Origin of the sequence: Candidatus Pantoea deserta (assembly GCF_003813865.1) — a bacterium.
GTDB lineage: Bacteria > Pseudomonadota > Gammaproteobacteria > Enterobacterales > Enterobacteriaceae > Pantoea > Pantoea deserta.
Window position 1 is genome coordinate 1 of the sequence record NZ_RMVG01000001.1, and the last position, 115,343, is coordinate 115,343.

Here is a 115,343-nt window from a genome sequence, read left to right on the forward strand (position 1 = left end):
GAGCCTGCTGCTGCGAGGTGGCGTATATTACGCTTTCCTCTGTGTCAGTCAAGCGTTTATTTTCGCTTTAACCGACGGTGATTTTCATCACCTCAACACCGCATTCCGTAAGCCGTTGTGCCGTGTCGATGGAGGCGCATTATAGGGAGTCGTTCGGAGAGCGCAAGGCCCTTTTTTAAAGTTTTGTGTCGTTCGTCTGAATATTGTGCAAAACGCACGTTTTTAACGCTTTTTAATTGCCTGTGGCAGGTCGGCCAGGCTATCCAGCACCCAGTCAGCCGCCGCCTCCCCTTCTGCGGTTACCGGTTTGCCGCTGCGCACCAGCACTCTGGTGCCTACGCCTGCGGCGGCACCCGCCAGCATATCCTCGGTTTTATCCCCTACCATATAAGAGGCGGCCATATCGATATTAAGGTGCTTCTGCGCCGAGAGCAGCATGCCCGGCTGCGGCTTACGGCAATCGCACGCCTGGCGATAAGCCTCAACGGGCGCATCCGGCAGGTGCGGACAGAAATAGATGCCATCAAGATCGACATCACGATCCGCCAGCGACCAGTCCATCCATTCAGTGAGCTGCATAAACTGATCTTCAGTGAACATGCCGCGAGCGATGCCGGACTGATTGGTAATCAATACCAGCGCGTACCCCATTTTCTTCAGCTCCTGCAACGCCTCAATAGTGCCGTCGATAAACTGAAAATTGTCAATTTCATGGACATAGCCATGATCCACATTCAAGGTGCCATCACGATCGAGAAAGACAGCCGGGACTTTATTCGCCACTGAGAAACTCCTGCTACTGAAGATGCTACTAAAATTGCCGCCTAGTATTGCATGATTGCAATAAAACAGAGAATGGCAGATTAGATGACTTTGATTGATTTAGACGTCTGGATGCCTTACCATCCGCTCAGCTTTCACCCACTGGTTCAGCGTGAAAGGTTCCACACCACGGACAACGTAAGACGATAATAAATAACCTGATGATTAAACTCGAAAATATTACCAAAGTGTTCCAGCAGGGTTCACGTACTATTCAGGCGCTCTCTGACGTTAGCCTGCACGTACCGGCTGGACAGATTTATGGCGTTATCGGCTCCTCCGGCGCGGGTAAAAGTACCCTTATTCGCTGCGTTAATTTACTCGAACGCCCAACGTCTGGCCGCGTGCTGGTTGATGGTCATGACCTGACGGCGCTAAGCGAGCGCCAGCTGACCCAGGCGCGTCGCCAGATAGGCATGATTTTCCAGCACTTCAATTTAATGAACTCGCGCACCGTCTTCGGCAACGTGGCGCTCCCGCTTGAGCTGGGCAGCCTGACGCGTGACGAAATTAAAAAGCGCGTTACGGAACTGCTGGAGCTGGTTGGCCTGGGCGATAAACATGACGCCTGGCCGGCGAACCTTTCCGGTGGGCAGAAACAGCGCGTCGCCATTGCCCGCGCGCTGGCCAGCAACCCGAAAGTGCTGCTGTGCGATGAGGCCACCAGCGCCCTCGACCCCGCCACGACCCGCTCCATTCTGGAACTGCTGAAAGATATTAACCGCCGTCTTGGCCTGACCATTCTACTGATTACCCATGAAATGGATGTGGTGAAGCGCATTTGCGATCAGGTGGCGGTAATCAGCCACGGCGAATTAATTGAAAAAGACAGCGTCAGCGAAGTGTTCTCGCATCCTAAAACGCCGCTGGCGCAGCAGTTTATTCAGTCAACCCTGCATCTCGACATCCCCGACGACTATCAGCAGCGCATGTCGCCCCAGCCGGCGGCAGAGAAGGTGCCGCTGCTGCGTCTGGAGTTTACCGGCAAATCCGTGGACGCCCCGCTGCTCTCGGAGGCCGCGCGTCGTTTTAACGTGAACAACAACATTATCAGCGCGCAGATGGATTACGCTGGCGGCGTGAAGTTCGGCATTATGCTGGCCGAGATGGATGGCGCGGAGAGCGATACCCACGCGGCTATTGCGTGGCTACAGGAAAATCATGTGAAAGTAGAGGTACTGGGTTATGTCTGAGGCGATGATGGCTTTACTGGCGCGCGGCGTCTGGGAAACGCTGATGATGACCTTTGTCTCCGGCTTTTTTGGTTTTGTGCTGGGCCTGCCGGTCGGCGTTTTGCTCTATGTCACCCGTCCGGGACAGATTCGCGAAAACCGCAGCCTGTACCGCAGCCTGTCCGCGCTGGTGAATATTTTCCGCTCTATCCCTTTTATCATCCTGCTGGTATGGATGATCCCCTTTACTCGCGCCATTGTCGGCACCTCTATCGGTCTTCAGGCGGCTATCGTGCCGCTGACCGTGGGCGCCGCGCCCTTTATTGCGCGTATGGTCGAGAACGCGCTCCTTGAGCTGCCGACCGGGCTGATTGAAGCGTCGCGCGCGATGGGCGCCACGCCGCTGCAAATCGTCCGCAAAGTGCTGCTGCCGGAAGCGCTGCCGGGTCTGGTCAACGCTGCGACCATCACGCTGATTACACTGGTCGGCTATTCTGCTATGGGTGGCGCTGTGGGCGCGGGCGGGCTGGGCCAGATTGGTTATCAGTACGGTTATATTGGCTATAACGCCACGGTAATGAATACGGTTCTCGTGTTACTGGTTGTTCTGGTGTATTTAATTCAGTTTTGTGGCGACCGCATCGTGCGTGCCGTGTCCCATAAATAAGTCAGCAATACTATTACGTCTCCATTAAGGAAGAGATATGACTTCTACATTTAAAAAGATTGCCGCAGTAGGCGCATTGATTGGCGTGATTGCGCTGGCAGGATGCGATCAGAAAGCCAAAGATCCTAACCATATCAAAGTAGGCGTGATTGTCGGCGCAGAGCAGCAGGTAGCTGAAGCGGCGCAGAAGGTCGCGAAAGACAAATATGGTCTCGACGTGGAGCTGGTAACCTTTAACGATTACGTGCTGCCAAATGAAGCGCTGAGCAAAGGCGACATTGACGCCAATGCCTTCCAGCATAAGCCCTATCTGGATCAGCAGATCAAAGACCGCGGTTACAAGCTGGTGCCGGTTGGCAACTCATTCGTTTATCCGATCGCGGGCTACTCGAAAAAAATCAAATCACTGGAAGAACTGCAAAACGGCGCGCAGATCGCTATCCCTAATGATCCGACTAACCTCGGTCGCTCCCTGCTGCTGCTCCAGAAAGTGGGCCTGATCAAGCTGAAAGACGGCGTTGGTCTGCTGCCGACCTCGCTGGACATCGTTGAGAACCCGAAAAACCTGAAGATTGTTGAGCTGGAAGCGCCGCAGCTGCCGCGTTCGCTGGATGACCAGCAGATTGCGCTGGCGGTGATTAACACCACTTACGCCAGCCAGATCGGCCTGACGCCCGCCAAAGACGGTATCTTCGTGGAAGATAAAGATTCACCTTACGTGAACCTGATTGTCAGCCGAGAAGACAACAAAGACGCGGAGAACGTGAAGAAATTCGTTCAGGCTTACCAGTCTGATGAAGTCGCAGAAGCCGCGAATAAAATCTTTAACGGCGGCGCAGTGAAAGGCTGGTAACGCCTTTCCTGACACTTCTGACCAGGGCGGCGCATAGCCGCCCTTTCTTTTGCGCCGTTTCCGGCGCGACTTGTTATTTCGCCTGGTCCTTGTTTCAATAACGCCACTTTTTACAACCTTGAGGATGTTGCCATGCGTTTATTACCGCTCTGCTTGTTGGCATTGATGCTGACCGGGTGCGTTCACGAATATCACCCGATAAGCAGCGGACCCGCGAATCCGCAGCCCTCCCGCGAGCCGGCGCGCAAGCCGACGCCGCGCCCAGCGCCGGTAAAAGTCTATACCGATGCAGCCGATCTGGTCAGCAAACCCTTCCGCGATCTGGGCGAGGTCGCGGGCGACGACTGCCAGAGCAGCCGTCAGGATTCGCCGCCGAATATCGCCACCGCGCGCAAACGCCTGCAAATCAGAGCTTCTAACCTGAAAGCCAATGCCGTCCTGCTGCACAGGTGTGAAATCGTCAGCAGCACGCCAGGCTGCTATCGTCAGGCGATCTGTCAAGGCTCCGCGCTGAAAGTGAATCAATGAGTGCATTCGCCTTTGAGCAGATCGGCGTCATTCGTTCGCCGTGGAAAGAAAAATTCGCCGTGCCGCGTCAGCCGGGCCTGGTTCAGGACGGACACGGCGAACTGCACCTGATTGCCCCCTATAACCAGCCGGAAGCGGTACGCGGGCTGGAAAACTTCAGCCATCTGTGGGTGCTGTTTGTGTTTCATCAGACCCTGTCAGGCGGCTGGCGTCCCACGGTGCGTCCGCCACGTCTGGGCGGCAATGCGCGCATAGGGGTGTTCGCGACGCGCTCGACCTTTCGCCCCAACCCTGTCGGCATGTCGCTGGTCGAGCTTAAGGGCATCCGCTGCGAAAAAAATCAGGTGATCCTGCAACTGGGCAGCCTGGATTTAGTCGACGGTACGCCGGTAGTGGATATTAAGCCCTACCTTCCGTTTGCCGAAGCGCTGCCGCAGGCGCGGGCCGGTTTTGCGCAGGAGGCGCCCGCTGCGGATATGCCGGTACGCTTCTCGCCGCTGGCCGAGAGGCAGCTTCAGCAACAGCAACAGCAGTATCCGCACCTGGCGCGCTTTATTCGTGACGTGCTGGCGCAGGATCCGCGTCCCGCCTACCGGAAAGGCGAGGCGCAGGCGCGGGAATATGCCGTCTGGCTGCTCGATTTCAATGTGCGCTGGCGGGTCGATGAAACCGGCACCGAGGTAACAGGCATCGACCCGCGCTAAAACGCGCTTTGGAGCCTGTAAGCTCGCTGGTACACTAGCCGCCAACAAAAATTCTGTCAGTGACTTTCCGTTCAACTGGAATCTTAATCAATGCGTACTACTCAATATTTGCTCTCCACCCTGAAGGAGACGCCCTCCGATGCGGAAGTGATCAGCCACCAGCTGATGCTGCGCGCCGGCATGATCCGCAAACTGGCTTCAGGTCTCTATACCTGGCTGCCGACCGGCATACGCGTGCTGAAAAAAGTCGAAAACATCGTGCGCGACGAGATGAATAACGCGGGCGCGATTGAGATCTCAATGCCGGTGGTTCAGCCTGCCGACCTGTGGCAGGAGAGCGGACGCTGGGAACAGTATGGTCCGGAACTGCTGCGCATTGCCGATCGTCACGAGCGTCCGTTCGTGCTGGGTCCGACGCATGAAGAGGTCGTTACCGATCTGATTCGCAACGAGCTAAGCTCCTACAAGCAGCTGCCGCTGAATCTTTATCAGATCCAGACCAAATTCCGTGACGAAGTGCGCCCGCGCTTTGGCGTGATGCGTTCGCGTGAGTTCATTATGAAGGACGCCTACTCTTTCCATACCACGCAGGAGTCGCTTCAGGAAACCTACGACGCGATGTATCGCGCCTACAGCAACATCTTTAGCCGTATGGGTCTCGACTTCCGTGCGGTGCAGGCAGATACCGGCTCTATCGGCGGCAGCGCGTCGCACGAGTTTCAGGTGCTGGCGCAGAGCGGCGAAGATGATGTGATCTTCTCCAGCGACTCTGACTATGCCGCCAATATCGAGATGGCCGAAGCCATTGCTCCGGCTGGCGATCGCCCGCAGCCGACGCAGGCGCTGGCGCAGATCGATACGCCGAACGCCAAAACTATCGCCGAGCTGGTTGAGCAGTTCCAGCTGCCGATTGAGAAAACCGTCAAGACGCTGATGGTAAAAGGCAGCGAAGAGAGCGGCCATCCGCTGGTTGCGCTGCTGGTGCGCGGCGATCACGAACTCAACGAAATTAAGGCGGAGAAGCTCGACATCGTCGCATCGCCGCTAGTGTTTGCTACCGAAGAAGAGATCCGCGCCGCCGTCGGCGCAGGCCCTGGCTCGCTTGGTCCGGTGGGTCTGGCGATGCCGGTGATTGCCGATCGCACGGTCGACAAGATGAGCGACTTCAGCGCTGGCGCTAACGTAGACGGCAAGCACTATGTCGGCATCAACTGGGAGCGCGATCTGCCGCAGGCGGCCGTGGCCGATATTCGTAACGTGGTGGAAGGCGATCCCAGCCCGGACGGCAAAGGCACGTTGCAGATTAAACGCGGCATCGAAGTGGGCCATATTTTCCAGCTCGGCACCAAATACTCTGAGGCGATGAAAGCCGCTGTGCAGGGTGAAGATGGCCGTAACCAGGTGATGACGATGGGCTGCTACGGCATCGGCATCACCCGCGTGGTGGCGGCGGCGATTGAGCAGAACCATGACGATCGCGGCATTATCTGGCCCGCGGCGCTGGCGCCGTTCGAGGTGGCGATTCTGCCGATGAATATGCACAAATCTTTCCGCGTTAAAGAGCTGGCGGAACAGCTTTACGACACCCTGCGCGCGAAAGGCGTCGAGGTTATCCTCGACGATCGTAAAGAGCGTCCAGGCGTGATGTTCGCTGATATGGAGCTGATTGGCGTGCCGCACACCATCGTGATCGGCGACCGCAACCTCGATAATGAAGAAATCGAGTACAAAGCGCGTCGCGCCGGTGAGAAAGAGATGATTAAGCAAGGCGACATCGTCGATTTTCTGCTGAAAGCGCTCAATAAGTAATGCCCTTCTCGCCCCCGTTTCGGGGGCGTTTTTTTACAGCACCTTTCCCCGTAATGATTTTGTCGTGCTGCGTCGTGATTTTCCCTCCAGCCGTCGCTCTTTTGAAGCGCGCGTAGGTCGCGTGGCCCGTCGGGCTTTCTCCACGCGGGTCAGTTCCTGAATTAAACTCACCAGCCGCTGCACGGCCGCTTCGCGGTTCATCTCCTGGCTGCGGTACTCCTGCGCTTTGATCACCACCACGCCTTCTGGCGTAATCAGATGATGCTTTGCCGCCAGCAAGCGCTGTTTATAAAAGGGCGGCAGCGACGACGCGGCGACATCAAACCGCAGATGAATCGCCGTGCTGGTTTTATTGACGTGCTGGCCTCCTGCCCCCTGAGCGCGTATCGCGCTGAGTTCCACTTCGCTGTCGGGCAGCGCAACCGCACCGGAAATCTTAATCATGCGTCACCCAATAGGGCGTCGCCCTGTTTAGCCTGTTCATCAACTTAACCTTTTGTGCTTCCTGATAATGCTACTTAGCCAGCGGATTCTGTCACTTTAGCCTCTTTCGCCAACAGGATCCTGCTTTGCGCTGGCTGAAATCCAGCAAATGCCTGTGATATAGTCCCTCAGGCAACCAGAGTATTCTTGCTCTGCTGAGGAGGTGAACGTGCAAAAATATTGTGATTTGGTTCGCCAGAAGTATGCCGAGATCGGCAGCGGCGAACTGGGATATGTGCCCGACGCGATCGGATGCGTTTTGAAGGCACTCGATGATATTGCCGCAAATTCTGCGCTAAACTCTTCTGTCAGGGAACAGGCAGCCTATGCCGCTGCAAACTTATTGGTGAGCGACTATGTTGACGAATGAAGCCTATAGACCCATCAACTGTGATGATTACGACAACCTGGAACTCGCCTGCACCAGACACTGGACGCTTGAGCTGACCCTGAAAAATGGCGAAGCGCTGAAAGCGAAAGCGACAGACATGGTTTCACGTAAAAATGTGGAATACCTGTCTATCGATCTGTCTGGTGAAACGCGCGAGCTACGCCTCGATCACATCGCCAGCTTCAGCCACCCTGAGCTGGGCACCGTTGTCGTTAGCGAAGAGTAACGACAACGCTACGGGCGGGACCTTCCCGCCCCCTCTCTTTTACGGCTTCAGAGACGCATAGTACGCCGATAAATCCGCCATATCGCTCTCTCCTAATCCTGCTACAAACGCCTTCATCACCTCTGCCTGCCCGCCGCTGCGTTCGCCTTTTTTATAGGCCTGAAGCGCATGATTGAGATAGGCGGCGTTCTGTCCTGCCAGGTTTGGATAGAGCGGCACAGCGCTTTTTCCTTCAGCGCCGTGACAGGCGGCGCAGGCGGCCGACTTCTGCGCGCCCGCCGTGACATTGCCATCGGCCAGCGTCGGCAGCGAGGCCGCCAGTAACAGAATGGCCAGTAATTTCTTCATTTTTGCTCTCCAGCATGCATATTTTTTTGCCAGATCGCCTGCCAGCCTTGTTTATCAACGGCAGCGCCCTGCCGGGTAACGAACAGGCCCGGCGCGCAGACAAGCGTCTGATTGTAATAGATCAGCGGAATACGCTCGCGCTGCCACGGCGGGATCGCCAGCTCCTGCCACAGCTTCTTCATCTCGCGACCGCCGGCGCGTCCCACCAGATGAAAATAGCCCTGCGCATAAAAGCGCACGCTGACCTGCTCATCGGCCTCAGGCTGGCGCAGCAGCGGCTGCGCGGTCTGCGCAAAGAGCACGCCAGGCTGCTGCGGCTGCGCGATCTGCGCAAAGAGCACGCCAAGCTGTTGCGGCAATACCAGCGGCACGCGACGATCCGGCCAGAACAACTGCTGGTCGCGCAGCGAGGCATAGCGCGGCAGCCAGTAAAGGCGGTCGCGATAGCGGCGCACCTCTGCGTGACCAAAGCGTAAACGAGGCTGGGCGTCATCGCGGCTCAGCATCACCTCCTGACGCAGGCGCATCAGCGCGGCGCGCGACGGCATCGTTGCGCCCTGCTGCGCAATCCAGCGGCGCAGCAGGGCGCTGGCCCGCGCGTCGCTCATCTTCAACAGCGGGGCAAAAAAGAGACTGCCGTCAGGCTGCGTCAGTCCAGCCAGCTGTTCCGCCAGCAGCTCATCCAGCAGCTGCTCCTGCTCACCGCACAGGGCCGCGCTGCGCGCGCACGCCTCGGCAAAATGCGGCCAGCGCGCCTGGAGTTCGGGCAGCAACCGCTGCCGCAGAAAATTGCGATCGTAGCGCGTATCCTGATTGCTTTCGTCTTCTATCCAGCGCAGCTGATGCTGCTGCGCATAGGTCTCCAGCTGTTGACGCGTCTGGCCGAGCAGCGGACGCAGCAGCACCCGGCCATGGCGTTCCAGCCGCGCCGGCATCGCCGCCAGTCCGGCTGGTCCGCTGCCGCGCTTCAGCGCCAGCAGCAGCGTTTCGCACTGATCGTCGAGGTGTTGCGCGGTCAGCAGCACCTCGTCGGGCCGCATGGCCGCCGTTAATGCCTGATAGCGCGCCGCCCGCGCCGCGCCTTCAACGCCCTGCTCGCGCGCATCGATCCGCACGCGCAGCACGTCACACTCCAGCGCCCAGGCGTCGCAGAGCGCCAGACAGTGTGCGGCCCAGCTATCGGCACAGGGACTTAATCCGTGATGAACGTGCAGCGCGCGCAGGCGCAATTGCGGATGCGTCTGCCGCCAGCGAACCAGCTGATGCAGCAGTACGGTGGAGTCAAGCCCGCCGCTAAAGGCCACTACCAGCGCGGCCTCGGCGGGCAACAGCGAGTCGAGATGAGACAGAGACATAACGCGTTCCACACTCAGGGCCGCCGGATGCGGCCCTTAACGCGCGCCATTTTACGCCTGATAAAGCTCCAGCGGCAAACCATCCGGATCGGCAAAAAAGGTGCACTGTTTACCCGTCAGCTCGTCGATGCGAATCGGTTCACAGGTGACGCCTTTTTCCGCCAGCGCGGCGACGGCCGCCTCGACGTCCGGCACGGTAAAGGCGAGATGGCGCAAACCGCAGGCTTCAGGATGACTGACGCGCGCGGGCGGCGAGGGAAAAGAGAAAAGCTCAATGGTGTACTGGCCATTGAGCGCCAGATCGCCTTTCCACGAATCGCGCGCGTCGCGATAAACTTCGCCCATCAGGCTAAAGCCAAGAATGTCGCAGTAAAAGGCCTTACTGCGCGCGTAATCGGTGGCGATAATGGCGATATGGTGGATGGAAGATAACTGCAACATGTAAGGACTCCGTGACTGTTTTGCTTATCCTGAGACGTGCGGCAGCAGCTGGCAATGCGCAATTGTCTGAAGCTGCTGCCTTTTTTGCTATTTGAGCACGCGTACGCGGTAGTCGCCCTCTTCCGTCAGCGTTGCGCCGTGAATATCGGTTTCAAAGCCGGGATAGTGCCGCCCGATGGTGCAGAGCATCAGCAGAAAATCGAGCACCGCGCGGCTCTCTTCGGTGATCATCTCTCCTGGCATCACCAGCGGCACGCCTGGCGGATAAGGCAGGATCATATTGGCGGAAACGCGCCCGACCAGCTGTTTCAGATCTACAGTTTCCACCTTTCCCTGTACCTGCTGCTGAAACGCCTGATGCGGCGTCATCTTCATTTCCGGCAGCACGTCGAACGCCTTCAGCATCAGCCGCGGCAGATCGTGCTGGCGGATCAGCTGGTGGATCCCCTGCGCCAGCGTCTGGATACGCATATTGCGGTAAAAATCCGGATCTTCCGCATAGAGATCCGGCAGCATGTTTTTCACGCGCAGGTTGAGATCGTAGGCGCGCTTAAATTCGGTCAGCCCGCGCAGCACGCTCATCGCTCGGGTTTTATCGATCCCGATGCTGAAGAGAAACAGCAGATTGTAAGGGCCGGTTTTCTCTACCACGATGCCGCGCTCGTCGAGGAATTTCGCCACCAGCGCCGCCGGGATCCCCTCGTCCGCCATTTCGCCCAGCTCGCTCATGCCCGGCGTCAGAATGGTCACTTTGATCGGATCGAGATACATATGATCCGCATCCGCCTGAGTAAAACCGTGCCACTCCTCTTCGCCCGGCTGGATCGGCCAGCATTCAGCCTCATCCACATGTTCCGGCTGCCAGATGTCAAAGAACCAGCTGTCGGACTCTTCGCGCAACCGCTGGATTTCGCGGCGGAAATGTAGCGCGCGTTCGACCGATCGATTGATCAGCCGCTTACCGGGGTTGCCGCGCAGCATCGCCGCTGCCGTCTCGATCGACGAAACGATCGCATAGTTAGGCGATGTCGTGGTGTGCATCATATAGGCTTCATTAAAGGTGTGCTCATCGTAGTCGCCTTTAATGTGGATCAGCGAGGCCTGGGAGAAAGCCGCCAGCAGCTTATGGGTCGACTGGGTTTCATAGATGACCTTGCCGGGGATGCGCTCACCGCTCATGCCGCTTTTCCCGGCATAGATGGGATGAAAATTGGTATAAGGCACCCAGGCCGAGTCGAAATGGATCGACGGCACCTCCAGCGTCTGCTTGATGTACTGCGTGTTATAGAGCAGGCCATCGTAGGTGGAATTGGTGATAACCGCATGCACCGGCCAGCTGGCGCGCGGGGTCGCCGCCACCTTCTGCTCAATGCTGGCGCGGGTAAATTCCCGCTTCGGAATGCCGCCGAGGATCCCCAGCGCGTTGCGCGTCGGCTTCAGCCAGATCGGCACAATGTCGCTCATCATCAGCAGGTGCGTCAGCGATTTATGGCAGTTGCGGTCGATCAACACCGTGCTGCCCGACGGCGCGGCATACATGCCGACAATTTTGTTCGACGTTGAGGTGCCGTTGGTCACCATATAGCTCTGCTCGGCGCCAAAGGTGCGCGCAACGTACTCTTCGGCCTCCAGATGCGGGCCCGTGTGGTCGAGCAGCGAGCCCAGCTCGGTAACGGAAATTGAAATATCCGCCTTTAGCGTGTTGGCCCCGAAGAAGTCATAGAACAGGCTGCCAACCGGGCTTTTCTGAAAGGCGGTGCCGCCCATATGGCCGGGCGTGCAGAAGGTGTATTTTCCCTCTTTAACATAGGTAAAGAGCGCTCTGGTGAGCGGCGGCGTAATGTGGTCGATATAGTCGTCGGTGTACTGACGGATATGCAGCGCAATATCATCCGCGGCGCTCAGCGCGTATTCGAAGAAGTGCAGCGCCATGCGCATCTCGTTGATGCTGACGTCCATCTGCGAATGGGTGTTGATAAAGGCGTAGAGCGGCAGGTATTCATTGAGCTGGTTGATGTCGGCGCAGAGTTCCGGGCTGTTATGCGCGTCCCAGTCAAAAATCACGCCGCAAATTCGCGGGTTATGCTCAATCAGCTTCAGCAGGTCGTCGATGTTTTTAGGATAAATCAGCTGAAAGCCCTGTTGCGTCAGCGCCGTATCCAGTTCCCGCAGCGGTTCGTCTTTGTAGAACACGCCGTGAGAACCCATGATCGCCAGAATATTCAATCCGCACCTCCCTTTTTATGTGCACTGCTAATCATAGCGAAGGATAGCGGTCGACTGCTGTCGGAATGCTCCTTTCTGTTGTCGCCGCCTGGTTACAGGCATAAAAAAAGCGGACCGAAGTCCGCTCTGTAAAAGCGTTAACGCGATTACGCGTAGCCGTAGCTCATCAGACGCTGATAGCGGCGATTGAGCAGCTCTTCGGTGCTCAGCGCGTCCAGCTCGGCGAGATCGCTCAGCAGCTGGTTTTTCAGCGACAGCGCCATATCGACCGGCTGACGGTGCGCGCCGCCCAGCGGTTCCGGAATAATGGCGTCGATCAGATTCAGCTCTTTCAGGCGATTGGCCGTAATGCCCATCGCTTCTGCCGCCAGCGGGGCTTTGTCCGCGCTTTTCCACAGAATCGAGGCGCAGCCTTCTGGCGAAATAACCGAGTAGGTGCTGTATTGCAGCATGTTGACTTTATCGCCAACGCCAATCGCCAGCGCGCCGCCTGAACCGCCTTCGCCAATCACGGTGCAGATGACCGGAATTTTCAGACCTGACATTTCGCGCAGGTTGCGCGCAATCGCCTCTGACTGGCCGCGCTCTTCCGCGCCCACGCCCGGATAGGCGCCCGGCGTGTCGATAAAGGTGATCAGCGGCATCTTAAAGCGCTCGGCCATCTCCATCAGACGCAGCGCTTTACGGTAGCCTTCCGGTGCCGGCATGCCGAAGTTGCGGCGGATTTTCTCTTTGGTTTCACGACCTTTCTGATGACCAATGATCATCACCGGGCGACCGTCGAGACGGGCGATGCCGCCGACAATCGCTTTGTCGTCGGCGTAGGCGCGATCGCCTGCCAGCTCGTCAAAGTCGTCAAACGCGTTGCGAACATAATCCAGCGTATAAGGACGCAGCGGATGACGCGCCAGCTGCGCGACCTGCCATGCGCCTAAATCGGCGAAGATTTTACGGGTCAGCTCAACGCTTTTCTCGCGCAGACGCTGCACTTCTTCGTCCAGATTAATATGTTTATCATCCTGACGACCAATCGATGTAAGCGAATCGATCTTCGCCTCAAGTTCAGCGATTGGCTGTTCAAAATCCAGGTAATTAAGACTCATAATGTTCCTGTTTTAGTCAAACTCCAGTTCAACCTGCTCCGACCCTATCAACGAGCGCAGCTCGTTGAGCAGGCGATCGCTGGGCGAAATACGCCACGCCGCACCAAAGCGTAGCTTCGCCCGCGCGTCGGCTCTCTGATAGTAGAGATTCACCGGAATCGTCCCTGAGCGATGTGGCTCAAGGGACTGGCGGAGCCGGTTTAATAGCTGGTCATCAATTTGCCTGTCCGTCAGCGAGATAGCAAGTCCACGCGCGTATTTTTCGCGCGCTTCGTCAATGTCCATGACTTCGCGGGCGGTCATTTTAAGGCCGCCGCTGAAGTCATCAAAGCTGACCTGTCCGCTGACGATCAGGATACGGTCTTTCTCCAGCAGCTGCTGGTATTTATCTAACGCATCGGTAAATAACATCACTTCCAGACGGCCAGACCGATCGTCCAGAGTACAGATACCAATTCGGTTGCCGCGCTTGGTGACCATCACGCGCGCCGCTACCACCAGACCAGCGGCAACGGTAATTTTACCACGCTCGGTAGGATGCATGTCTTTCAGACGCATACCGCCTACATAACGCTCAATTTCTTTCAGATACTGATTGATCGGATGACCGGTAAGATAGAGTCCCAGCGTCTCACGCTCGCCGTCCAGCTGCACCTGCTCCGGCCACGGCGTCACGCTGGCGTAGGATTTCTCCACCTGCTCCGGCTCTTCCGCCAGCACGCCGAACATATCCGCCTGGCCAATCGCCTCCGCTTTAGCATGCTGGTCCGCCGCCTTGAGGGCGTCGCCGAGCGCGCTCATCAGCGCCGCACGGTGCGGACCGAGGCGATCGAAGGCGCCGGACATGATCAGTTTTTCCATCACGCGGCGGTTGATCTTCTTCGTGTCGGTACGCGCGCAGAGATCAAACAGCTCGCGGAAATAGCCATCCTGATTGCGCGCTTCGATAATGGCTTCGATCGGGCCTTCGCCGACGCCTTTAATCGCGCCGATGCCGTACACAATCTCACCGTCATCGTTGACGTGGAACTGATAGAGTCCAGAGTTGATGTCGGGCGGCAGCACTTTCAGGCCCATACGCCAGCACTCATCCACCAGGCCGACCACTTTCTCGGTGTTATCCATATCGGCGGTCATTACCGCCGCCATAAATTCGGCCGGATAGTGCGCCTTCAGCCACAGCGTCTGGTAAGAAACCAGCGCGTAGGCCGCCGAGTGCGATTTGTTGAAGCCGTAGCCGGCGAATTTTTCCACCAGGTCGAAGATTTTCATCGACAGCTCGCCGTCGATGCCCATGCTTTCCGCGCCGTCTTTAAACACCGAGCGCTGCTTGGCCATCTCTTCTGGTTTCTTTTTACCCATAGCGCGGCGCAGCATGTCCGCGCCGCCGAGGGTATAACCCGACAGCACCTGGGCGATCTGCATCACCTGTTCCTGATAGAGGATAATACCGTAGGTGGGTTCAAGCACCGGCTTCAGGCTTTCATGCTGCCACTGAATATCGGGGTAAGAGATAGCCTCGCGCCCGTGCTTACGGTCGATAAAGTTATCCACCATGCCCGACTGCAATGGACCTGGGCGGAACAGCGCCACCAGCGCGATCATATCTTCGAAGCAGTCCGGCTTCAGACGCTTGATCAGATCCTTCATGCCACGCGATTCAAGCTGGAATACCGCCGTGGTTTCCGCGCGCTGTAGCATATCGAAGCTTTTTTTATCATCCAGCGGAATGGCGGCAATATCGATCGGCGGCAGCCCCTGCTTTTCACGGCGCGGATTAATCATCTTCAGCGCCCAGTCGATAATGGTGAGCGTTCGCAGCCCCAGGAAGTCAAACTTCACCAGCCCGGCGTATTCCACGTCATTTTTATCGAACTGCGTAACGGGGTGGTTGCCGTTTTCGTCGCAGTAAAGCGGCGCAAAATCGGTGATCTTCGTCGGAGCGATAACCACGCCGCCGGCGTGCTTACCGGCGTTACGCGTGACGCCTTCCAGCTTGCGCGCCATATCGATCAGCGCTTTGACCTCTTCATCCGCATCATACATTTCCGGCAGCTGCGGCTCGACGGCAAAGGCTTTTTCCAGCGTCATGCCAGGATCGGGCGGGATCAGCTTGGAGATGCGATCGACGAAGCCATAGGGATGGCCCAGTACGCGCCCCACGTCGCGGATAACCGCTTTCGCCGCCATGGTGCCGAAGGTAATGATCTGGGATACCGCTTCGCGGCCATACATTTCGGCGACGTGATCGATAACCTGGTCGCGCTTCTCCATACAGAAGTCAACGTCGAAGTCGGGCATCGAAACACGTTCCGGGTTCAGGAAGCGTTCGAACAGCAGGTCAAATTCCAGCGGATCGAGATCGGTGATTTTTAGCGCATAGGCTACCAGCGACCCCGCGCCGGAACCGCGTCCCGGTCCTACCGGAATACCGTTATCTTTCGACCACTGGATAAACTCCATAACGATCAGGAAGTAGCCGGGGAAGCCCATCTGGTTGATAACGTTGAGTTCAACCTCCAGACGTTCGTCATACTCCGGCCGCTTCTGCGCGCGCACTTCGGCATCGGGAAACAGGAACTCAAGGCGCTCTTCCAGCCCTTCGCGCGACTTCATGACCAGGAAATCTTCTGTGGTCATGTCGCCGGTCGGGAACTGCGGCAGGAAGTATTCGCCGAGGCGCACCGTCACGTTGCAGCGCTTAGCAATTTCTACGCTGTTTTCCAGCGCTTCCGGGATGTCTGAAAACAGCTCACACATCTCCTCTTCGCTGCGCATATATTGCTGAGGACTGTAATTGCGGGGGCGCTTGGGATCGTCGAGCGTGTAGCCGTCGTGAATGGCCACGCGAATCTCATGGGCGTCAAAATCCTCTTCGTTGAGGAAGCAAACTTCATTGGTCGCCACCACCGGCACGCCTTCGGCAATCGCCAGCTCGACCGCCGCATGCAGATAGCTCTCTTCGTCGGCGCGACCGGTGCGTGTCAGCTCAAGATAGTAGCGATCGGGGAAGTGTTGCTGATAGAAACTCAGGCACTGCGCCACCAGCGCGCTGTTGCCGCGCAGCAGGCTGCGACCCACATCGCCGCAGCGTCCGCCGGAGAGCAGAATAAGCCCCTCGCCCAGCTCCGCCAGCCAGTCGCGATCGATAACCGGTCCGGCAATGCCGTAGCCGCGCTGGTAGGCGCGCGAAATCAGCAGCGTCAGATTCTGATAGCCCGTGTTATTCGCGGCCAGCACCGTCAGCTGCGTCAGCTCGTCGCCCATCAGCTCGCTGGCGACGTTAAAGTCCGCGCCGATAATCGGCTTGATCCCTGCCCCGTGCGCGCTGCCATAGAAGCGCACCAGCCCGCACAGGTTCATAAAGTCCGTGATAGCGATGGCTGGCATACCGAGCGCAGCCGCCTTCTTGACCAGCGGCCCGGTTTTCGCCAGGCCATCGACCATAGAGTAGTCACTGTGGACACGCAGATGTATAAAACGGGGTTCAGCCATATCAGTTTCCGGTTAAAACAGCGTCAGGCTATTACAGCGTAGCTGGCTGGCTTGCCGCCAGCACGTCAGCGTCAATCAGGGCGTTGCGCACCGGCGCAAAGCTGCGCCGGTGGTGCGGCGTCGCGCCGTGCTGCGTCAGTTTTTCCCTGTGCAGCGCGGTGGGATAGCCCTTATGCTGCGCAAAGCCATATTCAGGAAACAGCCGATCCAGCTCGGCCATTTCGCGGTCGCGCGTCACCTTGGCGATAATCGACGCGGCGCTAATCTCCGCGACCAGGCTATCGCCTTTTACCACCGCCTGCGACGGCATCGGCAGCGGCGGACAGCGGTTGCCATCGACCAGCACAAAATCCGGCGTCAGGCTCAGACCGGCCACGGCGCGCTGCATGGCCAGCATGGTGGCGTGCAGAATATTGAGCTGGTCAATTTCGGCCGGCTCAGCGCGGCCCAGACTCCACGCCAGCGCCTTCTCTTTGATTTCGTCAAAGAGTGCGAGACGGCGTTTTTCCGACAGTTTTTTTGAATCGGCCAGCCCCTTGATCGGCTGAGCCGGATCGAGGATGACCGCCGCCGTCACTACCGCGCCAACCAGCGGGCCGCGGCCCACTTCGTCAACGCCCGCAATCAGACGGGCGCTGGGATAGATAAAATCAGCCATTGGCGATCTCCAGTACGGCGTCTGCCGCCTGCTCATCGGCATTCCAGCGAATCTGCTGGTGCAGCTCGCAGAAGGTGTTCAGCAGCGCGTCGCGCTCCGGCCCGGCGTGCAGCAGCGGCTCCAGCGCCGCCGCCAGCGCCTGAGGTTCGCACTCTTGCTGCAACAGCTCTTTGACCAGCTCACGCCCCGCCAGCAGGTTCGGCAGAGAAACATAGGGCGTCTTTACCAGCCGCTTCGCCAGCCAGAAGGTTGAGGGCTTCATACGATAGCCGACCACCATCGGGCATTTTGCCAGCATGCACTCCAGCGCGGCGGTTCCGGATGCCAGGATTGCGGCGTCGCTCGCAATCATAGCCTCGCGGCCTTTGCCGTCCAGCAGATGCATCGGCAGCTCAGGGGCAATCTCGGCTTTGATCTGTTCAAACTGCGCGCGACGCTTTGCATTAACCAGCGGCACCACAATCTCCAGCGCCGGATAGCGCACGCGCAGCAGCTGCGCCGCACGCAAAAAGTCGGCGCTAAGCATCTCGACTTCCGCATGGCGGCTGCCGGGCAACAGCGCAAGACAGAGCGCCTCTTCGGCAATGCCCAGCGTGCGGCGCGCGGCCTGCTTGTCAGGCTGAAGCGGCATCGCATCGGCCATGGTGTGACCGATAAAACGGCACGGCACGTTGAAGCGATCGTAAAAGGCTTTTTCAAACGGCAAAAAGGCCAGCACCAGGTTAGTGTTGCGGCCGATTTTAAACACGCGTTTTTGCCGCCATGCCCAGACAGACGGGCTGACGTAATGAATGGTGCGAATGCCGTTGCGCTTTAGCCGTCCTTCCAGCGTGATGTTGAAGTCGGGCGCGTCGATACCGACAAAGACGTCCGGCTTCAGCTCGGTAAAGCGCTGCGTCAGATCGCGGCCGATTTTCATCAGGCGCGGCAGACGGCCGAGCACCTCTACAATGCCCATCACCGCCAGCTCTTCCATCTCATACCACACTTCGCAGCCTTCGGCCTGCATGCGCGGACCGGCTACGCCGACGAAGCGGGCGTCGGGATGACGCGCTTTAAGCGCGCGGATAAGACCTGCGCCAAGAATATCGCCGGAGGTTTCTCCGGCGACCAGGGCTATCGTAAGGGGACGCTCTGACATGAATTACCGAATCAACCCTCGCGTGGAGCGAGCAAAGAAGTCATAAAACGGCTGCACTTCGCTGTACTGCTTCGCCAGCGCTTCGATCTCCGGCTTGGCTTCTTCCAGCGTTTTGTTGCTGCGATACAGCACTTTATAGGCGTTGCGAATAGCATGCAGCGCCTCTTTGCTGAATCCGCGACGCTTCAGGCCTTCGATGTTGATACCGAACGGCGTTGCGTGGTTGCCCTGCGCAATCACGTACGGCGGCACATCCTGCGCCACGCCTGAACAACCACCGACCATCACATGCGCGCCGATTGTGCACCACTGATGCACCGCCGTCATGCCGCCGATAATCGCGAAGTCGTCCACGGTAACGTGGCCGCCCAGCGTGGCGTTGTTCGCGAAGATGCAGCGGTTGCCGATAACGCAGTCGTGCGCGATATGGGCATTGACCATCAGCAGGTTATCGCTACCGATAGTGGTGACGCCGCCGCCCTGCACGGTGCCACGGTGAATGGTCACGCTTTCGCGGATGCGGTTGCGATCGCCCACTTCAACGCGCGTGGGTTCACCCGCGTATTTAAGATCCTGGTTCACTTCGCCAATCGAGGCGAACTGATAGATCTGGTTATCTTTCCCGATGCGCGTGTGGCCATTAATGACCACATGTGACTTCAGGACGGTTCCCTCGCCGATTTCCACATGCGCGCCGATAAAGCAAAACGGGCCGATGTGAACATTGGGACCAATAATGGCCCCTTCTTCGATCACGGAACTGGGATGGATGGTGGCGGTTGGATCAATCACAGATTATGCCTCCCGGCTACGGGCACACATCATGGTCGCTTCACAGACAATCTTGCCGTCAACGGTAGCAACGCCTTTAAAGCGCGTCAAACCGCGGCGGGTTTTCTCGAAAGTCACTTCCATGATCATTTGATCGCCCGGTACGACCGGACGTTTGAAACGGGCTTCGTCGATGCCGGCGAAATAGTAAAGCTCGCCCGGCTCCAGTTTGCCCACGCTTTTAAACGCCAGGATACCGGTAGCCTGCGCCATCGCTTCGAGGATCAGAACGCCAGGGAAAATCGGTTTACCAGGGAAATGTCCCTGGAAAAACGGTTCGTTAACAGAGACGTTCTTAACCGCGCGCAGATATTTGTGCTCTTCGAATTCCAGCACGCGATCAACCAGCAAAAACGGGTAACGGTGCGGCAGCAGCTCTAAAATTTCTTCAATTTTCAGAGTATGAGTTTCAGTAGTCAAAATACTCTTCCTGTCCTAAAAATCTGATGACATCAATAACACGGCCTGCACGGATCGGTAGAATCCGTCGCAGGCCGAAATCGGTTCAATGGTGCCTGGCTTTCCTGCTTAGCAGTTATTATTAGCAAGCCGGTCGCATGTGGGATGGCGTTTAGTCGTCTTTGCCGACCTTGCGCTCGATGGCTTTTAAGCGTTTGCTCATGTCATCGATATTCATCACCAGCGCTGCGGTTTTGCGCCAGGTTTTATTGGGTTGTAGTGGAATGCCCGACGAGTATACCCCAGGCTCTGTGATAGGACGCATAACCATGCCCATGCCGGTAACCGTCACCTTGTCACAGATCTCCATATGGCCGTTAATGACGCTGGCGCCGCCAATCATACAGTAACGTCCAATTTTCAAACTACCCGCCATGATCACACCACCCGCCACCGCAGTATTGTCGCCAATAACTACGTTGTGTGCGATTTGACACTGGTTGTCTATGATAACACCATTGCCGATCAGAGTGTTATCCAGCGCACCACGATCGATGGTGGTGCAGGCACCGATTTCTACGCGATCGCCGATAATAACAGCGCCAAGCTGGGGAATTTTCACCCAATTCCCGCGATCGTTGGCGTAGCCGAAACCGTCAGCGCCGATAACGGTTCCTGACTGAATCAGACAATCCTGACCAATTTCAATTTCGTGATAAACGGTCACGTTGGCCCAGAGACGGCTGTTGTTGCCGATGCGCGTCTTTTTGCCGACGAAACAGCCCGCGCCGATAACGACGTTATCCCCCAGCACCACGTCGGATTCAATGACCGCGTTGGCTCCGACGGAAACGTTTTGTCCCAGCTTCGCGCTGGCGTCGATCACCGCGCTGGGCGCAATGTTCTGAGCGGGCTGCGGCGTCGTATCCAGTAGCTGAGCCATGCGCGCATAGGTCAGATAGGGATTTTTGACGACCAGGGCGGCCGAATGGCACCACGCCAGATCCGCTTCCGTCAGCACCACGGCCGATGCCTGGCACTGGCCGAGCTGCTCGCGGTAGCGGCTGTTGCTTAGAAATGTGATTTGGCCGGTTTGGGCGGATTGCATAGAAGCAATGCCGGAGATGGCGATATCGCCATCTCCGTGCAATTCTGCATCCAACTGCTGGGCTAAATCAGCCAGTCGAATTGATGACATCGATTATTTAACCTGTTTCAGCACGTCAGCAGTGATGTCTTTCGCGTTTGCCGCGTAAGCGACTGCGTTCGCGTCGATGACCACGTCATAACCTTCGTCGTTCGCCACTTTCTTCACGGCGTCCTGAATGCGGCTCAGCAGCTTGTTACGCTCTTCCATCTGACGACGGCGATTGTCCTGCTCAAAAGCCTGCGCTTTTGAAGAGAAGGCTTCGCGCTGAGACATCACGTCTTTCTCCATGCGGCTGCGCTCGCTGGCCTTCATGGTAGAACCGTCACGCTGCAGGCGCTGCATTTTGGTTTGCAGGTCGCGTTCCTGAGTCTGCAACTCGGTTGCACGGCCCTTGAACTCGTTTTCCAGCTGTTTAGCAACGGTCGCACGTTGCGGTAACTGCTGGAAAATGCTGGACACGTTTACCACTGCGATTTTGTCAGCAGCCTGAGCGCCTGCGGAAACAGCTAAAGCAAGACCCAGTCCTGCGGCACACAACAACTTTTTCACTATAAACTCCTTACCATCAACGTTTGTGTCAGCGACACAGTGTTTGCTACGAGCCGCAACGGTTGCCGCGGCTCGACAGCAAGACTTCTGCTTACGCTTCCTTGCTCAGAACCTTACCAGGTTTTACCAATGTTAAACTGGAACTGTTCTGATTTATCCCCTTCAATTTTCTTAACCGGCTGCGCATAGGAGAAGACCAGCGGACCCAGCGGAGACATCCACTGCAATGCAATACCGGATGAAACGCGGATATTGTTTGGATCGCTGTAGTCCGGGATGCCGGCGGCACGGGTCTCATCCGTATTCTGCCACTTGGTATCCCACACCGTACCCGCATCCACGAACAGCGACGTACGCACTGAGTTGGCATACTTCTCGCTCAGGAACGGCGTCGGCGTAATCAGCTCCAGGCTGGCCACCGCCATGGCGTTGCCGCCCACGGCGTCGCTCGACTTACAGACGCCGTTCGGATCGGACAGCGTACAGGTTGAAGAGCCATCATTCAGGTAAGCGGCTTTTGGACCAATGGTATTGGAACGGAAGCCGCGCACCGTGCTGGAGCCGCCCGCATAGAAGTTCTCATAGAACGGCATCTCTTTGCCGCCAAGCCCATCGCCGTAACCCACGCGGCCGCGTCCCAACAGCACCCAGGTGCGATCCTGATTAAGCGGCACGTACTGCTGCGTATCCAGCGTCGCTTTATAGAAGCTGTTGTCCGAACCCGGAATGGTCACTTTGCCGTTCAGGTTGGTACGGTTACCCGACGTCGGGAAGAAACCGCGGTCCAGCGTGTTATAGGTCCAGCCGTAGTTAAAGGTGAAGTCATCCGCAGAGAAGTCGCCTTTATCGTTTAGCTCCTGCGGCTTGCCGACGGAGTCGAGATAGCGCCACATGGCGATCTGCGGCTGCATGTTAGAGAGGTCGTTGTGCACATAGCCCAGACCCACACGCAGCGTGTTGTTCTCATTAACCGGGAAGCCCAGCGTGCCGTCTACGCCATAACTTTTGTTGGTGTAGTCCGACAGATCCGCATCATCCGCCTTAAAGTCGTTGTAGAACACACGACCGCCGAGGCTCACGCCGTCGACCGTAAAGTACGGATCGGTAAGCGAGAATTCCGCGTAGGTTTGATAGTCGTTCTTGGTGCCGCTGAGGCTTACGGTGTTACCGGTGCCCAGCCAGTTATCCTGGGTGACGCCGACCTGGAAGCTGACGCCGCTTTCGGTGCCGTAGCCGACGCCGAAGTTAAAGGTACCGGTGTTACGCTCTTTAACCTTGTAAACCACGTCGACCTGGTCCGGCGATCCCGGCACGCGCTGGGTATCGACATCGACAGTTTCAAAGTAGCCGGTGCGGTTCAGGCGCTCTTTACCCTGATCGACCAGGTCGCTGCCCAGCCATGCGCCTTCCATCTGACGCATCTCGCGGCGCAGCACGGAATCTTTCGAGGTATCGTTACCTTCAAAGCGCACTTTGCGCACGTAGTAGCGGTTGCCCGCATCCACGTTGATATGCAGCTTCACCGTTTTATCGGCGTCGTTGATTTCCGGCTGCGTCATTACGCGCGGATAGGCGTAGCCATAGCGGCCCAGCAGCTTTTTAATATCATCTTCCATCTGGGTGACTTTGGTGCCGTTGTACAGCTCGCCCGATGGAATTTGCGTCAGATGTTCGATCTCTGCCGAGTGGCCGGCCATGCTGCCGTTAACGATAACGCCGGCGATTTTGTACTGGTCGCCTTCGGTGATGTTAACGGTGATGTAGATCCCTTTTTTGTCCGGCGTCAGGCTGACCTGCGTCGAATCGATGTTGAAGCGCGCATAACCGCGATCGAGATAGAAGCTGCGCAGGGTTTCAAGGTCGCCAGCCAGTTTCTGCTTCTGATATTTACGGTCCCCTACCACGTTCCACCACGGCACTTCGTCACGCAGCTGGAAGCGCGAGATCAGCTCATCAGAGCTAAAGGCCTTGTTGCCGACGATGTTGATCTGCTGAATTTTGGCGGATACGCCTTCAGTAAACACCAGCTTCAGATCGACGCGGTTGCGCGGCAGCGGCGTGACCACAGCCTTCACGTTGGCGGTGTATTTGCCCACGCTGTAATAGAAGTCCTCCAGCCCTTTCTCGATCGAAGAGAGCGTGGTGCGGTCCAGCGCTTCGCCTACGCGCACGCCGGAGGCCTCAAGGTTCTGCTTGAGCTGCTCCTCTTTCACCGCTTTGTTGCCGGTAAAGGTAATGCTGGCAATGGTAGGACGTTCTTTAACCTGAACAATCAGCGTGGTTCCGTCGCGCAGGACCTGCACATCTTCAAAGTTGCCGGTGGCAAACAGTGAACGAATGGTGTTTTTGACGTCTTCGTCATTCACCGTATCGCCAACTCGTACCGGCATGCTCAGCAGAGCCGCGCCGACGGCGACTCGCTGTAGCCCTTCGAAATGAATATCCTTCACCACGAAATCGTCTGCACCGTAAACGGTGGCGCTGCTAAACAGCAGCGACGCTATGAGCAACTTTTTCATCGCCATCGTTATTATGCGTTTTCCTAACACATCCCGCGTCTGTCTGCGTTCCAGCGATTACAGACGTGAGAAATCATTGAAAAGTGCAAGCCCCATTAACAACACCAGCAGGATTGAGCCAATGCGATAACTGAAGTCCTGAACTCGCTCGGACACCGGTCCTCCTTTGATCTTTTCGATCGCCAGGAAGAGCAAATGCCCACCATCTAACACCGGCAGTGGGAAGAGGTTGATGATTCCGAGATTGACGCTAATCAACGCCAGAAACATCAGGTAGTAAATCAACCCGTATTCCGCCGATAACCCCGCACCCTGCGCAATCGAAATTGGCCCGCTCAGGTTATTCAGCTTCACATCTCCGGTAATTAACTTGCCCAGCATGGAGACCGTTAGCTTCATCAGTTGCCAGGTTTTCGCACTGGCCTCACCGATAGCGTCAAACGGCCCATACTGTTTTACCGTTTTATAGGCGTCTGGTAGTGGGATCACACGCGGAATTACCCCGGCGAACCCTTCTGCCTTCGCGCCTGGCCTGGCTTCCGGCGTTAAGTTCAGCTGTACTGACTGCCCGCCGCGTTCAATCTCCAGAGCCATACTTTTGCCAGGATTATCCCGCACCTGCGCAACAAAAGCCTGCCATTGCGTTAACGGCTGACCATCGACTTTAACGATCCTGTCGCCTGCTTGCAAACCGGCGACGCTCGCCGGGGAGTTTGCCTGAACCTCCGCCAGCGTGGTTTCGATTTGCGGGCCGCGCGGTCGAATGCCCAGCGCCACAACCGGATCTTCTTTGTCTGGCTCGAACTGCCAGTTGCGCAGATCCACCTGTTTCTGCTGCGTCGCCTCTTCGCCGAAGCGCGAGACGGTCAGCACCGCATGGGCGTCACCGATTTTGCCGATCAGCGCCATACGCACGGCATCCCAGTCAGGCGTTTCGATACCATCAACCGCTTTAAGTTCCATGCCGCTGGCAATTTGCGCTTCCGCCGCCACCGAACCGTCCACAATTTCGCCAACTACCGGGCGTACGCCAGGCACGCCGTGCATAAAAACGACCCAGTAGGCAAAGACGGCGAAAATGAAATTGGCGACAGGACCGGCGGCGATAATCGACGCGCGCTGCCAGATAGCCTTGTTGTTGAAGGCCTGATAACGAAGCTCCGCGGGCACGCTTTCTACCCGCTCATCGAGCATTTTGACGTAGCCGCCCAGGGGGATAAGCGCGATAACGTATTCGGTGCCCTGGCGGTCGCGACGCTGCCAGAGCGCTTTGCCGAAGCCAATAGAGAAGCGTTCAACCCGAACGCCGCAGCGGCGCGCCACCCAAAAATGACCGAACTCGTGTACGGTAATCAGCACGCCGAGAGCGATAATAAAGGCGACAAAACTCCACAGTATACTCAACATCTACGCCTGTCCTCAGAGAGTGCGGAACACCAGCAGCAGCAAGCAGGCGAAAACCGGCACCGCCGCCGTCAGGCTGTCGATGCGATCGAGAATACCGCCGTGGCCTGGGATCAGGTTGCCGCTGTCTTTGATGCCCGCTTCACGTTTGAACATGCTCTCTGTTAAATCGCCCAGCACGGAGGCGAGCGTCGCCAGCACGGCGCAGACGATCAGCGTACCGGCGGACACGCTCAGCGGCGCGAAACTGGCGAACAACCAGGCAAGCAGCGCAGACGAGAGCAGACCACCAAGAAAGCCTTCCCAGGTTTTGCCGGGCGATACTTTCGGCGCCAGCTTATGTTTGCCGAACAGCTTGCCGAACATGTAGGCGCCGGAATCCGCTCCCCATACCAGGAACATGACAAACAGCAGCCACCATGAACCGGCATAGTGGTCGCTGTCATAGTGATACTGACGCAGCGCCATCATGCCCCAGAAGAACGGGATCAGCGTAAGAATACCGAACAGCAGGCGCAAGGGACGCGAGTTGCGCCACAAAGCGGCCGATGCCGGATAGGAGAGAACCAGAAGCAGCGCCACGATCCACCAGGCGAGCGACGCCCACAGCGAGGTCGCTACCTGCGGCAAATGCACATCGCGCTGATAAGGAGGGAGAGTAAACAGCATGGCCGCCAGCAGCAGCCCGCACAGCACGGAGAGCCAGATGCGCTGTTGACGCGACGCCATACCCGCAAGCTGCCCCCATTCCCAGGCGGCGAGCATGCAGATGATAATGGTCGTAATCGCAAAACCAACAGGCGGTAACCAGAAAAGCGCAGCAATCACCAGCGGAATGAGAATAAGCGCGGTAATCAGACGAGACTTCAGCAAAGGTTACCCCCTGTTTGCTCAGGTGCCGCCTGGTGCAGCGCCGCCATAGCGACGCTCGCGCAGAGAGAATGCATTCAGTGCACCTTCAAAAACGTGTTCATCAAAATCAGGCCAGAGAACATCGGTAAAATAAAACTCAGCATAGGCGATTTGCCACAGCAGGAAGTTGCTAATCCGATGCTCTCCCCCGGTCCTTATCACTAAATCCACTGGAGCCAGCTCCTGCATGCACAGATGCGCAGACAGGTTCTCCTCGGTGATCTGGTCAGGACGCAGCAAACCTTCCTGAACCTGCTCCGCGAGTTTTTTAACTCCCTGGATAATATCCCAACGTCCGCCATAGTTCGCGGCAATATTGAGAGTCAGTCCAGTATTTTGCTGAGTCAGTTCCTCGGCGCGACGAATACGCTCCTGAATACGGTTACTGAAACGGCTCACGTCGCCAATGATACGCAGGCGAACGTTGTGTTTGTGCAGGCTCTTTACTTCACTGTCGAGCGCCCAGACAAACAGTTCCATCAGCGCCGTGACCTCCTGAGCCGGTCGGCTCCAGTTTTCACTGCTGAAAGCATAGAGCGTCAGCGCCTCAAGATTATTGCTGACGGCAAAGCTAACGGAACGGCGTACGGCTTTTACGCCCGCTTTATGGCCGGAAATACGCAACTTTCCCTGATTTTTAGCCCAACGGCCATTGCCATCCATAATAATAGCGACGTGACGTGGGCCTGTTCCCTGCTGGTCATCGGTGTTGTTGTGATGGTTGGACGACATAACGCGTAATTAATTCCTGTTGTCAGAAATGCTGTGGTTTCTGAATACATTGCGCCCGGTACTCTCCCGCCCAAAAGGGGCGAGGCGCATCTAAAGCGATGCCATACCCGGAAACGCGAGCCAGCGACTATACCATTATCGCCACAGGCGAACAAATAGCGGCGCGCGTTAACGCGAGGTCGCGAAACGCGGCAGCATCGCCGTGGCGCTGGCGCGTGCCGAGCGGTCGATCTCCAGCACCGCCTCTACGGTATCCGGCTCCGAAAACGCCTGCGCCGCCAGCACCTCGCTATTCAGCGCGGCGATGTCGGTAAAGCGAATCTGGTTGTCCAGAAAGGCCGCTACTGCGACCTCATTGGCCGCATTGAGCGTGGTGGTCGCCGCCTGTCCGGCTTCGCAGGCCTCTATCGCCAGCTTCAGGCAGGGATAGCGCGCAAAGTCGGGTTCAGCAAACGTCAGCGCAGCCATACGCGTGAAGTCCAGCGGCGTTACGCCAGCCGGAATACGCGCGGGCCAGGCCATGCAGTGTGCGATAGGGGTTCGCATATCCGGCGAACCGAGCTGAGCCAGCACGCTGCCGTCGCAATAGCGCACCATGGAGTGGATCATCGACTGCGGATGCAAGATCACCTCCATTTGCGCGGCGCTGGCGTTAAATAACCAGCGGGCTTCAATGTATTCGAGACCTTTATTCATCATGGTGGCCGAATCAACGGAGATTTTACGCCCCATCGACCAGTTCGGATGCGCGCAGGCCTGCTCTGGCGACATTGTCGTCAAATCAGCCAGCGGCGTGTCACGAAAAGGACCACCCGATCCCGTAAGGATAATGGACTCAATGCCATTTTCTCGCAGGTCAGCGTATCCTAACTGATGCTGGATGGAAGCGGGCAAACTCTGAAAAATCGCATTGTGCTCGCTGTCGACGGGCAACAGCTGGGCCTGATGGTGGCGCACCGCCTCCATAAACAAACGGCCGCAGGTGACAAGCGATTCTTTATTGGCAAGCAGCACGCTTTTTCCGGCGCGGATGGCCGCCAGCGTCGGCAGCAGACCCGATGCGCCGACAATCGCCGCCATAACCTGATCGACCTCATCGAGCGCGGCCAGCTCGCACGCGGCCTGAACGCCGGAGAGCACTTCGGTGGCGACATTGAGTGCTTTCAGTCGTTCACGCAGCGCCTGCGCAGAGACCTCATCCGCCATTGCCGCATAGCGCGGCTGGAAAGCCTGACACTGCTCTGCCATCAGCGCGACATTCTGTCCGGCAACCAGTGCGGTAATTTGGTAAAGCTCAGGATTGGCGCGTACCACTGCCAGCGTACTGGTGCCAATTGAACCGGTGGATCCCAGCAACGTTAATCGCTTCATTTAGCTGTCCCTGTGAAGGCGTCGAACCTGTTTGCTCAGATGGAAGGCATAATGTAAAACGCCGCCAGAGCGCATTCGCAATGAATCCTGCTCTGAACGGCGTTTTATACCCGACCACGCCGGGTATAGACGAAACTGACGGAATCAGAACTCCATCAGCTCCTTCTCTTTTTCAGCCAGTGCCGCATCAACGTTTTTGATGCGCGCATCGGTCATTTTCTGGATCTCGTCCTGGGTGCGACGCTCGTCGTCTTCGCTGATCTCTTTGTCTTTCAGCAAGGCTTTGATCTTGTCGTTGGCGTCACGGCGCACGTTGCGCACGGAGACACGACCCTGCTCGGCTTCGCCGCGCACAACCTTGATCAGATCTTTACGACGCTCTTCGGTCAGCGCAGGCAGCGGAACACGGATGTCGCTACCGGCTGAGTTCGGGTTGAGGCCGAGGTCAGAAGCCATGATGGCTTTTTCCACTGCCGGGCCCATTGAGCGGTCGAACACGTTGATTTTCAGCGTGCGTGAGTCTTCGACAGTAACAGAAGCCAGCTGACGCAGCGGCGTCGGCGTGCCGTAGTATTCGACCACGATACCGTCGAGCAGTGAAGGAGAAGCACGACCGGTGCGCACTTTGCTGATGGTGTTTTTGAACGCTTCGACGCATTTGTCCATGCGCGTTTCAGCATCTTTTTTGATGTCGTTAATCACGTTGAAACCCTTGGATTCGGTTTGACCTGGCCATTCCGGCGATGCCGGAAGCGGTATCGCTGTTAAGCGATCATCCTGATGGTGCGCGGTGGCGTTCACCGCGCCGACAGAATATACCTTATTTTATCTTGCGTCGGGTATTAATGCGTAATCAGGGTGCCTTCTTTTTCACCCATAACCACACGACGCAGCGCGCCAGGTTTGTTCATATTAAATACGCGGATCGGCAGCTGGTGGTCACGCGCCAGCGTGAAGGCCGCCAGATCCATTACTTTCAGCTCTTTTTCCAGCACTTCGGCGTAAGAGAGCTGATCGTACAGCGTCGCATCCGGGTTTTTCACCGGATCGGCTGAGTAGACGCCATCGACTTTGGTCGCTTTCAGCACCACGTCGGCTTCGATTTCGATGCCGCGCAGGCAGGCTGCCGAATCGGTGGTAAAGAACGGGTTGCCGGTGCCGGCAGAGAAAATCACAACGCGGTTGTTGCGCAGCAGGCTGATGGCTTCGGCCCAGCTGTAGTTGTCGCACACGCCGTTGAGCGGGATAGCCGACATCAGGCGCGCGTTCACATAGGCGCGGTGCAGCGCATCGCGCATCGCCAGACCGTTCATTACGGTGGCCAGCATGCCCATATGGTCGCCGACGACGCGGTTCATACCCGCCTGCGCCAGGCCTGCGCCACGGAACAGATTGCCGCCGCCAATAACTACACCCACCTGAATGCCCAGCTCGACCAGTTCTTTCACCTCTTGCGCCATGCGGTCAAGCACGCTCGCGTCGATACCAAAACCTTCGGCACCTTGCAGTGCTTCGCCACTCAGTTTCAGCAGGATACGTTGATATACAGGTTTTGCGTTGGTCGCCATGGTCGGTTCTTCCTGGAAGAGTTGAAAAGGAGAAATTAAATCTGATCGATCATCCGCTTAGCAGGTGCAAATTACTATTGGGATGAGACTGAAAAGTATCTGCTTTGCTTAGCAGACAAAAAAGAACCGCCTGCTGGCGGTTCTTTTTACAGCATTAAGACTGTTTGGACATTGCTGCTACTTCAGCAGCGAAGTCGCTTTCAACTTTCTCGATGCCTTCGCCCACTTCAAAGCGGATGAAGTTGATGACGTCAGCGCCTTTCTCTTTCAGCGCCTGGCCAACAGTTTTGCTCGGATCGATGACGAAAGCCTGACCGGTCAGAGAGACTTCGCCGGTGAATTTCTTCATGCGGCCTTCAACCATCTTCTCTGCGATCTCTTTCGGCTTGCCAGACTGCATCGCGATGTCCAGCTGTACCTGGTACTCTTTCTCTACGACTTCAGCAGAAACGTCTTCCGGCTTAACGAACTCCGGCTTGCTGGCGGCAACGTGCATAGCGATCTGCTTGATCAGCTCTTCGTCAGCGCCTTTCGCGGAGATCAGTACGCCGATACGCGCGCCGTGCAGGTAAGAACCCAGCTGCTCGCCTTCCAGTACAGAGATACGACGGATGTTGATGTTCTCGCCGATTTTCGCAACCAGCGCCACGCGCTCTTCTTCGAATTTCGCTTTCAGCGCTTCAACGTCGGTGATGCGCTCAGCGGTCGCCGCGTCCAGAACTTTGTCAGCGAACGCCTGGAAACCGGCATCTTTCGCAACGAAGTCGGTCTGGCAGTTAACTTCCAGGATCACGCCGTAGTTGCCGTCGATTTTGGTTTTGATCACGCCGTCAGCAGCCACGTTGCCTGCTTTTTTCGCCGCTTTGATCGCGCCGGACTTACGCATGTTCTCAATCGCCAGCTCGATGTCGCCGTTCGCTTCAGTCAGCGCTTTTTTGCAGTCCATCATGCCCGCGCCAGTACGCTCGCGCAGTTCTTTTACCAGTGCAGCGGTAATTTCAGCCATTCCAGAATCCTCGGTTCGTACCCCTGTGCTCACGCACCAGGGCACCTGTTGCGGAAAAATTACTCTGTCCCGCCCGCCTGAAAGGAGGCGTGACAGACGGAGATAAAATAAAGGGGCCAAGACTGGCCCCTTAACAGATTACATCTGATGTCTAAGGGCTCTTTAGCAGAGCGAACCTTATTAAGCGTTTTCTAAAGACGCTTCTTCAGCCTGCTCAGCCAGGTCCTGTGAACGGCCTTCGCGCACGGTAGTGGCGACAGCAGTCAGGTACAGGCTAACGGCACGGATTGCATCGTCGTTACCAGGGATAACGAAGTCAACGCCGTCTGGATCAGAGTTGGTATCAACGATAGCAAATACCGGAATACCCAGGTTGTTTGCTTCTTTGATTGCGATGTGCTCGTGATCGGCATCGATAACGAACAGCGCATCCGGCAGACCGCCCATGTCTTTGATACCGCCCAGGCTGTTTTCCAGCTTGGCCAGTTCGCGACCGCGCATCAGCGCTTCTTTCTTGGTCAGTTTGTCGAAGGTACCGTCCTGAGACTGAGTCTCAAGATCTTTCAGACGTTTGATAGACTGACGAACGGTTTTCCAGTTGGTCAGCATACCACCCAGCCAGCGGTGGTTTACGAAGAACTGGTCGCAGCTCAGTGCAGACTCTTTTACCGCTTCGCTGGCAGCGCGCTTGGTACCGACGAACAGGATCTTGCCTTTACGGGAAGAGATTTTGCTCAGCTCAGCCAGGGCTTCGTTGAACATCGGTACAGTCTTCTCAAGGTTGATGATGTGAACTTTGTTACGCGCACCGAAGATGAACGGCTTCATTTTCGGGTTCCAGTAACGGGTCTGGTGACCGAAGTGAACACCAGCCTTGAGCATGTCGCGCATGGAAACAGTTGCCATGATTACCTCTAAATGTAGATTGGGGTTGGGCCTCCATGTATCCCATGCAACCGACCTCTTTCGAGGCACCCCGGCGCATGTGTCGATACATGTGTGTTTTAGTACACAAAGTGAGATTAATGCGTTTCCTGTCGACCCTGACGGCCTGACAAGGAATCGTCGGCGCGCTTTATACCACAACCTGGCCGTTGAAGCCAGAATTTGTTCAGGACGAAGCCGCGCAGCGCGAACTGTTTGGCAGCCAATTTTTCGGCTGCTAACATGACAGCACATCGTTCATTATTGCCGAAATTTTCGGCAACTGCGGATTAATTTAATGGCAATTTCAATTAAGACCCCTGAAGAAATCGAAAAAATGCGCGTCGCTGGCCGACTGGCCGCCGAGGTGCTGGAGATGATCGCCCCGCACGTTAAACCTGGCGTGACTACCGGCGAACTGGATCGCCTCTGCCACGATTACATCACCAACGAGCAGCAGGCGATCTCCGCCTGTCTTGGCTACCACGGTTTCCCGAAATCGGTCTGCATCTCGGTCAACGAGGTGGTGTGTCACGGTATTCCCAGCGACGAGCGCGTGCTGAAGGATGGCGACATCATCAATATCGACGTCACCGTGATCAAAGATGAGTACCACGGCGATACGTCAAAAATGTTTATCGTGGGTAAGCCGACCATTCAGGGCGAGCGTCTGTGCCATATCACTCAGGAGAGCCTCTATCTGGCGCTGCGCCTGGTGAAACCCGGCATTCGCCTGCGCGAACTGGGCCGCGCCATTCAGAAATACGTGGAGTCTCATGACTTCTCCGTGGTGCGCGAATATTGCGGTCACGGCATCGGCAAAGGCTTCCATGAAGAGCCGCAGGTGCTGCACTATGACGCAGACGACGGCGGCGTAGTGCTGCAAGCGGGCATGACCTTTACCGTAGAGCCAATGGTCAACGCGGGCGACTACCGCATCCGCACCATGAAAGACGGCTGGACGGTAAAAACCAAAGATCGCAGCTTGTCCGCGCAGTACGAGCATACTATTGTGGTGACCGATAACGGCTGTGAAATTCTGACCCTGCGTAAAGACGACACCATCGATGCGGTGCTGGTCAACGAAGGGTAATCGTTCCCCACGCAAAAAAGCCGGCCCTGCGCCGGTTTTTTTATGGCTCAAGAAGAGAGAAGCGGTATGAGCGCTATCCTGACGGATGAGGTCATTGACGGCCTGAAAGACTCCCCGGCGCACTGGGATGACGCGCAGTTGACCCGTGATGTGCTGAAGCAGAAGCTGGAGACCTTTAACGCCTTTCTGTCGACGGCGTTTGACGCGGGCGAATCCGCCGCGGCGCTGATCGACGCCCGGACGCTGTTTATCGACCGCCTGCTGCGCCGCCTGTGGCGCTTTTACGGCTTTGACGACATGCCCGCTATGGCGCTGGTGGCGGTAGGCGGTTACGGCCGTGGCGAACTGCATCCGCTCTCTGACGTCGATATTCTTATCCTGAGCCGCGATCCGCTCGATGACGCCAGCGCGCAGCAGACCAGCGAACTGCTGACCCTGCTGTGGGATCTCAAACTGGAAGTGGGCCACAGCGTCCGCACGCTGGAGGAGTGTCTGCTGGAGGGGTTAGCCGATCTCACCGTCGCTACTAACCTTATCGAATCGCGCATGCTGACCGGCGACGTCGCCCTGTTTCTGGAGATGCAGAAAAACGTCTTCAGCGAAGGCTTCTGGCCGTCGGCAACGTTCTACGCCGCCAAGATCGAAGAGCAGCAAGCGCGCCATCAGCGCTACCACGGCACCAGCTATAACCTTGAGCCGGATATTAAAAGCAGCCCGGGCGGCCTGCGCGACATCCACACGCTGCAATGGGTCGCGCGTCGCCATTTCGGCGCGACCACGCTGGATGAAATGGTGGGGTTTGGTTTTCTTACCGAGGCCGAACGCAATGAACTCAACGAGTGTCAGGCGTTTCTCTGGCGCATCCGCTTCGCGCTGCATCTCACCTTAACCCGCTATGACAACCGGCTGCTGTTCGATCGACAGCTCAACGTGGCGCAGCGTCTCAACTATCAGGGCGAAGGCAACGAGCCGGTTGAACGCATGATGAAGGATTTCTTCCGCGTCACGCGCCGCATCGGCGAGCTAAACCAGATGCTGCTACAGCTGTTCGATGAGGCGATTCTGGCGCTCTCCACCACCGAAAAACCTCGTAAGCTGGACGATACGTTTCAGCTGCGCGGCAACCTGATCGACCTGCGCGACGAAACGCTGTTTGAGCGCGAGCCGCAGGCGATCTTGCGCATGTTCTATGTGATGGTGCGCAACGAGAATATTCGCGGCATCTACTCTACGACGCTGCGCCAGCTGCGCTATGCGCGGCGTCACCTCAAGCAGCCGCTGTGCCAAATCCCGGAAGCCCGGCAGATTTTTATGGCGATCCTGCGCCATCCGGGCGCGGTTAAGCGCGCCCTGCTGCCGATGCATCGTCACAGCGTGCTCTGGGCCTATACCCCGCTGTGGGGGCATATCGTCGGCCAGATGCAGTTCGATCTGTTCCATGCCTACACCGTGGATGAACACACCATCCGCGTGCTGCAAAAGCTGGAGAGCTTCGCCGATGAGGCCACGCGTCCGATGCATCCGCTGTGCGTAGAACTCTGGCCGCGCCTGCCGCAGCAGGAGCTGCTGCTGATGGCGGCGCTGCTGCATGACATCGCTAAGGGACGCAACGGCGATCACTCTATCCTGGGAGCGCAGGATGCGCTGGAGTTCGCCGAGCTGCACGGCTTAAATTCACGCGAGACGCAGCTGGTCGCCTGGCTGGTGCGTCATCACCTGCTGATGTCGGTAACGGCGCAGCGTCGCGACATTCAGGATCCCACCGTTATTCAGCAGTTCGCCGAGGTGATGCAAAACGAAAACCGGCTACGCTATCTGGTCTGCCTGACCGTGGCCGATATCTGCGCCACCAATGAAACCCTGTGGAACAGCTGGAAGCAGAGCCTGCTGCGCGAACTGTTTTTCGCCACCGAGAAGCAGCTGCGGCGCGGTATGGAGAACAGTCCGGATCTGCGCGAGCGCGTGCGGCATCACCGTTTGCAGGCGCTGGCGCTGCTGCGCATGGACAATATCGATGAAGAGCGGCTGCATCAAATCTGGAACCGCTGCCGCGCCGACTATTTCCTGCGCCATACCCCTAACCAGCTGGCCTGGCATGCGCGTCATTTAATGGAGCACGATCTGCGTCAGCCGCTGGTGCTGGTCAGCCCGCAGGCCACGCGCGGCGGCACCGAGATTTTTATCTGGAGTCCGGATCGCCCTTACCTCTTTGCCACCGTGGCGGGAGAACTGGATCGCCGCAACCTCAGCGTGCACGACGCGCAAATTTTCACCAGCCGCGACGGCATGGCGATGGATACCTTTATCGTTCTGGAGCCGGACGGCAGCCCGCTGGCTCCCGATCGCCACGCCATGATCCGCCAGGCGCTGGAGCAGGCTATCGCCCAGACCAGCTGGAACCCGCCGCGTACGCGGCGTCCGCCGGCCAGGCTGCGCCACTTCAGCGTCGAGACCGAAGTGAACTTTTTACCGACGCATACCGATCGCCGCAGCTACCTGGAGCTGGTGGCGCTCGATCAGCCCGGCCTGCTGGCGCGCGTGGGGGAAGTTTTCGCGGATATGGGCGTTTCGCTGCACGGGGCGCGCATCAGCACCATCGGTGAACGCGTCGAGGATTTGTTTATCCTCGCTAATAATGAGCGGCGCGCGCTTGATGGCGAAATGCGCAAAGCATTGCAACAACGGTTGACAGAAGCCCTTAATCCAAACGATAAAGTGTGACCGCAATCGATTCATCCATTTATTTAATGTCGGGTATGGCCCGACACGCACCAGACAGATCAGGAAAAAAATTATGCAACAGTTACAGAGCGTTATTGAAGCGGCCTTCGAGCGTCGCGCCGAGATTACCCCTACCAGCGTGGATACCGTTACCCGTGAAGCCATCAACGAGGTTATCGCGCAGCTGGACAGCGGCGCGCTGCGCGTATCAGAAAAAATCGACGGCCAGTGGGTAACGCATCAGTGGCTGAAAAAAGCGGTTCTGCTGTCGTTCCGCATTAATGACAACCAGGTCATCGACGGGGCGGAAACGCGCTTTTATGACAAAGTGCCGATGAAATTCGCCGGCTGGGACGACGCGCGTTTTAAAGCCGCGGGTTTCCGCGTGGTGCCGCCAGCGGCAGTCCGTCAGGGCGCGTTCATCGCGCGCAACACCGTTCTGATGCCGTCTTATGTGAACATCGGCGCTTATGTTGACGAAGGCACCATGGTTGATACCTGGGCGACCGTCGGCTCTTGCGCGCAGATCGGTAAAAACGTACACCTGTCCGGCGGCGTCGGCATCGGCGGCGTGCTGGAGCCGTTGCAGGCAAACCCAACCATCATCGAAGATAACTGCTTTATCGGCGCGCGCTCTGAAATCGTTGAGGGCGTGATCGTAGAAGAAGGAGCGGTCATCTCAATGGGCGTCTACATCGGCCAGAGCACCAAAATTTACGACCGCGAAACGGGCGAAGTGCACTACGGTCGCGTACCGGCAGGTTCCGTCGTGGTATCCGGCAACCTGCCGTCGAAAGATGGCAGCTACAGCCTCTACTGCGCCGTTATCGTGAAGAAAGTTGATGCGAAAACGCTAGGCAAAGTAGGCATTAACGAACTGCTGCGCACCATCGACTAATCTCTCCTGACGGGTCTCCCCGACCCGTCATCTTTTCTTTACACTTTTCACTTTCCCTACCTGATTCGCGAAACGAATTAACAGGTGCGTTTACTTTTCACCCAGGTCATAATCCGCGCCAGTTATCTCCCGTCGCGCAGTGTTCAATCCAGTTTTTGTCTACAGTTGTTTTTGTGCCATGAACACAGATGCGCGCCTCTTACTCTTTGGTGGAAAAATCGCTATGTATGACAATCTGAAAAGCTTAGGCATTAACAATCCGGATGACATTGACCGCTACAGTCTGCGTCAGGAAGCCAACAACGACATCCTGAAGATTTATTTTCGTAAAGACAAAGGCGAGTTTTTCGCTAAAAGCGTGAAGTTTAAATATCCCCGCCAGCGCAAAACCGTGGTGGCGGATAACCTCGGTCAGGGTTACAAAGAGGTGCAGGAGATCAGCCCGAACCTGCGCTATGTGATCGACGAACTGGATCAGATTTGCCAGCGCGATCAGGTGGAAGTGGATCTGAAACGCAAGATCCTGGCGGATCTGCGCCATCTGGAAAGCGTAGTGACCAATAAGATCGCTGAGATTGAGGGCGATCTGGACAAGCTGACGCGCAACAACCGCTAATCACAGCGGCCTTCAGATTGCCTTAAGCGGGCAGTCTGTGCCCACGCGGGCAATATGGATGGATCGCAAAGTCGCTCAAGGCATCCGTGCTCGCTCGTCCCGCGCGGACACGCACCTCATCCCTGAGGTGCGCCCGTTACCGGGCCAACGCGCTGCGTTGTTCAAAAACGCTCCCGGCGTTTTGTCCCTGGCGCGGGACGCTTTGCTCTTCCATCTATACTGCCCGCTTGTTCACGTCCTGAGTAGCTTATGGTCAGCCAACGCTGGCCTTTTTATCGTCTCAGCTCTGCTCATCCAGCTGCAACGCCACATAGAGCAGCAGCCGATCGTCAAACTGGCTAAGGTTCAGTCCGGTCAGCTCTGAAATGCGGTTAAGCCGATACTCCAGCGTATTACGGTGAATAAACAGCGCGCGCGCCGTGGCGCTCGGCTGCACATTATGGGTAAACCAGGCGATCAGCGTACGCCGCAGCAGCCCGTTATTATCCATGCTTTTCAGCTTCGCCAGCGGACGGGCCAGCTCATTGGCCTGCCAGCCGCCGCGCAGACTGTCGAGCAACACCGGCAATACCAGATCCTGATAAAAATAGCTGCGTAGCTCCGGCATACGCTGTTTGCCGACCATCATGGTGGTGCGCGCGGTGCGGTAAGAGCGCGCAATGCTGCCCGGACCGGTAAAAAAGTTGCCAAGGGCGATGCGCATTCTGACCTGCCCGCTCTCTTTCATACGCTGCAACAGCTGATCGACGCGTTTGCGGTGTTCGTCCTGATCGTAGCGTCCGTGCGCATTGAGCGCGGGTTTCAACACCACCATCTCAGTCAGCGACACAATGGCGATCAGGTTGTCGCGCTCCGGCGTGGTCAACAGGGTTTGTAGCTGTTGCAGCTCGGACATAGCGCTGTCAACGCCCAGCTGTCCGCTGTCCACCTCGACCACCGCCACCACGCGCGGCTGATTAAGATCGATACCCAGCCGCTGCGCCCATTCGGTGAGCTGCGGCGTCAGGGTTTCGCTGCGGATGAGGTTTAGTACCAGCTCCTCTCGCAGGCGGCTATCCTGCGCCAGCATATGCAGCAGCCTCGCCTGTTCCAGCATCATCTCCGCCGTCATGCACACCAGCTCGCCGTAATGGCGCAGCGCGGTGGGATCGCCCGTCAGGCCTATAACGCCAACGATATTGCCGTCAATACGCAGCGGCAGATTGATGCCTGGCCGCACGCCGTGCAGATGTTTCGCCACCGCCTCATCAATATCCACCACGCGGCCCTGCGACAGCACCAGCAGCGCGCCTTCGTGCAATTCGCCAATACGCTCGCGATCGCCGCTACCTATGATGCGCCCGCGCGCGTCCATCACGTTGACGTTGCTGTCAATAATCTTCATGGTGCGCGCTACGATGTCCTGCGCCAGACGCGCATCGAGATGATAAGTCGCCATCTGCTAATCCTGACAGAGAGTGGAGAGTACAGCATACGCAGGGTAGCGAGCGCAGGCATTGTGCAATTGCACAGAGCCAGAGCGAGTCGTGCGGGATTTGCGGCCACGGTCACACTCTGTGCCGCGCCCATAAAAAAGGCGGACCGAAGTCCGCCTGGCAGACAGATTGCGTTACTGCATCAGCAGATAGAGGTTGCTGTCGCCGCGCTTAACGTTAAGCGCCAGCACGGGCGGTTTGGTGTCGAGGATTTTACGCAGTTCGCCAAGATTGGCGATTTTCTGCTGGTTGACGCCGAGGATAACATCGCCTTTTTTCAGGCCGATGCGCGCAGCGGCGCTGCCCGGTTTCACGTTATCGACACGCACTCCTTTATCGCTGCCGCTGTCGTTGCTTAGATCAGCGCCTTCGATGCCGGTGTAGATGGTGGCTGACTGCACTTTATCCTGGGTGCTTTGCAGCAGCTCCACGGTCACGGTAAGCGGTTTGCCGTCGCGCAGCAGGCCAAGCTGCAATTTAGTGCCCACCGGCAGCGAGCCGACTTCGGCGCGCAGAGCGGCGAAGCTGCTCAGCGGCTTACCGTTCAGCGAGACCACCACATCGCCCGCTTTGACGCCTGCTTTCGCCGCTGCGGAGTTCGGCAATACCTGACTCACAAAGCCGCCGCGCTGCGCGTCCACCTTCATGGCTTTCGCCAGCTCGGAGTTTAGCTCCGCGCCCAGAATACCCAGCTCACCGCGTTTCACCTGACCGAACTCGACCATCTGGCCGGTGAGGTTTTTCACCATGTTGCTGGGAATGGCAAAACCGATACCGATATTGCCGCCGTCCGGCGCAAGGATAGCGGTGTTAATACCAATCAGCTCGCCGTTGAGGTTAACCAGCGCGCCGCCGGAGTTGCCGCGGTTGATCGCGGCGTCGGTCTGAATAAAGTTCTCATAATTTTCGACGTTGAGGCCGCTGCGGCCCAGCGCCGAGACGATACCGGAGGTTACGGTTTCACCCAGGCCGTAGGGGTTGCCGATAGCCACGGTATAGTCGCCCACGCGCAGGTTGTCAGAGTCGGCGATCTTAATTGCCGTCAGGTTCTTCGCATCGATCAGCTGTACCAGCGCGATGTCGGAACGCGGATCTTTACCAATGACCTTACCGTCGTAGCGGCGGCCGTCGCTGAGCTGCACCTGAATTTTGGTGGCGTTATCGACGACGTGATTGTTGGTAACGACATAGCCTTTATCCGCGTTGATAATGACGCCGGAACCCAGCGCGCGGAAGGTCTCTTTCTGCGGATTGCCGCCGCCAGCCCCGCCCTGCTGGCAAATGGGCGAATTGAGGAAAGGCGATCCCTCCTGGCAGAAAGGCGAATTATCGCCGAAGAACTGCTGAAACTGCTGCGGCAGACGCGGCGTTTTCACTGTGGTGCTGCCTTCAACGCTAATGCTGACCACCGACGGCATCACTTTTTCCAGCATTGGCGCCAGGCTCGGTAACTGCTGGCTGGTAGAGGATGCCGATTCAGCGGCGAAAACGGCGGCAGGGCTTAACGCCAGGCCAAGACTGAGCGCCAGCGCGCTTAACATTAAGGTGCTTTTTTTCATTCGTTTTGGTCTCATCCAAAGATTAACGTCAGACCCTTGCTGTGGTCAGATATGAGATTAATGTTTTAGCGCGAAGTTCCACTAAAAGTTTATGGTAAAGGTAAAAATTTATGCATGCCCTTTACAAAAGCCGCGTTATTCCACGGCCATCAGTCGTCGATACTCGTCCCACGCATAGAGATCGGTCATCCCGCTAATATAATCCTGAATCAGGCGGAAGCGATAATAACGTTCCCATAACAAACGTTGATATTTATGCTCTACGGTTAACGAACGCATTTTTTGCTGATAGGCTTTGCGATGCTTGCCTGACAGCTTATGAAACAGCCGGGTTTCGATAGGGTGCTGGCGGAGAAAGTCGTCATTAATCAGGGTGGTAAAGGATTCATAGGTTAAATCCATCAGCGGCTGATAAATCTCTAACAACCCTTTGATAACCCGGTAACCCTGTAATTCCAGCTGCTCAACCTCAGCATGGTTAAATACATGGCGACGCGCTACCGTTTTGAATATCTGTAATAAGCGCCCCTCTTCGCCGTCATCTTCTAAAAGCGCATGGTTAAAGTCGCCATTGAAAATAGCCGGTAAATTATCGACAAAGCGTTTTACAGCGTGGCTGACCAGCACGCTCTGAACGTTAACACGCAATGACATAAAGAACTGATCGCTGCGGCTACGACGCTTTTTGTTACAGGCGTCACGCCAGGCATCAACAACGGTTCGACTAAAGGCATCATTATTATTTACCGCGCCCCATGTTTTACATAAATAGTCATACAGGGCATCGATGTTAAATATATCCTTCTCGACGGCATCATCCAGGTCGGCAATGCAATAAGAAATATCGTCTGCGGCTTCCATAATATAGGTCAGCGGAAAACGATGATGCTCGGCCATATGGGTCGCTTCCCGCAGCTCGGCAATATAGTCCTGCTCGGAGAGATAGAAGCCGGGCTTTTTCATCAGGACGCTAAATTGCTCTGGCTTTTCCCCCTGCCACCAGGCCGGCGCCGTATACTTGAGGATGCAGGCCACCTGCGAGTAGCTCAGGTTAAGCTGCAACAGCGTATGCACCATGCGAATCGCCTGCGCATTGCCTTCGAAATGGCACAGGTCCTGGCGGATCATGGCGTTCAGCCGGTCAAAGTCGGCGCGCTGCTGGTCGCCTTCCACGCCAGCGACCAGCGGATCCACCAGTTCCAGCGGCAGGTACTCTTCAAACCAGTCGTTAATGGCGGCTTCGCCGAAGTGGCCAAAAGGCGGATTGCCAACGTCGTGCAGCAGGCAGGCCATTTCAACCAGGCTCTCAAACGCGCCCTCCATTTCGTCCAGTCCATACTGCGCCAGACCGCCCTGATTCTTCAGGGTTTGCAGGATTTCTTTGGCGATATAGCGCCCCGTCTGCTGCACCTCCAGCGAATGGGTCAGACGCGAACGCACCGCCGCATTACGCTCTAGCGGGAAAACCTGGGTTTTTTGCTGGAGTCGCCGGATAGCGGCCGAGTTGATGATTCGACCGCGATCGCTCTCAAAGTGGCGGGTAATATAATATTCCCCTTCCGGCTCTTTGCGCGTGTTATAAGGGCGGGTAAAACTTATCTTCTTCCTGAAATTGACCGTCGCCATCATTACCCCTTATTACTTCGTGAATCAATCCCCTGTCTGCCATGCTAGACTATGCCTCACTTTTTATGACCACTTCCACCACATTAGTGAGACTCTTCTATGAAAGCAGGCATTATTGGCGCGATGGAGCAGGAAGTTACCCTGCTGCGTGACAAAATCGAGAACCGTCAAACCCTGACGCTGGCCGGCTGCGAAATTTATACCGGCACGCTTAACGGCGTTGAGGTCGCCCTGCTGAAATCCGGTATTGGCAAAACCTCGGCGGCGCTGGGCACCACGCTGCTGCTCGAACTGTGCAAACCCGATCTGATTATCAACACCGGTTCAGCGGGCGGTCTCGCGCCGACGCTTTCCGTGGGCGATATTGTCGTCTCGGACGAAGTACGCTACCACGACGCTGACGTAACGGCCTTTGGCTACGAGCCAGGCCAGATGGCGGGTTGCCCGGCGGCCTTTACGGCCGATGCGCGACTGATTGCCGCCGCGGAAGCCTGCATCAGCGAGCTGAACCTTAACGCGGTGCGCGGTCTGGTCGTCAGCGGCGACGCCTTTATCAACGGCGCTGACCCGCTGGCGCGCATTCGCCGCACCTTCCCGCAGGCCATCGCCGTCGAGATGGAAGCCACCGCTATCGGTCATGTCTGCCATCAGTTTAAAGTCCCTTTTGTCGTGGTGCGCGCCATCTCCGACGTGGCCGATAAAGCCTCGCATCTGAGCTTTGACGAGTTTCTCAGCGTCGCGGCGCAGCAGTCGTCGCTGCTGGTAGAGAAGCTGCTGGCGCGCCTGGCGCGTGGCTAAACCCCTCTGGCTGTGCGGGCTGCTGCTGTTCTGCGGCAGCCTGTTCGCCGCCGCGCCGCGCGTCATCACTCTCGCCCCGCATCTTACCGAAATGGCCTTTGCCGCCGGCATTACCCCTGTCGCGGTCAGCGACTGGTCGGATTATCCGCCCGCCGCAAAGACGCTGGAGCAGGTGGCGAACTGGCAAGGCCTCAACGTCGAGCGCATCCTGGCGCTGAAGCCTGATGTGGTGCTGGCGTGGCGTGGCGGAAATCCACAGCGTCAGGTTGACCAGCTGCGGCAGCTCGGCGTTAACGTCGAATGGGTCGATCCCGCCACCCTGGATGGCATGGCGGATGCCGTCGCCGCATTGACCCGCTGGAGTCCGCAGCCGCAACAGGCGCTGGACGCTGCGCAGCAGCTAAAGCAGCAGGAAAAAGCGCTGCGCGCGCGCTACGCTGCGCTGCCTGCGACCCCTGTTTTTCTCCAGTTCGGCCAGCAGCCGCTGTTTACCGCCGCGCGCGATACCTTACAAAACGACATTATTACGCTGTGCGCCGGGAAAAATATTTTTGCCGACAGTCGCGTCAGCTGGCCGCAGGTCAGTCGCGAGCAGGTACTGATGCGCCATCCTCAGGCGATCGTCATCGGCGGCAGCGCCGCTCAGGCGCAGAACATTGCGCGCTTCTGGCAGCCGCAGCTGACGGTGCCGGTCATCGCCATCAATGATGACTGGCTTAGCCGCCCCGGTCCGCGTATGCTGCTGGCAGCAAAGCAGCTGTGCGCCGCCCTGCACCCGGCACAATAAACCAGCAATAAACGATTAAAGATTCAGCTGACTTTGCCGTTAATCAATACACAAGACGCTGACGCCACGTAAGCTCAGCGTCCTTTTATGTATGCGCCACGCGCATTTTTACGACACCAGGAATCACCCATGACCAGAGCGTTGCTGCTGGCCTTCGCGCTCGCGATCGTCGCGCCTTTAGCGGCTGCGTCGACCACGGGAACGATTGGCGTTCAGCTTACTATCTATTCGCGCTGTGAAATTAACAGCCAGCCGCAGCAGGCACGGCCGCAGATCGATTGCGGTCGCCGCGCCAGCGCGCAGCCGCGCGTAACGGAAAGCGTGTTGAAACAAGACGGGATTCGCAAGCAAACGGCGAAGCTGGTAACGATAGAGTGGTAAACAAAAGGCCGTCGCAAGACGGCCTTTTTATTCAGATACTGAAAGAGGAGCCGCAGCCGCAGGTGGTTTTGGCATTGGGGTTAGTCACGATAAAGCGTGAGCCTTCCAGACCCTCGGTGTAGTCCACGGAACCGCCAACCAGATACTGCAGGCTCATCGGATCGACAACCAGCGCCACGCCCTGTTTTTCAATGGTCATGTCGCCGTCATTCATTTTATCGTCAAAGGTAAAGCCGTACTGGAAGCCGCTGCAACCACCGCCGGTGATATAGACGCGCAGTTTCAGATCGGGATTTTCTTCGTCGGCAATCAGGTTTTTTACCTTGCTGGCCGCCGCATCGGTAAACTGTAACGGCAGTGCTGCAACATCATCACTCATTTCATACTCCGGTAAACGTCCAGGTCATAAAACGACCTCAATCGCCGTATTATCCGCCAGCGCGGAAGCGCAATCAAGTTTTGCCCTTCGCACTGTGTGCCTCCGGCCTTCAGCTAAGGTAAGTATAGCGCGCCGTTTCCGGCCTTTCGTCATGCCGTTGTCTTCCCGTAGAATGGCGCGAGATTTTTTATGAACCGCTGGAGCCGAATAAATGAGTAAGTCCGAAAACCTGTTTGCCGAAGCGCAACGCCTAATCCCCGGCGGCGTCAACTCGCCGGTGCGCGCGTTTACCGGCGTAGGCGGCACGCCGCTGTTCATCGAGCGCGCCGACGGCGCGTATCTGTATGACGCCGACGGCAAAGCCTATATTGATTATGTCGGTTCATGGGGACCGATGGTGCTGGGCCACAATAACGCGGAAATCCGCAACGCGGTAATTGAAGCCGCCACGCGCGGTCTGAGCTTTGGCGCGCCGACCGAAATGGAAGTGAAAATGGCGCAGCTGGTGTGCGAACTGGTGCCGAGCATGGATATGGTGCGTATGGTGAACTCCGGCACCGAAGCCACCATGAGCGCCATTCGCCTGGCGCGCGGCTTTACCGGCCGCGACAAGATCATCAAGTTCGAGGGCTGCTATCACGGCCACGCCGACTGCCTGCTGGTAAAAGCCGGCTCAGGCGCGCTGACGCTGGGTCAGCCCAACTCGCCTGGCGTACCGGCCGACTTTGCCCGCCATACCCTGACCTGCACCTATAACGATCTCGATTCGGTGCGCACCGCGTTTGAACAGTATCCCGAGGCGATCGCCTGTATCATCGTCGAGCCGGTAGCGGGCAACATGAACTGCATTCCGCCGCAGCCGGACTTTCTGCCGGGCCTGCGCGCGCTGTGTGACGAGTTTGGCGCGCTGCTGATTATTGATGAGGTGATGACCGGTTTCCGCGTGGCGCTGGGCGGCGCGCAGGAGTATTACAATGTGAAGCCGGATCTGACCTGCCTGGGCAAAATCATCGGCGGCGGAATGCCGGTCGGCGCCTTTGGCGGACGCCGCGAGGTAATGGAGGCGCTGGCCCCGACCGGTCCGGTGTACCAGGCGGGCACCCTTTCCGGCAACCCGATTGCTATGGCGGCGGGCTTCGCCTGCCTGACGCAGATTGCGCAGCCGGGCACGCACCAGACGCTGACCGAACGCACCACGCAGCTGGCTCAGGGTCTGCTGGCGGCGGCGCAGGCGGAGAATATTCCGCTGGTGATCAACCACGTCGGCGGTATGTTCGGTATTTTCTTCACCGAAGCTGACAGCGTGACCTGCTACGCCGACGTGACAAAGTGCGACGTTGAGCGCTTTAAGCGCTTCTTCCACCTGATGCTGGAAGAAGGCGTCTACCTCGCGCCTTCCGCCTTCGAGGCGGGCTTTATGTCGCTGGCGCACAGCGCCGAGGACATCGAGCGCACCGTCGACGCCGCGCGTCGCTGTTTTGCGAAGCTGTAAACCCGTGATTCACTCAGGCGGCTAACCCTGTCATCCGCGTGAGCGCGTCAGCAACAACGTCAGACCGGCATATTGCCGGTCTTTTTTTTACCGCGATCGTCTGAGCAGCCAGATAAAATAAGGCGCGCCGAGGAAGGTGGCCATCAGCCCCGCCGGCAGCTGATCGGGAAACGCCAGCATTCGCCCGCACCAGTCCGCCAGCAGCATCAGGCCGGCGCCAAGCAGCCCCGCCATCGTCAGCTGCGGCAGCGCACGGCGGAATCCCAGCATGCGCGCGATATGCGGCGCCATTAAGCCGACAAAGCTCAGCGGCCCGATGGTCAGCGTGGCGGCAGCGGTCAGTACCGCCGCCAGCAGCAGCAACGCCAGACGCGACGCGTTCAGCGCCATGCCCGCCGATCGCGCCGTGGCCGATCCCAGCGGCAGCAGCGTCAGCCAGCGGCTGGCGAGCGGAGCCAGCGCCGTCAGCAGCAGCGCCATCACCGCGCTCTGTATCGCCGCCTTTTCGCTGATGTTATAGGTAGAGCCGGAAATCCAGCTAAGCAGGCCGCCCATCCGCGGATCGCCGCTTGCCAGCAGCAGCATCAGCAGCGTCACAAAGGCGCTGTTCAGCGCCATGCCCGCCAGCAGCATTCGCTCCGGCGAAAAGCCGCCGCGGCTCGCCACCAGCATAATCACCAGCAGCGTGCCCGCCGCGCCCAGCGCCCCCGCCGGCAGCAAAAAAGCCAGCGCGTCGCCCGGCACGAAAAACAGCATCACCACCACGCCGAAGGCGGCGCCGGAGCTGATGCCGAGCACTTCCGGGCTGGCCATCGGATTGCCGGTCAGACGCTGGATCAGACAGCCCGCGACGCCGAGCATCAGCCCGACCGCCAGCGCCGCCAGCAGGCGCGGCGCTCGCCACGGCAGTAGCTGGCGCAGCATCTCGCCGCTCGCCCAGCTCCAGCTATGGGCATCGCGACCAAACGCCAGCGCGCATCCGGCCAGCAGCGCCAGCAGCAGCAGGCCGAGCAGCAGCCAGCGCCGCACGGCGCGACGCTCGCCTGGCACGTTATCGCCCATATCGAGCGCAGGCGGCACCGAACCGGTACGCAGGCGCGGCAGCAGCCACAGCAGCAGCGGCACGCCCGTCAGCGCCGTCACCGTGCCGGTGGAGACTTCACGCCAGTGCGCGGTCAGCCACAGCACGCAGGCATCCGCCAGCCATAGCAGCAGCGCGCCGATCAGCGGCGCCAGCAGCATACGGCTTAGCAGGCGACGCGCGCCCAGCAGCTTCGCCAGCAGCGGCGCAAACAGCCCAATAAAGCCGATAATACCCGCCACGCTGACCAGCTGGGCGCTGAGCAGGATCGCCAGCCCCAGCGTGCCAACACGCGCCAGCGCCAGCGCCATGCCGAGATTCTTCGCTACGCCGTCATCCAGTCCCATCAGCGTCAGCGGACGCAGCAGCGCCAGCGCCAGCGCAAAGGCCAGCAGCAGACGCGGCCACAGCAGACTTACGTTCTCCCAGCCCATCTGATTCAGCGTGCCGGTACTCCACAGAAACATATTCTGTAGCTGGTCATGATTAAAAATCGCGAAGATCTGGTTGACCGCGCCGCTGTAAAGACTCAGCACCAGACCGGAGAGGATCAGCGTCACCGGCGACAGCCGTTTACCCCAGGCGACGCCAAACACCACCGCACCGACCGCCAGCGCGCCGATCAGCGCGGCCAGCTGCATGGTCGCCGCGCCACCGGGCAGCTGCCATAGCGTCGCGACGGTAATGCCGAGCTGCGCGCCGGACGAAACGCCCAGCGTAGTCGGCTCGGCCAGCGGATTGCGCAGCGCCTGCTGAAACAGCAGCCCTGCCAGCCCCAGTCCGGCGCCGACCAGCAGCGCCAGTCCAAGTCGCGGCAGCAGGCTGTAATGAAACAGCATCTGATCGATATTGTTTACATCCGGCGATAACCATGCCTGCGACCACTGTTCCACGGGCAGCGCCGCGCGCAGACTGGTCAGGCTCAGCAGCAGCGCCAGTAAAAACAGCAGGCCCAGCAGCACAGCAGGAAAATAACGATGGCGCATCAGCGCGTCTCCAGCGCGCGTTCCAGCACGCGAACAAAATGCAGCGCCGACAAGGTTGCGCCGTAGTACCACACCGCCGGCACGCGCTGAAAGCGTCCGGCACGAACAAAGGGCAGCGCCTGCCACAGCGGGCTGCGGCTGAGCTGGGCCATATCGGCGTCGTTGTCATGGTCGAAGCAGATGGCTTCCACATCGCGCAGATGCGCCAGCCGCTCAATGCCAATGACTGCGCTGCCCCAGAAGTTGGTTTCGCCCTGCCAGGCATTCGTCAGGCCGAGGTGCTGCATCACTTCCAGAAACAGGCTGTTGCTGCCAAAGGCCAGCGCATGGCGGCTGTCCATCAGCGACATCAGCAGAATCGGACGCTGCGCGTAGGGCGCGAGACGCTGGCGCGCGGCGGCCAGCTCGCGATCCAGCATCTGCAAATGCGCTTCCGCTTCGGCCTCGCGTCCAATGCGCGTCGCCAGCGCGCGCAGCGAATCACGCGCGGCGGAGAGCGGTTTACCGTCGCCGCGGTTCAGGTCAAAGCCCATGATCGGCGCGATGCGCTGGAGTTTTTCCGGCGGCGGCCCGTAGCCGTTGGAGCAGAGGATTAACGACGGCCTGAGCTGCGTCATCAGTTCCAGATTAGGTTCGGTACGCAGCCCCACGTCGATGGTGTGCGGCGGCAGCGGCGGCTCGCCGACCCAGACGTTGTAGTTGCGCGTATCGGCAACCGCCAGCGGCATGACGCCAAGCGCCAGCAGCAGTTCGGTCGGCAGCCACTCCAGCGCAATAATACGCTGCTGCCCGGAGGCCAGGGCGGCGCGCTGCGGCCAGGCGCTCAGCAGCGGCGACAGCGCCAGCGCGGCCAGCAGGCGACGACGGGTAATATCCATATTTTGTCCCTAGCAGACAAAGCTGACGGGCGCGCCGCCCTGCGGATGCGGCAGGATGCCCATTGGAATGCCGTAAATCGCCTCCAGCACCTCGGCCTGCATAATGACGTCCGGCGCGCCTTCGGCGATCATCGCGCCGCCGCGCAGCGCGACCAGGCAGTCGCAGTAGCGCGCGGCCATATTGATGTCGTGCAGTACCGCGATCACCGTCAGACCGCGCTCGCGGCTGAGGCGCTGGATCAGCGCCAGCACCTCGACCTGATGCGCAATATCCAGCGCCGAGGTCGGCTCATCCAGCAGCAGGCAACGGCTGTTCTGCGCCACCAGCATCGCCAGCCAGGCGCGCTGACGTTCGCCGCCGGACAGACTGTCTACCAGCCGCGCGGCCAGCGGTTTCAGCCCAACCTGAACGATGGCCTCCTCCACCCGCACGCGATCTTCCTGACCAAAGCGGCCCAGCGCGCCGTGCCACGGATAGCGCCCGATAGCGACCAGCTCGCGCACCGTCATGCCTTCGGCGGCCGGTAGCTGCTGCGGCAGGTAGGCCACTTCACGCGCGAACGCCTTACTGTTCCACTCTTCAACCGGTTTGCTGTTAAGCAGCACGCGCCCTTCGCTGGCGGACTGATGACGCCCCAGCATCTTTAGCAGGGTGGATTTGCCGGAACCGTTATGGCCGATAAGCGCGGTCACCTTCCCCGGCGGGAAAGTCAGCGAGAGCGGGTGCAGTAGCGTGCGGCCAGGTACATGAAAGCTAACATTGTCCAGCGTGAAAGTGGCTGCGTCGTGCGGAGGCTGCATGATCATCCCAGGTTAAACGGGCGCCGCGGCGCCCGGCTGAATCAGAAACGGAAAGTGGCAGTACCGATGATTTGGCGATCTGCGCCCCAGTAACAGGCGTAGTCGCGGTAACAGCTGGCGACATACTCGCGGTTAAACAGGTTTTTCACGTTAACGCCCACTGACGAACCCGGCAGGCCAAAATTGCCAAGGTCGTATTTCAGCATCGCATCCACTGTGGTGTATCCGGCGACGTCGAAGTTCTGGTTAGTTTGCGACCCGGTGCTGTAAAGCCCTTTGCTTTCGCCGACGTAACGCACGCCCGCCCCGACGGTGACGCCGGAAAGCGCGGTTTCATGGAAGGTGTAGTCCGCCCACAGCGACGCCATATGCTTCGGCACTTCAACAGGCGTCCGGTCTTTCAGCAGGGTGTCGTGGGTATACTCCGCGTCGGTATAAGTATAAGCCGCCGTCAGGTTGATATTGGCGTTGACTGCCGCTTTAGCTTCCAGCTCGACGCCGCGCGAGCGGATTTCGCCGCTCTGCACGCTAAACAATATGTTAGACGGATCGGCGGTCAGGTTTTTGTTTTTCGTCAGCTGATACACTGCAGCAGTCATGGTGATCGGCCGATCTTTCGGCACGTATTTCACGCCCGCTTCATACTGCTTAGCACGCGATGGATCAAAAGGCTGTCCGCCTGCCGTCGTTCCCGTGTTCGGGATAAAGGATTCGCTGTAGCTGAAGTAAGGCGCAATGCCGTTATCGAAGACGTAGTTGAGTCCGCCTCGCCAGGTAAAGGCCTGGTCGTGATTTTTAACTTCAGTGTCGCCGTTGCGATTAAGCGCGGAGGTCATTGCATAGTCATAACGTCCGCCCAGCGTCAGCACCCAGCGGTTCCATTCCATCTGGTCCTGGGCGTAAAGGCCGGTTTGTTCCTGGCGATTAAGATACTGATAAGGGGATGGCGTTCCCACGCTGGCGTCATTGCCATATTGCGGGCTGACCGCGTTGAGGGGCGCGGCGCTGCCGAAAGCCGCATCAATATCATTACGGGTGCGCTGATAGTCCACGCCCAGCAGCAGCGTATGATCCAGCGCGCCGGTAGCGAATTTCGCCTGCGCCTGGGTATCCACCGCAAACTGATTCAGCTTCTCGTCCGAGACCGCCGAGCCGCGCGTGATCGACTGAGTCGCGGCGTCGAAGCCATTGCCGTAAATGCTGCGATAGTTGGTGCGCAGATCGGCATAGCGCAGGTTCTGGCGCACCGTCCAGGTGTCATTGAAACTGTGCTCGAAGCTGTAGCCGACCATTTTAGTGTCGCGCGAGATTTTGTTGCTCTGCTCGCCTTCGTCAAAGCTGGTCGGTAGCTTGTACTCACGGCCGTCGGCGCGCGTTATCGGCACCACGGTGCCTTCACGCGGCAGCCAGCCGTAATAGCCGGTTTGCGGTTCGTTCTGGAAATAGGTCAGCAGATCAAAGCGGGTGTTTTCGTCCGGACGCCAGCTAAAGGAGGGCGCAATGGTATAGCGCTTCTCTTTGTTGCGTTCCTGCTGCGCGTCGGCGCTGCTGGCAAGGCCGGTCAGGCGGTAGCTGTAAACGCCGTTGTCATCTATCGAGCCGCCAAAATCAAAACCGGTGGAAAACAGGTTATCGCTGCCCATCTGAAACTGCACTTCACGCAGGGTTTCCTGCGTCGGCCGTTTGCTTACCAGCGAGACCACGCCGCCAGGATTGCTCTTGCCGTAGAGCACCGACACCGGACCGCGCAGCAGCTCGGCGCGCTCAAGGAAGTACGGATCGATAGCAAATTCCGAATAGTTATCGCCCTGAAGCTTCAGGCCGTCAAGATACTGATTAGTGTTGGTTTCGCTGAAGCCGCGAATAGACAGCGCATCGATAACCTGCGAACTGCCACGGTTGCCGGTGAGTACGCCCGGCGTGTAGTTAAACGCCTCTTTAACCGAAGTGACCTGATGCGTTTCCATCTCTTCGCGCGTCACAACCGATACCGACTGCGGGTTTTTCTCTAATGGCGTATCGGTTTTGGTGCCGGTCGCGCTCTGTTTCGCGGCAATGGTCGGCGCGGGTCCCCAGGCGCTCTCCTGAGGCGCAGCCGACCCGGCGTCCGCCGACACAACCAGCGTCTCTTCAGCCAGCGCTGAGGCGCTCGCCGCTCCCAGAATAACGGCTATGCTCAGAGCCAGTGGACGGCGGGAAAAAGCGCCGCGCAGATTACAAGGAAAAGTCGTTCGCGCATTCATAGTAAGGATCTCATGAAAAAAGGTGTCGGCAGGCGAATGAAAACGAGAATGATTATTATACCGGATGGATTTTAGGCGAAACCCGTTGTTTTCCGCAAGGGATAATCCCGCGCAGAGCGCCGTCTGACGGGCATTTGCGCAGTTTTGATCGGGCACAAAAAAAGAGCGCCGTAGCGCTCTTTTTAACCGGTGGCTTAGTTGCCGCCGAACATATCTTTAATCCAGCCAGCGACGCCGTCGCTCTCTTTTTTCTCCTGCTGCTGCGGCGGCTGCTGCATCTGCTGCTGGTTTTGCTGCTGATTCTGCTGCTCCTGCAACTGCTGCTGTTGCTGCTGCTGGAACAGCTGTTGCTGCTGTTGGCAGAGCGCATCAGGATCCAGCGACCAGACCGGCAGCGAGCGCCAGGTGCTGCTGCCGGTGCCGCAGACAAAGTTGCCGGCGGAGTCGACATTCATCATCGAGACATCTTCCGGCGGCGTCAGCACCAGCGGCATCGGCGCCTGGTTATCCAGGTAGCGGCGATAGATCTGCATCGCGCCGCTGGCGCCGTACAGCTTGCTCGGCTGGTTATTGTCGCGGCCAACCCAGGTAATCGCGACTTCTTTGCCGTCAACGCCTGCAAACCAGCTGTCGACCAGATCGTTAGTGGTGCCTGTTTTGCCTGCCAGATGCGCCTTCGGATAGCGCGCGCCCAGCGCCCGCGCGGTGCCGTGGTCGGCCACCTGCTGCATGGTGTAAAGCGTCAGATAGGCGGCCTGCGCCGGCTCCACGCGCTGCGCCTGCGGGAAGCTCTGGTAAAGCACCGTGCCATCTTCCGCAATCACCGAACGCACCGCTGAGAGCGGCGCGCGGTTACCGCCGCTGGCGATCGACTGAAACGCCTGCGCCACCTCAATCGGCGTCAGGTTAAGCGCGCCGAGCAGCATCGACGGCACCGGATTAAGCTGATCTTTCGGCACGCCCAGCTTCGTCCAGGTATCCACCACCGCATCCAGCCCCAGCGTCATGCCAAGGTTCACCGTCGGCACGTTCATGGAGTTAGTCAGCGCATCCACCAGCATCACCTTGCCGCTGAAGCGACGATCGTCGTTCATCGGTTTCCAGACGGTGCCGTTCGGCTGTTTCAGCGCAATCGGCTCATCGGCGATCCAGCTGTTGAGACGATAGGAGTTTGGCTGGCTGAGCGCGGTGAGATAGGTAGCCGGCTTAGCCAGCGAGCCGATAGAGCGACGCGCCTGTAGCGCGCGGTTATAGCCGGCGAACTGCGGATCGGCGCCGCCGACCATCGCGCGCACTTCGCCGCTAAAGCGATCCACCACCACCATCGCGGTTTCCAGATCTTTCAGGCCGCGCTGCTTTTTCAGCGTCGGAACGCCGTCGATAACGGCTTTTTCCGCGGCGTCCTGCGACACCGGATCGAGCGTAGTAAAGATCTTCACGCCGGAGAGATCTTTTACCTTATCGCCCAGCTTCGCCTGTAGCTCGCCGCGCACCATCTGCATAAAGGCGGGCTGCGGGGTGATGACGCCGCCTTTCGGCTGTACGCCGAGCGGACGCGCCGAGAGCATGTCGTACAGCTCCTGATCAATCACCTTCTGCTGCTGTAACAGGCGCAGCACCAGATTACGACGCTCCAGCGCCAGGCGCGGATTGCGCCACGGGTTGTAGAGCGACGCGCCTTTTACCATACCTACCAGCATCGCCTGCTGATCGAGGCTCAACTCATCGACCGGACGGCCAAAATAGTAGAGGCTTGCCAGCGGGAAGCCGCGGATCTGGTCATTGCCCGCCTGCCCCAGATAGACCTCATTCAGGTAAAGCTCCAGGATACGGTCTTTGCTGTAGCGCGCATCCATGATGACGGCCATATAGGCTTCGCGCGCTTTACGCCACAGCGAACGCTCGTTGGTCAGGAACAGGTTTTTTACCAGCTGCTGCGTCAGCGTACTGCCGCCCTGCACCGCTTTACCGGCGGTAATATTGGCGAGGAATGCGCGACCAATCGAGTAAGGGCTAATGCCGTCATGCTCGTAAAAGTGACGGTCTTCGGTGGCAATCAGCGTGTCGACCAGCAGATCCGGGAAACCGGCGCGCGGCACGAACAGACGCTGCTCGCCGTTCGGCGACTGCAACATGGTAATCAGGCGCGGATCGAGACGGAAAAAGCCAAAATCGCGACCAGAGTCGAGGTTTTTGATTTCGCCCAGCTCATCGCCGTCAAACACCATTTGCGCATGCACCTGCCCCTCTTTGCTGTCCGGAAAATCAAACGGACGGCGCAGCAAATCGATGGTGTTGCCCTTTACCGAGAACTCGCCAGGGCGCGTAATGCGTGATACCTCGCGGTACTGCGTGCCCTCCAGCAGCGCAATCATCTCTTTTTTGCTGTAGGCCATGCCTGGCTCAAGGCTGACCATGCGGCCATAAACGGCGGCGGGCAGCTGCCACACTTTGCCGTCGATGCGGGCGCGGATCTCAGAGTCGAGATAGACGCCCCAGGCTGCCATGATCACGACAAAGACCAGAAACAGCTTGATAAACCAGCCTAACCAGCGGCGCTTGCCACGCGGCGGACGCTTCCCTTTACTTTTACGCGGCACAGGCGTTTTCTCCTCAACTTCATCGGCAAAATCATCATCATCAAAATCGTCTTCATCCCTGCGGCGACCCCGGCGCGTAGCGTTACGCGGCGGCTTGGGTTGTTTTCCTTTGCGCCCAATGGGTTCGCGATCGTTCCCAGACATTGGTTTCATTCTCCAGGTATTACGTTGGCAGCGCCGCTACTCTAGCGACTTTTACCCTTTCCGCATGGCGGAACCCTCTGAAATCGATCCAGCCGGGTCAACCTTGCGGGGAATATTTTTTAGTGCGCCTCGTGGGTAAGGCGCTGGCCGGGTCGTCAGGCCAGGGATGTTTGGGATAGCGCCCTTTCATCTCCTTTTGCACCTCTGGCCAGGCGCCGCGCCAGAACGCGGCCAAATCGCGGGTAATCTGCAACGGACGCTGCGCGGGCGACAACAGCTCCAGCACCAGCGGCACACGCCCTTCCGCCACGGCGGGATTGCTCGCCTCGCCAAACATCTCCTGAATACGCACCGCCAGCGCGGGCGGCTTATCGGCGTGGTAGCGAACAGGCAGTCGACTTCCGGTTGGCACAGTGTAATGAGTTGGCAGCGCACTATCCAGCCGCTGGCGTTGTGACCATGTGAGCAAATGTAATAGCGCCGTTACGAGGTTGACCGCCTGCAAGGACTTCAGGTCACGCACCGCCCCCATTTCCGGCAGCAGCCAGGTGTCAAGCGTCGCCAGCAGCGCCTCGTCATCCACTGCGGGCCACGCCTCGTCCGGCAGCCACTGCGCCGCACACTGGAGCCGCACGCGCAGCTGTTCCGCCTCCTGGCTCCAGCCCAGTACGCTCAGGCCTTTTACGGCGATCCAGCGCAGCATTGCCGCATGCAGCACATCGGGTTCCGGACGCGCCATCGGCTGCGCCTTCAGCACCAGTGCGCCGATCTGCTCGCGGCGCAGCGCGCGCAGCGTGCCTTTATCCTCATCCCATTCGACCTCGGCGCGCACCTCTACCAGCGAAGGCAGCGCCTGGCGCAGCGCGTCGATGTCCACCGGCAGCGCCAGCAGCATGCGCGCATCCGGCGTGGCGCTGCCCTGAAGTAAAGCGGGGGCGATAAGCCACTCATAGCGATTCAGCCCTTCCTCCCGATCGAGCATCGCGCCCAGACCGTTAGCGAGCTGATAGCGACCGCCGTTATCGCGGCGTCGCGCCAGCCGATCGCTGAAGCCCGCCGCCAGCAGCGCGACGACGCGATCTTCATCGACGCTGCCGCCGCTGACGCCGAGCCGGCTCTGCCACTGCTTCGCGCGACGCAGCCACTGCGGCTGCGGCCGGTGCAGCGCATCGCGCAGATCCGGGCTGCCGCTGCGCGGCGGATCTTCCAGAATCGCCACCAGCAGCGCGGCGCTGGCGGCCGCATCGGCATTCTGGCCGGCGGCGCAGAGTATGGCGCTGAGGCGGGGATCGCCGCCGAGCTGCGCCATACGGCGTCCCAGCGCGCTGAGCTTGCCGTTGTCATCCAGCGCGCCGAGGCGCGTGAGCAGCCGCTGCGCGGCGCGCAGATGGCTGGCTGGCGGCAGGTCAAGCCAGGTCAGCTGATCCGCCTGGTTGCAGCCCCACTGCAACAGCTCGATCCACAGCGCGGCAAGATCGCTGTGTAGAATTTCCGCCTCGCTTTGCGCGGCCGCGCGCGACGCCTGATCCTCAGCCAGCAGATGCAGACAGATACCGGGCATCAGGCGGCCCGCGCGACCGGCGCGCTGCGTCATAGAGGCCTGGCTGATGCGCTGGGTCAGCAGCCGCGTCACGCCGCTGCGCGCGTCAAACTGCGCTTTGCGCTCCAGCGCGCTGTCGACCACCAGCCGAATGCCTTCAATGGTCAGGCTGGTCTCTGCAATATTGGTGGCCAGCACCACTTTGCGGCGTCCGGGCGGCGCGGGCAAAATGGCGCGACGCTGCGCCGCCAGCGGCAGCGCGCCGTACAGCGGCGTCAGATCGACGTCGTCCGCGACGCGAGACGCCAGTTCGCGTTTAACACGCTCAATCTCTGCGACGCCGGGCAGAAACAGCAGCAGCGAGCCGCTCTCTTCGCGCAGCAGCTGAGCCGTTTCCCGCGCAACGGCCTCTTCAAAACGCAGCGTCGCGCTGAGCGAGGCAAAGCGGCGCGTCACGGGAAAGGCGCGGCCTTCGGATACGATCAGCGGCGCGTCGGGCAGCAGCGCCGACAGACGCGCATTGTCCAGCGTCGCTGACATCAGCAGGATTTTTAAATCGTCGCGCAGCCCTTGTTGCACGTCGAGCAGCAGCGCCAGCGCCAGATCGGCCTGAAGGCTGCGCTCGTGAAATTCATCGAGGATCACCAGCGAGACGCCGCTGAGTTCGGGATCGCGCTGCAACAGACGGGTCAGAATCCCCTCTGTCACCACCTCCAGCCGCGTGGCGGGTCCGACGCAATTCTCGCCGCGCATACGGTAGCCAACGGTTTCCCCCGGCTGCTCGCCCAGCTGTTCGGCCAGGCGCTGCGCCACGTTGCGCGCCGCCAGCCGACGCGGCTCCAGCATGATAATGCGGCCTGGCAGCTTCGCCTGCTGCAACAGCTGTAGTGGCAGCCAGGTGGATTTGCCCGCGCCGGTGGGCGCCGCCAGCAGGATCTGCGGCGCCGTGTCGAGCGCCTGAAGCAGGTCAGGCAATACGGCGCTGACCGGTAAATCACTCACGGCAAACTCCCGTTCAGCCTGTGTTAAGATGGCGCGCATTGTAGCACTCATCCGTAAGGATTGCCGGAGACCGCCATGGAGACTCAACGCCTGTTTTTTGGTATCGGGCTGCCTGACGCGCTGCAACAGCAGCTGGTGCGCTGGCGTGCCGATAACTTTGCCGACGACGCCGGTCGCCCTGTGGTGGCCGCCAATTTGCACCTGACGCTGGCTTTTCTCGGTGAAGTAAAAAGCGAAACCGCGCAGAAGCTGCAACAGCTGGCCGCGCGCATTCAACAGCCCGCTTTCGATATCGATCTGGACGATGCCGGACACTGGCCCCGTCCCCGCGTGGTGTGGCTCGGCTGTCAGCGGCCGCCGCGCGGCCTGTTGCAGCTCGCCGACCTGCTGCGCGCCCAGGCGGCGCGTCAGGGCTGCGCTCAGCACGCCCAGCCGTTTCATCCCCATGTCACGCTGCTGCGTGACGCGGCGTCGCGCATCGCTCTGCCGCCGCGCGGCTTTCACTGGCGCTTTCGCGTTGACCATTTTTCCCTGTTCGCGTCGCACTATGCGCGAGGCCGTACGCGCTACCATGCGCTGGCGAGCTGGCCGCTAAGCTGATTCTGGAGCCGTATGCTGTTCTCACCGCCGTTAAAATCCGCCCGCCTGATTACGCACTATAAGCGCTTTCTCGCCGATGTGATCACGCCGGAAGGCGACACCCTGACCATTCACTGCGCCAATACCGGCGCCATGACCGGCTGCGCCACGCCGGGCGATACCGTGTGGTACTCCACCTCTGACAGCCTGACGCGCAAATACCCGCACAGCTGGGAACTGACCGAAACCCGCCAGGGCCACTGGATCTGCGTCAATACGCTGCGCGCCAATCAGCTGGTGAAGGAGGCGCTGGTCAGCGACGCCATTCCGGAATTATCGGCCTATGACCGCTGCCAGGCTGAGGTGAAATACGGTGCGGAAAAGAGCCGAATCGACTTCCTGCTTCAGGCAGGCGGCAGGCGCAACTGCTATATTGAAGTCAAGTCCGTGACCCTTTTACATCAAGGAAAAGGCTATTTTCCGGATGCGGTGACGGTCCGCGGTCAGAAGCATCTGCGCGAGCTAAGCGCCGTTGCGACTGCCGGTCATCGGGCCGTTTTGCTGTTTGCGGTTCTGCACTCGGGGATTGAGGACGTCTCCCCGGCGCGCCATATTGACGCACGTTATGCAGACCAACTGGTTCAGGCGCAGCAGGATGGCGTAGAAATTCTGGCGTATCGCGCTGAGTTATCCCCGGCAGGCGTATTTCTGAAAAAGCCGGTTACCGTAACCTTGTAATTTCTTTTACAAATTGTTGTGGTAAGAATGTGCAGAGTGCGACGCCAAATACGCTGTTCCTCACAGGCTTGTCAAGGTGCGTTCATCAATAATTGCCAACCCTGACTGCTTCTGTTATTTATAGCGGCCTGTTTTTCCCCGTAGGGGGATCGATGTACCCGATTGTGGGCAACGCAGCGGATCTTGCCAGGCAAAATGGTCTGTACTGACTACACTCAACCGCCTGACACTGTTATCGCTGTCGCTGAACCATAAAAGGTATAGTGCGTGTTATCCAGGAGAAACAACATGCAAGAAGGGCAAAACCGTAAAACATCGTCCCTGAGTATTCTCGCCATCGCTGGGGTGGAGCCATACCAGGAGAAGCCGGGCGAAGAGTATATGAATGAAGCCCAGCTGCAACATTTTCGCAAGATTCTGGAAGCCTGGCGCAATCAGCTGCGTGATGAAGTTGACCGTACCGTCTCGCATATGCAGGACGAAGCGGCAAACTTCCCGGATCCGGTTGACCGCGCCGCGCAGGAAGAGGAATTCAGCCTTGAACTGCGTAACCGCGACCGCGAGCGTAAGCTGATCAAAAAGATCGAAAAGACGCTGAAGAAAGTTGAAGATGACGACTTCGGCTACTGCGAGTCATGCGGCGTAGAGATCGGCATCCGCCGTCTCGAAGCGCGTCCGACCGCCGATCTCTGCATTGACTGCAAGACGCTGGCTGAAATCCGCGAGAAACAGATGGCTGGCTAATGCCATGCCTGATATCACCGCACCGTGGAAGGCACGCTGTTGTTCCACTGTGCGGTGACCTTTAACGCCTATGTCGACGCTTCCCTGTATCGGGCGTTTCGCCCCCTCTCCTTCTGGTGATCTTCATTTCGGCTCGCTGATTGCCGCCGTTGGCAGCTATCTGAACGCGCGCGCGCAAAACGGCCGCTGGCTGGTGCGCATTGAGGACATCGACCCGCCGCGCGAAGTTGCCGGCGCCGCCACCCGTATTCTGCATCAGCTGGCGCACTACGGCCTGCACTGGGACGGCGAGGTGCTGTGGCAGTCACAGCGGCATGAGGCCTATCGCGAGGCGCTGGCGTGGCTGCGGGAACACCGTCAGAGCTATTTCTGTACCTGCACGCGTCGTCGCATCCAGCAGATCGGCGGTTTTTACGATGGCCACTGCCGCGATCGCCATCTGGGACCAGAAAACGCCGCGCTGCGTTTACGTCAGCATGCGCCGGTGTTCAGCTTTGACGACGCTCTGCGTGGGCGCTTATCCGTGGATGCGCGCCTGGCGCAGGAAGATTTTATTATTCATCGCCGCGATGGTTTATTTGCCTATAACCTCGCGGTGGTGGTCGACGATCATTTTCAGGGCGTTACCGAAATCGTGCGCGGCGCGGATTTAATCGAGCCGACGGTGCGGCAGATTGCGCTTTATCAGCAGTTCGGCTGGCCGGTGCCCGCCTGGCTGCATCTGCCGCTGGCCATCAATCCTGACGGCAACAAACTGTCGAAGCAAAATCATGCTCCTTCCCTGCCCGCCGGCGATCCGCGACCGCTGCTGGTGCAGGCGCTTCGCTTTCTGGGACAGCCTGTCGCAGAGGGCTGGCAGGACGAAACGCAGGAGAAACTGCTGGAAAGCGCCGTCTCGCAGTGGAATATCGCTTTGATACCCCGTCAAAACGCCCTGAAACCGGCAGAGCCGACAACACCATTCCTAAATGATTCGCAACAGGCTATGATTAGCCGCTGATTTTATTTACACCACTTTACGTCGCTGTCGAGGTGTCCCATTTTTACCCGAGTTGCTAATTTTTGCCGGAAAGTCCTCATGCGTGATGAGGAGTCGCCCGCCGAGGTTGAAGTTGAGCGTCATCAGATGACCGTTATCCCTCGTGAGAGCCATAACATCTCGCGCAAAGACATTAGCGAAAATGCCCTCAAAGTGCTCTATCGCCTGAATAAAGCAGGCTATGAAGCCTATCTGGTGGGCGGTGGCGTGCGTGACCTGCTGCTGGGTAAAAAGCCCAAGGACTTCGACGTCACCACCAACGCCACGCCAGAGCAGATGCGCAAGCTATTCCGCAACTGCCGTCTGGTAGGCCGCCGCTTCCGTCTGGCGCACGTGATGTTCGGTCCCGAAGTGATCGAAGTCGCGACGTTTCGCGGCCATCATCAGGCCGAAGAAGACGCTCAGGAAGATCGCAACCTGTCCCAGCGCGCGCAGAGCGGTATGCTGCTGCGCGATAATATCTTCGGCAGCATCGAAGATGACGCGCAGCGTCGCGATCTGACGATCAACAGCCTCTACTACAACGTCGCTGACTTTACGGTGCGCGACTACGTCGGCGGATTACAGGATCTCCAGCAGGGCGTCATTCGTCTGATTGGCGATCCTGAAACGCGCTATCGCGAAGATCCGGTGCGGATGCTGCGCGTGGTGCGCTTCGCCGCCAAACTGGAGATGTCGATCGCCGCCGAAACGGCTGAGCCGATCCCGCGTCTCGCCACGCTGCTGCGCGATATTCCGCCAGCGCGTCTTTTTGAAGAGGCGCTGAAGCTGCTTCAGGCCGGCTATGGCTACAGCACCTATATCAAACTGCGCGAGTTTCAGCTGTTCCAGCCGCTGTTCCCCACCATTACCCGTAACTTCACCGACGAAGGTGACAGTTTTATGGAGCGCATGGTGGCGCAGGTGCTGAAAAATACGGATAACCGCATCCATAACGATATGCGCGTTAATCCGGCTTTCCTGTTCGCCGCCATGTTCTGGTATCCGCAGCTGGAAGCCGCGCAGCGCATCGCGCAGGAGAGCGGCCTGACCTATTTCGACGCCTTTGCTATGGCGATGAACGATACGCTGGATGAAGCCTGCCGCGCGCTGGCGATTCCAAAACGCATTACCACGCTGATCCGTGACATCTGGCAGCTACAGCTGCGCATGTCGCGCCGCCACGGCAAACGCGCCTGGAAGCTGATGGAGCATCCGAAGTTTCGTGCCGCCTACGATCTGCTGGCGCTGCGCGCTGAGGTTGAGAACAACCCGGAACTGGTGCGTCTGAGTCACTGGTGGGGCGAATTTCAGGCCGCCGCGCCGACGCAGCAAAAAACCATGCTTAACACGCTGGGCGACGATCCGGCTCCGCGCCGCAAAACGCGTCGTCCGCGTCGCCGTCCGGCTACGCCGCGCCGCGACAGCCAGAACGCATCGTGACTCGCGTCTACCTTGCGCTTGGCAGCAATCTTGCCGATCCGCTGCATCAGGTCGATGCGGCGTTACAGGCGCTCGACGCGCTGCCTGACACCACGCGCGTCGCAACCTCTTCGTTTTACCGCACGCCACCCTACGGTCCGCCGGATCAGCCGGACTACCTGAACGCGGCGGTCGCGCTGGAAACCGCCCTCACGCCGGACGCCCTGCTGGACCATACTCAGCGCATTGAGCTTGAGCATGGCCGCGTGCGTAAAGCGGAGCGCTGGGGCGCGCGTACGCTCGACATCGACGTGATGCTGTTTGGCCAGCAATGCCTGAACACGCCGCGCCTCACCGTGCCGCACTACGATATGCACAACCGCGCCTTTATGCTGGTGCCGCTGCTGGAGATCGCGCCCGACGCGACGCTGCCTGACGGTCGCCCGCTGCGCGACATCCTGACCCGCCTCGACGCCAGCGCCATCCGTCGCTGGCACGGCTGACGCCGCACAGATTGATACGCGGGAGATTCCGCTCTTCCGCGCTATCCAGTAAACTGCGCCCATCTGAAATACCTGAGTTGAGAGCGCCATGAAACCCACCACTATTTCTCATCTGCGTCAGTGGAAAGCCAGCGGCCGTAAGTTCGCTACCCTGACCGCCTATGATTTCAGCTTCGCCCGCCTGTTCGCCGACGAGGGCATTCAGGTAATGCTGATCGGCGATTCGCTCGGCATGACCGTACAGGGCCATGAATCCACGCTGCCGGTAACGGTGGCCGACATCGCCTATCACACCGCCGCCGTACGACGCGGGGCGCCCCAGGCGCTGGTGATGGCCGATCTGCCCTTTATGAGCTATGCCACGCCGCAGCAAACCTTTGACAGCGCCGCGCAGCTGATGCGCGCAGGCGCCAATATGGTCAAGCTGGAGGGCGGTGAATGGCTGGCGGAAACGGTGCGCATGTTGACCGAGCGCGCGGTGCCGGTGTGCGGTCATCTTGGCCTGACGCCGCAGTCGGTCAATATCTTCGGCGGCTATAAGGTTCAGGGCCGTGACGAAGCGGCCGCCGACCGGCTGCTGGCCGACGCGCTGGCGCTGGAAGCCGCAGGCGCGCAGTTGATGGTGCTGGAGTGCGTGCCGGTCTCGCTGGCGCAGCGTATTACCCAGGCGTTAACGATCCCGGTGATTGGCATTGGCGCAGGCAACGTGACCGACGGCCAGATTCTGGTGATGCACGACGCCTTCGGCATTACCGGCGGCCATATTCCAAAGTTTGCTAAAAACTTTCTCGCCGAGGCGGGCGACATACGCGCCGCTATCCGTCACTATATCGCCGAAGTCGAAGCGGGAACCTACCCTGCGGCGGAACACAGTTTCCAGTAATTCAGGAGCTTTATCGTGCTGATCATTGAAACCTTGCCCATGCTGCGCCGTGAAATTCGTCGCTGGCGGCAACAGGGAAAACGCATCGCGCTGGTGCCTACCATGGGCAATCTGCATGACGGTCACTTAACGCTGGTGGATGAGGCGCGCGAGCGCGCCGATATTGTCGTGGTCTCGGTGTTCGTCAACCCGATGCAGTTCGATCGCGCCGACGATCTGGCGCGCTATCCCCGCACGTTGCAGGAAGATTGCGAGAAGCTTAATCGTCGCAGCGTTGACGTGGTGTTCGCGCCCGCGCCCGCGGAAGTCTACCCGCAGGGGCTGGCGAATCAGACCTTTGTCGAAGTGCCGGGGCTGTCATCGCTGCTGGAGGGCGCAAGCCGGCCGGGCCATTTTCGCGGCGTCGCCACCATCGTCAGCAAGCTGTTTAATCTGGTCCAGCCCGATATTGCCTGCTTCGGCGAGAAGGACTTTCAGCAGCTGGCGATTATCCGCAAAATGGTGGCGGATATGGGTTTCGATATTGAAATTGTCGGCGTCCCTACGGTGCGCGCCAGAGATGGGCTGGCGCTCAGCTCGCGTAACGGCTACCTCAGCGCCGACGAACGCAAGCTCGCGCCGGTGCTGGCGCAGGTGATGAACAGCATGGCGGCGCGTCTCGCCAACGGCGAACGTCACATTGAAGAGATTATCGAAACCGCCGAGACTGAACTGCGCGAAAAAGGATTACGTCCGGACGGCCTGGCTATCTGCGACGCTGAAACGCTGGAGCCGCTGACGGTTGAGAGCCAGCGCGCCGTGATCCTGATGGCCGCATGGCTGGGTAACGCGCGTCTGATTGATAACCAACAGGTCGACCTTACGCAGTAAGCGCAGGTCATTGTCAGTAAGAACAAGAAGGTCTTTTATGATTCGTACCGTTTTACAAGGCAAGCTGCACCGCGTGAAGGTGACTCAGGCGGATTTGAACTACGAAGGTTCCTGCGCCATCGATCAGGATTTTCTGGATGCCTCCGGCATTCTGCAATATGAAGCCATCGATATTTACAACGTCACCAATGGCCAGCGCTTCTCCACCTACGCCATTGCCGCCGAGCGCGGGTCAAAGATCATTTCGGTGAACGGCGCGGCGGCGCGCTGCGCCTGCGAAGGCGACATCCTGATTATCTGCTCTTACGTGCAGGTCGAGGATGCGGAAGCGCGCCAGTGGCAGCCTAAGGTCGCCTATTTTGAAGGCGAGAATGAGATGAAGCGCCTGGCGAAGGCATTACCGGTGCAGGTCGCCTGAGGGGGCAGTGCTGACGTGGGCGACGTGAACCGTTCGCAAAGACGCGAAAGACGGCTTCCCTGCCCGCTCGGTCCACGCCTTCCATGGCGTGGGACGCTTTGCTCTTCGGTTCACGTCGCCCACTTGTCAGGCTACTGAGCCGTCTGAAAAAAAAGCAGCCATCTGGCTGCTTTTTTTATCAGGTGCGCAGACCGCGTCCGCGCTGAATCAGCACGTAGACCAGAATGTAAAACACCAGGATAAAGGCAATCAGCACCGACAGCGTAAACACCAGCGGCACATCGTTGATGCCCAGAAAGCCGAAGCGGAAACCGCTGATCATATAGACGATAGGGTTAAGCTTCGACACCGCCTGCCAGAACGGCGGCAGTAGCGTAAGCGAGTAGAACACCCCGCCCAGGTAGGTCAGCGGCGTCAGCACAAAGGTCGGGATCAGGCTGATGTCGTCAAAGGTACGCGCAAACACGGCGTTGAGCAGGCCGGCCAGCGAAAACAGGATCGCCGTCAGCAGCAGCGTTACCCCGACCATCGACCAGGCGTGAACGTGAAACGGCACAAAGAACAGCGAAATCGCCGTTACCAGCACGCCGACGCACAGCCCGCGCGCCACCCCGCCGCCGACGTAACCGGCGATAATAATATGGGTTGGCACCGGCGCGACCAGCAGCTCTTCGATATTACGCTGAAACTTGGCGCTAAAGAACGACGAAGCGACGTTGGCGTAGGCGTTGGTGATCACCGCCATCATAATCAGCCCCGGCACGATAAACTGCATATAGCTAAAGCCGTGCATATCGCCGATACGTGAGCCAATCAGGTTGCCGAAGATAATAAAGTAGAGCGTCATGGTGATCACCGGCGGCACCAGCGTCTGGATCCAGATGCGTGCGAAACGGTTGATCTCTTTAGCCCAGATGCTTTTTAGCGCCACCCAGTACAAATGTGTCATGCTTTCACTCCTTTGCCCTGCACCAGGCTGACAAACAGCTCTTCCAGACGGTTCGCTTTATTACGCATACTCAATACCTGCACGCCCTGCGCGCTCAGCTGATTAAACACGCTATTCAGACCCTGCTCGCGCATGACCTCCACTTCCAGCGTTGAGGTATCCACCAGGCGGTACTGAAACCCTTCCAGCCTGGGCAGCGGACTGCGCGGCGCAAGGTCGAGAATAAAGGTTTCTGACTGTAGCTTAGCCAGCAGCCCTTTCATTGAGGTGTTTTCCACCAGCTCGCCGCTCTGGATAATGCCGATATTGCGGCACAGCATTTCCGCCTCTTCCAGATAGTGCGTGGTAAGAATAATGGTGGTGCCTTTGGCGTTGAGATCCTTCAGGAAGGTCCACATAGAGCGGCGTAGTTCGATATCCACGCCCGCCGTCGGCTCGTCGAGGATCAGCAGTTTTGGCTCATGCATCAGGGCGCGGGCGATCATCAGACGGCGCTTCATCCCGCCGGAGAGCATCCGCGCGCGCTCGTTGCGTTTGCCCCACAGATCGAGCTGGGTCAGATACTTTTCCGCGCGCTGCTGCGCCTCACGGCGCTCGACGCCGTAGTAGCCCGCCTGGTTGACCACGATTTGCAGCACGGTCTCAAACGGATTGAAGTTAAACTCCTGCGGCACCAGTCCCAGTTGGCGTTTGGCGTTGACCATCTCTTTTTCGAGGTCGTATCCGAACACGCGCACGCTGCCGCCTGATTTGTTGACCAGCGAACTGATAATACCGATGGTGGTGGACTTGCCTGCGCCGTTTGGTCCCAGCAGCGCATAAAAATCACCGGCTTCAACGTTAAGATCTATTCCTTTCAGCGCCTGTACGCCGCCGGAATAGGTCTTCGTCAGCCGGGAAAGTTCCAGTGCATAAGTCATTCCGAATCCATATCCTGTTTTAATGTCGGGGTGTCGCGATGGACATAGGGAGCCGCTGGCTGGCGCGATGTCGCCGCAACGTTGCTACTTATGATGAGCCACCCGGAGCGTAAAATCTTCCCGGATGGGCATTTTTTTGCGGAGGTGTCAGGCTGATGCCCGAACCGGAGCACAGCCTACACCAGGCCGACGCCGTCGGCCTTGGAAGATTGTGCGGTCAGACTCAGGATTCGAGCGGCACCACTTTGCCGATATAGGGCAGATGACGATAGCGCTGGGCATAGTCGATACCGAAGCCGACCACAAACTCGTCAGGGATCGAGAAACCGACATACTCCACCTTGACGTCTACTTCGCGACGTTCAGGTTTATCCAGCAGCGTACAGATGGCGAGCGATTTCGGCTCGCGCAGGCGCAGGATCTCGCGCACCTTGCTCAGCGTGTTGCCGGAGTCGATGATGTCTTCCACGATCAGCACGTCTTTGCCGCGAATGTCTTCGTCGAGATCCTTGAGGATTTTTACATCGCGCGAGCTGGACATGCCGCTGCCGTAGCTGGAGGCGGTCATAAAATCGACTTCATGCGGCACCTCAACGGCGCGGCAAAGATCCGCCATAAACATAAAGGAGCCGCGCAGCAGTCCGACCAGCACCATTTCGCTGCCGCTGTCGCGATAGCGCTCAGAAATCTCTTTACCCAGTTCAGCAATACGCGTTGCAATCGCCTCGCTGGAAATCATCACTTCAACAGTATGTTTCAAAACCTGTACTTCTCGTTGATTTTAATGGATTTGCCCATCCTCAGCAGCGGATGAACAGGGAGAATCCGCTCAGACCTGAGCGAATAGCGACTGGCAGGAGAGTATCACAGCTTGCCAGATGCGGCGAGATGCCGCAGGGTTTCTCTGCAACCAGATGATATTTACTTAGAACTTCCCGGACTTTAACAGAACAATTCTCTACGTGTTAGCCTGTGCTCAACATATCGTTACCTTACCGCTGCCCTGAGCAGGAGATCCCATGTCACAACACGCAAGTAAAAAAACCCATATTGGCGATCGTAAGCTGCACCCTGAAACCCAGATGCTGAATTATGGCTACGATCCGCGCCTGTCGGAAGGCGCGGTGAAACCGCCGGTGTTTCTGACCTCGACCTTTGTGTTTAACAGCGCCGAAGAGGGACGCGACTTCTTTGATTATGTTGCCGGACGCCGCGAGCCGCCGGAAGGCAAAAGCGGCGGTTTGATCTATTCGCGCTTTAACCATCCCAACAGCGAAATCGTTGAAGACAGGCTGGCCGTTTATGAAGAGGCCGAGAGCTGCGCCCTGTTCTCATCGGGCATGTCGGCCATCTCCACCACCCTGCTCACCTTTGCGCGCCCCGGCGATGTAATCCTGCACTCGCAGCCGCTGTACGGCGGCACCGAAACGCTGCTCAGCAAGACCCTGCACAATCTCAATATTGAGCCGGTCGGCTTTAGCGACGGCACCGATGAAGAAAAAGTTCGCGCCGCCGCGCAGAAAGCGCTGGGGCTGGGCCGCGTCGCGCTGATCCTGATTGAAACGCCCGCGAACCCCACGAATAGCCTGGTCGATATTGCGCTGATTGCGCGCATCGCTGACGAGATCGCTCAGCAGCAGGGATCGCGTCCGGTCGTTGCCTGCGACAATACGCTGCTTGGCCCGCTGTTTCAGCGCCCCCTCAACTTCGGCGCCGATCTGTCGCTCTACTCCCTGACCAAATACGTCGGCGGCCATTCCGATCTTATTGCCGGCGCAGTGATGGGCAGTAAAGCGCTGGTTACGCAGATACGCTCGCTGCGCAGCGCTATCGGCACCCAGCTCGATCCGCACTCCAGCTGGATGATTGGACGTTCGCTGGAGACGCTGTCGCTGCGTATGGAGAAGGCCAGCCAGAACGCCGAAGCGGTGGCGACCTTTTTGCGCGACCATGAAAAGGTCGCGAAGCTACAGTGGCTGCCCTGGCTCGATGAAAATAGCGCAGAGGGCCGCACCTGGCGTCAGCAATGTAGCGGCGCAGGCTCGACCTTCTCGTTTGATATTGTCGGCGGGCAGCCAGCCGCGTTCCGGTTCCTCAACGCACTGGCGCTGTTTAAACAGGCGGTCAGTCTGGGCGGCACCGAATCGCTCGCCAGCCATCCCGGCAGCACTACCCATTCCGGCGTGCCGGAAGCGGTGCGTCAGCGCATCGGTATCAGCGAGGCGACCGTTCGCCTCTCTATCGGCATCGAGAACGCAGGCGATCTGATAGAAGATATTCGCCTGGCGCTGGAAAAAGCCTGATTAGCTGACGGTGAAGCCCAGCATCATGCCGGTGTCTTCATGTTCCAGCAGATGACAATGCGCCATATAGGCGTGTTCGGCGGCGGCGCGGTGATCGAAGCGCACCAGAACTTCGCTGCGCCAGCCGTCGACATTGACCATATCTTTCCAGCCCTGGCGATGCGGCGCAGGCGGCTTGCCGTTTTCTGACAGAATACGGAACTGGGTGCCGTGAATATGAAACGGGTGCAGCATCTTGTCGCCTTCACCGGAAATGGTCCATTTCTCCAGCTGGCCGGGCGCAACGTTAAACATCGGCTTCGTCATACTAAACGCCTGACCGTTGATCTTGTTGCCGCTGTGGAAGTCGTAGCCTGAGGCTGCGCCGTGCGCGTCATGCATCGACATATCATGGTCGCCCATCGCCATATCGTGGCCGCTCATCGCCGTGGCAGCGCCGCCTGAAGACATGGCATGATGATCGCCCGCGTTGCCCATCGCTTTGTCGCCGTAGCGTCGCATCAGCGCCGCCATGCCCTGCTGGTCGAGCTGCGGATCCATCATCAGCTGTAGCCAGCGCGTGTTAAGGCCTTCCGCTGAAGGCACCGCCGGCAGCTGTACCAGCTGGTCCGGCAGCGTCGCGCTCGCCATCACGCGCAGCGGCAGGATTTGCACCAGCGGCAGCGGCTGGTCGAACGGAGCCAGCGTCATGCCCATCTGCTCCACCGGCAAGGTAACGAGATCGAAGGCTTTGCCGTCAGAGGTATCCACCATCACTTCAAAACGTTCGCCCGGCAGCAGCGGCAGCGACGCCACCTTCACCGGTTCGGCCAGCAGTCCGCCATCGCTGCCGATCACATAGAGCGGCCGGTTATCGCTGGCGGCGATATGCAGCGAGCGCGCATTGCAGCCGTTCAGCAAACGCAGGCGCAGCCAGCCGCGCGGCACCGCCTGCTGCGGATACTGCACGCCATTGGTCAGCATCATATCGCCGAACCAGCCCACCGCAGCGCTCATGATGTCGAGCTGATAGTCGATGCGGCTGCCGTCCTGCGTGAGCCGCTTGTCCTGAAAAATAAGCGGTACATCGTCTGAACCCCACTGCGTCGGCAGGCGCAGCTTGTCGGTTTCATCATCCTGCAACAGGATCAACCCCGCCAGCCCTTGCGCCACCTGATGCCCGGTTTTGCCGTGCAGATGCGGGTGAAACCAGCAGGTTGCGGCAGGCTGATCCGGCGTAAAGCTCACCTGACGCGTCGTGCCGGGTTCGATGCGCGCCATCGGACCGCCGTCAACGTCGCCAGGGATGGCCAGCCCGTGCCAGTGCAGCGTCGTCGCTTCAGGCAGCTGGTTACGGATATTGACCGAGACCGTTTTGCCGCGGCGCAGCACAACGGCGGGACCGAGTAAACTGCCGTTATAGCCCCAGGTCGGCACATCCTTGCCCTGCCACTGGCTGGTGCCCGTCATCGCGGTAAGCTGGATCTGGCCGCGCGGATCCGGCTCCAGCCGTGAAGGAACCGGCAGCAGCGGGCGGCTGGCCGCCATCAGGGAACGACTCCAGAGCGGCAGCGCCCCGGCCGCGCTCAGGGCGGCGGTCAGTTTAAGGAAGTGGCGACGATGCATAGCTTATTCATCCGTGTGATAAGAGATGCCCCAGCCTAAACCCTTACCCTGCGGGAGGGTCAAGCCTTGATAGCGGAAACGCCTGAAAAAAGCAGCAGTAGCGGCATCTGCGGCAAAATAATCGGAATCCTGCCACTCTCTGTGCTATCGTCACAGAACGATTAATGAAAGAGAATTACTATGAAGAAAAGCATCAGGATCCTGTTACTGGCAGGACTCTTTGGCTTCTCCTCCACCAGTTTTGCCCTGAGCGAATCCGAAGCAGAAGATCTGGCCGATCTCACCGCTGTCTTTGTCTATCTGAAAAATGATTGTGGCTATCAGGATCTGCCCGATGCGCAAATCCGCAAGGCTCTGGTGTTTTTCGCCCAGCAGAACCGCTGGGATTTGAGCAATTACGCCAGCTACAACATGAAAGCGCTGGGTGAAGCGAGCTATAAAGATTTAAGCGGCATAGCCATCACCAATGACAAGAAATGCAAGTCGCTGGCACGCGATTCGCTGAGCCTGCTCGCCTACGTCAAATAACCCGCATCCCGCTCCCCTGCTGAACATTTGACCGTGCATGCACGGTCAGTTCTGGTTATGATGTGCCGCTCTTTTTCATGGCAACGTCATCAGAGAGGAGCCTACCATGGCGCAAAAAGAGATGTGGTATGAAACCCTTCATACCGGTTTCGGACAATATTTCACGGTCGACAAAGAGTTGTACCGCGAAAAGACAGCGCATCAGGATTTGATCATCTTCGAAAACGCACAGCTGGGCCGCGTAATGGCGCTGGACGGCGTGGTGCAGACCACCGAACGCGACGAATTTATCTATCATGAAATGATGACGCATGTGCCGCTGCTGGCGCACGGCGCGGCGAAGCGCGTGCTGATTATCGGCGGCGGCGACGGCGCGATGCTGCGCGAAGTCACGCGTCATCAGCAGCTGGAAAGCATCACAATGGTGGAGATCGACGCAGGCGTCGTCACCTTCTGTCAGCAGTATCTGCCCAATCACAGCCAGGGCGCCTATAACGATCCGCGTCTCAATCTGGTGATTGACGACGGCGTAAACTTCGTCAGTCAGACCCGCGAAAAATTTGATGTGATTATCTCCGACTGCACCGACCCTGTGGGTCCGGGCGAGAGTCTGTTCACCTCTGAATTTTACGCTGGCTGTAAAAACGCGCTTAATCCCGGCGGCATTTTCGTGGCGCAAAACGGCGTCTGCTTTCTGCAACAGGAAGAAGCCGTTACCAGCCACCGCAAGCTCAGCCACTACTTCAGGGACGTCAGCTTTTATCAGGCGGCCATCCCGACCTACTACGGCGGCATTATGACCTTTGCCTGGGCGAGCGATAATCCGGCGCTGCGTCAGCTTGACCTGGCAACGTTGCAGGCGCGTTTCGATAAGGCAGGCCTGGCGTGCCGCTACTACAATCCGGCAATTCACAGCGGCAGTTTCGCGTTACCGCAATATCTGCTGAATGCGCTGTCTGCTGAATAACCTTTATAAGGAGGTGAACCAAATTGCAAAAGCTTAAACTGCATGGCTTCAACAACCTGACCAAAAGCCTGAGTTTTTGTATTTACGACATCTGTTATGCGAATACTGAAGCCGAGCGCGATGGCTATATCGCCTACATCGACGAGCAGTACAATGCGAATCGTCTGACGGAAATCCTGACAGAGACCTGTTCGATTATCGGCGCAAATGTGCTGAATATCGCGCGTCAGGACTACGAGCCGCAGGGCGCCAGCGTGACCATTCTGGTCAGCGAAGAGCCGATCGATCCAAAGGATATTGATAATTCGGAACATCCCGGTCCGCTGCCTGACTCTATTGTGGCGCACCTGGATAAAAGTCATATCTGCGTGCACACCTATCCGGAAAGCCACCCTGAAGGCGGCCTGTGCACCTTCCGCGCCGATATTGAGGTTTCCACCTGCGGCGTGATTTCACCGCTGAAGGCGCTGAACTATCTGATTCACCAGCTGGAGTCAGACATCGTCACCGTCGACTATCGCGTACGCGGCTTTACCCGCGACGTGAATGGCGTAAAACATTTTATCGATCATGAAATTAATTCGATTCAGAACTTTATGTCGGAAGATATGAAGGCGATGTATGACATGGTGGATGTGAATGTTTATCAGGAGAATATCTTTCACACCAAGATGCTGCTGAAAGAGTTCGAACTGAAACACTATTTGTTTAATACCCGTCCTGAAGATCTCAGCCCGGAAGAGCATAAGCGCATTACCGATCTGCTGTGGAAAGAGATGCGCGAGATTTACTATGGCCGCAATATTCCTGCGGTTGGACTGAAAACCTTGTAATAATTTCGTGCGGCGCTGCGCTGTTAAGCAGGCCGCGCGCTTTACTGCTGGTTTTATTGCCGGTAGGTTCTGAGAAACAGCGCCGAAATTGCCCGATCGCAAACAATAAACGCCTTGTTTGAGAATAATATTTTCAGCGCTGATTTATCTTCTCTTACTCCTACAGGCAGAAAAAATGGCAATTATAAATGTAATAGATTTCGATGCCGTCCCGGACGCCACCTCTCTTTCGACTCAGGCCATACAGCGTGCTATCGACAGCGCCTCTGCTGGCGACACCCTGTTGCTCCCCGCAGGACGCTTTCTTACCGGCTCGCTGTTTTTAAAAAGTCATCTGACGCTGGAGCTGGCGGAAAATGCCGTGCTGCTCGGCAGTCCGCACCTGGAAGATTACCCCTTCATTGAAACGCGCGTGGCGGGCATTGATATGCGCTGGCCAGCAGCCATCCTGAACGTTAATCACTGTCATAATGTCACCATCACCGGAAGCGGCACCATTGATGGCCAGGGGGCCATCTGGTGGCGCAAGTTCTGGGGCGACGATGAAAACGGCGGAATGCTGGCTGACTACAGCCAGCGCGGCCTGCGCTGGGTCGTGGATTACGACTGCGAGCGCCCGCGCAATCTGGTGGTGTATCAGAGCGAGTCAGTGATGCTGGACGGCTTTCAATCGCGTGAGTCCGGCTTCTGGAACATCCATATTTGTTATTCAAAACAGGTCAGTCTGCAAGGGCTGAACGTACAGAACTCAGCGGGTCCCAGCACGGACGGGATTGATATTGACTCCAGCCAGCAGGTGCGCGTTGAGAACTGTACGGTTTCCTGCAATGACGACAATATCTGTGTTAAAGCCGGACGCGGCGCAGAGGCGCAGCAGCTTGCAAGAACCGCACGCGAGATTACTATCCGCCGCTGCACCCTGCTGAAAGGTTCAGGCATCACGCTGGGCAGCGAGACATCCGGCGGTATTGAAGAGGTCATTATTGAACATAATCATTTTTCAGGCACCGGCGTGGGATTTCGCATCAAGTCAGCCCGCAATCGCGGCGGCTGGATCAAAAATATTATCGTTCGTCATATGACGCTGGAAGATGTTTGCTATCCCTTTATGCTCCAGCTGAACTGGTTCCCGCAGTACAGCTACAGCGAGCAGTCTGGCGAAACGGCTCAGCCGCCGCACTGGCAAAAGCTCGCGGCGGGCGTAGAAGGTGAAGCCGGTTTAACGCGTGTGGAAAATATTACCATCAGCCATATCAGCAGCCAGCTGACTCAACCCACCGTTTTTTCGCGGGCGTTCTTTATTGAAGGGGCGGCGGAGAGACCGATTGAAGGGCTTTGTTTCAGTGATGTCGCCTTGCAGGCGCAGGAATTTGGCAAAATCGCCGGGGTAAATAAGCTGGTTTTCGAGCGGGTAACGGTTGACGCTCCGGCAGTAACGCAGCTGGAGAACGATGCCTATCATCGCTGATGGCCGGTTGAGGAACAGATTGTTCAGGCCTGTCGCTGACGGGCCTGAGTTGAGTGCTGGTTTGGGTTTGTTTTTCTGGGTGGTTTTGTTGGGGGGTTTTGGGCTGTTTGTACGGCAGTGAACCTTCGCCTGCCATCGCGGAAATAAAAGCCTGTTTTCTAAGCTGCCTGTACGGCAGTGCACTCCACCCGCCACGCTGGACGCCTTACTGGATCCTTCTAAGCTGCCTGTACGGCAGTGCACCGTTACTCTAACAAACTAACCCACTCATCTGCCAACCAAAAAAGCCCAAACGCCCGCTCTACCCTTTTTTCACTCTCTCCCTGTCCATCCTTATTTTTCAAAGGATTACAGCAGCAGGCAAAAAAAAGGGTTCATTCACACAGAAACAACAGGCAGGCATCCTACAGGCGAGGCAAAAACATCTTTTGGCATACTACACAGAAGAAAATCAGGCTCTGTCACCTGGCATTCCGGCAAAAATGAAACACGCGCCGCCTGTATACCGCAATCCATATCGCTTCTTCTTACGGCACCATATCAACCGTCAAACGAAACGGCGCGCGTCATCGTGAGCGCTAATCTCAGTTCGTCAGCGACAAGGCTATGCCACGCTCGCGCAGTGTGCGGCACACGTCCTCATCCAGCCGGCTATCGGTGACTACATCGGTTAGCTCATCTACCGGCGCGGCGCAAAACAGCGACCAGGAACCGTATTTGCTGCTGTCCGCCAGCAAAATACGGCGGCGCGCATTGGCTAACAGATCCCGCTTCAGCCCGGCCTTCTCCTCTGTTGGCGTAGTAATGCCGCGCTCAAGACTCCATGAATTACAGCTGACGAACGCTATATCGGGATTAATGCTGCGCAACAGGCGACGCCCGTGCTCGCCAATACAGGACTGGCTGGAATCGTCGATACGGCCGCCGATAATAGTGACTTCAATCTGTTTAAATTCGGACAGGAACAGCGCGATATGCAGATCGGCGGTAATGACGCGCAGCGGCAAGTGCGTCAGCTGGCGCGCCAGCTCCAGCATGGTGGTGCCTGCGTCAAGCACCACCGCGTCCCCCGACTGGACAAAAGTGGCGGCGTGGTGAGCAATAGCCTGCTTCTCCGCCAGATTACGCTGCATCTTCTCCAGCGTGGTCGGCTGAGCAGGGATAAAACGGTTCAGCGTGACGCCGCCGTGACTGCGGCTAATCACGCCTTCTTTATCCAGCTTAATCAAATCACGTCGAATGGTTGCTGGCGAGGCGGAGATCGCGCTCACCAGCTGATCAACAGTCACCAGATTATGGCTTTTCAGATAATCCATAATCTGGTCAAGGCGACTTTGTCCCTTCATATTTCCCTATGCTAGCTGCATCGCGAGTTTAATGGAGATCGCCATGCTCTCAGACTTCGCTTTACCTGTCCACGCGATATCAAAAGCGGTGCCGTGGTCGGCGGACGTGCGTATAAACGGCAGACCGGCAGTGATGTTAACGCCGTCATAAAAACCCAGAAGTTTCAGCGGTATATGCCCCTGATCGTGGTACATCGCCACGACGATGTCGTACTGCCCTTCCTGGCATTGCAGGAAAACCGTATCCGGCGGACAAGGCCCGTAAACCTCTATGCCCTGCTCTTTCATCGCTTTCACCGCAGGCGCGACGGTAGTGATCTCCTCATCGCCAAAGAGACCGTTTTCTCCGGCGTGCGGGTTAACGCCTGCAACGGCAATGCGCGGCTTTTCAAAGCCAACGCGCCGCAAAAACGTGTCCGCCATGCCGATCACCGTTTTAATACGCGTCTGGTTTAAAGTGTCGAGGAACTTACGCAGTGCGATATGCGTGGTGACATGAATCACCTTCAGCTTATCGGTGTAGAGCACCATGGCGTAATCTTTGGTGTCGGTCAGATGCGCCAGCAGCTCGGTGTGACCCGGATAGAGATGGCCCGCCGAATGCAGCGCTTCTTTGTTCAGCGGTGCGGTGGCGATAGCGTGAACCTCGCCCGCCAGCGCCAGCTCGGTGGCGCGCTTCACGCAGCGCCATGCCAGGTCGCCCGCCTGTTTCTGCACCACGCCCGGCTGTAGCGCGTCAGGATCGGCCAGCGGCTCGTCGATAACGTTAATGATGCCCGGCGCAAAATGCGCTTCGCTCACCTTGTCCAGCACGCGCAGCTCAATCTGCGGCGTAATATTCAGGGCAAGAATGCGACGCAGCGTTGCGGCGCATCCTACCACGACCGCTGGCGCGCCGTTCAACTCGCCTTCGGCCAGCGCTTTAATGATGATCTCCGGGCTGATGCCCGCCGGATCGCCCATGGTCACCGCAATAATTTTACTCACTCGACTTCTCCTCAATAAAACGAATGGCTGCTACCAGGGTGTTTTCGTCGCCAAAACCGCCCGCTTTGGTCATCACCGGCAGGGTAAATTCACTGTTAAGCAGGACACCGTGCGGCACACAGCCCGCCACAATGCCCTGAATATGAAAACCGCTGGCGCCCAGCGCCTGCGCCACCGCAATCGCCACGTCACCGCCAGAGAGATAAAGTCCGGCGGGTTGCCGCGTGCGGCACAGCGTCAGGGTGAGTTCGCCTAAAAACTGGCAAATCGCCTCGCCAAGCTGCTGGCGCGTCATCTGATACTGCTGACACAGCGCGTCAATGTCATGGCGCTGCTCGGCACGCTGGCAGGTACGGATCACCGTATGGCGTCCGTCGCGCAGCGCGGCGGCGGCCTGTTCAGCCCAGCGCGCGCTATCAGGCCAGCGAGGTTGTTCAAACAGCTGGCGAATATCGACATCCACCAGCACGATGTCGCGCTGCGCCGCCAGCCGGGCAATCTGCTGCTGCGCGCTGGCGCTCATCGAACCAATGACCGCCAGCACCGGCGCGGCGGCGCGTGCGGCAAGCTGCGGGTCCAGCGCGTCGCGCTGTTTTTCTAAGCTGCCTGTACGGCAGCGCACTTCAGTCGCCTTGATCGTTTGCTCGCTGTAACTTTCTAAGCTGCCTGTACGGCAGTGAACGGCAAGCTGCGCGCCCAGCGCGTCGCTGAGTCCCGCTGCGCCGACCAGCAAAGGGGTTTCGTCAAGCTGCGCCGCCGCGGCGACGATCCGCACAATGTCGCTCTCCCGCTCGGCATCTATCACCATCACTCCCTGCTGTTCAGCCAGCCGCGCAGGAAAACGATCGCTGCGCAGCGTGGCAAGATCGATCTCGCTGCCGCTGATCCCCAGCTGCGTCAGCACATGCGCGCTGATCACCGGGGTTTTCGGATCGCTGGCATATTCGGTCTCGGTCAGCGGCACGCCGTTAACCCATACTTCGCCGCTGCGCGTTACGCGGCCCAGCCGGGGGACGGCAGGCACAATCAGCGCCCGCTTTTTACCGCTGGCGGCGAGCGCGGCGCGCACCTCAGCGCCGATATTGCCGCGCAACGTGGAATCGATTTTCTTAAACAGCCAGCCCTGTCGGACAAAGGCATCGTGCTGTCGCACCACCGCGGCGTTACGCGTCGCTGCTTCGTCCGCGCCAGTCGCGCGGCTGTCGGTGCTGATAACCCAGACGTCGGCGGCGGCAGCATCCAGCGCTGTTTCGCTGCTAAAGAGTACGTGTACACGCGCCCCGGCCTGCGCCAGTCCGCTGCCTGCATCGTTAGCGCCGGTAAAGTCATCGGCGATGACCAGCACCGGGGTTTTCCATGACGTCTGCGTCATCTTGTCTCCTGATTCGGCCCTGCGCCGCTGTGAATGATTATATTCAATCATGATTGATTATATGTGAGCAAGATCAAATTAATTGAAATCAATATGCCCTATAAATTGAGGCACAGTAAGTGACAGACCTCGCACTGAAGTGAGCAAAACCAATCATTCAGTTCGCTTCGCAGTAATAAGGGTATGAAATGAATATCAACAGCACGGTAATTAGCGGCTATCAGGCGCTGAACGACATCAGCTATCTGCTGAAAGACAAAGCCAGCGCGCTGCTGGTGACGGACAAAAATATTGAAGGGATCCCGGCTGTGCAGTCGCTGATTGGCCAGCTAAAGCAGCATATTGGTCGCGTCAGCGTAGTTAACAGCGTTCCGCCGGAGCCAAGCCAGCATGATGTGGCCGCGATCCTGACGGCGCTGCCCGCGCGCGATGTGGATCTGGTGGTCGGCGTTGGCGGCGGCAGCGTGCTGGACGTCGCTAAGCTGCTGTCGGTGCTGTGTGTCGACAACGCGCCCTCGCTGGACGCGCTGCTGGCAGGCGAAAAGCCGACCACGCGCACCACTTCGCTGCTGATTCCGACCACCGCAGGCACCGGCTCCGAGGCCACGCCGAATGCGATTCTGGCTATCCCGGAGCGTGAAACCAAAGTCGGCATTATCTCGCCGGTTATGCTGCCCGACTTCGTGGCGCTGGTGCCGGAACTGACCACCAGCATGCCTGCGCATATCGCCTCTTCGACCGGCATTGACGCGCTTTGCCATCTGATTGAGTGTTTTACCGCCACCGTCTCTAATCCGGTCAGCGACAACTACGCGCTAATCGGTATGAAAAAGCTGTTCGCCAGTCTCGAAACTGCCGTGGCCGAGCCGCACAACCTCCAGGCGCGACTGGATATGCTGTGGGCCTCTTATTATGGCGGCGCGGCAATTGCCCATGCAGGCACACATCTGGTGCACGCGATGTCTTATCCGCTGGGCGGCAAATACCATCTGCCGCACGGCGTCGCCAACGCTATTCTGCTGGCCCCCTGTATGACCTTTGTGCGTCCGGCCGCCGTGAGCAAATTCGCTCAGGCATACGATCTGCTGCCAGATGCCGATCCTGCGCTGGACGACGAAGCCAAATCGCACGCGCTGGTGGCCTGGTTCACCGCGCTGGTAAAACGTCTGAAGCTGCCAGCCAGCCTTGAAGAGCTTGGTATCGGCCCGGATCACCTGCCCTACTTAGTGGAAGCGGCGCTCGACGTGCAGCGTCTGATGAAGAACGTACCCGCTGCCGTCAGCGCAAATGACGTCCGTGACGTCTACCTGACGCTCTTCCCTTCACATCAGGAATAAAGAGGATTTTATGAGCCAGAAAATTAGCGGCGTACTGACTGCTATCGTCACCAGCTTTGATAAAGAGGGAGCCTTTAACCCGGCCAGCCAGCGCGAGCAGGTGAAGCGCCAGCTGGCAGCAGGCAACGGCATCTTCTGCGGCGGCACCAACGGCGAGTTCTTTGTGCTGAACGAGCAGGAGAAAATCGCCGTGACGGAAACCTGCGTCGATGAAGTTAACGGCCGCGCGCCGGTGGTGGCGCATATCGGCGAGATCTCAACGCGCGAGACGATCCGCCTCGGCAAACAGATCGCAAAGCTGGGCGTCGACGCGGTATCGGTCATTACCCCCTATTTCGTGCCGCTTAAGCAGGACGAACTGATCTATCACTACCAGACCGTGGCTGACGCGCTGGACATCCCGCTGTTTCTCTACAACATCCCGGCGCGTACCGGCAATACCTTGCAGCCAGAGACCGTACGCACGCTGGCGTCACATCCCAACATTATCGGCATTAAAGACTCGGCGGGCAGCTATGAGAGCCTGAGCGGCTTTCTTCAGGCGGCGGAGGGCATCGATAACTTTGACGTGCTCAATGGTCCGGACTCGCTGATCCATCAGGGTTTTGTCGATGGCTGTTCAGCCTGTATTTCCGGTCTGGCCAACGCCGCGCCGAAAGAGATTAACGCCATCTGGGCGCGCTTTAATGCGGGCGATATAGAAGGCTCACGCGCGGCGCAGGAGAACGTTACCGGCCTGCGCACCGACCTTTACAGCATCGGTTTCTCACCGGCTGCGGTGAAAAAAGCGGTGTCGCTGCTTGGCTACGACGTAGGCGAAAGCCGCTATGCGGTGCGCTTTAGCGCCGAGGAAGAGCAAAAAATTCGTCAGGTCGTTAATCAATACCTGAAGTAATGGCTATCAGGGCAGCCGTTGCTGCCCTTGCCTGTTTCACTTTACGCACCGGGGAAACGAAATGAAAGTTATCTGCACCTCGCCGTCGTTCGCCAAATATGACACGACGCCGATTGAAACCCTGAAACAGCACGGTTTTGAACTGATTACCCTGCCCGCCGACGCGCCACCTGAAGCGCTGGAACCGCATCTGCCGGAGACCGTGGCGATGATCGTTGCCTTTACCGAGGTCAATGAAGCCCTGCTGGCGAAAGCCCCGCAGCTGAAAATCGTCTGCAAACACGGTGTCGGCGTCGATAACATCGATCTGAACGCAACGCGCGAGCGCAATATTTACGTGACCAATGTCCCGGACGCCAATAAACATGCGGTTGCCGATTTCGCCTTTGCGCTGATCCTCAACGGCGCGCGTCAGGTGACGCAGGCGGCGACGGAAACGCGTGCGGGCAACTGGCCGCGTATTTTCGCGACTGACGTTTATGGCAAAACGCTGGGCATTATCGGTCTTGGCAATATCGGCAAGCAGGTGGCGCTGCGCGCGAAAGGCTTCAACATGCGCGTTATCGCCTTTGATTTCTATCCCGATGAGAAATTCGCCGCCGAGCATGGCGTTGAGTTTGTCAGCATCGATTGGCTAACCGAACAGAGCGACTTTATCACGCTGCACACGCCGCTTACCGATGAGACGCGCAATCTGTTCGATGGCGCACGCCTGCGCCGCATGAAGAAGAGCGCATTTTTAATTAACGTCTCGCGCGGCGGCGTGGTGAATGAAGAGGATCTGTTTCAGGCGCTACAGGATAACGTCATCGCAGGCGCCGCCGCCGATGTTTTCGTGCAGGAGCCTTTGAACAGTCATCCCCTGTTTAGCCTGACGAACTTTATTCCGACGTCGCATATCGCCGGCTATACCGACGGCGCGATCAGCGCCATTGGCGAACGCTGCGTTGCGCAGATCGTGCAATGCATTACACAGGGCGACCGCCCGGTTAACGTGATGAACGGGCTGGCGTAAGCGCCGCCCCGGCCTGCAACCTTTATTCGAGTGGAAAACTATTATGAACCCTACGATGCGCTCGACCAAAATTCGCTGGTGGATCGCTGGCCTGATGTGGCTGGCGATCGCCATTAACTATATTGACCGAACCGTACTCTCTGCCGCCGCACCGCACCTGATCACCGAACTGGAAATCAATCCGGAGATGATGGGCTTTATTATGGCCGCCTTCTTCTGGTCCTACGCGCTGCTGCAAATCCCCGCAGGCTGGTTCGCCGATCGTTTCGGCCAGAAAAAAGGACTGGGTATCGCGGTAGGCTGGTGGTCCGTGGCGACAATGGCGATGGGCCTGGCAACCGGCTTTAAATCTCTGCTGGCGCTGCGCCTGGCGCTAGGCGTCGGCGAAGCGGCAGCTTATCCAAGCAATGCGGGTATCGCCGCGCGCTGGTTTCCGGATCGCGAACGCGCCACCGTATCGGGCCTGTTCGACAGCGCCTCGAAGTTCGGCGGCGCGGTGGCGATGCCGCTGATCGTCTGGATGATCGCGATGGTGGACTGGCGTATTACATTCCTGGTGATTGGGGCTATCGGTCTGTTCTGGGTGATAGCCTGGTATTTTATTTATGCCGAAAACCCGGAAGACCATAAAAAGATCGATCAGAGCGAAGTGCGTCTGATCCGCGATGGCCAGGCGCAAAAGCATGGCGAAAAAGGCGTGCGCCCGATGAAGTGGTATAAGCTGCTGCGCTATCGCAATATCTGGGCAATGTGTATTGGCTTCTTCACCATCAACTACACCTCTTACTTCTTTATTACCTGGCTGCCGACCTATCTGGTGAAAGATAAGGGCATGGATTTCCTGAAGATGGGGTTTGTCGCCGCGCTCCCGCTGATCTGCGGTATGGTCATCGAAGTGCTGGCGGGCTGGGCATCGGATCGCATGGTTCACAAAAAAGTGCTGTCGCTGACCGCCACGCGCAAACTGTTTCTTACCATCGGTCTGCTAATGGCGCTCTGCATCGGTTTTGCGCCCTTTACTGAGTCAGTATTTATGACCGTGCTGCTGCTCTGTATCGCCAAATCAGGCACCACTGTAGCGGCCTCGCAGGTCTGGGCGCTGCCGGGCGACGTCGCGCCGAAAAACAGCGTCTCTATCGTGGCCGGTTTGCAGAATACCGTGTCGAACATGGGCGGCGCGGTTGGCCCAATCATTACGGGCGCCATTGTCGGCGCGACCGGCAACTTTACCTGGGCGCTGGTATTCTCCGCCGTACTGGTGGTGATTGGCATCCTCAACTACCTGTTTCTGATGGGCAAGGTGGAGCCGATTGTTGATGAAGAGAAGGTCCACGGCCAGCAGGCCGTTACCAGCGGCGTTTAATCGCTGCGGGTAGTTTTCGCCACGTCGAGTAAGGCTCTGACCCGGTTCAGAGCCTTTTTTTATCCTCTGTATGCACGTCGCAACGCCGCTAAGAACCTTTGCTGTTTTTGACTACGCTTAGTAGTGACGCTTAACGGAGGTTGCTATGAAAACGACTTACAAAATCACTTATGAGCACGAAGCTGAAGGCCAGACTCGCGCAGAGGAAGTTCTGCTGGAAAGTGAAGGCGAGCCTTCACAGGAAGAGGTGCATGAAGCTATCTTGCAGGACAGCGCCAGACACCAGCATCCGGGCGCGGGGGTGGAAGGCGTTGCGGGTTTTACCGTTATCTCGGTTGTTCCCACCCCCTGAAACTGCGACGCAGACTCTCTTTGCGGCGCGCCGCGCGGGCTTTCTTAAGACGGCACAGAGTCGCGCTGCTGATCTGTACACCAGGACGGGAATCAAGCACGGTGATGACAAAGAGAGTGCGTGAGGACGATTCACACGCTACTGAGCGAAGCGTTGATCCGCAGGGTTTAAACGCCAAAAAGCGGCAGAGAAAGATTCGGTCCCACTTCGCGACTCCAGCTGAGAGTTATCGCCGATAAAAAGCCGGCCTGTAGCCGCCGCGCGACAGCCTGACAGGGAGGCTCAGCCGCAGCGATTTCCTGCGCGGGCGCGCAGCTGTTGCAGGCGGAAGCGCGGACTCATTGCCCCTGCAAGAAGCGGCGGTAGGCGTTCATCACCGCCAGAAAATCCTCAACGCCGCAGAATGACAGGCTCTCTTCGTCATAGTAATTCATGCCCTCTTCCAGCCCGTCATCCTCCAGCGCCAGATGATTAGCGCGAATCATCACCTCCTGGTCATCCATCCACAGCGTATATTCATGGCCAATACGCTGCCAGCTGCGCTCGCTGCCTTTAATGCCGCGCATGGCGGCTTCGACCTCATCCAGCAGCGCCAGATTCTCTTTCACTTCGTCGTTGAACCAGTGGCCCACCGCTTCGTGATCCATTGACATGCGAACTTTCACCTGGCCGGTGACGTCACGTAAAAATTCATATTCCATCGGCTAACTCTTTGGTTAATGACGCGTGTGGATCCGCACAAATCATCTTGTGCGCATCATCAACGCTAAAGTGGGATCGGGGCGACATTATTGCGGGGAAAAAGCAAAAGAAAAAGGGGCGATTATCGCCCCTTTGATTTTAGTGAAAGCCTCAGACTGCCGTCTGGAAAATCACATTGTCCGCTTTATCGGTGTACTGAGTCAGCTGGTCAAAGTTGAGGTAGCGGTAGGTGTCGCTGGCGGTTTTATCCACCTGCACCATAAACTGCTGGTACTCATCCGGCGTCGGCAGTTTGCCGAGCAGCGAGGCGACCGCAGCCAGCTCGGCCGATGCCAGATAGACGTTAGCGCCAGTACCGAGACGGTTCGGGAAGTTACGGGTTGAGGTGGAAACCACCGTCGCGCCGTCCTGTACGCGCGCCTGGTTACCCATACACAGCGAACAGCCTGGGATCTCAATACGCGCGCCGCTCTTACCAAAGACGCTGTAGTAGCCCTCTTCGGTCAGCTGAGCCGCATCCATCTTGGTCGGCGGCGCAACCCACAGTCGGGTCGGCAGCTGGCCTTTGTGGCTGTCGAGCAGTTTACCCGCCGCGCGGAAGTGACCGATATTGGTCATGCACGAACCGATAAACACTTCGTCGATCTTCTCGCCCTGCACATCAGAGAGCAGACGCGCGTCGTCTGGATCGTTCGGCGCGCAAAGGATCGGCTCTTTGATTTCCGCCAGATCGATCTCGATCACCGCCGCGTATTCCGCGTCGGCATCCGCTTCCAGCAGCTGCGGATCCGCCAGCCATTTTTCCATACCCTGAATACGACGCTCCAGCGTGCGGCGATCGCCGTAGCCTTCGGCGATCATCCACTTCAGCAGCACGATGTTAGAGCTGAGGTATTCAATAATCGGCGCTTTATCCAGCTTAATGGTACAGCCCGCAGCAGAACGCTCAGCAGAAGCATCGGTCAGTTCGAATGCCTGCTCAACTTTCAGATCCGGCAGACCTTCAATCTCCAGGATGCGGCCAGAGAAGATGTTCTTTTTACCTTTCTTCTCAACGGTCAGCAGACCCTGTTTGATAGCGTACAGCGGGATCGCATGCACCAGATCGCGCAGGGTGATACCCGGCTGCATTTTACCTTTGAAGCGCACCAGCACGGATTCCGGCATGTCGAGCGGCATTACGCCGGTCGCCGCCGCAAAGGCCACCAGGCCAGAACCCGCCGGGAAAGAGATGCCGATCGGGAAACGGGTGTGCGAGTCGCCGCCTGTACCCACGGTATCCGGCAGCAGCATGCGGTTCAGCCAGGAGTGGATAACGCCATCGCCCGGACGCAGCGAGACGCCGCCACGGTTCATAATGAAGTCTGGCAGCGTGTGGTGCGTGTTGACGTCAACCGGCTTCGGATAAGCCGCGGTGTGGCAGAAGGACTGCATCACCAGGTCGGCAGAGAAGCCGAGACAGGCCAGATCTTTCAGCTCGTCGCGCGTCATCGGACCTGTGGTGTCCTGAGAACCCACAGAGGTCATTTTCGGTTCGCAGTAAGCGCCAGGACGGATGCCGTCAACGCCACAGGCACGGCCTACCATCTTCTGCGCCAGCGAGTAGCCGCGCGTGCTTTCCGCTACGTCTTTCGCCTGACGGAACACGTCGCTGTGCGGCAGACCCAGGGATTCACGCGCTTTGCTGGTCAGTCCGCGACCGATAATCAGCGGAATACGACCGCCCGCGCGCACTTCGTCAATCAGCACGTCGGTTTTCAGCGTGAAGCTGGCCAGCAGTTCGCCGGTCTCATGGTTACGTACTTCGCCTTTGTACGGGTAGACGTCGATCACGTCGCCCATGTTCAGTTCGCCCACGTCCACTTCGATCGGCAGCGCGCCTGCATCTTCCATGGTATTGAAGAAGATTGGCGCGATTTTGCTGCCCAGCACCAGGCCGCCGCCTTTTTTGTTCGGCACGTTAGGGATGTCGTCGCCCATAAACCACAGAACGGAGTTGGTAGCGGACTTACGAGATGAACCCGTGCCGACAACGTCACCGACGTAAGCCAGCGGGTAGCCTTTCGCCTGAAGCGCTTCGATCTGCTTGATCGGGCCGACATTGCCCGGCTCATCCGGCTCAATGCCTTCACGGGCGTTTTTCAGCATGGCCAGCGCGTGCAGGGGAATGTCCGGGCGTGACCATGCATCCGGTGCCGGAGAGAGGTCATCGGTGTTGGTTTCGCCGGTCACTTTGAACACGGTGACAGTGATTTTTTCTGCCAGTTCGGGACGTGACAGATACCACTCCGCATTTGCCCAGGATTGCATAACCTGCTGCGCATGAGGGTTGCCCGCTTTCGCTTTTTCTTCAACGTCGTAGAAGTTGTCAAACATCAGCAGCGTGTGCGACAGCGCTTTCGCGGCGCCGGGCGCCAGCTTCTCATCGTCCAGGGCTTCGATCAGCGGATGAATGTTGTAACCGCCTTGCATGGTGCCCAGCAGTTCGATTGCTTTTTCAGGGGATACCAGAGGAGAGGTCGTTTCGCCTTTTGCGACCGCGGCAAGGAAACCCGCTTTTACATAGGCGGCTTCATCAACGCCGGGTGGGACACGGTTGACCAACAGGTCGGTCAAAAATTCTTCTTCACCCGCTGGCGGGTTTTTCAGCAGTTCAACCAGCGCGGCCATCTGGGAAGCATCTAACGGCTTAGGTACGATCCCCTGGGCAGCACGCTCAGCAACGTGCTTACGGTATTCTACTAGCACGACGTTCTCCTCGCTCACATTGTATGGGTTTCCGGTGCACCCTGATGCTAAGCATTCCATGAGTAGGGTAAGGTGCCCGGTTCCGCGTGGGGCAGCATAGCAGGGTTCAGGCTGTTTGTTAATCTGTTTACAAAAACACAACATAATTAACGAGGGAAAAAAGTGCGGTTTTGCGACTTTTGGGCTATGTCTTCGGCAGAAAGACACCTTGCATTAAGTCTTTTGAAATAGCAGAAGCGCCAGTTAAATTTTATGCAGTTCGAGTATAACTTTTGTGCTGCCTGGTGAGGAACAAGGAATAGCTGAGGTTATGACCTTTTAATGAACTCAGCAGTAAAGGCATAGCAGAGCGATGCGATAGCTGTTTATTGAAATGACAACCGGGAAGGACTGGCACTCATCGTTACCGCGTTTAAGTGCATCTGAATGGTAGTTGGTATGCAGCTGGCTGGTAGCGTTTGGTTATTATGTCTGGAAGCTGTATGTACGGCTGTACATATTGCCTGGTTGTTTTTAATGCGCCTATTTTTTCTAAGCTGGCTGTACGACAGTGAACCATGATTTACTCGATAAGGCCGTGGGCGCGGATTTCTAAGCTGCCTGTACGGCAGTGAACCTTGAAGCAACAGTAAAATACCATTTTCCGAATTTCTAAGCTGCCTGTACGGCAGTGAACGAATATCATCACGACAGTAAAAATAGCACTCATTTCTAAGCTGCCTGTACGGCAGTGAACGCCGCTGCTGTCCATACGCTTTATGGCTATCTTTTCTAAGCTGCCTGTACGGCAGTGCACTGAGAGTGTCTTCTGAGTTTTGATATTGCGGGTTTCTAAGCTGCCTGTACGGCAGTGAACATAATGGTCCCCTGATACATTGTCTATGTTAATTTCTAAACTGCCTGTACGGCAGTGCACCCGGACGACATACCCGCATTGTATTTGCGGTATTTCTAAGCTGCCTGTACGGCAGTGCACGTGAGGCTTCAGAGCGCGCTGTAAGGCCGTATTTTCTAAGCTGCCTGTACGGCAGTGCACTTGCCCCGCCACAGGCGGCCCCGCCCCTTCGGTTTCTAAGCTGCCTGTACGGCAGTGCACGATGCTGACATTCTTCCTTATATAGGAAAAATTTTCTAAGCTGCCTGTACGGCAGTGCACGCTGCCTGGACTGACGAGCAGCGTCACCAGTGTTTCTAAGCTGCCTGTACGGCAGTGCACAGCATTATCATTCAATTCTGTAGCTAATCTCATTTCTAAGCTGCCTGTACGGCAGTGCACTTCGCGTGCTGCGCCGTAGGTCTTGCCGATACTTTCTAAGCTGCCTGTACGGCAGTGCACAGTTGCGGATATATCATAACCCACTCATAAAACACCTTTTTTTGACCAAAGATGGTAAAAACCCTTTTTTACCAACCAAAAATAAATTAAATAAAAATCAATATCTTAAAAAAGAAAGCAGAAAAAAGGGTAATCGGTCATATCTCTGTTGCCCTTAATCCCATAGCCTCGGTATGTTTATCCCTGAAAGAATGGTCGAACATATTAAAACCCGGCGCTAATCAGGAAAAATCCTGCCATAGCCAGCATGATAAGGTCATAGAAATAAGCAGTCAGGAGAGGAAAGTTTTTGGCGAGGGTAAAAAGGAGGGACACGTCATCCAAGAGTATTACTGATCGAAACCGCTTTCCTTCAAATATCGTCCCCAATTGATGGCTAGAAAAATAAAAAGCCCCCATTTCGGGAGCTTTTCTCTCAGCAAAAGAGGCTTACTTCTTCTTCGCTTTCGGGTTCGGCAGGTCAGTGATGCTGCCTTCGAAGATCTCAGCCGCCAGGCCAACCGACTCATGCAGCGTCGGGTGCGCGTGGATAGTCAGCGCGATGTCTTCTGCATCACAGCCCATCTCGATCGCCAGACCAATTTCACCCAGCAGCTCGCCGCCGTTGGTGCCGACAACCGCGCCGCCGATCACGCGATGCGTCTCTTTGTCGAAAATCAGCTTGGTCATGCCGTCCGCGCAGTCAGAAGCGATAGCACGGCCTGACGCAGCCCACGGGAAGGTGGAAACTTCGTAGCTGATGCCCTTCTCTTTCGCTTCTTTCTCGGTCAGACCTACCCATGCCACTTCCGGCTCGGTATAGGCAATTGACGGGATCACTTTCGGGTCGAAGTAGTGCTTCATGCCCGCGATCACTTCAGCGGCAACGTGACCTTCGTGAACGCCTTTATGCGCCAGCATCGGCTGGCCGACGATGTCGCCGATGGCGTAAATGTGCGGAACGTTGGTGCGCATCTGCTTGTCGACGCGAATAAAGCCGCGATCGTCCACTTCCACGCCCGCTTTACCGGCATCCAGACCTTTACCGTTCGGCACGCGACCAATCGCCACCAGCACCGCGTCGTAACGCTGCGGTTCAGCAGGCGCTTTCTTGCCTTCCATCGTGACGTAGATACCATCTTCTTTGGCTTCTACCGCAGTCACTTTGGTTTCCAGCATCAGGTTGAACTGCTTAGCGATACGCTTGGTGAATACTTTCACCACGTCTTTATCGGCTGCCGGGATGACCTGGTCAAACATCTCGACCACATCAATCTGCGAACCCAGCGCGTGGTAAACGGTACCCATTTCCAGGCCGATGATACCGCCGCCCATAACCAGCATACGCTCCGGCACTTCTTTCAGCTCCAGCGCAGCAGTAGAGTCCCAGACGCGCGGATCGTCGTGCGGGATAAACGGCAGTGTAATCGGACGAGAACCCGCCGCGATAATCGCGTTGTCGAAGTTGATGGTGGTCGCGCCGCCTTCCCCTTCCACAACCAGAGTATTGGCACCAGTGAATTTGCCCAGGCCGTTAACCACTTTAACTTTACGACCTTTCGCCATACCTGCGAGACCGCCGGTCAGCTGGTTGATGACTTTCTCTTTCCAGGTGCGGATTTTGTTGATGTCGGTGGACGGCTTGCCGAACACAATGCCGTGCTCTTCCAGGGCTTTCGCCTCTTCGATCACTTTGGCAACGTGCAGCAGCGCTTTTGACGGGATACAGCCCACGTTCAGACAGACACCACCCAGGGTGCTGTAACGCTCTACCAGTACGGTTTCCAGACCTAAATCAGCGCAACGGAAGGCTGCAGAGTAACCTGCAGGACCAGCCCCAAGTACCACGACCTGGGTTTTAATCTCTGTACTCATCATGACCTCTTAGTTGTGATCCGGCGGGTCAGACGTAGAGCGTTTCTCATCAGGCTGGTGGGCCATTTGCATCCGGGCAGTGCGCGACGCCTCACGTATCTTCAGTACGCTGCGGGTTCTGCGCGCTGGGCGTCAACAACTGACTGCGCCAGTTACGCCTGACGAAACAGGCTCACGATGTCCTTTGCTCCACCGGGACATTTTTCACCGCAAGAGTTTACAGAATTGTTAACAAACTGCAAACCACGGTGCCACGAATCTTTACAACAAGGCCGGCGAATGCCGGCCCCGATTGCGCTTACATCACCAGACGGCGAATGTCAGACAGCATATTACCGATGATGGTAATGAAACGCGCACCATCAGCGCCGTCGATCACGCGGTGGTCGAAGGAAAGAGAGATCGGCATCATCAGACGCGGCACAAACTCTTTACCGTTCCAGACCGGCTCCATCGCTGATTTAGAGACGCCGAGGATAGCCACTTCTGGCGCATTGACGATCGGCGCAAAGTGCGTTGTGCCGAGGCCGCCAAGGCTGGAAATGGTAAAGCAGCCGCCCTGCATATCGCTGGCCGTCAGTTTACCGTCACGGGCTTTCTTCGAGGTCGCCATCAGCTCGCGAGACAGCTCGGTGATGCCTTTTTTGTTCACGTCTTTAAAGACCGGAACCACCAGACCGTTTGGCGTATCCACCGCCACACCGATGTTGATGTATTTCTTCAGCGTCAGGCGCTGCGCATCTTCCGACAGCGAGCTGTTGAAGCGCGGCATCTGCTCCAGCGCGGCAGCAACGGCTTTCATGATGAACACCACCGGGGTGTACTTCACGTCCAGCTTGCGCTTCTCGGCTTCGGCATTCTGCTGTTTACGGAACGCTTCCAGATCGGTGATGTCGGTTTTGTCGAAGTGAGTAACGTGCGGGATCACCACCCAGTTACGGCTCAGGTTCGCGCCAGAGATTTTCTGAATGCGGCCCAGCTCCACTTCTTCAACTTCACCGAACTTGCTGAAGTCCACTTTCGGCCACGGCAGCAGACCAGGCAGGCTTCCGCCGCTGGCTGCGGCAGCCGGAGCGGCTTCGGCGCGTTTCACCGCGTCTTTCACATAGCTCTGGACGTCTTCTTTCAGGATGCGGCCTTTACGACCGGTGCCTTTCACCTTCGCCAGATTAACGCCGAACTCGCGCGCCAGACGACGGATAACCGGCGTGGCGTGCACGTAGGCATCGTTCTCGGCGAAGTCGCTCTTCGCTTCCGCTTTCGGCGCTGCCGGTGCAGCAGGAGCTTCCGCTTTCGCCGGAGCCTGCGCCGGCGCCGCGTCCTGCTTCGGCGCTTCGGCTTTCGCCGCGCCTTCTACTTCGAACACCATAATCAGCGAGCCGGTGCTCACTTTATCGCCGGTCGCCACTTTCAGCTCTTTGACGGTACCTGCGAACGGCGCAGGCACTTCCATCGACGCTTTATCGCCTTCAACCACGATTAATGACTGCTCAGCCTCAACTTTATCGCCGACTTTCACCAGCACTTCGGTGACTTCGACTTCATCACCGCCGATGTCCGGCACGTTAACCTCTTTCGCGCCAGCGGCGGCCGCCGGCGCAGAGGTTGCGGCCTCTTTCACTTCTGGCTTCGCGGCGGCGGCAGGGGCTGCGCCTTCCGCTTCAAAGACCATGATCAGCGAGCCGGTGCTGACTTTCGCGCCGGTCTCGATTTTGATCTCTTTCACGGTGCCCGCGAACGGCGCAGGGACTTCCATCGAAGCCTTGTCGCCTTCCACCACGATCAGTGACTGCTCGGCTTCGATTTTGTCGCCAACCTTCACCAGGATCTCGGTAACTTCAACTTCGTCACCGCCGATGTCCGGCACGTTAACGTCTTTGGCTGCGGTCGCAGCGGCTGCCGGCGCCGGAGCGGCTTCGGCTTTCTTCTCTTCCGCCGCTGGCGCAGCTTCTGCCGCGCCTTCTGCGTCAAAAATCATGATCAGCGAGCCGGTTTCAACTTTGTCGCCGGTCGAGATTTTTATCTCTTTCACCACGCCCGCCTGCGGCGAGGGGACTTCCATAGAGGCTTTGTCGCCTTCAACCGTGATCAGCGACTGCTCGGCTTCCACCTTGTCGCCGACCTTCACCAGGATCTCGGTGACTTCAACTTCATCAGACCCGATGTCTGGTACGTTAATTTCAGTAGCCATTACTCTTTTACCTCTTATGCCAGACGCGGGTTAACTTTATCGGCATCGATGTCGAACTTAGCAATTGCGTCCGCTACGACTTTCTTGTCGATTTCGCCACGTTTAGCCAGTTCGCCCAGCGCCGCAACCACTACGTAAGACGCATCGACCTCGAAGTGGTGACGCAGGTTCTCACGGCTGTCGGAACGGCCGAAGCCGTCCGTGCCCAGCACGCGGTAATCGCTGGCCGGAACATAGCTGCGAACCTGTTCAGCGAACAGCTTCATATAGTCGGTTGATGCCACCGCTGGCGCGTCGTTCATCACCTGAGCGATGTACGGAACGCGCGCTTCTTCCGTCGGATGCAGCATATTCCAGCGCTCGCAGTCCTGGCCGTCGCGCGCCAGTTCGGTGAACGAGGTGACGCTGTAGACGTCGGAGCCGATACCGTACTCTTTCGCCAGGATCTGCGCCGCTTCGCGTACGTGACGCAGGATAGAGCCTGAACCCAGCAGCTGTACTTTACCTTTGCTGCCTGCCACGGTTTCCAGCTTGTAGATACCTTTACGGATACCCTCTTCGGCGCCTTCCGGCATCGCTGGCATGTGGTAGTTTTCGTTCAGCGTGGTGATGTAGTAGTAAATGTTCTCCTGCGCTTCGCCGTACATACGTACCAGACCGTCATGCATGATGACCGCAACTTCGTAGGCGTATGCCGGATCGTAAGAGATACAGTTCGGGATCGTCAGCGACTGAATATGGCTGTGGCCATCTTCGTGTTGCAGACCTTCGCCGTTCAGCGTAGTACGACCAGAGGTGCCGCCCACCAGGAAGCCGCGCGCCTGCTGATCGCCCGCCAGCCACATCAGGTCGCCGATACGCTGGAAGCCGAACATTGAGTAGTAGATGTAGAACGGGATCATCGGCAGATTGTTGGTGCTGTAAGAGGTCGCCGCCGCCAGCCAGGATGAACCTGCGCCCAGCTCGTTGATCCCTTCCTGCAAAATCTGACCTTTTTCGTCTTCTTTATAGTAAGCAACCTGCTCACGGTCCTGCGGGGTATACTGCTGACCGTTCGGGCTGTAGATACCAATCTGACGGAACAGACCTTCCATACCAAAGGTACGGGCCTCGTCCGCGAGGATCGGCACCAGACGATCTTTGATCGACTTGTTCTTCAGCATCACGTTCAGGGCGCGCACGAAAGCGATAGTGGTTGAGATCTCTTTGCTCTGCTCTTCCAGCAGCGCCTTGAACTCTTCCAGCTTCGGCATTTCCAGTTTTTCAGTGAACTGCGCCTGACGGGTCGGCAGGTAGCCGCCCAGCTTCTCACGCTGGCCGTGCAGATAGTTGTACTCTTCTGAACCTTTCTCGAAGGTGACGTAAGGCAGCTCTTCGATCTTGTCGTCAGCTACCGGCACGTTGAAGCGATCGCGGATGTAGCGAACGCCATCCATGTTCATCTTCTTGACCTGGTGCGCGATGTTTTTGCCTTCCGCGGTGTCGCCCATACCATAGCCTTTAATGGTATGCGCCAGAATCAGCGTCGGCTGACCTTTGGTCTCCTGCGCTTTTTTCAGTGCCGCGTAGATTTTCTTCGGATCGTGGCCGCCACGGTTCAGTGCGAAAATCTCTTCGTCAGACCAGTCTTTCACCAGCTCTGCCGTCTCCGGATATTTACCGAAGAAGTGTTCGCGCACGTAAGCGCCGTCACGGGATTTAAAGGTCTGATAGTCGCCGTCTACGGTTTCGTTCATCAGCTGAATCAGCTTGCCGCTGGTGTCTTTCTTCAGCAGCTCATCCCAGCGTCCGCCCCAGATCACTTTAATTACGTTCCAGCCAGCGCCTGCGAAGATGCCTTCCAGTTCGTTAATGATCTTACCGTTGCCGGTTACCGGACCGTCCAGACGTTGCAGGTTACAGTTGATGATGAACACCAGGTTATCCAGCTTCTCGCGGGTCGCGATGGTGATCGCGCCTTTGGATTCCGGCTCATCCATCTCACCGTCGCCGAGGAAGGCGTAAACAGTCTGGTTAGAGGTGTCTTTCAGGCCGCGGTGTTCCAGATATTTCAGGAACTTCGCCTGATAGATGGCGTTCAACGGACCCAGACCCATTGACACGGTCGGGAACTGCCAGAAGTCCGGCATCAGTTTCGGGTGCGGGTAAGAAGAGAGACCGTTGCCGTGTACTTCCTGACGGAAGTTATTCATCTGCTCTTCGGTCAGACGACCTTCAAGGAACGCACGCGAGTAGATGCCTGGAGAAATATGACCCTGGAAGTAAACCAGATCGCCGCCGTCTTTATCGCTGCGCGCGCGGAAGAAGTGGTTAAAGCAGACTTCATAAATGGTTGCAGAAGACTGGAATGAAGAGAGGTGGCCGCCCAGCTCCAGATCTTTTTTCGACGCACGCAGTACCGATACGATGGCGTTCCAGCGAATTGCGGAACGGATACGACGCTCCAGAGACGTGTTGCCCGGATATTCCGGCTCGTCTTCAACGGCAATAGAGTTGATGTAGTTGCTGACGGCGTTACCGCCTGCCGCTACTTTTACGCCGCCTTTGCGGGCTGCGCTCAGCACCTGATCGATCAGATACTGCGCACGCTCAACACCTTCTTCACGGATGACCGATTCGATCGCCTGTAGCCAGTCACGAGTTTCGATCGGATCCACGTCATTCTGTAAACGTTCTGACATGGGGGGTATTCCTTATCTGTGTCTAATACGTTGAATTGTCTGGAGCCTGTCTCCCTGTGCTCTGTTGCCAAAGCACAAGGAGACAGGCCCGTCGTTAATGTCCGCGCGTTCTTTGTCGCGCGTTATTCCTTACGTTGCTGTAAACGACGCAGGGAGCGTTCACGACGAGTCTGCTCCCGACTTCTGTCCAGCAAGATTTCCTCAATGAACGCCAGGTGACGGTGCGACGCCTCGCGCGCCTGTTCCGGCTCACGCGCCACAATCGCCTCGAAAATACTGGCGCGGTGACCGCTCACTTTCGCCAGCATTTCCCGGCGGGAGTAGAGCAATTCAAAATTCTGTCGAACGTTTTGTTCCAGCACCGGTCCCATCGAACGCAGCAAATGCAGCAGCACCACATTATGCGCGGCTTCCGTGACGGCGATTTGATACTGCATAACGGCATCCGCCTCCGCGTCGAGATCGCCGCTGTCCTGCGCCTGCTGTATCTGTACATGACAGTGGCGGATGCGTTCGATGTCCTCTTCCGTGCCGCGCAGCGCCGCATAATAGGCGGCAATGCCTTCCAGCGCGTGACGGGTTTCCAGCAGGTCGAACTGGGATTCCGGATGTCTGGTGAGCATATTGACGAGCGGGTCGCTCAGGCTTTGCCAGAGATGCTGCTGGACGAAAGTGCCGCCGCCCTGACGGCGCAGCAGCAAGCCTTTCGCTTCAAGACGCTGTATCGCTTCGCGAAGAGATGGACGTGAGACATCAAACTGTTTGGCGAGTTCGCGCTCAGGCAGCAGCTTCTCGCCAGGACGTAGCGTCCCTTCCATGATCAGAGATTCCAGCTGCTGCTCAATAGCATCAGAGAGCTTGGGTTGGCGAATCTTGCTGTAAGCCATCTTCCCTTCTTATCACGCCGCTGTCCGAAGTAAATTGGTAATACCAATTCTAAAAAGTTGGCCGTAAAGTAACAAAGTATTCACCTTGTGTCTATATGACGCCCGTCACAATCCTGGCTACACGCCGGTCATAAGCCAGGTAAGTCCACGCCGGAAAAACAGAAATTCCGCCCCGGTCGAAATGTTAAATCCCGTCGCTTTTACCAAACCTTACACAGAGTTGAAGCAAATTTTCCTGCCGATCATAAGGCAAAGTTATTCGTCTTTGTGGTCATTTCATGGCAGAAAAGGCGCAGGCGGCAGTGTGACGGTAACGAGGGTTTTTCAGTCAACTCTCAGCACGTAAAGAGAAAGCAGGTGCAAAGCGCATCGCATATCACTATTCTTGTCGCCAGGGTAGCATTCGCCTGCATACAGAGCGCCTGATACCGTAAATAAATCAATACGTTAATGTAACCACTTCCTGACAGCCATTCAGTGCTGCAACAGAAGAATTAAAACAACATGAGGTTTGTATGGAACAACAGCACGGCGATACGCTGAAGCGCGGACTTAAGAACCGCCATATTCAGCTGATCGCGCTGGGCGGCGCGGTGGGTACCGGCCTGTTTCTGGGCAGCGCATCGGTCATTAAAGCCGCCGGTCCAGGCGTTATTCTGGGATACGCCATCGCGGGTTTTATTGCCTTTCTGATCATGCGTCAGCTTGGCGAAATGGTGGTGGAAGAGCCGGTTGCCGGCAGCTTTAGCCACTTTGCCTACAAATACTGGAGCAACTTCGCTGGCTTCGCATCAGGCTGGAACTACTGGGTGCTCTACGTGCTGGTGGCCATGGCGGAACTGACCGCGGTGGGCAAATACATTCAGTTCTGGTGGCCCGATATTCCCACCTGGGTTACGGCGGCGGTGTTTTTCGTATTGATTAATGCTATCAACCTCACCAACGTCAAAGTCTATGGCGAGATGGAGTTTTGGTTCTCCATCATTAAAGTCGTGGCGGTTATCGGCATGATCCTGTTTGGCGGCTGGCTGCTGTTCAGCGGTACAGGCGGCCCGCAGGCGACCGTCAGCAACCTCTGGGCGCAGGGCGGCTTTCTGCCGAACGGCTTCAGCGGCCTGGTCATGATGATGGCGATTATTATGTTCTCTTTCGGCGGGCTGGAGCTGGTGGGTATTACCGCCGCCGAAGCTGACAATCCGGAACAGAGCATTCCCAAAGCGACCAATCAGGTCATCTACCGTATCCTGATTTTCTATATCGGTTCGCTGGCCGTGCTGCTGTCGCTGATGCCCTGGACGCGCGTAACGGCGGAAACCAGCCCGTTCGTGCTGATTTTCCATGAGCTGGGCGACGCGCTGGTCGCGAACGCGCTGAACGTGGTGATCCTGACGGCCGCCCTCTCCGTCTATAACAGCTGTGTTTACTGCAACAGCCGTATGCTGTTCGGTCTGGCGCAGCAAGGCAATGCGCCGAAAGCGCTGCTGAAAGTAGACCGTCGCGGCGTCCCGGTAACGACTATCCTGGTTTCTGCGGTGGCAACCGCGTTCTGCGTCCTGATCAACTATCTGATGCCGGGCGAAGCTTTTGGCCTGCTGATGTCGCTGGTGGTCTCGGCTCTGGTTATCAACTGGGCGATGATCAGCCTGGCGCACCTCAAGTTCCGCCGCAAAAAAGATCAGCAGGGCGTCACCACGCGCTTTAAAGCCCTGCTCTATCCGTTCGGCAACTGGCTGTGTCTGGCCTTCCTGGCCGCCATTCTGGTCATCATGCTGATGACGCCGGGGATGGCGATTTCAGTCTGGCTGATCCCGGTCTGGCTGGTTATCCTGGCTATCGGCTATGCCGTTGCGCGCAGAAATGCGGTAAAAAATTAATCCCTTCTGGTGCGCGTAGCGATACGCGCACCGCCTGCTCTCTGCTTCCTGCTCTCTGCTTCCTGCTCTCTGCTTCCTGCTCCCTGCTTCCTGCTCCCTGCCTCTATTTACCCACACCGACTGTAATGTTAATCTTGGCTTTCATTTAAAAAACAAAAGGAAATTTGTTATGCGTGAACTGACCTTAAATGAAATATCAGCTGTCAGCGGCGGCGGTATAATTCAGGACGTAGCAACTGTAATTGGTCAGCAGACAGGCTCACTTATCGGTACCGCGCTGGGCGCCCTGCTCCCCATCCCCTTTCTGTCAGGATTTATCGCTAAAACCGTCGGTGGCGTGCTAAGTAATATAGGCGGCTGGCTGGGCGGTAAACTGGGCGGCCTGCTGGAAAATAATAACAGCGCTCAGACCAGCGCCAGCTAATTCCCGCAGTTCTCTTCTGGCGCGCATGCAGATGCGTGCCAGTTCACATTTTTATCCGCTCGCGGATTTTATCCATCTCTGCAACCATTTGTTGCTGCACCGCTTCTCCTCTCTGCGCCAATAATCACTGGCGTCACGATTCGCAGGAGAAGCAATATGAAGCCAGCGGCACTTACCTTTAAAGAGAAACTCGGCTATGGCATGGGCGATGCCGGCTGCAATATGATTGGCGGAGCCATCATGTTGTTTCTCAACTACTTCTATACCGATGTTTTTGGTCTGACCCCTGCGCTGGTCGGCACGCTGTTGCTGTCGGTGCGCGTGCTGGATGCGGTAACGGATCCCATTATGGGGGCAATAGCCGACCGTACGCAGAGCCGATGGGGGCGCTTTCGTCCCTGGCTGCTGTGGGTGTCGGTGCCCTATGTGCTGTTCAGCGTGCTGATGTTCACCACGCCGGACTGGAGCTACGACAATAAAGTCATCTGGGCCTTTGTCACCTATTTCCTGATGTCGCTGACCTATACCGCCATCAATATTCCCTATTGCTCGCTCGGCGGCGTGATTACCAGCGATCCCGGCGAGCGCGTCTCCTGCCAGTCCTACCGTTTTGTCATGGTCGGCATCGCCACCCTGATCCTTTCGCTGTCGCTGCTGCCGATGGCCGAGTGGTTCGGCGGCAGCGATAAAGCGCGCGGCTATCAGCTGGCGATGAGCGTGCTGGCGCTGATTGGACTGGGGATGTTTCTGTTCTGCTTCGCCACGGTGCGCGAGCGGATTCGTCCGGCGGTGCCTACCCATGACGATCTGAAAAACGATCTGCGCGACGTGTGGAAAAATGACCAGTGGGTACGCATTTTGCTGCTGACCTTCTGCAACGTCTGTCCCGGCTTTATCCGCATGGCCGCCACCATGTATTACGTCACCTGGGTCATGGGCCAGACGGCGCACTTTGCCACGCTGTTTATCAGCCTCGGCGTGACAGGCATGATGTTTGGCAGCACGCTGGCAAAGCTGCTTACCGATCGCTGGTGCAAGCTAAAGGTTTTCTTCTGGACCAATATCGTGCTGGCGCTGTTTTCCTGCGGCTTTTACTGGATCGATCCCCACGCCATCGGCACCGTGGTGGTCGCTTATTTCCTGTTAAACGTGCTGCACCAGATCCCCTCGCCGCTGCACTGGTCACTGATGGCCGACGTGGATGACTACGGTGAATGGAAAACCGGCAAGCGCATCACCGGCATCAGCTTTTCCGGCAACCTGTTCTTTCTCAAAGTCGGGCTGGCGGTTGCCGGAGCGATGGTCGGCTTTTTACTCTCGATTTACGGCTACGACGCTGGCGCGAAACAGCAGTCTGCGCAGGCGGTAAACGGCATTATGCTGCTCTTCACCGTTATTCCCGGCGTCGGCTACCTGATTACTGCCGGCGTGGTACGTCTGCTGAAGGTAGATCGCGCCCTTATGCGCACCATTCAGGACGATCTCGCCTTGCGCCGTGCCAACTTCCGCGACCTGCATGAAGCGCGCCAGCCCGACGGCGCGGTAATCCAACCCGGAGAAGCAAAATGACGACACACTGGCCAAACCCTTTTATTGAGCAGCGCGCGGACCCTTTTATTCTGCGTTATGAGCAGCACTATTACTTTATCGCCTCCGTGCCTGCCTATGACCGGCTGGAGCTGCGTCGCGCCAGCTCGCTACTGGATTTGCGCCGTGCCGAGCCGGTGGTGGTATGGCGCAAGCCGGAAAGCGGTCCCTTTAGCGAGCTGATCTGGGCGCCGGAGCTGCACCGCATTGATAATCAGTGGGTAATCTATTTCGCCGCAGCGCCGACGCGCGACATTAAAGATGGTCTGTTCCAGCATCGTATGTACGCGCTGGTCTGTGACGACGCCGATCCGCTAACGGGAAGCTGGCAGGCGCCGCGCCGCGTCTTCAGTCAGTTTGACAGTTTCGCGCTCGACGCCACCCACTTTGTGCATCAGGGCAAAAACTGGTATCTGTGGGCGCAAAAAGATCCCGCGATTCCGGGCAACTCCAACCTCTATCTGGCGGAACTGCTCAACCCCTGGACGCTAAAAGGAACGCCAGTGATGTTGAGTCGGCCAGAATATGAGTGGGAGTGCGCAGGTTTCAGCGTGAACGAGGGGCCGGCAGTGATTAAACACGGCGCCCGGCTGTTCGTCACCTATTCCGCCAGCGCGACAGATGAAAATTATTGTATGGGGCTGCTCTCCATCGACGACGAACAGGATCCGCTTAATCCGGCTAACTGGCACAAATCGGCGCGGCCGGTGTTTACGTCAAACTGGGATAATCATCAGTACGGACCGGGGCACAACTGTTTTACTCAGGATGAACGCGGCAACGATGTACTGGTCTATCATGCGCGCAACTATACGGAAATCGAAGGCGATCCGCTGTGGGATCCGAATCGCCATACGCGGCTAAAAAACTTTCGCTGGCGTGATGACGGCACGCCCGATTTTGGCGTGCCGCCTGCGGATTACACCAGCGTGCCGTAGATAGTCAGCAGCGCCACGACCACCACCAGCACCAGCGAGATGCGTTTGGCCAGCGCCACTGCGATGCGCGGCGTTTCGACTTTATCAAGATGCGGATCGCGCTCCAGCGAGAACTGCGCGAGGCTGGTCAGCACCTGGTATTGCGAGCGGTGGCGATCGGTGAGCGCGGCAAACCAGGCGGGCAGCGCCTTCTCGCCGTGGCCCAGCAGCGCGTAGGCCACGCCTGCCAGGCGCACCGGGATCCAGTCAATGATATGCAGCAGGCCATCAACGCCTGACTGCGCGCGCTCAAGCGGTGACTGATGCTTCGCCAGCCAGCTCTGCCAGGCGCGCAGAAAGGCGTAGCCCACCAGCAGCACCGGACCGTAAGGGCCGCCGACGACGAACCAGAACAGCGGCGCCAGGTAGTAACGAAAGTTGATCCAGATAAGCGCATTTTGCAGCTCACGCAGGAACTCACGCTCGCTGCACTCCACAGGCACGCCGTGAATCAACGTCAGCTCGGCCGCCATGGCCTGATGAGCCGCGACATCATCGTGGCTTGCCGCTTTCAGATAGGCGTGATAGTGCAGGCGTACCGATCCGGCGCCGATGCAGAGCAGGCCGATCAGGATCCACAGCAGCAGCTGCGCCACGCCGAACAGAATGCCTTTCATGCTCCAGATCACCAGCGCCGTTATCGCCATCGCCAGCAGCGTCATTGCCAGCGTCCGCAGCAGCGAAAAATGGCGGCGGCGTCGAAACAGCGGCTCCAGTCGGTGATCGAGCTGCCAGTGCTCGCCCAGCTTAAACAGGCGTTCCCAACCTAAAACCAGTAACAAGGTAAATAACGTCATACCCACTCCGGGAAAATCAACAAGAAGTCTGTGCCAGCAGTTGCTGATACTGCCGCCAGTCAAAAGCAGGTCCCGGATCGGTCTTGCGCGCAGGGGCAATATCGCTGTGTCCGGTAATGCGTGAAGGTGTCAAAGGATAGTGCTGCAACAAAAGTCGCGTAACGGCGGCCAGCGCCTGATACTGCGCCTCGGTATAAGGCAGGTCATCGGTGCCTTCCAGCTCGATGCCCATAGAAAAGTCATTGCAGTTTTCGCGTCCCTGATAGCAAGAGACGCCAGCATGCCAGGCGCGATCGTCAAAAGAGACGTACTGCACGATTTCGCCGTCGCGACGGATCAAACAGTGCGCGGCGACCTGCAAATGGGCGATGTCAGCAAAATAGGGATGGGCATCCGGCGGTAAGGTGCCGGTGAACAGCCGATCGATCCACGGCCCGCCAAATTCGCCCGGCGGCAGACTGATATTGTGGATCACCAACAGCGAGGGCGTCTCGTCGTTGGGTCGTTGGTTAAAATGCGGTGACGGCACCCGACGGATGCCGGTTAGCCAGCCCTTTTCCAGTTTCATGCCTGTTTTCCTTAGCTGAGTCGGGCTGAGAATAGCATGATTCGCGCTAACTTTTGGCAGCTTAATGCCCTGTAGAAGCGGGAACGCGGCACCACTGTTAAGTATACTAAACAAAATGCGCGCTTCGACTGGTACTGAAGCCTGTTTCGATCTATTGTGGCTACCTGTTTATTCAGGCCTTCAGGAGCGAAAGAGTTATGCCAACCCGTCGTTATGATGCCGACAGCCGCCGCCAGGCACTGATTGCGCGCATTGAACAGGACATCCCCGCTACGGTTGCACGCGCTTTACAGGAAGATCTAGGCGGTGAACTTGACGCCGATCGCGATATTACGGCGCAGCTGCTTCCCGACAGCAGCGAGGCATACGCGCAGGTGATCACGCGAGAAGCTGGTGTTTTCTGTGGTAAACGCTGGGTGGAAGAGGTCTTTAACCAGCTCGGCGGCCATGTCACGCTGAAGTGGCAGGTTGAAGACGGCGACAGCATCACCCCCAGTCAGACGCTGTTCACCCTGAGCGGCCCTGCTCGCCGCCTGCTGACCGCCGAACGCACGGCGCTGAATTTTGTTCAGACGCTGTCAGGGGTGGCCACCGAGACAAGCCGTTACGTTAAATTGCTTGAGGGTAGCAACGCGCAGCTGCTGGATACACGCAAGACGCTGCCGGGACTGCGCACGGCGCTGAAATATGCCGTACTCTGCGGCGGCGGCGCGAATCATCGCCTCGGTCTCTCCGATGCCTTTCTTATTAAAGAGAACCATATCATCGCCAGCGGATCGATACGCCAGGCGGTTGAAAAAGCATTCTGGCTACATCCCGATGTGCCGGTCGAAGTCGAAGTGGAGTCACTGGACGAGCTGGAGCAGGCATTAGCGGCTGGCGCCGATATTGTTATGCTGGATAACTTCACGCTCGACCAGATGCGCGAGGCCGTCGTACGTACTCAGGGGCGCGCGCAGCTGGAGGTCTCCGGAAACGTCACAGAGGAGACGCTACCGCAGATTGCCCACACTGGCGTCGACTATGTCTCCGTGGGGGCGCTCACCAAACACGTCCGCGCGCTCGATCTTTCTATGCGTTTTACCTCGTTATAAATCGCCCCGCCGTGCCGCCGCGCACGGCTTTTTGCGTCCCCGCTTCCACATTCCTGTTCACTTCGCTGCAATCAGGACGTTTTATTGCGTCGCTCTTTCCAGGGTGCCGATTCGTCGCTGGGTTTATCGCCAGCGCTTTTCTATCCTGCCGCCTCTTAGACAACAAGGAGGTGATGTGATGAAAAATCAGCAGGGGTTTACCCTGGTCGAACTAATGATTGTCGTAGGGATCGTGGCAATCCTGAGCGCGATCGGCTTACCGGCCTATCAGAACTACCTGCAACGCGCGGCGCTGACTGACATGCTGCAAACCATGGTGCCTTATAAAACCGCCGTCGAGCTGTGCGCGATGGAGCGCGGCGGCCCTGGGCAGTGTCAGGCTGGCGAGAAAGGCATCCCGGCGGCAAAAGGCTCGCGTTATGTTTCTGCCCTTAGCGTCGTCAACGGGGTGATTAGGCTAACCGGGCAGGAAAGCCTGCAAGGACTCAGCGTCGAGATGACGCCGGTCTGGGACAGCGCGGATGGCAGCCTGACGTGGCAACGCAGCTGCACCAGCGCCAGTAACAGCCTGCGCGACAACTGCCTGGAACAGTTCCGCTTCGATGATAAAGGAGCAGACAATGGCAACGACTGAGTCGGCAATCCATACGCTGTGTCAGCGCTACCGCGCCGTGCTACTGCATCAGGATGCGACGCTGCTGCGCGTCGCCGTGGCGGAACAGGTGCCTGAGGGACTGAGCGAAGCGCTGCGCTTCGCCAGCCAGTGTCAGATTGAAATTGAGTGCTGGCCGCAGGCTCGCCTCGACCTCCACCAGCACGGCGGCGCGGCCTCAGAGGGCGCGCGCGCTGCGCTGCCGGAATCCGCCGTCGAGGCGGTAAACAAGATGCTGCAACAGGCGCTGCGACGGCGCGCCTCGGATATTCACATTGAACCCCAGCATAGCGGCGTCCGGATACGGCTGCGTATTGATGGCGTCCTTCAGCCGCTCACCTCTTCAGGCGATGCGCCGCCTGCTGCGCTGCTGGCCAGGCTGAAAATTCTGGCAGGTCTGGATATCGCCGAGCGTCGGCTGCCGCAGGACGGACAGTTTACGCTGACGCTGGAGGGCAAGTCTGCGGCCTTTCGCCTGGCGACCTTACCGGTGCAACACGGCGAAAAAGCCGTTATCCGTCTGCTGCAAAGCGAAAACTGCGCGCTGTCGCTGGATAAGCTGGGCCTGCCCGCCGCCCAGCGTCGTTTGCTGCTGGGCGCGCTGGCGCAGCCGCAGGGACTTATTCTGGTCACAGGCCCAACCGGCAGCGGCAAAACTTTTACGCTCTACAGCTGCCTGAGCACCCTGAACCGACCGGAAATAAACGTCAGCAGCGTGGAAGATCCGGTCGAGATCCCTCTGACAGGCATCAACCAGACGCAGATCAACCTCAAATGCGGACTGGATTTTAATCGGGTGCTGCGCGCCCTGCTGCGGCAGGATCCTGACGTCATCATGGTAGGCGAAATCCGCGATGTGGAAACGGCGGAAATCGCGGTCAAGGCGGCGCAGACCGGTCACCTGGTGTTGTCAACGCTGCATACTAATTCAACGGCGGAAACGCTGACGCGACTGCGTCAGATGGGGATCCCAGGCTACCTGCTGGGACCGGCTCTGCGGCTGATTGTGGCGCAGCGGCTGGTGCGGCGCCTCTGTCCTCATTGTCGTCAGCCGGCGCAGGCGGTGGCGCATTTCCCGCCGGACATCTGGCCCGGCACGCTGCAAACCTGGCGCGCGCCAGGCTGCGACCACTGCTTTTCTGGCTATTTTGGTCGGCTGGCGCTGTTTGAAATCCTGCCGATCGGCAGCAAACTGCAACACGCCATCGCCGCTGACATGCCGCTCGACAGCCTGCTGACGCAGGCAAAAAAGCAGGGAATGAAAACGCTGTTCAGCGCCGGGCTGGAGGCCGTCAGCCGCGGCGACACCTCGCTGGAGGAGATGCAGCGCGTGACGGGCCTGGACGATGTCCAGGCTTAGCCTTTACCACTGGCAGGCGATCGGTCATCAACATCAGCTGCGTGAGGGAGAGAGCCTGGCCGCTGGAGAGGAGAGCCTGCTGCGCCAGCTGGCCGAGCAGGACCTGCTGCCCGTAAGCTGGCAGCGCCGTAAGGTCTGGCGGGCGCGCGACTGGAAGTGGCAGCAGAAAATCGACCTCTTCAGGCAGCTTGCCACGCTGCTCAAGGCCGGTCTGCCGCTGGCGCAGGGGCTGGAACTGCTGTCACAGGGGCATCCGCACAAGGGCTGGCGGCTACTGCTGCATGCGCTGCGGCTGCGGGTATTAAGCGGTATGCCGTTTTCTCAGGCGCTCGGCCAGTGGCCGCAGGTTTTTCCGCCGCTATTCGCCGCGCTGATGCAGGTTGGCGAGCTGACGGGCCAGCTGGACATCTGCTGCGCGCAGCTGGCCGACCAGCAGAGCCGCCAGCAGCATTTGTGGCATAAAGTGGCTAAAGCCCTGCGCTATCCGCTGTTTATTCTGCTGGTCGCTATTGCTGTCAGCGCGGGGATGCTGCTGTTTGTGCTGCCTGAGTTTGTCTCGGTTTATGCCTCTTTCAACGCCCCGCTTCCCGCCTTTACGGCGGCGGTAATGGCGCTTTCTAACGGGCTACAGCGCTGGGGCGGCTGGCTGGCGCTGGGGCTACTGCTGTCCGCCGTGGGCTGCCAGGCGCTGCGGCGGCGTTCGCCCACATGGCAGCGCCTGGAGCAGCGCCTGCTGCTGCGTTTGCCGCTGCTGTCGCCGCTGTGGCGTGGCAGTCAGCTCAGCCAGATCTACGCTATTTTGCAACTTACCCAGCAAGCCGGCATCACGCTGCTGGAGGGGTTGCAGGCGGCAGAGGCGACGCTGACGACGCGGCTATGGCGCGAGGCCGTCGCGGCGTGTCAGCAGCACATTGCGCAAGGAAAACCGCTGCATCAGGCGATGCGGGATCATCCGCTGTTTACGCCGCTCTGCATGCAGCTGGTACATGTCGGGGAGGAAGCCGGCGCACTGGATGTTATGCTGGCGCGGCTGGCGGAATGGCATGAGGCGCAAACGCTGTCGCGGGCCGATGCGCTTGCCGCCTCGCTGGAACCACTCATGATGGTAGTGACGGGCGGCATCGTCGGCACGCTGGTGATTGCCATGTACCTGCCGGTTTTTGGCCTGGGAAACGTTATCCACTAGGGTACGTCGCGCCCCCTGGACAGCAGCGCCGCTGTCAGCGGTTAAAGACGCGGTTTTCCTGTTCCGCGACGCGGATAAAGGTGGTTCGCTTGGTCAGCTCTTTCAGGCGCTCCGCCCCTACATAGGTACAGGCTGAGCGCAGGCCGCCGAGAATATCGCGCGCCGTTTCGGCGACCGGACCGCGCAGCGGCAGCTTCACCGTTTTGCCTTCCGCCGCACGATACTGTGCGACACCGCCAACGTGACGTTTCATCGCCGATTCAGAACTCATGCCGTAAAACAGCATAAACTGCTCGCCGTTCTCTTCAACCAGGGTGCCTTCACACTCGTCGTGCGCCGCAAGCATGCCGCCCAGCATCACGAAGTCCGCCCCGCCGCCGAACGCTTTGGCAATATCGCCAGGAACCGCGCAGCCGCCATCGCTGACAATTTGCCCGCCCAGCCCGTGCGCGGCATCGGCACACTCAATCACCGCCGACAGCTGGGGATAGCCCACCCCGGTCTTCACACGCGTTGTGCACACCGAACCAGGGCCAATGCCCACCTTCACAATATCCGCGCCAGAGAGAATGAGCTCTTCCACCATCTCGCCTGTCACCACGTTGCCCGCGCAAATAGTATGGTCGGGGAACTGCTCGCGCGCCCGTTGCAGGAAGGTGACGAAGTGCTCTGAATAGCCGTTCGCTACGTCAATACAGATAAATTTGAGATCGGCGGAGAGCGCCAGGATCGCCGTAAGCTTTTGCAGATCGGCATCGGAGGTGCCTGTCGACACCATAATGTGATTCAGCACGGCAACCGGCGCGCGCTGAATAAAGCCGCGCCACTCTTCGACGCTATAGTGTTTGTGCACCGCGGTAAGAATATCGAAGCTGGCCAGCGCTTCCGCCATGCTGAAGGTGCCGACGGTATCCATATTGGCCGCAATAACGGGGACGCCATGCCAGCTCAGGCCGGAGTGTTTAAAGGTAAAGCTACGTTCAAGTTCGACCTCAGAACGGCTTTTGAGCGTGGAGCGTTTCGGGCGAATCAGTACGTCTTTGAAACCTAGCTTTAAATCTTCTTCAATACGCATAAAAATGTGTCCTGGTGAGTGGCATCGAATCGTCGTTCGGGTAGCGCGCACGGCCCCAGTGACATAATCATACGCGCCATACGCGCGGCGACAAGACTGCGAATTTCACTTTATTTAAGCTACAATCCCATAAATTTAGCTGAGAATTTTATTGTGATCGCGCGCACAGTTTCGCGCTTCGGCTGATTGGCTGTGTTGCGCGCCTGAGAGAGTGATATGCCTTATACCGTGGCCCTGACCGGTGGAATCGGCAGTGGAAAAAGCACGATAGCCAATGCTTTCGCGGCGCTTGGCGTACCCATTATTGATGCGGATGTTATCGCGCGCGAAGTGGTTGAGCCTGGTTCGCCAGCGCTACAGCAAATTGCGCAGCGTCACGGTCCCGGCATCCTGACCGAACAGGGCGCGCTGAATCGCGCCAGGCTAAGAGAACTGATTTTTCAGTCGCCGGAAGAAAAAAGCTGGCTGAATAACCTGCTCCATCCCCTGATTAATGCCCGCACGCGGCAGCTAAAGGCGCTGACGACAGCGCCCTATGTGCTGTGGGTCGTGCCCTTGCTGGTTGAGAACAGCCTGCAACATCAGGCGGATCGCATACTGGTTGTAGACGTTGATGAAGAGACGCAGCTTACGCGCACCATTCAGCGCGACGGTATCGATCGCCAGCAGGCGCAAAATATTCTGTCCGCTCAGGCGACGCGCGACGCGCGCCTCGCCGTAGCTGACGACATCATTAATAACAGCGGCGCGCCTGAAGAGGCGCTGCCGCAGGTTGCCGCCCTGCATCAGCGCTATCTGGCGCTGGCGGCAGCGCAACAGGATTAACGCCATGAGTACAGTCGTTCTGTTTGAACATCCCCTGAATGAAAAGATGCGCACCTGGCTGCGCGTCGAATCCTTAATCCAGCAGCTGCATGAATCCGTGCCTGTTACCCGCTCCTCCACGGCCCTGACGTTTTTTCGCGTTATTGGCGAACTACTGGATATTTTTGAGCGCGGCGATATGCGCACCGAACTGCTGAAAGAGCTGGAGCGTCAGCAGCAAAAGCTGCGCGCCTGGGCCGATGTGCCAGGCGTGGATATGACCCTGGTCGATGCGCTGCGCGATAAGCTGCGGGCGCAGTCGGTTTTGCTCAACAGCGCGCCGCGCATGGGACAGCAGCTGCGTGAAGACCGGCTGATCGGGCTGGTGCGCCAGCGCCTCAGCATTCCTGGCGGATGCTGTAGTTTCGATCTGCCTGGCCTGCATATCTGGCTGCACCAGCCGCAGGAAGTGCGCGACCAGCATGTTTCAGCCTGGCTGGAGACGCTGGAGCCGCTTCATCAGAGCCTGGCGATGGTGCTGGATCTGATCCGGCAGTCGGGCGCGTTTCGCCATCAAACCAGTCTTAATGGTTTTTATCAGGACAATGCCGAAGGCGCCGATCTACTGCGGTTGCAGCTGCATCTGGAAGACGCGCTTTATCCGCAGGTCTCCGGCCATAAAAGCCGCTACGCGATCCGTTTTCTACCGCTCGACAGCGAGCGTGGCGAAGTCCCTGCGCGACTCAATTTTGAACTGGCCTGTTGTTAGAGGTAGCTATGCAAGACGAAGTAATTACCGTGCAGTGTCCCCACTGCGGTAAAGATGTAATTTGGGATGAGCTAAGCCCGTGGCGGCCATTTTGCAGCAAGCGCTGCCAGCTGATTGATTTAGGCGAATGGGCCGACGAAGAGAAGCGCATCCCCAGCGAGGGCGATCAGAGCGACAGCGACGACTGGAGCGAAACCCAGCACTGACAGCAGGGGCGCAAGCCCCTGTGTTTACAGCTCGTCGGCAACCAGCCGCGCAATCAGCTGATGGTTCGCTGGCGGAAACTCTTCGGCCACCAGCGCGCGTTGCGCTACCCAGCGCTGCGGCTGCCCTTCGCGTCCCCAGGGTTCGCCGGTCCAGCCTTCGACCAGAAAGAAGTTCAGCGTTACGCGCAGATCTTCATAGGTATGATCCGCGGTACCGATGGCCGTTGCATGCGTGACCTCAATACCGGTCTCTTCCAGCAGCTCACGTTTTAGCGCCTCTTCAGCGCTTTCGCCTGCCTCGATTTTACCGCCGGGAAACTCCCACATATTCGCCATATGCGACGACGCCGGGCGCTGAGCCAGGAAGATATGTTTGTCGGCGTTACGGATGACGCCAACGGCAACTTGCAGGTGCTTCATAATGTATTCCACGTCAGAAAGATGAGTGTGCGCTGATTCTAAAACACGGGCAGCGCGATGTTAATGTGCGGCGCTGAGGGCGATAAAAAAGGAGCCGAAGCTCCTTTTTTACTGTCGCCCGTCAGGCCAGTCGACCATGACACTGCTTGTATTTCTTACCTGAGCCGCACGGGCAGGGGTCGTTACGTCCGACTTTACGCTCACCGGCCTGTGCCGCCAGCGAGGCCGCTGCCGCCGTTTCATCATCGACGTGGCTTAACTGCTGCTGCTGCGCCAGACGCTCGGCTTCTTCGCGACGCTGTTGCTCCATCGCCTCGACCTCTTCCGGCATACGCACCTGAACCTTGCTCAGGGTGCTGACCACTTCATACTTCAGCGATTCCAGCATGGCCGCGAACATAGCGAAAGATTCACGCTTGTACTCCTGCTTTGGATCTTTCTGCGCGTAGCCACGCAGATGGATACCCTGACGCAGATAGTCCATCGCCGCCAGATGCTCTTTCCACAGTGAATCCAGCGTCTGCAACATCACGCCTTTTTCGAAGTTACGCATCATCTCAACGCCGACAACCTCTTCTTTGCTGGCGTAGCTTTCACGCGCGTGCGTCATAATGCGCTCACGCAGCGTCTCTTCGTGCAGATCCGGCTCTTTATCCAGCCACTCGGCGATCGGCAGGTCGAGATCGAAGTCGTTGCGCAGACGCTCTTCCAGCCCCGGCACGTCCCACATCTCTTCCAGCGACTGCGGCGGGATATAGCTGTCGATAGTGGTTTTAAACACGTCATCGCGAATGCTGTTGATGGTTTCGCTAACGTCAGAGACGTCGAGCAGCTCGTTACGCTGGCTGTAGATAGCGCGACGCTGATCGTTCGCGACATCGTCATACTCCAGCAGCTGCTTACGAATATCGAAGTTGCGGCTTTCTACTTTGCGCTGCGCATTGGCGATCGCTTTGGTGACCCAGGGATGCTCAATCGCCTCGCCCGGCTTCATGCCCAGCTTGCGCATCATATTAGAGACGCGATCCGAGGCGAAAATACGCATCAGCGCATCTTCCATAGACAGATAGAAGCGTGAAGAACCCGCGTCGCCCTGACGACCGGCACGGCCGCGCAGCTGGTTATCGATACGACGGGATTCGTGGCGTTCGGTACCAATGATATGCAGACCGCCTGAAGCCAGTACCGCATCATGACGCTGCTGCCAGGCCGCTTTGATCGCTTCGATCTGCGCGTCGGTGGGTTCAGCCAGTTCAGCGACTTCGGCATGCCAGCTGCCGCCCAGCATAATGTCGGTACCACGACCCGCCATGTTGGTGGCGATGGTGACCGCGCCTGGCTGACCGGCCTGCGCTACGATGTCCGCCTCGCGGGCATGGAATTTAGCGTTCAGTACGTTGTGCTTAATGCCCGCGCGCGTCAGCTCATTAGAGACCACTTCCGATTTTTCAATGGAGATGGTACCCACCAGCACCGGCTGGCCATTTGCGGTGCGCTCGCGAATATCTTCGATGATCGCGTCGATCTTCTCTTTCTCGGTCATATAGACCAGATCGGGCAGATCCTTACGCACCATTGGACGGTTGGTCGGCACAACAATGGTATCGAGTTTATAGATCGAGCTAAATTCAAAGGCTTCCGTGTCCGCCGTACCAGTCATACCGGCCAGCTTGTCGTAAAGGCGGAAGTAGTTCTGGAAGGTAATAGACGCCAGCGTCTGGTTCTCGTTCTGGATCTCTACGCCTTCTTTCGCTTCGATGGCCTGATGCAGACCATCGGACCAGCGACGACCCTGCATGGTACGGCCAGTATGCTCGTCGACGATAACCACTTCGCCATCTTTTACGATGTAATCCACGTCGCGCGTAAACAGCGCATGGGCGCGCAGCGCGGCGGTAACGTGGTGCATCAGCATAATGTTAGTCGGCGAATAGAGCGATTCGCCCTCTTCCATAATCTTCTGGCTGACCAGCAGCTCTTCAACCTTCACCAGGCCGCGCTCGGTCATGTGCACCTGACGCGCCTTTTCGTCAACCCAGAAGTCGCCTTCGCCCTGGAAACTGTCGGAATCTTCTTTTTCCTGACGCACCAGGCCTGGAATGATTTTGTTGACCTTGATATACATTTCAGAGCTGTCTTCCGCCGGACCGGAGATGATCAGCGGCGTACGCGCTTCATCGATCAGGATGGAGTCCACCTCATCCACCAGCGCGTAGTTCAGCTTGCGCTGCACGCGCTCTTCCGGGCTGAACGCCATGTTGTCGCGCAGGTAGTCAAAACCGTATTCGTTGTTGGTGCCGTAGGTGATGTCAGCCGCGTAGGCTTCACGTTTGGCCACAGACGGCATGCCCGGCAGGTTAATGCCCACGCTCAGGCCAAGAAACTCAAACAGCGGACGGTTGTTTTCCGCATCGCGCTGGGCCAGATAGTCGTTGACGGTGACCACGTGAACGCCTTTGCCGCTCAGCGCATTCAGATAAGCAGGCAGCGTCGCGGTCAGGGTTTTACCTTCACCGGTACGCATCTCGGCGATGCAGCGATCGTTGAGCACCATGCCGCCGATCAGCTGTACGTCAAAGTGGCGCATGCCGAAAACGCGCTTACTCGCTTCGCGAACCGTTGCGAAGGCTTCAGGGATCAGGCTTTCCAGCGACTCGCCCTTTTTCAGGCGTTCGCGAAATTCGTCGGTTTTTGCTTTCAGCTCACTATCTGACAGCTTTTCAAAATCCGGCTCCATCTTGTTGATGACGTCTACCGCTTTGCGCATACGGCGCAGAGTACGATCGTTGCTGCTGCCAAAAACTTTCGTTAACAGTTTGATTAACATATTAAAAACATCTCAATTCAGCCGCCTGACGCGGTCTGCGATAAAAATTAAAGGTTCAGAAAAGTGTTTCAGACAAGCAGCGTAGACGGTCCGGCGCGAATTGCATGGGTTTTGCTGCGCCAGTCAGCCAGTGAAGTGGAAGGCGCGAGCGCCTCGTGCGGCGCATCCGCCTGTTGCAGCGGCTGGCGCAAAGAAGTATGCGTGGTCAGTAACGCCTGAAGCGAATCGATTAGCGCCAGCTTGTGGGCCGCCAGCGGCAGCGTATCCGGCGTTTCCGCCTGAGGCGCTAAGGTAAAAGAGAGATGGCGGATAACGGTGCGAATGGCATGCTGATGCCAGTAATCCACCGTAAAGCTGGGACGCCGTACCGACTCTTGCAGACGGATCAGGTGATCGAAACGCGCGCCATTGCCAACAAAGAGACTGCTGGAAGGCGATTCGGAAGAGGCGTTGAGTTCGGCGCCCTGCGCGCAGACAGGCAAGCCAAGACTGGCCGCCACCATCCCCAACAGGAGATGAGGCCAGAAATAGCGTCTGCCTAATTGTCGCCAGCGTAGAAAAAGTCCGATCACAACTGTTCCATTGCGAATCTGTTATCGCGTCGTTGTTGAGGGTTTACCGCCCGTACCCGACGGCGGCACTCCATTTTAATAAGCGCCTGATAGTATCATTAATGTGGGGCAACCACATCAGAGTTTAAAGTCGTTCTGGAAGAAAACACACCTGACTGAACAGCGTTTCAGCAACGTTGCATCAGGCTCTGCGAGCCGCCTTCACACGCGTTGCGGCTGTGTTTCAGGCAATAAAAAACGGCTGGCGCCGCTGACCGGAGAGGGGTGTCAGCATTGCCAGCCGTTTAGACGTTCTGGGGTAGTTAAGCCAGAACCAGATTCGGTGCCTTGAACGCCAGCGGCAGTTCAGCTTCGTCTTCGAAGGTTGCCCATTCCCACGCTTCCTGCTTAGCCAGCACGGCCTGAAGCAGTTTATTGTTCAGTGCGTGACCTGATTTATACGCGGTAAACGCGCCGATAATATTGTGGCCACACATAAACAGATCGCCGATCGCGTCGAGCATTTTGTGACGAACAAATTCGTCTTCAAAACGCAGGCCTTCTTCGTTCAGTACGCGGAAATCGTCGAGACCGATAGCGCAATCCAGACTACCGCCCAGGCACAGGCCTTTGGATTGCAGGTACTCGATTTCACGCATAAAGCCAAAAGTACGGGCGCGACTGATCTGACGAACAAAAGCGTCGGCAGAGAAGTTCAGCTGATAACGCTGTGAGCTGGAATCGATCGCCGGATGTTTAAAGTCGATGGTGAAATCCAGAGAGAAACCGTTGTAGGGTTTGATCTCGGCCCACTTGTCGCCATCTTCCACACGGACGGTCTGTTTCACACGCACAAATTTCTTCGCGCTGTTCAGCTGCTCAATACCCGCATCCATCAGCAGATAGATAAAGGGAGCGGCGCTACCATCCATAATTGGAATTTCCGGCGCATCCACTTCAACAATAATGTTGTCGATGCCCAACCCAGCCAGCGCGGCGTTTAAGTGTTCAACCGTCGAAATACGCACGCCTTCATCATTCACCAGGCAGGTACTCAGCATGGTGTCGCGCACGTATTTTGCATCAGCCGGGAAATCAACCGGTGGATTCAAGTCAGTGCGACGATAGATGACCCCGGTGTTAGCCGGCGCAGGGCGCAGTGTCAGTGTGACTTTCTTGCCGGTATGCAAACCGACACCCGTCGCCTGAACAATACGTTTTAATGTCCTTTGTTTGATCATCGTATTATCTCGCAATATTACCCATCCGACCGCTAGTATACTTTACCAGCGGGCGAACACTTTAGCACAAAGAGCGGAGATTCCCAATTCTCAGGTTATTCCTAGTCGGCCTGCTTACGCAAAAACGCTGGAATATCAAGATAGTCAGGCTCTTTGTTAGACTGCGCGCTCTGGTCATTAACCACTTTAGCAGCCGGTTTTTGCTCCTGCGGCAGCGGCGACATGCCGTGCTGCTGATAGCGATGATCCATCACAGGCTGACTGGCTGGCTTGTTGGTCACCAGCGTAATTTCCGGACGCTTATCCATACCGATACCGGTCGCGACCACGGTCACGCGCAGTTCGTCGTTCATCTCTGGATCCAGCGAAGTACCGATCACCACGGTCGCGTTGTCAGAGGCGAAGGCGCGGATGGTGTTACCCACGGTTTCAAACTCATCCAGACGCAGGTCGAAGCCCGCCGTGATGTTGACCAGCACGCCGCGCGCGCCAGACAGGTCGATGTCTTCCAGCAGCGGGCTGGAAATCGCCATTTCGGCCGCTTCTTCAGCGCGATCTTCGCCGCAGGCGACGCCTGAGCCCATCATGGCGTAGCCCATTTCGGACATTACGGTGCGCACGTCAGCAAAGTCGACGTTCATCAGACCAGGACGGGTGATCAGCTCAGCGATACCCTGTACCGCCCCTTTCAGCACGTCGTTCGCCGCGCCAAAGGCGTCGAGCAGAGAGATGCCGCGTCCCAGCACTTTCAGCAATTTGTCGTTCGGGATAGTGATCAGCGAGTCCACATGCTTCGACAGCTCGGCGATGCCCTGCTCGGCAAAAGCCATACGCTTTTTACCTTCGAAGTTAAATGGCTTGGTGACCACCGCAACGGTCAGAATGCCCAGGTCTTTGGCCACTTCCGCCACTACCGGCGCAGCGCCGGTACCGGTACCGCCGCCCATACCGGCAGCGATAAACACCATGTCCGCTCCCTCCAGCGCAGAACGCAGTGCTTCGCGATCTTCTTCCGCAGAGGTACGACCAACTTCCGGATTCGCCCCTGCGCCCAGACCTTTAGTAATATTGGTACCGATCTGGATCGTCTGGCCAACCGCTGTTTTACGCAACGCCTGGGCGTCGGTGTTCACAGCGAAGAATTCCACACCTTCGATACGCTCGCGTACCATGTGCTCTACGGCGTTGCCACCGCCCCCGCCGACGCCGATGACTTTAATCACCGCGTCATTGGTTAATTCCATCGGTTCAAACATGATTTCTCTCCGTTATGTGCCTGTCGCCTGGAGACCATAAACAGTGCCGGCATGGTCTCCTTTCTAAAATCAAAATTCTTTCTTTAACCAGCTATTGATGCGCTTGAACCAGTTGCCCACCGATGCACGTTTTTCGGTTTCTGCATCGCCGTTCATATGGGACTCTTTGCCGTAATGCAGCAGTCCCACTGCGGTTGAGTAATAAGGTTCCTGCGCGTAATCCGTCAATCCTGTGATATTGAGCGGTTGCCCAATGCGCACCTGCGTATGAAATACGCGTTGCGCGCAGGCAGCCAGCCCTTCAATCTGCGCCGCGCCTCCGGTCAGCACGATACCCGCCGCCAGATGATGCTTAACGCCCTGCTGACGCAGTTGTTCCTGTAGTTGCAGAATCTCATCGTTAACCAGATTCAGCAATTCGGTGTATCGCGGCTCGATCACTTCCGCCAGCGTCTGTCGCTGTAAACTGCGCGGCGGACGTCCGCCAACGCTGGGAACTTCGACATTTTCGTCTTTGCCGACGATCGAACCGAGCGCGCAGCCGTGGCGCACCTTAATCGCTTCCGCATCGGTCGGAGGCGTGCCGAAGGCGTAGGCGATGTCGCTGGTCACCACATTCCCTGCATAGGGAATCACTTTGGTGTGACGCAGCGCACCGCCGGTGTAGACAGCGATGTCCATTGTACCGCCACCGACGTCAACAACACAGACGCCGAGTTCACGTTCGTCTTCAGTTAATACGGCGAAACTGGACGCCAGTCCGGCAAAAATCAATTGGTCAACTTTCAGGCCACATCGTTCAACGGCTTTGACAATATTTTTTGCCATGTCGTTGTGACAGGTGATCAGGTGCACTTTTGCCTGCATGCGCACGCCCGACAGACCAACCGGATTTTTAATGCCTTCCTGATAATCGATAGCATATTCCTGAGGAATAACATGCAGGATGCGGTGCTCATCGCGCACGCGCACTG

100 protein-coding genes and 1 CRISPR repeat array (1 of these 101 running past the window's edge) are annotated in these 115,343 nt (G+C 57.8%); of the genes, 46 read left to right on the forward strand and 54 right to left on the reverse strand.

Annotated features, from left to right (window positions below; genetic code table 11):
• Window positions 1-222: 222 nt before the first annotated feature.
• A complete protein-coding gene (gene gmhB, locus BBB56_RS00005) occupies window positions 223-783 on the reverse strand; it encodes a D-glycero-beta-D-manno-heptose 1,7-bisphosphate 7-phosphatase (RefSeq protein ID WP_123797901.1) in 561 nt (186 codons plus the stop codon).
• Window positions 784-983: 200 nt separating this feature from the next.
• Here gmhB and metN point away from each other — a divergent pair, with 200 nt between their 5' ends.
• From metN to proS, 6 genes are all read left to right on the forward strand, one after another.
• Window positions 984-2,015 carry a methionine ABC transporter ATP-binding protein MetN gene (metN, locus tag BBB56_RS00010; RefSeq protein WP_123797902.1) on the forward strand — a complete coding sequence of 344 codons (1,032 nt, stop codon included), beginning with the start codon at window positions 984-986 and terminating at the stop codon, window positions 2,013-2,015.
• A complete protein-coding gene (locus BBB56_RS00015) occupies window positions 2,008-2,661 on the forward strand; it encodes a methionine ABC transporter permease MetI (protein ID WP_123797903.1) in 654 nt (217 codons plus the stop codon). The genes metN and BBB56_RS00015 overlap by 8 nt, the downstream gene beginning before the upstream one ends.
• Before the next feature lie 37 nt (window positions 2,662-2,698).
• Window positions 2,699-3,514, forward strand: coding sequence for a MetQ/NlpA family lipoprotein (locus tag BBB56_RS00020; protein ID WP_123797904.1), 816 nt, complete (start codon window positions 2,699-2,701; stop codon window positions 3,512-3,514).
• Between the two features lie 132 nt (window positions 3,515-3,646).
• Window positions 3,647-4,042, forward strand: coding sequence for an envelope stress sensor lipoprotein RcsF (gene rcsF / locus BBB56_RS00025; protein ID WP_123797905.1), 396 nt, complete (start codon window positions 3,647-3,649; stop codon window positions 4,040-4,042).
• Window positions 4,039-4,746 carry a tRNA (N6-threonylcarbamoyladenosine(37)-N6)-methyltransferase TrmO gene (gene tsaA / locus BBB56_RS00030; RefSeq protein WP_123797906.1) on the forward strand — a complete coding sequence of 236 codons (708 nt, stop codon included), beginning with the start codon at window positions 4,039-4,041 and terminating at the stop codon, window positions 4,744-4,746. Before rcsF ends, tsaA begins: the two co-directional genes overlap by 4 nt.
• Before the next feature lie 90 nt (window positions 4,747-4,836).
• The gene (proS, locus tag BBB56_RS00035; RefSeq protein ID WP_123797907.1) at window positions 4,837-6,555 is read left to right on the forward strand and encodes a proline--tRNA ligase; all 1,719 of its coding nucleotides are present in this window, start codon (window positions 4,837-4,839) and stop codon (window positions 6,553-6,555) included.
• Between the two features lie 33 nt (window positions 6,556-6,588).
• Here proS and arfB read toward each other — a convergent pair whose 3' ends face one another.
• Entirely contained in the window at window positions 6,589-6,999 is a 411-nt protein-coding gene (arfB, locus tag BBB56_RS00040) for an alternative ribosome rescue aminoacyl-tRNA hydrolase ArfB (RefSeq protein WP_123797908.1), read from the reverse strand.
• A 208-nt stretch (window positions 7,000-7,207) separates the two neighbouring features.
• Between arfB and BBB56_RS00045 the strand changes: the two genes are divergently transcribed.
• Entirely contained in the window at window positions 7,208-7,408 is a 201-nt protein-coding gene (locus tag BBB56_RS00045; RefSeq protein ID WP_123797909.1) for a YaeP family protein, read from the forward strand.
• Window positions 7,395-7,655 (forward strand): Rho-binding antiterminator, encoded by a 261-nt coding sequence (gene rof, locus BBB56_RS00050; protein WP_123797910.1) that lies wholly within the window; start codon window positions 7,395-7,397, stop codon window positions 7,653-7,655. The genes BBB56_RS00045 and rof overlap by 14 nt, the downstream gene beginning before the upstream one ends.
• Before the next feature lie 39 nt (window positions 7,656-7,694).
• Here rof and BBB56_RS00055 read toward each other — a convergent pair whose 3' ends face one another.
• The 21 genes from BBB56_RS00055 to rpsB all read right to left on the reverse strand — a co-directional run bounded on the left by BBB56_RS00055 (window position 7,695) and on the right by rpsB (window position 31,769).
• On the reverse strand, window positions 7,695-8,003 hold the full coding sequence (locus BBB56_RS00055) for a c-type cytochrome (RefSeq protein WP_123797911.1): 309 nt from the start codon (window positions 8,001-8,003) through the stop codon (window positions 7,695-7,697).
• On the reverse strand, window positions 8,000-9,358 hold the full coding sequence (tilS, locus tag BBB56_RS00060) for a tRNA lysidine(34) synthetase TilS (protein ID WP_123797912.1): 1,359 nt from the start codon (window positions 9,356-9,358) through the stop codon (window positions 8,000-8,002). The genes BBB56_RS00055 and tilS overlap by 4 nt, the downstream gene beginning before the upstream one ends.
• Before the next feature lie 51 nt (window positions 9,359-9,409).
• Entirely contained in the window at window positions 9,410-9,799 is a 390-nt protein-coding gene (locus BBB56_RS00065) for a VOC family protein (protein WP_123797913.1), read from the reverse strand.
• Between the two features lie 87 nt (window positions 9,800-9,886).
• Complete coding sequence (locus BBB56_RS00070) at window positions 9,887-12,025, reverse strand: lysine decarboxylase LdcC (protein ID WP_123797914.1); 2,139 nt, start codon at window positions 12,023-12,025, stop codon at window positions 9,887-9,889.
• A 146-nt stretch (window positions 12,026-12,171) separates the two neighbouring features.
• Window positions 12,172-13,128 carry an acetyl-CoA carboxylase carboxyl transferase subunit alpha gene (gene accA, locus BBB56_RS00075; protein ID WP_123797915.1) on the reverse strand — a complete coding sequence of 319 codons (957 nt, stop codon included), beginning with the start codon at window positions 13,126-13,128 and terminating at the stop codon, window positions 12,172-12,174.
• 12 nt (window positions 13,129-13,140) lie between these two features.
• Window positions 13,141-16,623, reverse strand: a complete 3,483-nt coding sequence (gene dnaE / locus BBB56_RS00080) for a DNA polymerase III subunit alpha (RefSeq protein ID WP_123797916.1) — start codon at window positions 16,621-16,623, stop codon at window positions 13,141-13,143.
• Between the two features lie 31 nt (window positions 16,624-16,654).
• Window positions 16,655-17,281, reverse strand: a complete 627-nt coding sequence (gene rnhB, locus BBB56_RS00085) for a ribonuclease HII (RefSeq protein WP_123797917.1) — start codon at window positions 17,279-17,281, stop codon at window positions 16,655-16,657.
• Window positions 17,274-18,422, reverse strand: a complete 1,149-nt coding sequence (gene lpxB, locus BBB56_RS00090) for a lipid-A-disaccharide synthase (protein ID WP_123797918.1) — start codon at window positions 18,420-18,422, stop codon at window positions 17,274-17,276. The genes rnhB and lpxB overlap by 8 nt, the downstream gene beginning before the upstream one ends.
• A 3-nt stretch (window positions 18,423-18,425) precedes the next feature.
• Entirely contained in the window at window positions 18,426-19,214 is a 789-nt protein-coding gene (gene lpxA / locus BBB56_RS00095) for an acyl-ACP--UDP-N-acetylglucosamine O-acyltransferase (RefSeq protein WP_123797919.1), read from the reverse strand.
• Window positions 19,215-19,217: 3 nt separating this feature from the next.
• Complete coding sequence (fabZ, locus tag BBB56_RS00100) at window positions 19,218-19,673, reverse strand: 3-hydroxyacyl-ACP dehydratase FabZ (RefSeq protein WP_013507953.1); 456 nt, start codon at window positions 19,671-19,673, stop codon at window positions 19,218-19,220.
• A gap of 151 nt (window positions 19,674-19,824) precedes the next feature.
• Complete coding sequence (gene lpxD, locus BBB56_RS00105; protein WP_123797920.1) at window positions 19,825-20,850, reverse strand: UDP-3-O-(3-hydroxymyristoyl)glucosamine N-acyltransferase; 1,026 nt, start codon at window positions 20,848-20,850, stop codon at window positions 19,825-19,827.
• Between the two features lie 3 nt (window positions 20,851-20,853).
• Window positions 20,854-21,351, reverse strand: coding sequence for a molecular chaperone Skp (gene skp, locus BBB56_RS00110; RefSeq protein ID WP_123797921.1), 498 nt, complete (start codon window positions 21,349-21,351; stop codon window positions 20,854-20,856).
• A gap of 113 nt (window positions 21,352-21,464) precedes the next feature.
• Complete coding sequence (gene bamA, locus BBB56_RS00115; RefSeq protein WP_123797922.1) at window positions 21,465-23,876, reverse strand: outer membrane protein assembly factor BamA; 2,412 nt, start codon at window positions 23,874-23,876, stop codon at window positions 21,465-21,467.
• Between the two features lie 51 nt (window positions 23,877-23,927).
• A complete protein-coding gene (gene rseP / locus BBB56_RS00120) occupies window positions 23,928-25,277 on the reverse strand; it encodes a sigma E protease regulator RseP (protein ID WP_123797923.1) in 1,350 nt (449 codons plus the stop codon).
• A gap of 12 nt (window positions 25,278-25,289) precedes the next feature.
• Window positions 25,290-26,147 (reverse strand): phosphatidate cytidylyltransferase, encoded by an 858-nt coding sequence (gene cdsA, locus BBB56_RS00125; protein ID WP_123797924.1) that lies wholly within the window; start codon window positions 26,145-26,147, stop codon window positions 25,290-25,292.
• Between the two features lie 18 nt (window positions 26,148-26,165).
• A complete protein-coding gene (gene ispU, locus BBB56_RS00130) occupies window positions 26,166-26,918 on the reverse strand; it encodes a (2E,6E)-farnesyl-diphosphate-specific ditrans,polycis-undecaprenyl-diphosphate synthase (protein WP_123797925.1) in 753 nt (250 codons plus the stop codon).
• 168 nt (window positions 26,919-27,086) lie between these two features.
• The gene (ispC, locus tag BBB56_RS00135) at window positions 27,087-28,289 is read right to left on the reverse strand and encodes a 1-deoxy-D-xylulose-5-phosphate reductoisomerase (protein ID WP_123797926.1); all 1,203 of its coding nucleotides are present in this window, start codon (window positions 28,287-28,289) and stop codon (window positions 27,087-27,089) included.
• A 144-nt stretch (window positions 28,290-28,433) separates the two neighbouring features.
• Complete coding sequence (frr, locus tag BBB56_RS00140) at window positions 28,434-28,991, reverse strand: ribosome recycling factor (RefSeq protein WP_123797927.1); 558 nt, start codon at window positions 28,989-28,991, stop codon at window positions 28,434-28,436.
• A 140-nt stretch (window positions 28,992-29,131) separates the two neighbouring features.
• The gene (gene pyrH, locus BBB56_RS00145; protein WP_033793563.1) at window positions 29,132-29,857 is read right to left on the reverse strand and encodes a UMP kinase; all 726 of its coding nucleotides are present in this window, start codon (window positions 29,855-29,857) and stop codon (window positions 29,132-29,134) included.
• Window positions 29,858-30,011: 154 nt separating this feature from the next.
• Window positions 30,012-30,863, reverse strand: coding sequence for a translation elongation factor Ts (gene tsf, locus BBB56_RS00150; protein ID WP_123797928.1), 852 nt, complete (start codon window positions 30,861-30,863; stop codon window positions 30,012-30,014).
• 180 nt (window positions 30,864-31,043) lie between these two features.
• On the reverse strand, window positions 31,044-31,769 hold the full coding sequence (gene rpsB / locus BBB56_RS00155; protein WP_148085437.1) for a 30S ribosomal protein S2: 726 nt from the start codon (window positions 31,767-31,769) through the stop codon (window positions 31,044-31,046).
• Between the two features lie 316 nt (window positions 31,770-32,085).
• On the opposite strand from rpsB, the gene map reads away from it, so the two are divergent.
• From map to BBB56_RS00175, 4 genes are all read left to right on the forward strand, one after another.
• Window positions 32,086-32,880 carry a type I methionyl aminopeptidase gene (map, locus tag BBB56_RS00160; RefSeq protein ID WP_123797929.1) on the forward strand — a complete coding sequence of 265 codons (795 nt, stop codon included), beginning with the start codon at window positions 32,086-32,088 and terminating at the stop codon, window positions 32,878-32,880.
• Window positions 32,881-32,946: 66 nt separating this feature from the next.
• Window positions 32,947-35,601, forward strand: coding sequence for a bifunctional uridylyltransferase/uridylyl-removing protein GlnD (gene glnD / locus BBB56_RS00165; protein WP_123798513.1), 2,655 nt, complete (start codon window positions 32,947-32,949; stop codon window positions 35,599-35,601).
• A 73-nt stretch (window positions 35,602-35,674) separates the two neighbouring features.
• Window positions 35,675-36,499, forward strand: a complete 825-nt coding sequence (gene dapD, locus BBB56_RS00170; RefSeq protein WP_123797930.1) for a 2,3,4,5-tetrahydropyridine-2,6-dicarboxylate N-succinyltransferase — start codon at window positions 35,675-35,677, stop codon at window positions 36,497-36,499.
• Window positions 36,500-36,722: 223 nt separating this feature from the next.
• Complete coding sequence (locus tag BBB56_RS00175) at window positions 36,723-37,115, forward strand: DUF3461 family protein (protein WP_123797931.1); 393 nt, start codon at window positions 36,723-36,725, stop codon at window positions 37,113-37,115.
• A gap of 280 nt (window positions 37,116-37,395) precedes the next feature.
• On the opposite strand, the gene BBB56_RS00180 is transcribed toward BBB56_RS00175, so the two are convergent.
• From BBB56_RS00180 to dgt, 3 genes are all read right to left on the reverse strand, one after another.
• Window positions 37,396-38,553, reverse strand: coding sequence for a CdaR family transcriptional regulator (locus tag BBB56_RS00180; protein ID WP_123797932.1), 1,158 nt, complete (start codon window positions 38,551-38,553; stop codon window positions 37,396-37,398).
• Between the two features lie 171 nt (window positions 38,554-38,724).
• Window positions 38,725-40,149 (reverse strand): serine endoprotease DegP, encoded by a 1,425-nt coding sequence (gene degP / locus BBB56_RS00185; RefSeq protein ID WP_123797933.1) that lies wholly within the window; start codon window positions 40,147-40,149, stop codon window positions 38,725-38,727.
• A 135-nt stretch (window positions 40,150-40,284) separates the two neighbouring features.
• Window positions 40,285-41,775, reverse strand: coding sequence for a dGTPase (dgt, locus tag BBB56_RS00190; RefSeq protein WP_123797934.1), 1,491 nt, complete (start codon window positions 41,773-41,775; stop codon window positions 40,285-40,287).
• A 99-nt stretch (window positions 41,776-41,874) separates the two neighbouring features.
• On the opposite strand from dgt, the gene mtnN reads away from it, so the two are divergent.
• From mtnN to BBB56_RS00205, 3 genes are all read left to right on the forward strand, one after another.
• The gene (gene mtnN / locus BBB56_RS00195) at window positions 41,875-42,573 is read left to right on the forward strand and encodes a 5'-methylthioadenosine/S-adenosylhomocysteine nucleosidase (protein ID WP_123797935.1); all 699 of its coding nucleotides are present in this window, start codon (window positions 41,875-41,877) and stop codon (window positions 42,571-42,573) included.
• On the forward strand, window positions 42,566-43,360 hold the full coding sequence (btuF, locus tag BBB56_RS00200) for a vitamin B12 ABC transporter substrate-binding protein BtuF (RefSeq protein WP_123797936.1): 795 nt from the start codon (window positions 42,566-42,568) through the stop codon (window positions 43,358-43,360). The genes mtnN and btuF overlap by 8 nt, the downstream gene beginning before the upstream one ends.
• A gap of 129 nt (window positions 43,361-43,489) precedes the next feature.
• Complete coding sequence (locus BBB56_RS00205; RefSeq protein ID WP_123797937.1) at window positions 43,490-43,741, forward strand: hypothetical protein; 252 nt, start codon at window positions 43,490-43,492, stop codon at window positions 43,739-43,741.
• Between the two features lie 31 nt (window positions 43,742-43,772).
• Here BBB56_RS00205 and erpA read toward each other — a convergent pair whose 3' ends face one another.
• A complete protein-coding gene (gene erpA, locus BBB56_RS00210) occupies window positions 43,773-44,120 on the reverse strand; it encodes an iron-sulfur cluster insertion protein ErpA (protein ID WP_033749565.1) in 348 nt (115 codons plus the stop codon).
• A 211-nt stretch (window positions 44,121-44,331) separates the two neighbouring features.
• Here erpA and hemL point away from each other — a divergent pair, with 211 nt between their 5' ends.
• Complete coding sequence (gene hemL, locus BBB56_RS00215) at window positions 44,332-45,612, forward strand: glutamate-1-semialdehyde 2,1-aminomutase (RefSeq protein WP_123797938.1); 1,281 nt, start codon at window positions 44,332-44,334, stop codon at window positions 45,610-45,612.
• An 87-nt stretch (window positions 45,613-45,699) separates the two neighbouring features.
• Here the strand turns inward: hemL and fhuB are convergent, their stop codons facing one another.
• The 6 genes from fhuB to hrpB form a co-directional block, all read right to left on the reverse strand.
• The gene (gene fhuB / locus BBB56_RS00220) at window positions 45,700-47,679 is read right to left on the reverse strand and encodes a Fe(3+)-hydroxamate ABC transporter permease FhuB (protein WP_123797939.1); all 1,980 of its coding nucleotides are present in this window, start codon (window positions 47,677-47,679) and stop codon (window positions 45,700-45,702) included.
• On the reverse strand, window positions 47,679-48,557 hold the full coding sequence (gene fhuD, locus BBB56_RS00225) for a Fe(3+)-hydroxamate ABC transporter substrate-binding protein FhuD (protein WP_123797940.1): 879 nt from the start codon (window positions 48,555-48,557) through the stop codon (window positions 47,679-47,681). The genes fhuB and fhuD overlap by 1 nt, the downstream gene beginning before the upstream one ends.
• Before the next feature lie 9 nt (window positions 48,558-48,566).
• Complete coding sequence (fhuC, locus tag BBB56_RS00230) at window positions 48,567-49,358, reverse strand: Fe3+-hydroxamate ABC transporter ATP-binding protein FhuC (protein ID WP_123797941.1); 792 nt, start codon at window positions 49,356-49,358, stop codon at window positions 48,567-48,569.
• Window positions 49,359-49,399: 41 nt separating this feature from the next.
• Window positions 49,400-51,601 carry a ferrichrome porin FhuA gene (fhuA, locus tag BBB56_RS00235; protein WP_123797942.1) on the reverse strand — a complete coding sequence of 734 codons (2,202 nt, stop codon included), beginning with the start codon at window positions 51,599-51,601 and terminating at the stop codon, window positions 49,400-49,402.
• A 194-nt stretch (window positions 51,602-51,795) separates the two neighbouring features.
• Window positions 51,796-54,345: a bifunctional glycosyl transferase/transpeptidase gene (gene mrcB / locus BBB56_RS00240; RefSeq protein WP_123797943.1), complete on the reverse strand. Its 2,550-nt coding sequence runs from the start codon at window positions 54,343-54,345 to the stop codon at window positions 51,796-51,798.
• A gap of 97 nt (window positions 54,346-54,442) precedes the next feature.
• The gene (gene hrpB, locus BBB56_RS00245) at window positions 54,443-56,926 is read right to left on the reverse strand and encodes an ATP-dependent helicase HrpB (RefSeq protein WP_123797944.1); all 2,484 of its coding nucleotides are present in this window, start codon (window positions 56,924-56,926) and stop codon (window positions 54,443-54,445) included.
• A 36-nt stretch (window positions 56,927-56,962) separates the two neighbouring features.
• Between hrpB and thpR the strand changes: the two genes are divergently transcribed.
• From thpR to panD, 9 genes are all read left to right on the forward strand, one after another.
• Window positions 56,963-57,487: an RNA 2',3'-cyclic phosphodiesterase gene (gene thpR / locus BBB56_RS00250; protein WP_123797945.1), complete on the forward strand. Its 525-nt coding sequence runs from the start codon at window positions 56,963-56,965 to the stop codon at window positions 57,485-57,487.
• A gap of 12 nt (window positions 57,488-57,499) precedes the next feature.
• Window positions 57,500-58,204, forward strand: a complete 705-nt coding sequence (gene sfsA / locus BBB56_RS00255; RefSeq protein ID WP_123797946.1) for a DNA/RNA nuclease SfsA — start codon at window positions 57,500-57,502, stop codon at window positions 58,202-58,204.
• A gap of 288 nt (window positions 58,205-58,492) precedes the next feature.
• Window positions 58,493-58,948, forward strand: coding sequence for an RNA polymerase-binding protein DksA (dksA, locus tag BBB56_RS00260; protein ID WP_033749555.1), 456 nt, complete (start codon window positions 58,493-58,495; stop codon window positions 58,946-58,948).
• Window positions 58,949-59,018: 70 nt separating this feature from the next.
• Window positions 59,019-59,948, forward strand: coding sequence for a tRNA glutamyl-Q(34) synthetase GluQRS (gene gluQRS, locus BBB56_RS00265; RefSeq protein WP_123797947.1), 930 nt, complete (start codon window positions 59,019-59,021; stop codon window positions 59,946-59,948).
• Between the two features lie 39 nt (window positions 59,949-59,987).
• Complete coding sequence (pcnB, locus tag BBB56_RS00270; RefSeq protein ID WP_233592974.1) at window positions 59,988-61,409, forward strand: polynucleotide adenylyltransferase PcnB; 1,422 nt, start codon at window positions 59,988-59,990, stop codon at window positions 61,407-61,409.
• The gene (gene folK / locus BBB56_RS00275) at window positions 61,406-61,891 is read left to right on the forward strand and encodes a 2-amino-4-hydroxy-6-hydroxymethyldihydropteridine diphosphokinase (RefSeq protein WP_123797949.1); all 486 of its coding nucleotides are present in this window, start codon (window positions 61,406-61,408) and stop codon (window positions 61,889-61,891) included. Before pcnB ends, folK begins: the two co-directional genes overlap by 4 nt.
• An 88-nt stretch (window positions 61,892-61,979) precedes the next feature.
• Entirely contained in the window at window positions 61,980-62,774 is a 795-nt protein-coding gene (panB, locus tag BBB56_RS00280; RefSeq protein WP_123797950.1) for a 3-methyl-2-oxobutanoate hydroxymethyltransferase, read from the forward strand.
• Between the two features lie 15 nt (window positions 62,775-62,789).
• Window positions 62,790-63,644 (forward strand): pantoate--beta-alanine ligase, encoded by an 855-nt coding sequence (gene panC / locus BBB56_RS00285; RefSeq protein WP_123797951.1) that lies wholly within the window; start codon window positions 62,790-62,792, stop codon window positions 63,642-63,644.
• Window positions 63,645-63,681: 37 nt separating this feature from the next.
• Window positions 63,682-64,062 carry an aspartate 1-decarboxylase gene (gene panD, locus BBB56_RS00290; RefSeq protein ID WP_123797952.1) on the forward strand — a complete coding sequence of 127 codons (381 nt, stop codon included), beginning with the start codon at window positions 63,682-63,684 and terminating at the stop codon, window positions 64,060-64,062.
• Between the two features lie 178 nt (window positions 64,063-64,240).
• On the opposite strand, the gene BBB56_RS00295 is transcribed toward panD, so the two are convergent.
• The 3 genes from BBB56_RS00295 to hpt form a co-directional block, all read right to left on the reverse strand.
• Window positions 64,241-65,011 (reverse strand): ABC transporter permease, encoded by a 771-nt coding sequence (locus BBB56_RS00295; protein ID WP_123797953.1) that lies wholly within the window; start codon window positions 65,009-65,011, stop codon window positions 64,241-64,243.
• Window positions 65,008-65,931, reverse strand: a complete 924-nt coding sequence (locus BBB56_RS00300; protein ID WP_123797954.1) for an ABC transporter ATP-binding protein — start codon at window positions 65,929-65,931, stop codon at window positions 65,008-65,010. Before BBB56_RS00300 ends, BBB56_RS00295 begins: the two co-directional genes overlap by 4 nt.
• A gap of 223 nt (window positions 65,932-66,154) precedes the next feature.
• Window positions 66,155-66,691: a hypoxanthine phosphoribosyltransferase gene (gene hpt, locus BBB56_RS00305; protein ID WP_123797955.1), complete on the reverse strand. Its 537-nt coding sequence runs from the start codon at window positions 66,689-66,691 to the stop codon at window positions 66,155-66,157.
• A gap of 259 nt (window positions 66,692-66,950) precedes the next feature.
• Here hpt and BBB56_RS00310 point away from each other — a divergent pair, with 259 nt between their 5' ends.
• The gene (locus BBB56_RS00310; protein ID WP_123797956.1) at window positions 66,951-68,234 is read left to right on the forward strand and encodes a cystathionine gamma-synthase family protein; all 1,284 of its coding nucleotides are present in this window, start codon (window positions 66,951-66,953) and stop codon (window positions 68,232-68,234) included.
• Here the strand turns inward: BBB56_RS00310 and cueO are convergent, their stop codons facing one another.
• Entirely contained in the window at window positions 68,235-69,839 is a 1,605-nt protein-coding gene (gene cueO / locus BBB56_RS00315) for a multicopper oxidase CueO (RefSeq protein ID WP_123797957.1), read from the reverse strand.
• A gap of 180 nt (window positions 69,840-70,019) precedes the next feature.
• Between cueO and BBB56_RS00320 the strand changes: the two genes are divergently transcribed.
• The 4 genes from BBB56_RS00320 (at window position 70,020) to BBB56_RS00335 (ending at window position 73,635) form a co-directional block, all read left to right on the forward strand.
• Window positions 70,020-70,367 (forward strand): YacC family pilotin-like protein, encoded by a 348-nt coding sequence (locus BBB56_RS00320; protein WP_123797958.1) that lies wholly within the window; start codon window positions 70,020-70,022, stop codon window positions 70,365-70,367.
• Window positions 70,368-70,473: 106 nt separating this feature from the next.
• Entirely contained in the window at window positions 70,474-71,334 is an 861-nt protein-coding gene (speE, locus tag BBB56_RS00325) for a polyamine aminopropyltransferase (protein ID WP_123797959.1), read from the forward strand.
• Between the two features lie 23 nt (window positions 71,335-71,357).
• On the forward strand, window positions 71,358-72,167 hold the full coding sequence (gene speD / locus BBB56_RS00330; RefSeq protein WP_123797960.1) for an adenosylmethionine decarboxylase: 810 nt from the start codon (window positions 71,358-71,360) through the stop codon (window positions 72,165-72,167).
• A 175-nt stretch (window positions 72,168-72,342) separates the two neighbouring features.
• On the forward strand, window positions 72,343-73,635 hold the full coding sequence (locus BBB56_RS00335) for a glycoside hydrolase family 28 protein (RefSeq protein ID WP_123797961.1): 1,293 nt from the start codon (window positions 72,343-72,345) through the stop codon (window positions 73,633-73,635).
• A gap of 584 nt (window positions 73,636-74,219) precedes the next feature.
• Here the strand turns inward: BBB56_RS00335 and BBB56_RS00340 are convergent.
• Together BBB56_RS00340 and BBB56_RS00345 are read right to left on the reverse strand one after the other, a co-directional pair.
• Window positions 74,220-74,981: a DeoR/GlpR family DNA-binding transcription regulator gene (locus BBB56_RS00340; protein WP_123797962.1), complete on the reverse strand. Its 762-nt coding sequence runs from the start codon at window positions 74,979-74,981 to the stop codon at window positions 74,220-74,222.
• 6 nt (window positions 74,982-74,987) lie between these two features.
• Window positions 74,988-75,968 (reverse strand): D-threonate 4-phosphate dehydrogenase, encoded by a 981-nt coding sequence (locus BBB56_RS00345; RefSeq protein ID WP_123797963.1) that lies wholly within the window; start codon window positions 75,966-75,968, stop codon window positions 74,988-74,990.
• Between the two features lie 1,560 nt (window positions 75,969-77,528).
• On the opposite strand from BBB56_RS00345, the gene BBB56_RS00355 reads away from it, so the two are divergent.
• From BBB56_RS00355 to BBB56_RS00375, 5 genes are all read left to right on the forward strand, one after another.
• Window positions 77,529-78,677, forward strand: a complete 1,149-nt coding sequence (locus BBB56_RS00355; protein ID WP_123797964.1) for an iron-containing alcohol dehydrogenase — start codon at window positions 77,529-77,531, stop codon at window positions 78,675-78,677.
• Between the two features lie 10 nt (window positions 78,678-78,687).
• Window positions 78,688-79,572, forward strand: a complete 885-nt coding sequence (locus BBB56_RS00360) for a dihydrodipicolinate synthase family protein (RefSeq protein ID WP_123797965.1) — start codon at window positions 78,688-78,690, stop codon at window positions 79,570-79,572.
• 61 nt (window positions 79,573-79,633) lie between these two features.
• Window positions 79,634-80,587 (forward strand): phosphoglycerate dehydrogenase, encoded by a 954-nt coding sequence (locus BBB56_RS00365; protein ID WP_123797966.1) that lies wholly within the window; start codon window positions 79,634-79,636, stop codon window positions 80,585-80,587.
• Between the two features lie 43 nt (window positions 80,588-80,630).
• Window positions 80,631-81,950: an MFS transporter gene (locus BBB56_RS00370; RefSeq protein WP_123797967.1), complete on the forward strand. Its 1,320-nt coding sequence runs from the start codon at window positions 80,631-80,633 to the stop codon at window positions 81,948-81,950.
• A gap of 145 nt (window positions 81,951-82,095) precedes the next feature.
• The gene (locus BBB56_RS00375) at window positions 82,096-82,302 is read left to right on the forward strand and encodes a hypothetical protein (RefSeq protein ID WP_123797968.1); all 207 of its coding nucleotides are present in this window, start codon (window positions 82,096-82,098) and stop codon (window positions 82,300-82,302) included.
• Between the two features lie 338 nt (window positions 82,303-82,640).
• On the opposite strand, the gene yacL is transcribed toward BBB56_RS00375, so the two are convergent.
• The 6 genes from yacL to pdhR form a co-directional block, all read right to left on the reverse strand.
• Entirely contained in the window at window positions 82,641-83,003 is a 363-nt protein-coding gene (gene yacL, locus BBB56_RS00380) for a protein YacL (RefSeq protein ID WP_123797969.1), read from the reverse strand.
• Window positions 83,004-83,154: 151 nt separating this feature from the next.
• Complete coding sequence (gene acnB / locus BBB56_RS00385; RefSeq protein WP_123797970.1) at window positions 83,155-85,752, reverse strand: bifunctional aconitate hydratase 2/2-methylisocitrate dehydratase; 2,598 nt, start codon at window positions 85,750-85,752, stop codon at window positions 83,155-83,157.
• A 528-nt stretch (window positions 85,753-86,280) separates the two neighbouring features.
• Window positions 86,281-87,088: a CRISPR direct-repeat array (repeat unit 28 nt; unit sequence TTTCTAAGCTGCCTGTACGGCAGTGCAC).
• 429 nt (window positions 87,089-87,517) lie between these two features.
• Complete coding sequence (gene lpdA / locus BBB56_RS00390; protein WP_199756181.1) at window positions 87,518-88,942, reverse strand: dihydrolipoyl dehydrogenase; 1,425 nt, start codon at window positions 88,940-88,942, stop codon at window positions 87,518-87,520.
• A gap of 298 nt (window positions 88,943-89,240) precedes the next feature.
• Window positions 89,241-91,133: a pyruvate dehydrogenase complex dihydrolipoyllysine-residue acetyltransferase gene (gene aceF / locus BBB56_RS00395; protein WP_123797972.1), complete on the reverse strand. Its 1,893-nt coding sequence runs from the start codon at window positions 91,131-91,133 to the stop codon at window positions 89,241-89,243.
• A 14-nt stretch (window positions 91,134-91,147) separates the two neighbouring features.
• Window positions 91,148-93,814: a pyruvate dehydrogenase (acetyl-transferring), homodimeric type gene (aceE, locus tag BBB56_RS00400; RefSeq protein WP_123797973.1), complete on the reverse strand. Its 2,667-nt coding sequence runs from the start codon at window positions 93,812-93,814 to the stop codon at window positions 91,148-91,150.
• Between the two features lie 122 nt (window positions 93,815-93,936).
• Complete coding sequence (pdhR, locus tag BBB56_RS00405) at window positions 93,937-94,701, reverse strand: pyruvate dehydrogenase complex transcriptional repressor PdhR (protein ID WP_123797974.1); 765 nt, start codon at window positions 94,699-94,701, stop codon at window positions 93,937-93,939.
• Window positions 94,702-95,216: 515 nt separating this feature from the next.
• Between pdhR and aroP the strand changes: the two genes are divergently transcribed.
• The 4 genes from aroP (at window position 95,217) to BBB56_RS00425 (ending at window position 99,524) form a co-directional block, all read left to right on the forward strand.
• Window positions 95,217-96,575, forward strand: coding sequence for an aromatic amino acid transporter AroP (gene aroP / locus BBB56_RS00410; protein ID WP_123797975.1), 1,359 nt, complete (start codon window positions 95,217-95,219; stop codon window positions 96,573-96,575).
• A 169-nt stretch (window positions 96,576-96,744) separates the two neighbouring features.
• Entirely contained in the window at window positions 96,745-96,999 is a 255-nt protein-coding gene (locus BBB56_RS00415; protein ID WP_123797976.1) for a hypothetical protein, read from the forward strand.
• Window positions 97,000-97,155: 156 nt separating this feature from the next.
• Window positions 97,156-98,568 carry a glycoside-pentoside-hexuronide (GPH):cation symporter gene (locus BBB56_RS00420; RefSeq protein WP_123797977.1) on the forward strand — a complete coding sequence of 471 codons (1,413 nt, stop codon included), beginning with the start codon at window positions 97,156-97,158 and terminating at the stop codon, window positions 98,566-98,568.
• Complete coding sequence (locus tag BBB56_RS00425; protein WP_123797978.1) at window positions 98,565-99,524, forward strand: glycoside hydrolase family 43 protein; 960 nt, start codon at window positions 98,565-98,567, stop codon at window positions 99,522-99,524. The genes BBB56_RS00420 and BBB56_RS00425 overlap by 4 nt, the downstream gene beginning before the upstream one ends.
• Here BBB56_RS00425 and ampE read toward each other — a convergent pair.
• Both ampE and ampD read right to left on the reverse strand, forming a co-directional pair.
• A complete protein-coding gene (gene ampE, locus BBB56_RS00430) occupies window positions 99,506-100,360 on the reverse strand; it encodes a beta-lactamase regulator AmpE (RefSeq protein ID WP_123797979.1) in 855 nt (284 codons plus the stop codon). The genes BBB56_RS00425 and ampE overlap by 19 nt on opposite strands.
• A 16-nt stretch (window positions 100,361-100,376) precedes the next feature.
• Window positions 100,377-100,928, reverse strand: coding sequence for a 1,6-anhydro-N-acetylmuramyl-L-alanine amidase AmpD (gene ampD, locus BBB56_RS00435; protein ID WP_123797980.1), 552 nt, complete (start codon window positions 100,926-100,928; stop codon window positions 100,377-100,379).
• A 197-nt stretch (window positions 100,929-101,125) separates the two neighbouring features.
• Between ampD and nadC the strand changes: the two genes are divergently transcribed.
• From nadC to hofC, 4 genes are all read left to right on the forward strand, one after another.
• Window positions 101,126-102,022 (forward strand): carboxylating nicotinate-nucleotide diphosphorylase, encoded by an 897-nt coding sequence (gene nadC, locus BBB56_RS00440; RefSeq protein WP_123797981.1) that lies wholly within the window; start codon window positions 101,126-101,128, stop codon window positions 102,020-102,022.
• Between the two features lie 178 nt (window positions 102,023-102,200).
• Window positions 102,201-102,656 carry a prepilin peptidase-dependent pilin gene (ppdD, locus tag BBB56_RS00445; protein WP_123798515.1) on the forward strand — a complete coding sequence of 152 codons (456 nt, stop codon included), beginning with the start codon at window positions 102,201-102,203 and terminating at the stop codon, window positions 102,654-102,656.
• Window positions 102,643-104,034, forward strand: coding sequence for a type II secretion system protein GspE (gene gspE, locus BBB56_RS00450; protein ID WP_123797982.1), 1,392 nt, complete (start codon window positions 102,643-102,645; stop codon window positions 104,032-104,034). The genes ppdD and gspE overlap by 14 nt, the downstream gene beginning before the upstream one ends.
• Window positions 104,021-105,220 (forward strand): protein transport protein HofC, encoded by a 1,200-nt coding sequence (gene hofC / locus BBB56_RS00455; RefSeq protein WP_123797983.1) that lies wholly within the window; start codon window positions 104,021-104,023, stop codon window positions 105,218-105,220. Before gspE ends, hofC begins: the two co-directional genes overlap by 14 nt.
• Window positions 105,221-105,254: 34 nt before the next feature.
• Here the strand turns inward: hofC and BBB56_RS00460 are convergent, their stop codons facing one another.
• Window positions 105,255-106,295: a GMP reductase gene (locus BBB56_RS00460; RefSeq protein WP_123797984.1), complete on the reverse strand. Its 1,041-nt coding sequence runs from the start codon at window positions 106,293-106,295 to the stop codon at window positions 105,255-105,257.
• Window positions 106,296-106,511: 216 nt separating this feature from the next.
• On the opposite strand from BBB56_RS00460, the gene coaE reads away from it, so the two are divergent.
• Genes coaE through yacG form a run of 3 tightly spaced genes read left to right on the forward strand, consistent with a single transcriptional unit; the run spans window position 106,512 to window position 108,074 of the window.
• Complete coding sequence (gene coaE / locus BBB56_RS00465) at window positions 106,512-107,120, forward strand: dephospho-CoA kinase (protein WP_123797985.1); 609 nt, start codon at window positions 106,512-106,514, stop codon at window positions 107,118-107,120.
• A 4-nt stretch (window positions 107,121-107,124) separates the two neighbouring features.
• On the forward strand, window positions 107,125-107,868 hold the full coding sequence (gene zapD, locus BBB56_RS00470) for a cell division protein ZapD (protein ID WP_123797986.1): 744 nt from the start codon (window positions 107,125-107,127) through the stop codon (window positions 107,866-107,868).
• Between the two features lie 8 nt (window positions 107,869-107,876).
• Window positions 107,877-108,074 carry a DNA gyrase inhibitor YacG gene (yacG, locus tag BBB56_RS00475; protein WP_123797987.1) on the forward strand — a complete coding sequence of 66 codons (198 nt, stop codon included), beginning with the start codon at window positions 107,877-107,879 and terminating at the stop codon, window positions 108,072-108,074.
• A 24-nt stretch (window positions 108,075-108,098) separates the two neighbouring features.
• On the opposite strand, the gene mutT is transcribed toward yacG, so the two are convergent.
• The 6 genes from mutT to ftsA all read right to left on the reverse strand — a co-directional run.
• On the reverse strand, window positions 108,099-108,494 hold the full coding sequence (gene mutT, locus BBB56_RS00480) for an 8-oxo-dGTP diphosphatase MutT (RefSeq protein ID WP_123797988.1): 396 nt from the start codon (window positions 108,492-108,494) through the stop codon (window positions 108,099-108,101).
• Window positions 108,495-108,615: 121 nt separating this feature from the next.
• Window positions 108,616-111,321 carry a preprotein translocase subunit SecA gene (secA, locus tag BBB56_RS00485; protein WP_123797989.1) on the reverse strand — a complete coding sequence of 902 codons (2,706 nt, stop codon included), beginning with the start codon at window positions 111,319-111,321 and terminating at the stop codon, window positions 108,616-108,618.
• Between the two features lie 68 nt (window positions 111,322-111,389).
• Entirely contained in the window at window positions 111,390-111,893 is a 504-nt protein-coding gene (gene secM, locus BBB56_RS00490) for a secA translation cis-regulator SecM (protein ID WP_199756177.1), read from the reverse strand.
• A 302-nt stretch (window positions 111,894-112,195) separates the two neighbouring features.
• Window positions 112,196-113,113: a UDP-3-O-acyl-N-acetylglucosamine deacetylase gene (lpxC, locus tag BBB56_RS00495; protein ID WP_123797991.1), complete on the reverse strand. Its 918-nt coding sequence runs from the start codon at window positions 113,111-113,113 to the stop codon at window positions 112,196-112,198.
• Window positions 113,114-113,214: 101 nt separating this feature from the next.
• On the reverse strand, window positions 113,215-114,369 hold the full coding sequence (gene ftsZ / locus BBB56_RS00500; protein ID WP_120455726.1) for a cell division protein FtsZ: 1,155 nt from the start codon (window positions 114,367-114,369) through the stop codon (window positions 113,215-113,217).
• A gap of 69 nt (window positions 114,370-114,438) precedes the next feature.
• Window positions 114,439-115,343 carry the 3' portion of a cell division protein FtsA gene (ftsA, locus tag BBB56_RS00505; protein WP_033749492.1) on the reverse strand. The gene runs 352 nt beyond the window's last position, so the window shows 905 of its 1,257 coding nt (coding positions 353-1,257); its start codon lies off the right edge, out of view; its stop codon occupies window positions 114,439-114,441.

What these genes read in the sequence shown, in the direction of transcription:
- aceF (WP_123797972.1), bottom strand. Translation starts at nt 91,133, where the DNA reads ATGGCTACTGAAATTAACGTACCAGACATCGGGTCTGATGAAGTTGAA.
- rnhB (WP_123797917.1), bottom strand. Translation starts at nt 17,281, where the DNA reads ATGGCTGATTTTATCTATCCCAGCGCCCGTCTGATTGCGGGCGTTGAC.
- ppdD (WP_123798515.1), top strand. Translation starts at nt 102,201, where the DNA reads ATGAAAAATCAGCAGGGGTTTACCCTGGTCGAACTAATGATTGTCGTA.
- BBB56_RS00065 (WP_123797913.1), bottom strand. Translation starts at nt 9,799, where the DNA reads ATGTTGCAGTTATCTTCCATCCACCATATCGCCATTATCGCCACCGAT.
- tsf (WP_123797928.1), bottom strand. Translation starts at nt 30,863, where the DNA reads ATGGCTGAAATTACCGCTGCACTGGTAAAAGAACTGCGCGAGCGTACT.
- hofC (WP_123797983.1), top strand. Translation starts at nt 104,021, where the DNA reads ATGTCCAGGCTTAGCCTTTACCACTGGCAGGCGATCGGTCATCAACAT.
- fhuC (WP_123797941.1), bottom strand. Translation starts at nt 49,358, where the DNA reads ATGCAGCCTCCGCACGACGCAGCCACTTTCACGCTGGACAATGTTAGC.
- BBB56_RS00175 (WP_123797931.1), top strand. Translation starts at nt 36,723, where the DNA reads ATGTATGACAATCTGAAAAGCTTAGGCATTAACAATCCGGATGACATT.
- BBB56_RS00355 (WP_123797964.1), top strand. Translation starts at nt 77,529, where the DNA reads ATGAATATCAACAGCACGGTAATTAGCGGCTATCAGGCGCTGAACGAC.
- fhuB (WP_123797939.1), bottom strand. Translation starts at nt 47,679, where the DNA reads ATGCGCCATCGTTATTTTCCTGCTGTGCTGCTGGGCCTGCTGTTTTTA.
- BBB56_RS00415 (WP_123797976.1), top strand. Translation starts at nt 96,745, where the DNA reads ATGCGTGAACTGACCTTAAATGAAATATCAGCTGTCAGCGGCGGCGGT.
- arfB (WP_123797908.1), bottom strand. Translation starts at nt 6,999, where the DNA reads ATGATTAAGATTTCCGGTGCGGTTGCGCTGCCCGACAGCGAAGTGGAA.
- BBB56_RS00180 (WP_123797932.1), bottom strand. Translation starts at nt 38,553, where the DNA reads ATGGCGACTTATCATCTCGATGCGCGTCTGGCGCAGGACATCGTAGCG.
- mutT (WP_123797988.1), bottom strand. Translation starts at nt 108,494, where the DNA reads ATGAAGCACCTGCAAGTTGCCGTTGGCGTCATCCGTAACGCCGACAAA.
- lpxD (WP_123797920.1), bottom strand. Translation starts at nt 20,850, where the DNA reads ATGTCATCAATTCGACTGGCTGATTTAGCCCAGCAGTTGGATGCAGAA.
- panB (WP_123797950.1), top strand. Translation starts at nt 61,980, where the DNA reads ATGAAACCCACCACTATTTCTCATCTGCGTCAGTGGAAAGCCAGCGGC.
- lpxC (WP_123797991.1), bottom strand. Translation starts at nt 113,113, where the DNA reads ATGATCAAACAAAGGACATTAAAACGTATTGTTCAGGCGACGGGTGTC.
- degP (WP_123797933.1), bottom strand. Translation starts at nt 40,149, where the DNA reads ATGAAAAAAAGCACCTTAATGTTAAGCGCGCTGGCGCTCAGTCTTGGC.
- fhuA (WP_123797942.1), bottom strand. Translation starts at nt 51,601, where the DNA reads ATGAATGCGCGAACGACTTTTCCTTGTAATCTGCGCGGCGCTTTTTCC.
- panD (WP_123797952.1), top strand. Translation starts at nt 63,682, where the DNA reads ATGATTCGTACCGTTTTACAAGGCAAGCTGCACCGCGTGAAGGTGACT.
- BBB56_RS00205 (WP_123797937.1), top strand. Translation starts at nt 43,490, where the DNA reads ATGACCAGAGCGTTGCTGCTGGCCTTCGCGCTCGCGATCGTCGCGCCT.
- ampE (WP_123797979.1), bottom strand. Translation starts at nt 100,360, where the DNA reads ATGACGTTATTTACCTTGTTACTGGTTTTAGGTTGGGAACGCCTGTTT.
- map (WP_123797929.1), top strand. Translation starts at nt 32,086, where the DNA reads ATGGCAATTTCAATTAAGACCCCTGAAGAAATCGAAAAAATGCGCGTC.
- fhuD (WP_123797940.1), bottom strand. Translation starts at nt 48,557, where the DNA reads ATGGATATTACCCGTCGTCGCCTGCTGGCCGCGCTGGCGCTGTCGCCG.
- aceE (WP_123797973.1), bottom strand. Translation starts at nt 93,814, where the DNA reads ATGTCAGAACGTTTACAGAATGACGTGGATCCGATCGAAACTCGTGAC.
- mtnN (WP_123797935.1), top strand. Translation starts at nt 41,875, where the DNA reads ATGAAAGCAGGCATTATTGGCGCGATGGAGCAGGAAGTTACCCTGCTG.
- BBB56_RS00335 (WP_123797961.1), top strand. Translation starts at nt 72,343, where the DNA reads ATGGCAATTATAAATGTAATAGATTTCGATGCCGTCCCGGACGCCACC.
- metN (WP_123797902.1), top strand. Translation starts at nt 984, where the DNA reads ATGATTAAACTCGAAAATATTACCAAAGTGTTCCAGCAGGGTTCACGT.
- dksA (WP_033749555.1), top strand. Translation starts at nt 58,493, where the DNA reads ATGCAAGAAGGGCAAAACCGTAAAACATCGTCCCTGAGTATTCTCGCC.
- nadC (WP_123797981.1), top strand. Translation starts at nt 101,126, where the DNA reads ATGCCAACCCGTCGTTATGATGCCGACAGCCGCCGCCAGGCACTGATT.
- BBB56_RS00370 (WP_123797967.1), top strand. Translation starts at nt 80,631, where the DNA reads ATGAACCCTACGATGCGCTCGACCAAAATTCGCTGGTGGATCGCTGGC.
- cueO (WP_123797957.1), bottom strand. Translation starts at nt 69,839, where the DNA reads ATGCATCGTCGCCACTTCCTTAAACTGACCGCCGCCCTGAGCGCGGCC.
- speE (WP_123797959.1), top strand. Translation starts at nt 70,474, where the DNA reads ATGGCGCAAAAAGAGATGTGGTATGAAACCCTTCATACCGGTTTCGGA.
- BBB56_RS00365 (WP_123797966.1), top strand. Translation starts at nt 79,634, where the DNA reads ATGAAAGTTATCTGCACCTCGCCGTCGTTCGCCAAATATGACACGACG.
- lpxB (WP_123797918.1), bottom strand. Translation starts at nt 18,422, where the DNA reads ATGTCAGAGCGTCCCCTTACGATAGCCCTGGTCGCCGGAGAAACCTCC.
- ampD (WP_123797980.1), bottom strand. Translation starts at nt 100,928, where the DNA reads ATGAAACTGGAAAAGGGCTGGCTAACCGGCATCCGTCGGGTGCCGTCA.
- BBB56_RS00300 (WP_123797954.1), bottom strand. Translation starts at nt 65,931, where the DNA reads ATGACTTATGCACTGGAACTTTCCCGGCTGACGAAGACCTATTCCGGC.
- mrcB (WP_123797943.1), bottom strand. Translation starts at nt 54,345, where the DNA reads ATGTCTGGGAACGATCGCGAACCCATTGGGCGCAAAGGAAAACAACCC.
- rcsF (WP_123797905.1), top strand. Translation starts at nt 3,647, where the DNA reads ATGCGTTTATTACCGCTCTGCTTGTTGGCATTGATGCTGACCGGGTGC.
- ftsZ (WP_120455726.1), bottom strand. Translation starts at nt 114,369, where the DNA reads ATGTTTGAACCGATGGAATTAACCAATGACGCGGTGATTAAAGTCATC.
- aroP (WP_123797975.1), top strand. Translation starts at nt 95,217, where the DNA reads ATGGAACAACAGCACGGCGATACGCTGAAGCGCGGACTTAAGAACCGC.
- BBB56_RS00015 (WP_123797903.1), top strand. Translation starts at nt 2,008, where the DNA reads ATGTCTGAGGCGATGATGGCTTTACTGGCGCGCGGCGTCTGGGAAACG.
- rseP (WP_123797923.1), bottom strand. Translation starts at nt 25,277, where the DNA reads ATGTTGAGTATACTGTGGAGTTTTGTCGCCTTTATTATCGCTCTCGGC.
- coaE (WP_123797985.1), top strand. Translation starts at nt 106,512, where the DNA reads ATGCCTTATACCGTGGCCCTGACCGGTGGAATCGGCAGTGGAAAAAGC.
- zapD (WP_123797986.1), top strand. Translation starts at nt 107,125, where the DNA reads ATGAGTACAGTCGTTCTGTTTGAACATCCCCTGAATGAAAAGATGCGC.
- accA (WP_123797915.1), bottom strand. Translation starts at nt 13,128, where the DNA reads ATGAGTCTTAATTACCTGGATTTTGAACAGCCAATCGCTGAACTTGAG.
- BBB56_RS00460 (WP_123797984.1), bottom strand. Translation starts at nt 106,295, where the DNA reads ATGCGTATTGAAGAAGATTTAAAGCTAGGTTTCAAAGACGTACTGATT.
- tilS (WP_123797912.1), bottom strand. Translation starts at nt 9,358, where the DNA reads ATGTCTCTGTCTCATCTCGACTCGCTGTTGCCCGCCGAGGCCGCGCTG.
- proS (WP_123797907.1), top strand. Translation starts at nt 4,837, where the DNA reads ATGCGTACTACTCAATATTTGCTCTCCACCCTGAAGGAGACGCCCTCC.
- hrpB (WP_123797944.1), bottom strand. Translation starts at nt 56,926, where the DNA reads ATGCGCGCCATCTTAACACAGGCTGAACGGGAGTTTGCCGTGAGTGAT.
- BBB56_RS00055 (WP_123797911.1), bottom strand. Translation starts at nt 8,003, where the DNA reads ATGAAGAAATTACTGGCCATTCTGTTACTGGCGGCCTCGCTGCCGACG.
- sfsA (WP_123797946.1), top strand. Translation starts at nt 57,500, where the DNA reads ATGCTGTTCTCACCGCCGTTAAAATCCGCCCGCCTGATTACGCACTAT.
- gluQRS (WP_123797947.1), top strand. Translation starts at nt 59,019, where the DNA reads ATGTCGACGCTTCCCTGTATCGGGCGTTTCGCCCCCTCTCCTTCTGGT.
- ispU (WP_123797925.1), bottom strand. Translation starts at nt 26,918, where the DNA reads ATGTCGTCCAACCATCACAACAACACCGATGACCAGCAGGGAACAGGC.
- tsaA (WP_123797906.1), top strand. Translation starts at nt 4,039, where the DNA reads ATGAGTGCATTCGCCTTTGAGCAGATCGGCGTCATTCGTTCGCCGTGG.
- thpR (WP_123797945.1), top strand. Translation starts at nt 56,963, where the DNA reads ATGGAGACTCAACGCCTGTTTTTTGGTATCGGGCTGCCTGACGCGCTG.
- lpdA (WP_199756181.1), bottom strand. Translation starts at nt 88,942, where the DNA reads ATGAGTACAGAGATTAAAACCCAGGTCGTGGTACTTGGGGCTGGTCCT.
- glnD (WP_123798513.1), top strand. Translation starts at nt 32,947, where the DNA reads ATGAGCGCTATCCTGACGGATGAGGTCATTGACGGCCTGAAAGACTCC.
- rof (WP_123797910.1), top strand. Translation starts at nt 7,395, where the DNA reads ATGTTGACGAATGAAGCCTATAGACCCATCAACTGTGATGATTACGAC.
- gspE (WP_123797982.1), top strand. Translation starts at nt 102,643, where the DNA reads ATGGCAACGACTGAGTCGGCAATCCATACGCTGTGTCAGCGCTACCGC.
- dnaE (WP_123797916.1), bottom strand. Translation starts at nt 16,623, where the DNA reads ATGGCTGAACCCCGTTTTATACATCTGCGTGTCCACAGTGACTACTCT.
- secA (WP_123797989.1), bottom strand. Translation starts at nt 111,321, where the DNA reads ATGTTAATCAAACTGTTAACGAAAGTTTTTGGCAGCAGCAACGATCGT.
- yacG (WP_123797987.1), top strand. Translation starts at nt 107,877, where the DNA reads ATGCAAGACGAAGTAATTACCGTGCAGTGTCCCCACTGCGGTAAAGAT.
- BBB56_RS00340 (WP_123797962.1), bottom strand. Translation starts at nt 74,981, where the DNA reads ATGAAGGGACAAAGTCGCCTTGACCAGATTATGGATTATCTGAAAAGC.
- BBB56_RS00020 (WP_123797904.1), top strand. Translation starts at nt 2,699, where the DNA reads ATGACTTCTACATTTAAAAAGATTGCCGCAGTAGGCGCATTGATTGGC.
- dapD (WP_123797930.1), top strand. Translation starts at nt 35,675, where the DNA reads ATGCAACAGTTACAGAGCGTTATTGAAGCGGCCTTCGAGCGTCGCGCC.
- rpsB (WP_148085437.1), bottom strand. Translation starts at nt 31,769, where the DNA reads ATGGCAACTGTTTCCATGCGCGACATGCTCAAGGCTGGTGTTCACTTC.
- yacL (WP_123797969.1), bottom strand. Translation starts at nt 83,003, where the DNA reads ATGGAATATGAATTTTTACGTGACGTCACCGGCCAGGTGAAAGTTCGC.
- BBB56_RS00320 (WP_123797958.1), top strand. Translation starts at nt 70,020, where the DNA reads ATGAAGAAAAGCATCAGGATCCTGTTACTGGCAGGACTCTTTGGCTTC.
- BBB56_RS00425 (WP_123797978.1), top strand. Translation starts at nt 98,565, where the DNA reads ATGACGACACACTGGCCAAACCCTTTTATTGAGCAGCGCGCGGACCCT.
- BBB56_RS00420 (WP_123797977.1), top strand. Translation starts at nt 97,156, where the DNA reads ATGAAGCCAGCGGCACTTACCTTTAAAGAGAAACTCGGCTATGGCATG.
- pyrH (WP_033793563.1), bottom strand. Translation starts at nt 29,857, where the DNA reads ATGGCGACCAACGCAAAACCTGTATATCAACGTATCCTGCTGAAACTG.
- BBB56_RS00375 (WP_123797968.1), top strand. Translation starts at nt 82,096, where the DNA reads ATGAAAACGACTTACAAAATCACTTATGAGCACGAAGCTGAAGGCCAG.
- dgt (WP_123797934.1), bottom strand. Translation starts at nt 41,775, where the DNA reads ATGGCGACGGTCAATTTCAGGAAGAAGATAAGTTTTACCCGCCCTTAT.
- ispC (WP_123797926.1), bottom strand. Translation starts at nt 28,289, where the DNA reads ATGAAGCGATTAACGTTGCTGGGATCCACCGGTTCAATTGGCACCAGT.
- BBB56_RS00360 (WP_123797965.1), top strand. Translation starts at nt 78,688, where the DNA reads ATGAGCCAGAAAATTAGCGGCGTACTGACTGCTATCGTCACCAGCTTT.
- pdhR (WP_123797974.1), bottom strand. Translation starts at nt 94,701, where the DNA reads ATGGCTTACAGCAAGATTCGCCAACCCAAGCTCTCTGATGCTATTGAG.
- erpA (WP_033749565.1), bottom strand. Translation starts at nt 44,120, where the DNA reads ATGAGTGATGATGTTGCAGCACTGCCGTTACAGTTTACCGATGCGGCG.
- hemL (WP_123797938.1), top strand. Translation starts at nt 44,332, where the DNA reads ATGAGTAAGTCCGAAAACCTGTTTGCCGAAGCGCAACGCCTAATCCCC.
- bamA (WP_123797922.1), bottom strand. Translation starts at nt 23,876, where the DNA reads ATGGCGATGAAAAAGTTGCTCATAGCGTCGCTGCTGTTTAGCAGCGCC.
- BBB56_RS00295 (WP_123797953.1), bottom strand. Translation starts at nt 65,011, where the DNA reads ATGACACATTTGTACTGGGTGGCGCTAAAAAGCATCTGGGCTAAAGAG.
- BBB56_RS00310 (WP_123797956.1), top strand. Translation starts at nt 66,951, where the DNA reads ATGTCACAACACGCAAGTAAAAAAACCCATATTGGCGATCGTAAGCTG.